The 110,633-nt window shown below is 66.2% G+C and carries 112 protein-coding genes, 1 tRNA gene and 2 pseudogenes (1 of these 115 running past the window's edge); 47 read left to right on the plus strand and 68 right to left on the minus strand.

From position 1 onward, the window contains the following. Window positions 1-115: 115 nt before the first annotated feature. The 4 genes from BLS74_RS14555 to BLS74_RS14570 are packed head-to-tail and all read right to left on the minus strand — an operon-like array spanning window position 116 to window position 4,170. Window positions 116-1,078 (minus strand): tripartite tricarboxylate transporter substrate binding protein, encoded by a 963-nt coding sequence (locus BLS74_RS14555; protein WP_093107824.1) that lies wholly within the window; start codon window positions 1,076-1,078, stop codon window positions 116-118. Between the two features lie 5 nt (window positions 1,079-1,083). Beyond that, a complete protein-coding gene (locus BLS74_RS14560) occupies window positions 1,084-2,106 on the minus strand; it encodes a TRAP transporter substrate-binding protein (protein WP_093107386.1) in 1,023 nt (340 codons plus the stop codon). A gap of 37 nt (window positions 2,107-2,143) precedes the next feature. Further along, window positions 2,144-2,911 (minus strand): SDR family oxidoreductase, encoded by a 768-nt coding sequence (locus BLS74_RS14565; RefSeq protein ID WP_093107388.1) that lies wholly within the window; start codon window positions 2,909-2,911, stop codon window positions 2,144-2,146. Window positions 2,912-2,922: 11 nt separating this feature from the next. Further along, a complete protein-coding gene (locus BLS74_RS14570; RefSeq protein ID WP_093107390.1) occupies window positions 2,923-4,170 on the minus strand; it encodes an enolase C-terminal domain-like protein in 1,248 nt (415 codons plus the stop codon). Window positions 4,171-4,435: 265 nt separating this feature from the next. On the opposite strand from BLS74_RS14570, the gene BLS74_RS14575 reads away from it, so the two are divergent. The 4 genes from BLS74_RS14575 to BLS74_RS14590 all read left to right on the plus strand — a co-directional run bounded on the left by BLS74_RS14575 (window position 4,436) and on the right by BLS74_RS14590 (window position 7,611). After that, window positions 4,436-5,167: a GntR family transcriptional regulator gene (locus BLS74_RS14575; RefSeq protein ID WP_244503877.1), complete on the plus strand. Its 732-nt coding sequence runs from the start codon at window positions 4,436-4,438 to the stop codon at window positions 5,165-5,167. 85 nt (window positions 5,168-5,252) lie between these two features. After that, entirely contained in the window at window positions 5,253-5,723 is a 471-nt protein-coding gene (locus tag BLS74_RS14580) for a MarR family winged helix-turn-helix transcriptional regulator (RefSeq protein WP_093107392.1), read from the plus strand. A 149-nt stretch (window positions 5,724-5,872) separates the two neighbouring features. After that, window positions 5,873-6,835: an alpha/beta fold hydrolase gene (locus BLS74_RS14585; RefSeq protein ID WP_093107394.1), complete on the plus strand. Its 963-nt coding sequence runs from the start codon at window positions 5,873-5,875 to the stop codon at window positions 6,833-6,835. Between the two features lie 161 nt (window positions 6,836-6,996). After that, window positions 6,997-7,611 (plus strand): retropepsin-like aspartic protease family protein, encoded by a 615-nt coding sequence (locus BLS74_RS14590; RefSeq protein WP_093107396.1) that lies wholly within the window; start codon window positions 6,997-6,999, stop codon window positions 7,609-7,611. Window positions 7,612-7,616: 5 nt separating this feature from the next. On the opposite strand, the gene BLS74_RS14595 is transcribed toward BLS74_RS14590, so the two are convergent. Both BLS74_RS14595 and BLS74_RS14600 read right to left on the minus strand, forming a co-directional pair. Continuing rightward, window positions 7,617-8,546: a citrulline utilization hydrolase CtlX gene (locus BLS74_RS14595; RefSeq protein WP_093107828.1), complete on the minus strand. Its 930-nt coding sequence runs from the start codon at window positions 8,544-8,546 to the stop codon at window positions 7,617-7,619. A 14-nt stretch (window positions 8,547-8,560) separates the two neighbouring features. Beyond that, a complete protein-coding gene (locus tag BLS74_RS14600) occupies window positions 8,561-9,610 on the minus strand; it encodes an ornithine cyclodeaminase (protein ID WP_093107830.1) in 1,050 nt (349 codons plus the stop codon). A 147-nt stretch (window positions 9,611-9,757) separates the two neighbouring features. Here BLS74_RS14600 and BLS74_RS14605 point away from each other — a divergent pair, with 147 nt between their 5' ends. Further along, the gene (locus BLS74_RS14605) at window positions 9,758-10,180 is read left to right on the plus strand and encodes an Lrp/AsnC family transcriptional regulator (protein ID WP_093107398.1); all 423 of its coding nucleotides are present in this window, start codon (window positions 9,758-9,760) and stop codon (window positions 10,178-10,180) included. Between the two features lie 33 nt (window positions 10,181-10,213). Here BLS74_RS14605 and BLS74_RS14610 read toward each other — a convergent pair. The 5 genes and pseudogenes from BLS74_RS14610 to BLS74_RS34385 form a co-directional block, all read right to left on the minus strand. Then, window positions 10,214-11,368, minus strand: a pseudogene (locus BLS74_RS14610) (methyl-accepting chemotaxis protein); the annotation flags it as partial. A gap of 290 nt (window positions 11,369-11,658) precedes the next feature. Beyond that, a complete protein-coding gene (locus BLS74_RS14615; RefSeq protein ID WP_244503878.1) occupies window positions 11,659-11,868 on the minus strand; it encodes a hypothetical protein in 210 nt (69 codons plus the stop codon). A 52-nt stretch (window positions 11,869-11,920) separates the two neighbouring features. After that, entirely contained in the window at window positions 11,921-13,309 is a 1,389-nt protein-coding gene (locus tag BLS74_RS14620) for a phenylacetate--CoA ligase family protein (protein WP_093107403.1), read from the minus strand. A 106-nt stretch (window positions 13,310-13,415) separates the two neighbouring features. Next, window positions 13,416-14,363, minus strand: a complete 948-nt coding sequence (locus BLS74_RS14625) for an adenylate/guanylate cyclase domain-containing protein (protein ID WP_093107405.1) — start codon at window positions 14,361-14,363, stop codon at window positions 13,416-13,418. A 70-nt stretch (window positions 14,364-14,433) separates the two neighbouring features. Then, window positions 14,434-14,580: a hypothetical protein gene (locus tag BLS74_RS34385; protein WP_170855605.1), complete on the minus strand. Its 147-nt coding sequence runs from the start codon at window positions 14,578-14,580 to the stop codon at window positions 14,434-14,436. Between the two features lie 3 nt (window positions 14,581-14,583). Between BLS74_RS34385 and BLS74_RS14630 the strand changes: the two genes are divergently transcribed. Further along, window positions 14,584-15,000 carry a hypothetical protein gene (locus tag BLS74_RS14630; protein WP_244503879.1) on the plus strand — a complete coding sequence of 139 codons (417 nt, stop codon included), beginning with the start codon at window positions 14,584-14,586 and terminating at the stop codon, window positions 14,998-15,000. A gap of 31 nt (window positions 15,001-15,031) precedes the next feature. Here the strand turns inward: BLS74_RS14630 and BLS74_RS14635 are convergent, their stop codons facing one another. The 9 genes from BLS74_RS14635 to BLS74_RS14675 form a co-directional block, all read right to left on the minus strand. Further along, window positions 15,032-15,964, minus strand: a complete 933-nt coding sequence (locus BLS74_RS14635) for an LD-carboxypeptidase (RefSeq protein WP_093107409.1) — start codon at window positions 15,962-15,964, stop codon at window positions 15,032-15,034. Further along, window positions 15,961-17,037: a tRNA adenosine(34) deaminase TadA gene (tadA, locus tag BLS74_RS14640; protein ID WP_093107411.1), complete on the minus strand. Its 1,077-nt coding sequence runs from the start codon at window positions 17,035-17,037 to the stop codon at window positions 15,961-15,963. Before tadA ends, BLS74_RS14635 begins: the two co-directional genes overlap by 4 nt. Beyond that, window positions 17,027-17,221 (minus strand): hypothetical protein, encoded by a 195-nt coding sequence (locus BLS74_RS14645; RefSeq protein ID WP_093107413.1) that lies wholly within the window; start codon window positions 17,219-17,221, stop codon window positions 17,027-17,029. The genes tadA and BLS74_RS14645 overlap by 11 nt, the downstream gene beginning before the upstream one ends. Before the next feature lies 1 nt (window position 17,222). Further along, on the minus strand, window positions 17,223-17,867 hold the full coding sequence (locus BLS74_RS14650) for an FMN-binding negative transcriptional regulator (RefSeq protein WP_093107415.1): 645 nt from the start codon (window positions 17,865-17,867) through the stop codon (window positions 17,223-17,225). 62 nt (window positions 17,868-17,929) lie between these two features. Next, window positions 17,930-18,241 carry an ankyrin repeat domain-containing protein gene (locus tag BLS74_RS14655; RefSeq protein WP_139191691.1) on the minus strand — a complete coding sequence of 104 codons (312 nt, stop codon included), beginning with the start codon at window positions 18,239-18,241 and terminating at the stop codon, window positions 17,930-17,932. Window positions 18,242-18,246: 5 nt separating this feature from the next. Continuing rightward, window positions 18,247-18,762 carry a GlcG/HbpS family heme-binding protein gene (locus BLS74_RS14660; RefSeq protein WP_093107832.1) on the minus strand — a complete coding sequence of 172 codons (516 nt, stop codon included), beginning with the start codon at window positions 18,760-18,762 and terminating at the stop codon, window positions 18,247-18,249. Window positions 18,763-18,879: 117 nt separating this feature from the next. After that, a complete protein-coding gene (locus BLS74_RS14665) occupies window positions 18,880-19,503 on the minus strand; it encodes a response regulator transcription factor (RefSeq protein WP_093107417.1) in 624 nt (207 codons plus the stop codon). Beyond that, window positions 19,500-20,960, minus strand: coding sequence for a sensor histidine kinase (locus BLS74_RS14670; protein WP_093107419.1), 1,461 nt, complete (start codon window positions 20,958-20,960; stop codon window positions 19,500-19,502). Before BLS74_RS14670 ends, BLS74_RS14665 begins: the two co-directional genes overlap by 4 nt. A gap of 33 nt (window positions 20,961-20,993) precedes the next feature. Then, complete coding sequence (locus BLS74_RS14675; RefSeq protein ID WP_093107421.1) at window positions 20,994-22,037, minus strand: aliphatic amidase; 1,044 nt, start codon at window positions 22,035-22,037, stop codon at window positions 20,994-20,996. A gap of 248 nt (window positions 22,038-22,285) precedes the next feature. On the opposite strand from BLS74_RS14675, the gene bglX reads away from it, so the two are divergent. After that, window positions 22,286-24,457 carry a beta-glucosidase BglX gene (bglX, locus tag BLS74_RS14680; protein WP_244503880.1) on the plus strand — a complete coding sequence of 724 codons (2,172 nt, stop codon included), beginning with the start codon at window positions 22,286-22,288 and terminating at the stop codon, window positions 24,455-24,457. A gap of 6 nt (window positions 24,458-24,463) precedes the next feature. Here the strand turns inward: bglX and BLS74_RS14685 are convergent, their stop codons facing one another. The 7 genes from BLS74_RS14685 to urtA all read right to left on the minus strand — a co-directional run bounded on the left by BLS74_RS14685 (window position 24,464) and on the right by urtA (window position 31,209). Further along, window positions 24,464-24,805 carry a zinc ribbon domain-containing protein gene (locus BLS74_RS14685; RefSeq protein WP_093107425.1) on the minus strand — a complete coding sequence of 114 codons (342 nt, stop codon included), beginning with the start codon at window positions 24,803-24,805 and terminating at the stop codon, window positions 24,464-24,466. Between the two features lie 14 nt (window positions 24,806-24,819). Then, window positions 24,820-26,052 (minus strand): formamidase, encoded by a 1,233-nt coding sequence (gene fmdA, locus BLS74_RS14690; RefSeq protein ID WP_093107427.1) that lies wholly within the window; start codon window positions 26,050-26,052, stop codon window positions 24,820-24,822. A 177-nt stretch (window positions 26,053-26,229) separates the two neighbouring features. Then, a complete protein-coding gene (urtE, locus tag BLS74_RS14695; protein WP_093107429.1) occupies window positions 26,230-26,919 on the minus strand; it encodes an urea ABC transporter ATP-binding subunit UrtE in 690 nt (229 codons plus the stop codon). Between the two features lie 13 nt (window positions 26,920-26,932). Further along, window positions 26,933-27,679 carry an urea ABC transporter ATP-binding protein UrtD gene (urtD, locus tag BLS74_RS14700; RefSeq protein WP_093107431.1) on the minus strand — a complete coding sequence of 249 codons (747 nt, stop codon included), beginning with the start codon at window positions 27,677-27,679 and terminating at the stop codon, window positions 26,933-26,935. 9 nt (window positions 27,680-27,688) lie between these two features. Beyond that, window positions 27,689-28,894: an urea ABC transporter permease subunit UrtC gene (urtC, locus tag BLS74_RS14705; RefSeq protein WP_093107433.1), complete on the minus strand. Its 1,206-nt coding sequence runs from the start codon at window positions 28,892-28,894 to the stop codon at window positions 27,689-27,691. A 10-nt stretch (window positions 28,895-28,904) separates the two neighbouring features. Continuing rightward, window positions 28,905-29,819, minus strand: a complete 915-nt coding sequence (gene urtB / locus BLS74_RS14710; protein ID WP_093107435.1) for an urea ABC transporter permease subunit UrtB — start codon at window positions 29,817-29,819, stop codon at window positions 28,905-28,907. 127 nt (window positions 29,820-29,946) lie between these two features. Continuing rightward, window positions 29,947-31,209, minus strand: a complete 1,263-nt coding sequence (gene urtA, locus BLS74_RS14715) for an urea ABC transporter substrate-binding protein (protein WP_093107437.1) — start codon at window positions 31,207-31,209, stop codon at window positions 29,947-29,949. A 241-nt stretch (window positions 31,210-31,450) separates the two neighbouring features. On the opposite strand from urtA, the gene BLS74_RS14720 reads away from it, so the two are divergent. From BLS74_RS14720 to BLS74_RS14730, 3 genes are read left to right on the plus strand one after another with little or no spacing between them, the layout of a single operon-like run. Then, window positions 31,451-34,831 (plus strand): hybrid sensor histidine kinase/response regulator, encoded by a 3,381-nt coding sequence (locus BLS74_RS14720; protein ID WP_093107834.1) that lies wholly within the window; start codon window positions 31,451-31,453, stop codon window positions 34,829-34,831. Continuing rightward, window positions 34,815-35,708, plus strand: a complete 894-nt coding sequence (locus BLS74_RS14725) for a response regulator transcription factor (protein ID WP_093107439.1) — start codon at window positions 34,815-34,817, stop codon at window positions 35,706-35,708. The genes BLS74_RS14720 and BLS74_RS14725 overlap by 17 nt, the downstream gene beginning before the upstream one ends. A gap of 37 nt (window positions 35,709-35,745) precedes the next feature. Beyond that, window positions 35,746-36,798 (plus strand): DUF72 domain-containing protein, encoded by a 1,053-nt coding sequence (locus BLS74_RS14730; RefSeq protein WP_093107836.1) that lies wholly within the window; start codon window positions 35,746-35,748, stop codon window positions 36,796-36,798. Here the strand turns inward: BLS74_RS14730 and BLS74_RS14735 are convergent. Next, the gene (locus tag BLS74_RS14735; RefSeq protein WP_093107442.1) at window positions 36,763-37,353 is read right to left on the minus strand and encodes a TetR/AcrR family transcriptional regulator; all 591 of its coding nucleotides are present in this window, start codon (window positions 37,351-37,353) and stop codon (window positions 36,763-36,765) included. The two genes, BLS74_RS14730 and BLS74_RS14735, sit on opposite strands and share 36 nt — an antisense overlap. Window positions 37,354-37,464: 111 nt before the next feature. Between BLS74_RS14735 and BLS74_RS14740 the strand changes: the two genes are divergently transcribed. From BLS74_RS14740 to BLS74_RS14760, 5 genes are all read left to right on the plus strand, one after another. Beyond that, window positions 37,465-38,487 carry a saccharopine dehydrogenase gene (locus tag BLS74_RS14740; protein WP_093107444.1) on the plus strand — a complete coding sequence of 341 codons (1,023 nt, stop codon included), beginning with the start codon at window positions 37,465-37,467 and terminating at the stop codon, window positions 38,485-38,487. Next, entirely contained in the window at window positions 38,484-39,473 is a 990-nt protein-coding gene (locus BLS74_RS14745; protein WP_093107445.1) for a saccharopine dehydrogenase, read from the plus strand. Before BLS74_RS14740 ends, BLS74_RS14745 begins: the two co-directional genes overlap by 4 nt. Before the next feature lie 38 nt (window positions 39,474-39,511). Further along, on the plus strand, window positions 39,512-40,648 hold the full coding sequence (locus tag BLS74_RS14750) for an alpha/beta fold hydrolase (RefSeq protein ID WP_093107447.1): 1,137 nt from the start codon (window positions 39,512-39,514) through the stop codon (window positions 40,646-40,648). A gap of 66 nt (window positions 40,649-40,714) precedes the next feature. Continuing rightward, window positions 40,715-41,194: a hypothetical protein gene (locus BLS74_RS14755; protein ID WP_093107838.1), complete on the plus strand. Its 480-nt coding sequence runs from the start codon at window positions 40,715-40,717 to the stop codon at window positions 41,192-41,194. Between the two features lie 36 nt (window positions 41,195-41,230). After that, entirely contained in the window at window positions 41,231-41,701 is a 471-nt protein-coding gene (locus tag BLS74_RS14760) for a tetratricopeptide repeat protein (protein WP_244503881.1), read from the plus strand. Between the two features lie 6 nt (window positions 41,702-41,707). Here the strand turns inward: BLS74_RS14760 and BLS74_RS14765 are convergent, their stop codons facing one another. Continuing rightward, window positions 41,708-42,604, minus strand: a complete 897-nt coding sequence (locus tag BLS74_RS14765) for an SDR family oxidoreductase (RefSeq protein ID WP_093107451.1) — start codon at window positions 42,602-42,604, stop codon at window positions 41,708-41,710. A gap of 26 nt (window positions 42,605-42,630) precedes the next feature. Further along, window positions 42,631-43,371 (minus strand): SDR family oxidoreductase, encoded by a 741-nt coding sequence (locus BLS74_RS14770; RefSeq protein WP_093107453.1) that lies wholly within the window; start codon window positions 43,369-43,371, stop codon window positions 42,631-42,633. A gap of 151 nt (window positions 43,372-43,522) precedes the next feature. On the opposite strand from BLS74_RS14770, the gene BLS74_RS14775 reads away from it, so the two are divergent. Next, on the plus strand, window positions 43,523-44,416 hold the full coding sequence (locus tag BLS74_RS14775) for a LysR family transcriptional regulator (RefSeq protein WP_093107455.1): 894 nt from the start codon (window positions 43,523-43,525) through the stop codon (window positions 44,414-44,416). A 9-nt stretch (window positions 44,417-44,425) separates the two neighbouring features. Here BLS74_RS14775 and BLS74_RS14780 read toward each other — a convergent pair whose 3' ends face one another. Beyond that, the gene (locus BLS74_RS14780) at window positions 44,426-45,013 is read right to left on the minus strand and encodes a 2'-5' RNA ligase family protein (RefSeq protein ID WP_093107457.1); all 588 of its coding nucleotides are present in this window, start codon (window positions 45,011-45,013) and stop codon (window positions 44,426-44,428) included. Further along, window positions 45,013-46,356, minus strand: a complete 1,344-nt coding sequence (locus BLS74_RS14785) for an MFS transporter (protein ID WP_093107458.1) — start codon at window positions 46,354-46,356, stop codon at window positions 45,013-45,015. Before BLS74_RS14785 ends, BLS74_RS14780 begins: the two co-directional genes overlap by 1 nt. 172 nt (window positions 46,357-46,528) lie before the next feature. Here BLS74_RS14785 and cyoA point away from each other — a divergent pair, with 172 nt between their 5' ends. The 8 genes from cyoA (at window position 46,529) to BLS74_RS14825 (ending at window position 54,057) form a co-directional block, all read left to right on the plus strand. Further along, entirely contained in the window at window positions 46,529-47,587 is a 1,059-nt protein-coding gene (cyoA, locus tag BLS74_RS14790; protein WP_093107460.1) for a ubiquinol oxidase subunit II, read from the plus strand. 13 nt (window positions 47,588-47,600) lie between these two features. After that, on the plus strand, window positions 47,601-49,604 hold the full coding sequence (gene cyoB, locus BLS74_RS14795) for a cytochrome o ubiquinol oxidase subunit I (RefSeq protein ID WP_170855606.1): 2,004 nt from the start codon (window positions 47,601-47,603) through the stop codon (window positions 49,602-49,604). Next, window positions 49,597-50,238, plus strand: coding sequence for a cytochrome o ubiquinol oxidase subunit III (gene cyoC, locus BLS74_RS14800; protein ID WP_093107464.1), 642 nt, complete (start codon window positions 49,597-49,599; stop codon window positions 50,236-50,238). Before cyoB ends, cyoC begins: the two co-directional genes overlap by 8 nt. Then, window positions 50,235-50,615: a cytochrome o ubiquinol oxidase subunit IV gene (cyoD, locus tag BLS74_RS14805; protein ID WP_093107466.1), complete on the plus strand. Its 381-nt coding sequence runs from the start codon at window positions 50,235-50,237 to the stop codon at window positions 50,613-50,615. The genes cyoC and cyoD overlap by 4 nt, the downstream gene beginning before the upstream one ends. Before the next feature lie 29 nt (window positions 50,616-50,644). Further along, window positions 50,645-51,385 carry an SURF1 family protein gene (locus BLS74_RS14810; protein WP_093107468.1) on the plus strand — a complete coding sequence of 247 codons (741 nt, stop codon included), beginning with the start codon at window positions 50,645-50,647 and terminating at the stop codon, window positions 51,383-51,385. Next, the gene (locus BLS74_RS14815) at window positions 51,369-52,667 is read left to right on the plus strand and encodes an ATP-binding protein (protein WP_093107470.1); all 1,299 of its coding nucleotides are present in this window, start codon (window positions 51,369-51,371) and stop codon (window positions 52,665-52,667) included. Before BLS74_RS14810 ends, BLS74_RS14815 begins: the two co-directional genes overlap by 17 nt. After that, a complete protein-coding gene (locus tag BLS74_RS14820) occupies window positions 52,657-53,196 on the plus strand; it encodes a response regulator transcription factor (protein ID WP_093107472.1) in 540 nt (179 codons plus the stop codon). The genes BLS74_RS14815 and BLS74_RS14820 overlap by 11 nt, the downstream gene beginning before the upstream one ends. Window positions 53,197-53,370: 174 nt before the next feature. Beyond that, a complete protein-coding gene (locus BLS74_RS14825) occupies window positions 53,371-54,057 on the plus strand; it encodes an EAL domain-containing protein (RefSeq protein WP_244503882.1) in 687 nt (228 codons plus the stop codon). A 4-nt stretch (window positions 54,058-54,061) separates the two neighbouring features. Here the strand turns inward: BLS74_RS14825 and BLS74_RS14830 are convergent, their stop codons facing one another. Both BLS74_RS14830 and BLS74_RS14835 read right to left on the minus strand, forming a co-directional pair. Beyond that, entirely contained in the window at window positions 54,062-55,948 is a 1,887-nt protein-coding gene (locus BLS74_RS14830) for a GspE/PulE family protein (protein ID WP_093107476.1), read from the minus strand. A 5-nt stretch (window positions 55,949-55,953) separates the two neighbouring features. Further along, window positions 55,954-59,094 carry a sensor domain-containing diguanylate cyclase gene (locus BLS74_RS14835; protein WP_093107478.1) on the minus strand — a complete coding sequence of 1,047 codons (3,141 nt, stop codon included), beginning with the start codon at window positions 59,092-59,094 and terminating at the stop codon, window positions 55,954-55,956. Window positions 59,095-59,321: 227 nt separating this feature from the next. Between BLS74_RS14835 and BLS74_RS14840 the strand changes: the two genes are divergently transcribed. Then, window positions 59,322-59,600, plus strand: a complete 279-nt coding sequence (locus BLS74_RS14840) for a hypothetical protein (protein WP_093107480.1) — start codon at window positions 59,322-59,324, stop codon at window positions 59,598-59,600. Window positions 59,601-59,644: 44 nt separating this feature from the next. Here BLS74_RS14840 and BLS74_RS14845 read toward each other — a convergent pair whose 3' ends face one another. The 7 genes from BLS74_RS14845 to BLS74_RS14870 form a co-directional block, all read right to left on the minus strand. After that, on the minus strand, window positions 59,645-60,448 hold the full coding sequence (locus BLS74_RS14845) for a hypothetical protein (RefSeq protein ID WP_093107482.1): 804 nt from the start codon (window positions 60,446-60,448) through the stop codon (window positions 59,645-59,647). Window positions 60,449-60,469: 21 nt separating this feature from the next. Continuing rightward, on the minus strand, window positions 60,470-61,747 hold the full coding sequence (locus tag BLS74_RS14850) for a S8 family peptidase (RefSeq protein ID WP_093107484.1): 1,278 nt from the start codon (window positions 61,745-61,747) through the stop codon (window positions 60,470-60,472). A 252-nt stretch (window positions 61,748-61,999) separates the two neighbouring features. Beyond that, window positions 62,000-63,268, minus strand: a complete 1,269-nt coding sequence (locus BLS74_RS14855) for a type II toxin-antitoxin system HipA family toxin (protein ID WP_093107486.1) — start codon at window positions 63,266-63,268, stop codon at window positions 62,000-62,002. Between the two features lie 4 nt (window positions 63,269-63,272). Beyond that, a complete protein-coding gene (locus BLS74_RS14860) occupies window positions 63,273-63,962 on the minus strand; it encodes a helix-turn-helix domain-containing protein (RefSeq protein ID WP_093107488.1) in 690 nt (229 codons plus the stop codon). 184 nt (window positions 63,963-64,146) lie between these two features. Continuing rightward, window positions 64,147-64,341, minus strand: coding sequence for a hypothetical protein (locus BLS74_RS33845; protein ID WP_139191692.1), 195 nt, complete (start codon window positions 64,339-64,341; stop codon window positions 64,147-64,149). After that, entirely contained in the window at window positions 64,338-64,706 is a 369-nt protein-coding gene (locus BLS74_RS14865) for a helix-turn-helix domain-containing protein (RefSeq protein ID WP_093107490.1), read from the minus strand. Before BLS74_RS14865 ends, BLS74_RS33845 begins: the two co-directional genes overlap by 4 nt. Further along, window positions 64,703-65,017, minus strand: coding sequence for a hypothetical protein (locus BLS74_RS14870; RefSeq protein ID WP_093107492.1), 315 nt, complete (start codon window positions 65,015-65,017; stop codon window positions 64,703-64,705). The genes BLS74_RS14865 and BLS74_RS14870 overlap by 4 nt, the downstream gene beginning before the upstream one ends. A 192-nt stretch (window positions 65,018-65,209) precedes the next feature. On the opposite strand from BLS74_RS14870, the gene BLS74_RS14875 reads away from it, so the two are divergent. Together BLS74_RS14875 and BLS74_RS14880 are read left to right on the plus strand one after the other, a co-directional pair. Beyond that, a complete protein-coding gene (locus BLS74_RS14875) occupies window positions 65,210-65,806 on the plus strand; it encodes a DUF6088 family protein (protein WP_093107494.1) in 597 nt (198 codons plus the stop codon). Next, entirely contained in the window at window positions 65,799-66,809 is a 1,011-nt protein-coding gene (locus tag BLS74_RS14880) for a nucleotidyl transferase AbiEii/AbiGii toxin family protein (protein WP_093107496.1), read from the plus strand. Before BLS74_RS14875 ends, BLS74_RS14880 begins: the two co-directional genes overlap by 8 nt. A gap of 237 nt (window positions 66,810-67,046) precedes the next feature. Here the strand turns inward: BLS74_RS14880 and BLS74_RS14885 are convergent, their stop codons facing one another. After that, complete coding sequence (locus BLS74_RS14885; protein WP_093107840.1) at window positions 67,047-67,631, minus strand: TetR/AcrR family transcriptional regulator; 585 nt, start codon at window positions 67,629-67,631, stop codon at window positions 67,047-67,049. 132 nt (window positions 67,632-67,763) lie between these two features. Here BLS74_RS14885 and BLS74_RS14890 point away from each other — a divergent pair, with 132 nt between their 5' ends. The 7 genes and pseudogenes from BLS74_RS14890 to BLS74_RS14920 all read left to right on the plus strand — a co-directional run bounded on the left by BLS74_RS14890 (window position 67,764) and on the right by BLS74_RS14920 (window position 74,701). Beyond that, on the plus strand, window positions 67,764-68,609 hold the full coding sequence (locus BLS74_RS14890) for an alpha/beta fold hydrolase (RefSeq protein ID WP_093107498.1): 846 nt from the start codon (window positions 67,764-67,766) through the stop codon (window positions 68,607-68,609). Window positions 68,610-68,662: 53 nt separating this feature from the next. Continuing rightward, window positions 68,663-69,757 (plus strand): alkene reductase, encoded by a 1,095-nt coding sequence (locus tag BLS74_RS14895; RefSeq protein WP_093107500.1) that lies wholly within the window; start codon window positions 68,663-68,665, stop codon window positions 69,755-69,757. A 60-nt stretch (window positions 69,758-69,817) separates the two neighbouring features. Next, window positions 69,818-70,606, plus strand: coding sequence for an SDR family NAD(P)-dependent oxidoreductase (locus tag BLS74_RS14900; RefSeq protein WP_093107502.1), 789 nt, complete (start codon window positions 69,818-69,820; stop codon window positions 70,604-70,606). A gap of 239 nt (window positions 70,607-70,845) precedes the next feature. Continuing rightward, window positions 70,846-71,745, plus strand: coding sequence for an enoyl-CoA hydratase/isomerase family protein (locus tag BLS74_RS14905; RefSeq protein WP_244503883.1), 900 nt, complete (start codon window positions 70,846-70,848; stop codon window positions 71,743-71,745). 153 nt (window positions 71,746-71,898) lie between these two features. Continuing rightward, a complete protein-coding gene (locus tag BLS74_RS14910) occupies window positions 71,899-72,885 on the plus strand; it encodes an acrylyl-CoA reductase (NADPH) (RefSeq protein WP_093107505.1) in 987 nt (328 codons plus the stop codon). A gap of 99 nt (window positions 72,886-72,984) precedes the next feature. After that, a pseudogene (locus tag BLS74_RS14915) lies at window positions 72,985-73,814 on the plus strand (alpha/beta hydrolase). A 50-nt stretch (window positions 73,815-73,864) separates the two neighbouring features. Beyond that, a complete protein-coding gene (locus tag BLS74_RS14920) occupies window positions 73,865-74,701 on the plus strand; it encodes a sulfatase family protein (RefSeq protein ID WP_280142633.1) in 837 nt (278 codons plus the stop codon). Window positions 74,702-75,053: 352 nt separating this feature from the next. Here the strand turns inward: BLS74_RS14920 and BLS74_RS14925 are convergent, their stop codons facing one another. The 8 genes from BLS74_RS14925 to guaB all read right to left on the minus strand — a co-directional run bounded on the left by BLS74_RS14925 (window position 75,054) and on the right by guaB (window position 81,142). Then, entirely contained in the window at window positions 75,054-75,338 is a 285-nt protein-coding gene (locus BLS74_RS14925; protein WP_093107509.1) for a type II toxin-antitoxin system RelE/ParE family toxin, read from the minus strand. After that, window positions 75,335-75,628 (minus strand): antitoxin of toxin-antitoxin stability system, encoded by a 294-nt coding sequence (locus BLS74_RS14930; protein WP_093107511.1) that lies wholly within the window; start codon window positions 75,626-75,628, stop codon window positions 75,335-75,337. The genes BLS74_RS14925 and BLS74_RS14930 overlap by 4 nt, the downstream gene beginning before the upstream one ends. A 127-nt stretch (window positions 75,629-75,755) precedes the next feature. Next, window positions 75,756-76,754 carry a DEAD/DEAH box helicase gene (locus BLS74_RS14935; RefSeq protein ID WP_244503885.1) on the minus strand — a complete coding sequence of 333 codons (999 nt, stop codon included), beginning with the start codon at window positions 76,752-76,754 and terminating at the stop codon, window positions 75,756-75,758. After that, a complete protein-coding gene (locus BLS74_RS35090) occupies window positions 76,654-77,214 on the minus strand; it encodes a TOTE conflict system archaeo-eukaryotic primase domain-containing protein (RefSeq protein WP_244503886.1) in 561 nt (186 codons plus the stop codon). The genes BLS74_RS14935 and BLS74_RS35090 overlap by 101 nt, the downstream gene beginning before the upstream one ends. Then, a complete protein-coding gene (locus BLS74_RS14940; protein ID WP_093107513.1) occupies window positions 77,192-77,740 on the minus strand; it encodes a hypothetical protein in 549 nt (182 codons plus the stop codon). The genes BLS74_RS35090 and BLS74_RS14940 overlap by 23 nt, the downstream gene beginning before the upstream one ends. 2 nt (window positions 77,741-77,742) lie before the next feature. Beyond that, window positions 77,743-77,895, minus strand: a complete 153-nt coding sequence (locus BLS74_RS34390; protein ID WP_170855607.1) for a hypothetical protein — start codon at window positions 77,893-77,895, stop codon at window positions 77,743-77,745. Between the two features lie 153 nt (window positions 77,896-78,048). Beyond that, entirely contained in the window at window positions 78,049-79,662 is a 1,614-nt protein-coding gene (gene guaA / locus BLS74_RS14945) for a glutamine-hydrolyzing GMP synthase (RefSeq protein ID WP_093107515.1), read from the minus strand. A gap of 10 nt (window positions 79,663-79,672) precedes the next feature. Beyond that, a complete protein-coding gene (gene guaB / locus BLS74_RS14950) occupies window positions 79,673-81,142 on the minus strand; it encodes an IMP dehydrogenase (protein ID WP_093107517.1) in 1,470 nt (489 codons plus the stop codon). Window positions 81,143-81,291: 149 nt separating this feature from the next. Between guaB and BLS74_RS14955 the strand changes: the two genes are divergently transcribed. Beyond that, window positions 81,292-81,810, plus strand: a complete 519-nt coding sequence (locus BLS74_RS14955) for a DUF4124 domain-containing protein (RefSeq protein ID WP_093107519.1) — start codon at window positions 81,292-81,294, stop codon at window positions 81,808-81,810. Between the two features lie 126 nt (window positions 81,811-81,936). On the opposite strand, the gene BLS74_RS14965 is transcribed toward BLS74_RS14955, so the two are convergent. After that, complete coding sequence (locus BLS74_RS14965; RefSeq protein ID WP_093107521.1) at window positions 81,937-82,269, minus strand: RnfH family protein; 333 nt, start codon at window positions 82,267-82,269, stop codon at window positions 81,937-81,939. After that, the gene (locus BLS74_RS14970; protein ID WP_093107523.1) at window positions 82,269-82,715 is read right to left on the minus strand and encodes a type II toxin-antitoxin system RatA family toxin; all 447 of its coding nucleotides are present in this window, start codon (window positions 82,713-82,715) and stop codon (window positions 82,269-82,271) included. The genes BLS74_RS14965 and BLS74_RS14970 overlap by 1 nt, the downstream gene beginning before the upstream one ends. Before the next feature lie 62 nt (window positions 82,716-82,777). On the opposite strand from BLS74_RS14970, the gene smpB reads away from it, so the two are divergent. The 5 genes from smpB (at window position 82,778) to BLS74_RS14995 (ending at window position 85,605) form a co-directional block, all read left to right on the plus strand. Beyond that, a complete protein-coding gene (gene smpB, locus BLS74_RS14975) occupies window positions 82,778-83,254 on the plus strand; it encodes an SsrA-binding protein SmpB (protein WP_093107525.1) in 477 nt (158 codons plus the stop codon). 10 nt (window positions 83,255-83,264) lie between these two features. Next, a complete protein-coding gene (locus tag BLS74_RS14980) occupies window positions 83,265-83,840 on the plus strand; it encodes an LbetaH domain-containing protein (RefSeq protein ID WP_093107527.1) in 576 nt (191 codons plus the stop codon). A gap of 52 nt (window positions 83,841-83,892) precedes the next feature. After that, window positions 83,893-84,402: a sigma-70 family RNA polymerase sigma factor gene (locus tag BLS74_RS14985; protein ID WP_093107529.1), complete on the plus strand. Its 510-nt coding sequence runs from the start codon at window positions 83,893-83,895 to the stop codon at window positions 84,400-84,402. Between the two features lie 17 nt (window positions 84,403-84,419). Further along, window positions 84,420-85,142 (plus strand): anti-sigma factor family protein, encoded by a 723-nt coding sequence (locus BLS74_RS14990; RefSeq protein ID WP_093107531.1) that lies wholly within the window; start codon window positions 84,420-84,422, stop codon window positions 85,140-85,142. A gap of 73 nt (window positions 85,143-85,215) precedes the next feature. Next, window positions 85,216-85,605 (plus strand): COG4315 family predicted lipoprotein, encoded by a 390-nt coding sequence (locus BLS74_RS14995; RefSeq protein WP_093107533.1) that lies wholly within the window; start codon window positions 85,216-85,218, stop codon window positions 85,603-85,605. Between the two features lie 3 nt (window positions 85,606-85,608). Here BLS74_RS14995 and BLS74_RS15000 read toward each other — a convergent pair whose 3' ends face one another. From BLS74_RS15000 to BLS74_RS15060, 13 genes are all read right to left on the minus strand, one after another. After that, window positions 85,609-86,037: a YXWGXW repeat-containing protein gene (locus BLS74_RS15000; protein WP_093107535.1), complete on the minus strand. Its 429-nt coding sequence runs from the start codon at window positions 86,035-86,037 to the stop codon at window positions 85,609-85,611. Between the two features lie 71 nt (window positions 86,038-86,108). After that, window positions 86,109-86,978: a DMT family transporter gene (locus tag BLS74_RS15005; RefSeq protein WP_170855608.1), complete on the minus strand. Its 870-nt coding sequence runs from the start codon at window positions 86,976-86,978 to the stop codon at window positions 86,109-86,111. 34 nt (window positions 86,979-87,012) lie between these two features. After that, entirely contained in the window at window positions 87,013-88,845 is a 1,833-nt protein-coding gene (gene typA, locus BLS74_RS15010) for a translational GTPase TypA (protein ID WP_093107539.1), read from the minus strand. Beyond that, the gene (gene truB, locus BLS74_RS15015) at window positions 88,842-89,861 is read right to left on the minus strand and encodes a tRNA pseudouridine(55) synthase TruB (protein ID WP_093107541.1); all 1,020 of its coding nucleotides are present in this window, start codon (window positions 89,859-89,861) and stop codon (window positions 88,842-88,844) included. The genes typA and truB overlap by 4 nt, the downstream gene beginning before the upstream one ends. 2 nt (window positions 89,862-89,863) lie before the next feature. Continuing rightward, on the minus strand, window positions 89,864-90,235 hold the full coding sequence (rbfA, locus tag BLS74_RS15020; RefSeq protein WP_093107543.1) for a 30S ribosome-binding factor RbfA: 372 nt from the start codon (window positions 90,233-90,235) through the stop codon (window positions 89,864-89,866). 21 nt (window positions 90,236-90,256) lie between these two features. Continuing rightward, on the minus strand, window positions 90,257-93,172 hold the full coding sequence (gene infB, locus BLS74_RS15025; RefSeq protein ID WP_093107545.1) for a translation initiation factor IF-2: 2,916 nt from the start codon (window positions 93,170-93,172) through the stop codon (window positions 90,257-90,259). Window positions 93,173-93,196: 24 nt separating this feature from the next. After that, window positions 93,197-94,681 (minus strand): transcription termination factor NusA, encoded by a 1,485-nt coding sequence (gene nusA, locus BLS74_RS15030; RefSeq protein WP_093107547.1) that lies wholly within the window; start codon window positions 94,679-94,681, stop codon window positions 93,197-93,199. Between the two features lie 17 nt (window positions 94,682-94,698). After that, a complete protein-coding gene (gene rimP / locus BLS74_RS15035) occupies window positions 94,699-95,307 on the minus strand; it encodes a ribosome maturation factor RimP (protein WP_093107549.1) in 609 nt (202 codons plus the stop codon). Window positions 95,308-95,468: 161 nt separating this feature from the next. Then, window positions 95,469-96,674, minus strand: coding sequence for a YbfB/YjiJ family MFS transporter (locus BLS74_RS15040; protein ID WP_093107551.1), 1,206 nt, complete (start codon window positions 96,672-96,674; stop codon window positions 95,469-95,471). Between the two features lie 20 nt (window positions 96,675-96,694). Then, window positions 96,695-98,317, minus strand: coding sequence for an ABC transporter ATP-binding protein (locus tag BLS74_RS15045; RefSeq protein WP_093107553.1), 1,623 nt, complete (start codon window positions 98,315-98,317; stop codon window positions 96,695-96,697). Continuing rightward, window positions 98,314-99,357 (minus strand): ABC transporter permease, encoded by a 1,044-nt coding sequence (locus tag BLS74_RS15050; RefSeq protein ID WP_093107555.1) that lies wholly within the window; start codon window positions 99,355-99,357, stop codon window positions 98,314-98,316. Before BLS74_RS15050 ends, BLS74_RS15045 begins: the two co-directional genes overlap by 4 nt. Beyond that, window positions 99,350-100,384: a microcin C ABC transporter permease YejB gene (gene yejB / locus BLS74_RS15055; protein ID WP_093107557.1), complete on the minus strand. Its 1,035-nt coding sequence runs from the start codon at window positions 100,382-100,384 to the stop codon at window positions 99,350-99,352. Before yejB ends, BLS74_RS15050 begins: the two co-directional genes overlap by 8 nt. A 9-nt stretch (window positions 100,385-100,393) precedes the next feature. Beyond that, window positions 100,394-102,190: an extracellular solute-binding protein gene (locus tag BLS74_RS15060; protein ID WP_093107559.1), complete on the minus strand. Its 1,797-nt coding sequence runs from the start codon at window positions 102,188-102,190 to the stop codon at window positions 100,394-100,396. 37 nt (window positions 102,191-102,227) lie between these two features. Here BLS74_RS15060 and fabI point away from each other — a divergent pair, with 37 nt between their 5' ends. Then, window positions 102,228-103,022 (plus strand): enoyl-ACP reductase FabI, encoded by a 795-nt coding sequence (gene fabI, locus BLS74_RS15065; RefSeq protein WP_093107561.1) that lies wholly within the window; start codon window positions 102,228-102,230, stop codon window positions 103,020-103,022. An 82-nt stretch (window positions 103,023-103,104) separates the two neighbouring features. Continuing rightward, window positions 103,105-104,022 carry a DNA ligase gene (locus BLS74_RS15070; RefSeq protein WP_093107563.1) on the plus strand — a complete coding sequence of 306 codons (918 nt, stop codon included), beginning with the start codon at window positions 103,105-103,107 and terminating at the stop codon, window positions 104,020-104,022. Window positions 104,023-104,046: 24 nt separating this feature from the next. Here BLS74_RS15070 and BLS74_RS15075 read toward each other — a convergent pair whose 3' ends face one another. After that, on the minus strand, window positions 104,047-104,604 hold the full coding sequence (locus tag BLS74_RS15075) for a fasciclin domain-containing protein (RefSeq protein ID WP_093107565.1): 558 nt from the start codon (window positions 104,602-104,604) through the stop codon (window positions 104,047-104,049). A 120-nt stretch (window positions 104,605-104,724) separates the two neighbouring features. Next, on the minus strand, window positions 104,725-107,022 hold the full coding sequence (locus BLS74_RS15080; RefSeq protein ID WP_093107567.1) for an arginine/lysine/ornithine decarboxylase: 2,298 nt from the start codon (window positions 107,020-107,022) through the stop codon (window positions 104,725-104,727). Window positions 107,023-107,132: 110 nt separating this feature from the next. Between BLS74_RS15080 and BLS74_RS15085 the strand changes: the two genes are divergently transcribed. The 5 genes from BLS74_RS15085 to BLS74_RS15105 all read left to right on the plus strand — a co-directional run bounded on the left by BLS74_RS15085 (window position 107,133) and on the right by BLS74_RS15105 (window position 109,597). After that, window positions 107,133-107,558: an NfeD family protein gene (locus BLS74_RS15085; RefSeq protein WP_093107569.1), complete on the plus strand. Its 426-nt coding sequence runs from the start codon at window positions 107,133-107,135 to the stop codon at window positions 107,556-107,558. Between the two features lie 30 nt (window positions 107,559-107,588). Continuing rightward, window positions 107,589-108,518, plus strand: coding sequence for an SPFH domain-containing protein (locus BLS74_RS15090; RefSeq protein ID WP_093107571.1), 930 nt, complete (start codon window positions 107,589-107,591; stop codon window positions 108,516-108,518). A 36-nt stretch (window positions 108,519-108,554) separates the two neighbouring features. Next, window positions 108,555-108,645, plus strand: a tRNA-Ser gene (locus tag BLS74_RS15095). 140 nt (window positions 108,646-108,785) lie between these two features. Then, entirely contained in the window at window positions 108,786-109,082 is a 297-nt protein-coding gene (locus BLS74_RS15100) for a hypothetical protein (protein ID WP_093107573.1), read from the plus strand. Window positions 109,083-109,216: 134 nt separating this feature from the next. Next, window positions 109,217-109,597: a response regulator gene (locus BLS74_RS15105; protein WP_093107575.1), complete on the plus strand. Its 381-nt coding sequence runs from the start codon at window positions 109,217-109,219 to the stop codon at window positions 109,595-109,597. Window positions 109,598-109,641: 44 nt separating this feature from the next. On the opposite strand, the gene BLS74_RS15110 is transcribed toward BLS74_RS15105, so the two are convergent. Then, on the minus strand, window positions 109,642-110,633 hold the 3' portion of the coding sequence (locus tag BLS74_RS15110; protein WP_093107577.1) for a branched-chain amino acid ABC transporter substrate-binding protein. It continues 223 nt past the right edge of the window; 992 of the gene's 1,215 nt are visible here — the last part of the coding sequence; the start codon falls outside the window, past its right edge; it ends in the stop codon at window positions 109,642-109,644.

Below are 110,633 nucleotides of genomic sequence, written 5' to 3' on the forward strand. Positions count from 1 at the left end.
ATGCCGCCGCAGCGCACGCGCACCTGCAGCTGGCCGAGGCCGAGTTCGGGGGTGTCGACTTCTTCGACGCGCAAATCGCCGGGGGCGTGGATGACAAGGGCTTCCATGCGACGCCCTATTTCTTGATCTCGACGGTCGCCAGCAGCGACTTGAAATAGGTCGATTGGCTGTTCATGAAGGCCTGGAACTGTTCGCCATCCATATAAGCCGGCTGCAGGTTGGCCTTGGTCAAGGCTTCGCGAAACGCGGGGTCCTCGGAGGTCTTGCGCGCCGCCTCGCGCAGGTACCGCACCACCTCGGGCGGCGTGCCCGCGGGCACGCCCAGGCCACGCCAGGTGCCCAGCACCAGGTCCACACCCTTCTCCTTGAAGGTCGCGACCTTGTCGTAGGGGGCCGCGAGCCGGCCTTCGGCCATGGACACCAGGACGCGGACCTTGCCGGCCGCCACGTGCGAACCGATCTCCGCCGGGCTCACGACGATCGCATCCACATGGCCGCCCGCCAGCGCGAGCACGCTCGGTGCGGCGCCCTGGTAGGGCACGTGGTTGAAGCGCACGCGCGTCTTCTGTTCGACGGCGGCGGCCGCGAGGTGCCAGATGGTGCCGGTGCCGGCGTTGCCCATCGACACGGCGCCGTCCTGCTTTCTCGCGGCGGCCAACAGGTCGTCGATCGACTGCCATGGCGAGTCGGCGCGCACGGCGATCAGGCCCGGATCGCCATTGAGCCGCGCAACGGCGATGAAGTCGGCGGTCGTGACCTTGGTCATCCCGAGGTGCGGAATGATCGCCAGCTCGGAGATCAGCACGCCGATCTTGTAGCCGTCGGCTGGTGCGCGCTGCACTTCCGTCATGCCGATGCCACCACCAGCACCTGGCTTGTTGGTGACGACGAAGGGTTGCGGCACGCTCTTCTTGGCAGCTTCGGCGAAGAGCCGGGCCATCACGTCCGTGCCTCCACCCGCCGACGAGGGCACGACGATCTCGATAGGCCGGCTCGGATAGTCCGCGGCCGGCGCGACAGGGGACCACAGCGTCGCCGCGATCGCGGCGATGGCGCCAAGAATGTTTCGGGTGTTCATGGTCTTCACTTTCCGGAACGAATGCGTTCCACCTCGGCCGTCATTTCCTTGCCCAGTTCGCCTGTCGTCTGGCGATGCTTGTCGATCACCGGCTTGAGCTTGTCGCGCATCCGTGCACGTTCCTGCGCCGAGACTTCGGTGATCACCATGCCCCGGCTCTTGAGCGTGTCGAGCGCCTTGGCATCCAGCTCGCGCGACACCTGGCGCTCGTAGCTCTTCACCTCGTTCGCCGCGTCCGTCAGCACCTTGCGCTCATCGGCCGACAACTGGTCCCAGAACTTCTTGCTCATCAGCACGAGCAGCGGCGAGTACGCATGGCGCGTGGTGGAGGCGTACTTCTGGACCTCGTAGAACTTGGTCACCTCGACGGAGATGAACGGGTTCTCCTGGCCGTCGACGGCCTTCTGCTCGAGGGCCGAATACAGTTCGGGGAAAGGCATCGGCACGGCGTTGGCGCCCATCGCATTGAAAGACTCGATGAACACCGGAATCTGCTGCACGCGGATCTTCAGTCCCTGGATGTCCTCGAGCTTCGCGATCGGCCGCTTGCTGTTGGTCAGGATGCGAAAGCCATGATCCCAGTAGGACAGGCCGACCAGCCCTTTGGCAGGCAGCTTGTCGAGCAGCTTCTTGCCGACCGGGCCGTCCAGTGCGGCGTCGACCTCCTTGAAGCTGTCGAACAGGAAGGGCGTGTCGAAGACGCCGAACTCCTTGTCCATGCCGGTCAGAAGGCCGGGCCCCATCATCGACATCTCGATGGTGCCGCCCTGCATCGCCGATGCCACCACGGCTTCACCACCGAGCGTGCCGCTGCCGTAGAGCTTCACGTTCAGTTTGCCGCCGCTCTTGCTCGCGACCATCTCGGCAAAGCGCTTGGCGCCGATCCCGTGCGCCGAGTCCGCCGTGTTGGCAAAAGCGAACTTGATGTTGCGCTCCTTGATGTCCTGCGCGAAGGCCATGCCCGCGGCGCCGACGCAGGCGCAGGCAACGGTCAATCCAACAACGACCGCGCGAATGCTTCGTTTCATCGACTGTCTCCTAATGGAATGTGTAGTTAGAGAACGCTTAGAGAACGGAAACCATGCCGCCATCGACGTAGATGATCTGGCCGCTGACGTAGTTGGAAGCGCTGGACGCCAGGAACACGGCCACGCCCACCAGTTCGTCGGGGCGGCCCCAGCGACCGGCCGGCGTGCGGCCCTTGACCCAGGCATCGAAGCTCGGGTTGTCGATCAAGGCCTGGTTCATGTCCGTCAGCATGTAGCCGGGCCCGATGGCGTTCGCCTGGATGTTGTGGCCGGCCCATTCAGCCGTCATGGCGCGCGTCAGCATCTTGATGCCGCCCTTGGCCACGGTGTAGGGCGCGACGGTTGCGCGCGCCAGTTCGCTGGTGAGCGAGCCGATGTTGATGACTTTGCCGCGGCCGCGCGGGATCATGCGGCGGGCCGCCTCGCGGCCGACAACGAAGGCGCTGGTCAGATTGGTCTCGATCACGCGGCGCCAGTCTTCCGTCGCGAGCTCGACCATGGGCTTGCGGAACTGCACGCCGGCGTTGTTCACGAGGATGTCGATCTCGATGCCGGCCGCGTCCAGCTGGTCGAACGCGCCGGCCACTGCGCCCTCGTCGCAGACGTCGAAGGCATATGCCTCGACCGCATAGCCCTTGCCGCGCAGCGCTGCGGCCGAATCGGCCAGCCGTGCCGCGTCGACGCCGTTGAGCACGATCCGTGCGCCGGCGGCGGCAAGGCCCTCGGCGATGGCGAAGCCCAGGCCGCGCGAGGAACCCGTGACGAGCGCGGTGCGGCCCGTGAGATCGAAGAGTTGAATGGACATGGTCTCTGTTCCTAGGGCGTTTGAAGCGTTCCGTCGGCCAGACGCGTTTGCGTCCATGTGGTCACGACGTTCTCGCACGGGTATTTGCGGGCTTCCTCTTCGTCGATGTCGACGCCGAGGCCCGGCTTGTCGTTTGCGTAGACGTAGCCGTTCTCGAACGCCGGCAGGCCCGGAAAGACGTCGAGCAGCGCATCGCGCGGCCCCTTGAGTTCCTGGATGACGAAGTTGGGCGGCTCCGTGCCCGACCATTCCTGCACGCCGAAATTGCGCGCCGCCAGGTTGATGTGGATGTTGGCCGCGTGGCCGAGCGGTGACATGTCGCCCGGGCCGTGCCATGCCGTTCGCACGCCGAACTGTTCGGCAAAGAGCTGGAGCTTCCTGCCGGGCGTGATGCCGCCGATCTGGCTCAGGTGGACGCGGATGTAATCGATCAGCTGGTCGGTGATCAGCGTCTTCCATTCAGACGGGTTGTTGAACAGCTCGCCCTGCGCCAGCGGGATGCGGGTCTTGTCGCGCAGCTGGCGCAGCCACTTGCCCTCTTCGAGCGCAATCGCATCCTCGAGAAAGAACAGATCGAACCGCTCCATCTCGCAGGCGAACTGGATTGCCTCGATCGGCTTCAGCCGCTCGTGCACGTCGTGGCAGAGCGAGACGTCGAAGCCCACCTTCGCTCGGATGCCTTCGAACAGCTTGATCGTGTCGCGCATGTACGTCCTGCTGTCCAGGTAGATGCCATGCGCAGCACCCCTCGGCGCCGTCGCGGGGGCCGGTCCGAAGGCGCCGCCGCCGTAGCCACCGCTCTGGCAGCGGATGTGGGTAATGCCCTGCTCCCGGTACTTCTGGATGTTGTCGCAGAGTTCGGCCAGGTCCCGGCCGTCCGCATGCCGATAGATCGGCACGCCCTCCCGGCACTTGCCCCCGAACAGCTGGTAGAGGGGCATGCCGGCCATCTTCCCCTTGATGTCCCATAGCGCCATGTCGACGCCCGAGATGGCGTTGTTCTCGATCGGTCCGTTGCGCCAGTACGCGTTCTGGTGCATCAGCTGCCACAGCTCCTCGATCGCGCTCACGTCCCGCCCGATCAACAAGGGCCGGAGGTATTCCTCGACCAGGCATTGCACGGCCAGATGCCGATAGGAGAAGGTCGCGCAGCCGAGGCCGTACAGCCCGGCCTGGTTGGTTTCCACCTTGACGACGAGGAGGTTGATCCCCTCCGGGGCCGTGAGGATGACTTTGACGTCTGAGATCAGGGTTGCCATGACTGAAAGAATACTGTGATATTTCACCAAAGTTCTTCGTGTTTACCCTATTCACACCCATCCCAGCCTTCGGCAGTCGTTCATTGGAGAAAACGACGCTATCGCTGCAGAAAATCTTGAATATCAGGCTATGCTTACGATGGAACGTGCGATGGGCACGGACCCCCTTCAGACCACGAGCCGCATGCCTTCAACCACCCGTCCGCGACCGCGTCTGGCCGCAAAGAGTGCTTCGGTCCAGGACCCGTCTCGCCGGCGAAGTTCGGTGAGCCTCTCCGACCTGGCCTATGCGCGCATCGAAGAACTGCTGGTCTGCTGCGAACTGAGGCCGGGACTGTTCCTGGCGACGCACGATCTGCAGGGGATGGTCGGCTTCGGTCGTACGCCGGTTCTTCAGGCCGTCAATCGGCTGGCCGCCGATACGCTGGTGCACGTGACGCCACGACATGGCTTGCAGATCGTGCCGGTCGACCTTACGCGCGATCGCGTCCTGCTGCGCTTGCGGCGCGACATGGAGCGTTTCGTGATCCGGTTGGCCACCGAGCGATCCGGTTCTTCACAGCGCAACCAGATGCTGCATCTCAAGCGCCAGTTGGCCGAACACAGGCACGCCATGACGCTCGAGCAGTTCAACGTGGTGGATCGGCGCATCGACCAGCTCTTTCTCGCGGCCGCCGGCGAACCTTTCGTCGAAAGCACGCTGCGGCCGCTGCACACCATCTTCCGTCGCATCGGCTGGATCTATCACACGCATGCGGAGCGGGGTGCCAACTTGCAGGACACGGTGGACGCGCACATTGCCGTCCTTGATGCAGTCGCCACTGGCAATGTTGATGATGCGATTTCGGCCTCCGATCGCCTGGTGGACTTTGTCGAAGGGATGTTCGAAGTGCTTGAGCGTGAAGTCGAGCCGGCGCTTCTGGACTGCCGGCTTGGCGAACTGGACGAGACATTCTTGCGATCGGACTCCTCGTTCGACCATAGGGAAGGTACGTAAGCCACCTTCAATCGATAGGACGACTTCTCTCGGCAGCACAAATAAAGCGCTTGCGATTAGATAGTGTGCTATTTATAATTCGCCCATGGCAAGCAAATCACCCGTCGCAGCCCCCTCCGAGGCGCATTCCCTGGCCCTGGGGCAACAGCTTTGCTTTGCGCTCTACTCGACCATGCTGGGCTTCAACAAGGTCTATCGTGGATTGTTGAAGGACCTCGGCCTGACATACCCACAGTATCTGGTCATGCTGGTGTTGTGGGAGCGCGATCGATTGACGGTGTCCGAGATCGGGGAGCAACTGTTTCTGGAGTCGCCCACGCTGACGCCGTTGCTCAAGCGTCTCGAGTCGGCGGAGCTCATCGATCGGCGTCGCTCGACATCGGATGAAAGGCAAGTCGTCGTGTCGCTGACGAGCAAGGGGCGCGCTCTGCGGGCTCGAGCGAAAGCGGTTCCCGCGTGTGTCGCTTCCGCCGCACGGTGTTCGGCGGATGAGTTGCGCTCGATGCGCGAGCGACTGCTGGAGATACGGACGAACTTGTTCAAGAACGCCTCCTGAGCACATCGTGACGGGCACAGCACTGTGCCCTTTTTTCCGGCATATACATAGCACACTATTTACTTGCACACGTTTTACATGGCGGCGTCGCGCACCGACATGCACCCCAAGACGCGAAACCTTGAAACCAACCTCCAACGAAGCCTGCTATGAAGACTCTTTCCAAAGTCGTCGCCTTGTCCATCATCAGCCTGGCCGCGAGCACAGCGCTGGCAGCCGCCGACAAGCCGGAAACCGCACAGCCTCGCGGCAGCAAAGTTCCGGCCAGCGCTCAAGCCAAGCCGGCCGGCAGCTACATCACCACCAAGGACGGTACGCAGATCTACTACAAGGACTGGGGCTCGGGCCAACCCGTGGTCTTCAGCCATGGCTGGCCGCTCAACTCCGACAGCTGGGAATCACAGATGCTTTTCCTGGCCTCGCAGGGCTATCGCGTGATCGCGCATGACCGCCGCGGCCATGGCCGTTCCAGCCAGCCCTGGAACGGCAATGACATGGACACCTATGCCGACGACCTCGCCACCCTCATCGAGAAGCTGGACCTGAAGAACGCAGTGCTGGTCGGCTTCTCGACCGGCGGCGGTGAAGTGACGCGCTACATCGGCCGTCACGGCACGAAACGTGTGGCCAAGGCGGTGCTCGTGGGTGCGGTTCCCCCGCTCATGCTGAAGACGCCGGCCAACCCCGGCGGCCTGCCGATCGAGGTGTTCGACGGCATCCGCGCCGGCTCGATCGCGAATCGCTCGCAGCTCTACAAGGACATCGCCTCGGGCCCGTTCTTCGGCTTCAACCGGCCGGGCGCCAAGCCTTCGCAGGGACTCATCGATTCATTCTGGATGCAGGGGATGATGGGCGGCCACAAGAACACCTACGACTCCATCAAGGCGTTCTCGGAAACCGACTTCACCCAAGACCTGAAGAAGTTCGACGTGCCGACGCTCATCGTTCACGGTGACGACGACCAGATCGTGCCGATCGACGCGTCCGGCCGCGCATCGGCCAAGCTGGTCAAGGGCGCCAAGCTGATCGTCTATCCGGGCGCCCCGCATGGTCTCACCGACACGCACAAGGATCGTCTCAACAGCGACCTGCTCGCCTTCATCAAGGGCTGATCAGCGCCAGGCATGCCCGCGCCGTCGGTGCGCGGGTGATCCGTTCATAAGACCGTCGATCGCCTCCAACGAACCGTTCAGCCGACGTGGAATTTGGATGACGCTGCGCCGCTACCGGATGAAGCATTGTCTGAGACTGTTGATCAGAGCGAGGTCACGCCATGTCGAAGCACTCGAAACCCAAACAGGCGCTGCGCTATCTCGCAGCACAAGCGGCGATTGCCCTCGGCGTCATGAGCATGCACCCGGTTGTCGCGGCGGAATCCATCTTCAAATGCGGCAAGACCTACACGAACGTGCCGCCCAGCGCGCGGCCGGCGCAGCCTCGGTCCGATGCCTGCGTACTGGTCGACACCGCAGATCAGCCCAAGGGAAAGACGACAAACATTGCAGTCGACGGATCCCGGCAGATCACCGTTCCCGTCGGCCAGGACGGCCGCTTCTGGATTCATGGCTCCGTCAACGGCTTCCCCGTGCGCTTCGTGATCGACAAGGCTGCCACGGTCAATGCCGGCGTCGCCGTGACCGAAGACTTCGCCGCACGGGCGAACCTGATCGGAGGTTCCCCCGCGCACATGCAGACCGCCGGGGCCGTCATGGATGCGCGTCGCATCGAGCGTGTGCCCATGACCTTCGGGCCCTTCAGCGTGCCGCAGGCCACCGTGGTCGTGGGCTCGCTGGGCCGCAAATCGACGGACGCCCTCCTCGGCCGGGAACTGCTGTCGCTCTTCGACGTCACTGCCAACGACCGTGAACTGACGATCGTGGGCAGATAGAGCGATCACGCGCCCCTCAGAGACAGGTGGATGCCGGCGATCATGCAGCGCACCGAGCCGCCCGCCATTTCGATCGTCGGCACCGACAGGGGAACGAGCCGGGCCGAGCGCTGGATGGTCGTCTTCTGCTGAGCGGTGAGGCTCTCGAGGGCCCGCTGCGACAGCGCCAGGATCCGGCCGTCGCGACCCGACAGTTCGATCGCGTTGCCGGCGAAGTCGGCGATCTGCCGGGCGCTCAGCGCAATGACCTCGCGCCCCGACTCCTGCAGCCGGGCGCGCAGTTCGGCGGCCCTTCGCTGGTCGGGAACCATGTCGAAACCCACCATCGCAAACTCCGTCGCCACGCACATCAGCACATTGGTGTGATAGATCGGGCGGCCGGCCTCATCCGCCGTGTCGAACAGCATCGGCTCGAAGTTGAAATGGGTGCTGAAGCGCTCCAGCGCCACCGGATCGGCACGGTTCGAGCGCGCCGTGTAGGCCACGCGCGCAAGGTGATCGAACACCATCGCGCCGGTGCCTTCGAGGAACAGGCCATCCTGCTCCAGACCGGAATAATCGATCACGTCCTGCACGCGGTACCTGGACTTGAGCATCTCGATCACGTCGGCACGGCGTTCGCGGCGGCGGCTCGGCGCGTGCATCGGATAGATGGCGACGTGCCCGCCCGGATGCGTGGAGAACCAGTTGTTGGGAAAGACCGAATCCGGCGTGTCGCGGTCTCCCTGGTCTTCGAACAGGTGCACGCGCACGCCTTCGGCTTCGAGGCGCTCCACGGCGGCCGTGACCTCGCGATGCGCTGCGCCGGCCACGGCCTGCGCGGCCTCCTTCGCGGCCAGGCTCTGGAACGCGTTGTCGGCGGCGGTTTCCGGGTTCGGCGTGAACCGGTGCGGGCGGACCATGACCACGGCGGCAGGCGCCTGGATGGAAGGCATGGCGATGAGCCCGTTCATGCGACGCGGCGCATGACGGCATGCGAGGCGCCGCTGCGCGTATGGCGGAACAGGTCCTTCGGATCCTCGGCCCAGGGCACCAGCTCGACGCTCATGCCGAGATTGCGCTTCTCGGTCTGCGCGTGCACGTAGCGCAAGGTCGAGTAATCCTCCAACGCGAAGCCCACGGAGTCGAACACCGTGACCTGGTCAGCGCGCTGGCGGCCCGTTTCGGTGCCGGCGAGCACGCGCCACAGGTCGACGACCGGGAAGTCCTGCGGCAACTGCTGGATGTCGCCCTCGATGCGCGTCTGCGGCTCGTATTCGACGAACACCTGAGCATTTCGCAGAACGTCGGCGTGCAGTTCGGTCTTGCCCGGGCAGTCGCCGCCGATGGCGTTGATGTGCATGCCCGGCTCGATCATTCCGGGCGTGAGGATCGTGGCGTAAGCCTTGTCGGCGGTGACGGTCGTCACGATGTCGGCGCCGCGGACCGCCTCGGCGGTGGAACCGGCGCGAATGATCTTCAGAGACGGGTACGCCGACAGATTGCGGACCAGCTTGTCCGTCGCGCGGGCGTCGACGTCGTAGACGGCGATCTCCTCGATGCCCAGATGGCTGTGGAAGGCGAGCGCCTGGAACTCGCTTTGCGCGCCGTTGCCGATCAGCGCCATGCGGCGCGCATCGGGCCGTGCCAATGCGCGCGCCGCCACGAGCGAGGTCGCGCAGGTGCGCAGCGCGGTGGCGACGGTCAGTTCCGACAAGAGCACCGGGTAGCCGGTCTCGACCTCGGCCAGCACGCCGAAGGCCATGACCGTGTACAGGCCACGCGTGGTGTTGCTCGGATGGCCGTTGACGTACTTGAAAGCGTAGCGCTTGGCGTTGGACACCGGCATCAGTTCGATGACGCCGATCTCCGAGTGATTGGCGACGCGGGCGGACTTGTCGAACTCGGGCCAGCGCACGAAGTCCTGCTGGATGGCATCGGCGAGCTCGCCGATGAAGCGGGGCACACCAATGTCCTGAACGAGGCGGGACATGGTGGGGACGTCTACGAAGCGGGTCATGAAGGGCTCCTGGAAATTGCGATTGCTGCGCGCAGCCATGCCGCAATTGTTCCGTCGCGGGGTGCCAGAATGAACCATCCAACTTGGCAAATTCCTCCAGGAGGATTACATTTTGCTAAGTAGGAATGGCACTTTGAAGATCTGACAATGGACGACACCGACCGCCAACTCATCGCGCTGCTGCGCGACAACGCGCGCATGTCCGTGGTTGCGCTGGCAAAGAAGCTGCGCGTCGCCCGGGCCACGGTGCAGAACAGGATCGCCAAGCTGGAGAGCGACGGAACCGTCGTCGGCTACACGGTGCGCTTGCGGCCGGAGGCGGAGGCCCATCGCATCCGGGCGATCACGAGCATCGAGGTCGAGGGCCACCACGGGCCCGATGTGCTCAAGAAGCTGCGCGGGCATCCGAATGTCGTTGCCTTGCACACGACGAATGGCCGCTGGGACCTGATGGCCGAGTTGCGTGCCGACACCCTGGAGGCGTTCGACAAGGTGCTCAATGCCATCCGCTCGATTCAGGGCATCTCGAACACGGAGACGAGCATCTTGCTGTCCACGCACAAGCTGTAAGCGCGATCAAGGGCATCGGCTGGCAGCTGCGGGTCAGAAGGTCTCCCAGTCGCCGCTGCCGGCTGGCGTGCTCGTGGTGGCCAGTTGCTTGCGCTGCGGCGCGGCAATGGCCCGCCGCGCCGGTGGCTGTGCCGGCCGCACCGGCTGGACGACAGGCCGCGTTTGCACCGGCATCGGCTTGGGCTGGGCCACGACGGGCTGTTCGTCGTCGTCGAGCTTGAAGGTGCCGACGACCTGCGAGAGGTTCCCCGCCTGCTCCTGCATCGATTGCGCCGCAGCCGCGGCCTCTTCCACCAGCGCCGCGTTCTGCTGCGTCACCTGGTCCATCTGCGTGATCGCCTGGTTGATCTGCTCGATGCCCTGCGTCTGCTCGTGGCTCGCGGCCGTGATCTCGCCGATGATGTCCGTCACCCGCTTCACGCTGCCCACGATCTCTTCCATGGTCCTGCCGGCTTCGCCGACCAGTTGGCTGCCGGCATCGACCTTGCCCACCGAATCGTCGATCAGGCCCTTGATTTCCTTGGCGGCGGCGGCCGAGCGCTGCGCGAGGTTGCGCACTTCGGCAGCCACGACTGCGAAGCCTCGGCCCTGCTCGCCGGCTCGCGCGGCTTCGACCGCTGCGTTCAACGCGAGGATGTTGGTCTGGAAGGCAATGCCGTCGATCACGCCGATGATGTCGACGATCTTCTTGGAGGACGCATTGATCGAGGCCATGGTGTGGACCACCTGGCTGACCACGTCGCCGCCCTTGACCGCCACTTCGGAGGCAGAGAGCGCCAGCTGATTCGCTTGACGCGCGTTGTCGGCGTTCTGCTTGACGGTGGAGGTCAGTTCCTCCATCGACGCCGCGGTCTGCTCCAGCGAGCTCGCCTGCTCCTCGGTGCGCGAAGACAGATCCTGATTGCCGGCAGCGATTTGCCTGGATGCCACCACGATCGATTCGCTCGACGCCTTGATGCGGGTCACCACGTCGGTCAGGGTGTCCTCCATTTCGCCCATGCCGCGCAAGAGGCGTCCGAAATCGCCGCCGCGCTCGGTTTCGAATTCCTTGCTGAGGTCGCCCGAAGCCACGGTCTCCGCGATGAAGATCGCTTCGCCCAGCGGCTGCATGATGCTGCGCGCGAGCCAGAGGGTGCAGCCGACGCCCGCCAGCAGGGCAACGAGCCCGAGGCCCAGCATGAGGTTCTGCGTCGAATCGATACGCCGCGCGAGTTCCGGGGTGATGGTGCCGCTGCCAGTGATGTCCTGGAGGCACGCGATGCCGATCGCGACCCCTGTCGCCATCAACAGCAACACGATCCCGAACCCCATACCCAGTCGGGTACTGATCTTCCAATTGCGCATGTGCTTTCCCCGTGACGGCCGCCGATGCTGGGCCAGGTTGTTAGGCATATCGGCAGCCCAGCGCTGAAACTTGAGGGTCCGAATCTAGGTATAAACCCTTGTCTCATCGCGAAACCAGCGTGCCTTGCGGCGCCCTACCCGTCCAACGGCACCCCGCCTCCGAAACGGGCCGCCCATTGATCCCACAGTTCCTGGTTGACGCTGGCGAACGGCCACTGCCATGCGGCCAGCATCTGGAGCTGGAAGTTCTGAGCCTGTAGCAGGCCCTCGATGAATGCGGCCTGCCAGTCGAGGACCGGCTGAATGTTGCCGTAAGGGATGGGAAATGGGCTCGTGAGGGTCATGCCGGTCTCCATGTTGTGCGTGGACCAAGCCTAGTGGATGCCGCCCCGTGCTTCAAGCATGCGCGCCGACCACCCGCTGCACCTTGCCGCTGCGGCCGCGGCGTCCCGTCTCGCCGCTTCGGCAGTGGATGTGCACGCCGGCCGCGCCTTGCCGCACCAGAAAGGCGGAGAGCGCCGCCCGGGCCCGCCGCAAGCTCGTGTCCGCCGCCTTGCCGTGCAAGCCCGTGCGCAGCAGCAGGTCGCAAGGCCCCTGCTGCTCGAGCTGGAAGTCGAACAGGCCCGCATCGTCTTCCAGCACCGTGCTCACGGCCAGCGGCAGGATGCGCACCATCCGCGCACCGGGGCGGCCAAGCCGCAGCGTGTCGTCGTTGCGGCCCTGAACCTCGATCACCGGATGATGGGAGCCGCAGGCGCAAGCCGAAGCGCGCTGCGTGACGCGGTCGCCCAGGTCGTAGCGGATCAGCGGCTGCACATGGTTCGCGAGGTTGGTCAGCAAGGTGGTCGCGCCGGCCTCACCGGCGGGCACCTGGCGGCCACCTTCGTCGACCGATTCGAGGATCGCCCAGTCGCAGTTCAGATGCAGGCTGCCGCAACGGCATTCGGCGGCGAGCGTCAGGAACTCCGAGGCGCCGTAGCTATCGACCACCCGGCAGCCCAGGGCCTGTTGCAGGAAATCGCGCGTCGCCGTCGAGAGGTCTTCGCCGCCGGTCCACAGCTCGCGCGGCGCCGTCTCGAGCCGGCCGGCAAGGCGCTCCTCCGCCAGCAGCACGGCCACGCTCGGATAGGTGGCGATGACAGCGGGTGCCAATGCATTCAGTTCTGCCACCAGCTTGCCGGCGGGCTGCAGGAACGAGATGCTGCGGAGGCTGCCGGCCAGCGCAGGATTCAGCCGCCGCAGCCGCTCGATCGACACCGTGCTGGCGAAGTGGCCGCAGGTCGCACCGACAAAGGCGATGCCTTCGCCGACGGACCACGGGTCCATCATCCGCTGAAGCGGCCGCAGCACCGGCCGCCGCCAAAATTCGAGCGCGTCGTACACCGCCATCGCCCGGGCGTCCTGCACGAAGATGGCCGGCTCGCCGCTGCTGCCCGAGCTCTCCCACACCACGTAGCGGCCGAGGAAAGGGTCCGCGATGCGAGAGCGGTCGGAGGCGAAGCGGCGCAGCGCATCGAGCCGCAGCGCGGGATCGGTGACCCAGTCATCGAACCGGCGCATCAATTCGGCCTTCTGCGCAATCGGCAGCTCTTCGAGGCGCAGGCGCGCCGGATCGCGGCCTGCGAGCAGCTTGCGGTACAGCGCCGATCCGCGCGCTGCGGACCTCAGCAGATCGGCCAGACGCCGCGCCCGCAGGCCGGCCAGCGCCTCTGCGCTCGCATGCGAGGCCACGGCCACGTCGGCGGCGACAAAGCTCGTGAGCCAGGGATCGAAGGGCGGCAGCATGGTGCGGCGGAGAAAGAGGCGCCATGGTGGACGCACTCGCCGGCAATGCCAAGAAGATTCGCGCGCGGCGCGATGCCGGCAGGGGTTTAGGGCCTGTTAACAGGCCCTACCGCAGGTCGCGGCGCGCCAGCAACACGTTGCCGCCGGTGGTGTTGAACGAGATGGTCGGTGCGCTGAAGTCGCTCAAGGGTGCACCGAGCCCGATTTCGCCGCTGCCGTGCAGCACGCATTCGTCGCGCCGCAGCGCGATCTCGCCGCTGGCGCCGGCCGTGCCGTGAAAGCGGACCCAGGTGCCGTAGGTGCTGACGTCGACCAGCACGCAACTGCCCTGCCGCGCTTCGATGCGCGCGTGCAGCCGCGACACGCGCGGATCGTTGACCACGAACTGGGCTTCGTCGACGCGCCCCAGATGGATAGGCAGCTCCGCGGCGCGAAACATCGAGCGCACGTCCAGCCATGCGAGTTCGATCTGCCCGAAGGACGAATCGGCGCCTCGCGCCGGCGGCGCCAGGGAGGCCGGCATCGTGAGGAACTCCGAGACCTCGTCCTGCCAATCGATACGGTGGACGATCGGCATCTCGTTCTTGCCGCGGATGTTGATGGGGCCGAGGCTGCGGTGGCGTACCTCGCCGCCCACCAATTCGTCGATGACCGATTCCGTGGCCCAGATCTGGCTCGGGCCGGCCAGATCGCTGAGCCGCGAAGCCAGGTTGACCGCGTCGCCATAGCAGTCGCCGTCGACTTCGACCACCTCGCCGCTCGCCACGCCGATCTGAAGCTCCATCCTGAGCGGTGCGGGCCAGGTCTGAAGCCGCTTCTGGTGGTTGCGCTGGAGTTCCAGCACGGCCCGGGTGGCGGTCGCACCATTGGCGAATATCGCAAAGACGCCATCGCCCAGCGATTTCACGACGCGGCCGCCGTGCGCCTCGCAAACACCCCCGATCCACTGAATCAGTCTTGTGACAGTGTCGGTTGCACGTGCATTCCCCATGGCCTCGAAGACCCGGGTGCTCCCCGTCAGGTCAGCAAAAACGACAGTGGGGTGGGCGCTCATCGTGTGCAATTTTTGGTAGCTCTCGCCGAGGGATTATGGCAAAGCATCAGAAAAACGCCCTTTCAGCGTGTCAAATCGACCGGGAAGCCGCTGCGCCTGTTGCTTTTTCATTTCGATACAGGCGCTTGGCGCTCATTTCACTCGCCAGGTAGAACTTAGGTATCAATTCTTCGACCAGTGCATGAACTGATTCGTGAAGTATGTTGTTTTTGAACATGAAATGATGTTTCCACACTTGTGTGGCGTCCTGCGCGGCTTTAACGTAGCAACCCTCAAGGCCTCCGGCAAAACGCCTTCGTCTTTCATGGTGTCACTCAGCAGTTTCTTCCGCTTTCTGTCGCTCCCGAGCCTCGGCTTGCGCCGCTCGGCGGACCGTCAGATGGGCCAGATCCGTACTGCGATGCTGTCGCTGCTGCAAGTCCACGGCGGCCATTCCGTTCAGCGGGTTGCCCAGCGCGTTCGCTTTGCCGGCGATCTCGAGGCGCTCTGGTACCTGCGCCAGGACGTGCTGACCGCGCTGAGCGCGATCGATGGCGAGGTCGCCGCCCGCCGCCAGATGAGACAGATCAACCGCCTGTTCAAGGGCGGCCTGCCCGGCGCGATGGGGCCCAGACCGCACCACCGCATCACCACCTGAAGGGCTGTTGCATAGCAGCCTTTTTCTTTTTTCAATGCGCGTGCCGGTGTCCCCACACCATGAAGACGTCGCGTGCGTCTGCCGCCAGTTCCACCTTGGCCCCCACGGGCAACAGCACCTTCGTCGGCACATGACCGAAGGGCAGGCCCGCCAGCACCGGCACCTTGATCAGTTCGCGCAGCCGTGAAACGACGGTCTGCATGCTGAAGCCGCGATCGTGCGGCACTTTCTTGGCGCCGGTGAACTGCCCGAAGATCACCGCCTTCTGACGGCCCAGCACGCCCGCGTGGCGCAACTGGTCGAGCATGCGTTCGACGCGGTAGGGATGCTCGTTCACGTCTTCGAAGAAAAGCACGCCCTTGTCGATCTGGGGAAAGTACGGCGTGCCCAGCAGGCTGGTGAGCACGCAGAGATTGCCGCCCCACAGCACCGCATCGTGAATGCCGCGAAAGCCCGGCATCGCCGCGGCATCGCGCGCCGGCATGCGCCAGCCTGTGCCCTCGCCCCGCCCGCTCAGCAGATCGTCGAAGCAGGCTTCCATGATGTCGTCGGCGCCATCCTCGGCGCCGAAGTCCTCGCCGAGCGCGGGGCCGGCCCAGCTCACGGCGCCGGTTTTCACGAGAAGCGCGTTCTGCAGGGCCGTGAAATCGCTGAGTCCCACGAACTCGGTGCCGCGCTCGATCGCGCGGGTCACGGCCTTGTAGGGGATGGCATCGAGGATGCGCGTGAGCCCATAGCCGCCGCGCGAGATCAGCGCCACGTCGGCGCGGCTGCCCGCGGCGCGCGCGATGGCGGCCAGGCGGGTGGCATCGTCGCCGGCAAAGCGCTGATGGCTGTCGAGCGCGGCTTCGTCCAGTTCGACTTCATGGCCCAGCGCCTGCAGGCGCTTCACGCCGCGCCGGAATGCGGCCTTGTTGCGAACCGCGCTGGAGGGCGAGTAGATGTAGATGTGTTTCTTTGTCACGGGGCGAAGTATCCCATTGCCTCCTGTGCCAGCCGGGACGCCTGTGCTGCGTCAGGGCCCGAGACGCCCCGCGGAGTCGGGCCCAGGACACGCAATGCGGCTTCGTATCCGCGGTCGGGAAAGGGCGCGCGCCATGCGTCGGCCACGGGCTCGCCGGCGTCGGGCGCCAGCAGCGCCAAGGGAAAGCGCGCGGGCATGGCAGCGCGCAGCAGCGACGCGAGTTCGGAAGCGCCGGCGCTGTGCACCAGGACCAGCGGGCCGGGCTGCAGGCGCTCCAGCCATTCGAGCAGCACGTCGCGATGCCAGGCCCATTGGTGCACGGCCTCCCGTTTGGGCTTGTCGCTTTGGCCGAAGCCGATCAGGTCGGGCGCCAGCACGCGCAGCGTCTGCAAGGCCGCGAGATGGCGGAAGAAGTAGCTCCATTCGCCCGGTCCGTGCAGGCAGAGGCAGGTGCAAGCGGCGCCACTCGGCCCTTCGTCCAGGTAGTGCATGCGCCAGCCCTGCAGACTCGGCAGATCGCTCAGGTAGTTCGGCGCGAAGCTGTAGCCGGCGAGCGCGCCGAAGCGTTCGACCGGCGTGCGCAAGGCATCGTCGCGCAGGGGTTCGGCCGCTTCGCGCGCCGCGCTGCGGCGGCCCTTGAAGAAATCCTGCAGCAGATCGCCGCATTCCGCTGCAAGCACGCCGCCCTGCACGTGCGTGCGATGGTTGAGTTGGCTCTGCGCGAACAGGTCGAGTACCGATCCCGCGGCACCGGTCTTCGGATCGGCCGCGCCGAACACGACGCGGGCCAGGCGCGCATGCAGCATCGCGCCGGCGCACATGGCGCAGGGTTCGAGCGTCACATAGAGCTCGCAGCCGTCGAGGCGATAGTTACCGAGCGCCGTACCGCCCGCGCGCAGCGCGTTCATTTCGGCATGCGCGCTGGGGTCGTGCTGCGCGACCGGCGCGTTGCGTCCGCTGGCGACGAGCCGGCCGTCCTTCACGAGCACCGCGCCCACCGGCACTTCGCCGGCCTCGGCCGCCAGCCGCGCTTCGGCCAGCGCGAGCTGCATCCAGTGCGCGTCATTTGTCATCGGTCAGGGGGCGCGGCTGCTGCATCGCGGCGTCCAGCGATTGCTTGAACTGCTCTTGGACCTGCTGGCTTTGCGTGCGTGCGTCGGCGGCCGGTGCGCCCGCGACGCCGCCCATCTGCTTCCTGGCCAGCAGCCCGACGATGGCGAGCGCGAGCACCAGGCCAATCAAGCCGAGGGCGCGCATCTCAGCCTTCCTCCGTCTGCGCCGCGCCGGTCTTCATGCCGAGCCGCTGCATCCACGCGGCCAGCGCCTGTTCGTCGGGCGTGCCCTCGCTGTAGCGCGCGTGCATGGCGGCATGCGATTCGCGCCGGTGCTGGTTGAGCTTGACCTTGCACTGCAATGCCGTCACCTGCAGCTCGAAGCCGACGATGCCGTTCAGCATCTTGTTCTGGAACTCCTCACCGAGTTCGCGCCACTGCTGGGCGTAGGCCGGCTCGTGCTGGCCGATCAAGCGCTTGAGCAGCGCATCTTTTTCAGCCGGCGTCTCGATCAGCTCGGCCTGGACCGTGCAATGCACCGCCAGGTAGTTCCAGGTCGGCACGCGCGCGAGGTCGGGGTAGACCGAGGGCGACATGTAGGCATGCGGCCCCAGGAAACTCACCAGCGCCTGCGGCCGCGCCTGCAGGTAGCGCCAGTGCGGATTGGGCTTGGCGCAATGGCCGAAGAGTGCGAAGCCGCCCTCCCCGCGGTCGTCGAGCACCAGCGGCAGGTGCGAGACGTAGGGCAGCCCGTCGTCGTCGGTCGAGATCAGGCTGGCGAAAGGATGCGCGCGCATGAGTTCCGCGGCGATGGCACGGTCTTGCGAATTGAACTGGGGTGGCATGTACATGGAGCGGCCCTGCATCGAGGATCGCCCGATTGTCCCCGAGCCGGGGGCCCGTTCGCAGGCCCCTACTTTGCGCCCGCGGCCTTGAGCTTTTCGTCGAGCCTCGCGCCGGCCTTGGCCAGCATGCGGATCGCCTCGCGCTGGCGCGCATGCGTCGCCACGTGCAAGGGCGTGTGGCCGCGACTGTCGCGCGCATCGAGAGCGGCGCCGCCCTCGATGAGCGCTTTCAGCCGCGGCAGGTCGCCGCGCCACGCCGCCTGGTGCAAGCCTTCATAGGCCAGCACCTCTGCGGCGGCCGGCGACATCTGCGCCGCCGCAGGCGCGGCCAGGCCGCCCGCGGTCAGCACGAGCGCAGCGAAGACAAGGACGGCCTTCATCGCCTTCAGCCCAACTGCGCCTTGACCTTCTCGATCCCCGCGTTGGCGCACTGCTCGTCCAGGTGACCACCCGGCGCGCCACCGACACCCACGGCGCCGATGACTTCGTTGCCGGCCTTGATCGGCACGCCGCCGCCGAGCAGCAGGAAGCCGGGGATGTTCACCAGGTTGGCCGCGCCGGGGTTCTTCTGTGCGTTCTCCATCATCGCCAGCGTCGGCGCCTTGGCCGAAGCCGAGGTCCAGGCCTTGCGCTCGCTGGCGCCCACGGTGTGCGAGCCCGCGTTGTCGGCGCGCTGCACCGCGCGCACCACGCCGGCGCGATCGACCACCGTGGCCGCCACCGAATAGCCGTTGGCCGCGCAGGCTGCCACGGTCGCCGCGGCGAGCTGGTTCGCAAGTTCGAGCGAGATGTTCTTTTCGCTGCGGACGGCGGGGCTCGGCGTCTGGGCTTGGGCCTGGGCGCTCATCGCGGAAGCGGCGAGCAGGACGGCGAGGCTGCCGAGGCGAAGGGTCGAATGCATGTAGGTCTCCGAAAGGGGTTGATCGATTTGCGCCGGCGCCTTGCCGGCCGCAACGCAACTGTAGAAACAGGCCCTTCGAAGGAACATTCGTACGGCTACGCCGGCCGCTCCGTAGAACTACGGAGTGCTGTCGACGAGCGCTGCGTAGCGCCGGATCAGCTGCGCCAGCGAATCGCAGCCGAGCTTGGCGAACAGGTTGGCGCGATGCGTCTCGACCGTGCGCGGCGACAACGCGAGCGCACGCGCGATCTCCTTGTTGGTGAGTCCGGCCACGATGAAGCCCAGCACCTCGCGCTCGCGTTCGGAGAGCTGGGCATGGCGCTCGCGCGCCGCCTGGTCGGCCTGCGCCCGTTCGCGCGAGCGGATGTGCTGGCGCACCGCGTGCTGCAGCGCCTCGAGCAGCTGTTCGTCGTCAACCGGCTTCTCGAGGAACTCCGCCGCGCCGGCCTTGAAGGCGCGCCGGCACATCTCGACCGTGCCGTGGCCGGTGAGCATGATCACCGGCTGGTCGACGCCCTGGGCGATCAGCGTTTCGAGCAGCGCGAGGCCGCCGATGCCGGGCATGCGCACGTCGAGCACGATGGCGCCGATGCCGCCGCGGTCGAAGCCCTCGAGGAAGGCCTGCGGATCCGCCCAGCCTTGCGTGCGCAGGCCCACCGTGCCGATCAGCAGGGCCAGGCTCTCGCGCACGGCGAGGTCGTCGTCGATCAGGTGGATGAGCGGAGAAAGCGGCTCGTTCATGACGAAAGCGGCAAGCGCAGCGTGAAGCGGGCACCGCGCGGCGCGGCCGCTTCCACGGCCAGCGTGCCGCCCACGCTCTCGGCCAAGGTCTGGCACAAGCTCAGGCCCAGTCCCAGGCCGCCTTCGCGCGTGCTGAAGAAGGGCTCGAAGATGCGCGGCAGGATCTCCGGCGCAATGCCGCGCCCGTTGTCGCTCACAGTCAACACACCGTATGCGCCGTTGCGAACCACGGTGAGCCGCAGTTGCCGCTCGCCGGCCGGCAGTTCTTCGAGCGCCTGCAGCGCGTTCATCAGCAGGTTGTGGACGATCTGCTCCAGTGCCACCGGCTCGGCCCGTACGCTCACCGGCGCCTGTGCGGCACCGTCGAAGGCCGGCGCGATCGCGCGCCTGTCGAATTCCGGGCCGAGCAGGTGCAGCCCGTTGCGCACCACCTCCTGCAGGATCACCGGCCTGGCCTCGGTCGCATGCCCGGGGCGCTCGATCACGCGGCGCAGGCGCGCCACCACGTCGGCGGCACGGCGCGCCTGTTCGGCGGCCTGCTTCATCGCCGCGCGTGCGGTGTCGAGCTCGGGCGGGTCGTCGTCGAGCAGCCGGCGCGCGGCCTGCGTGTTGGCGAGCACCGCGGTCAACGGCTGGTTGAGCTCGTGCGCCATGCCCGCCGCGAGCTCGCCGAGCGCATTGAGGCGCGCGACCTGGCCGAGCCGCAGCAGCTCTTCGGCACGCCGCCGCTCGATGCGCTGGCGCCGCAACGCGTAGCTGCCGGCCAGCACCACCGCCATCGCGAGCGCCCAGGCGGCCATCCAGGCCCAGGGCAGTTCGCGCCATGAGACCTGGCGCTGCGCCGCCAGGTCGAAGGCCTGGCTTTCTGAGGCCAGCACCTTGCGGAAGCTGAAGGGCCAGCCCTGCGAGGCCGCGGGCTGTCCGGCCTGCAGCACGAACTGCTGGCCCGCATGCTCGAGCACCACGCGCACCGGGCTCTGCTTCGGGTCCATCGGCCAGTCGCGCCAGGGCACGGTGCTCGCGAGGTCGATGTCGAGCGCATAGCTGGTCGGCTCGGCGCCGATCACGAGCCGGTAGCGGCCGTTCGCGAAGTCCTGCGCTGCAAGCTCGGGGCGCCGCAGTTCGCGCGACTTCGCCTCGGCCGCCGCCAACGGAGGGTCGGCCCAGGCCGCGCCGGCATCGCGCCGCTGCACGCCGAGGATCGAGGGGTAGACGGACGGCAGGCGCTGCTCCGAGCGGGCCCCGTCCGGCGCGGTTTCCAGCAATGCGAGCGTGGCCAGTACCGCGTCGTACTGCACCACCTGCTGGCTCATGAGGCGGTGCGCGATGCGCCCGTTGGCCTCGAACTCCTCATGGAGCTGCCGGAGTTCGGCGCGCGCGATCCAGACCGCACCGGCGCCGGCGAGCAGCAGCCATGCAAGCCACCAGCCGCCCTGCGTACGCAACCATTGCCTCATGGCGCGGATTGTGCCCGCGCCGGCAGCGTGTCTTCAGCGATAGAGGTTGGCGGTCTCCTCGTTGGGAATGCCGTCGATCGGCGCTTCGGCGGTGCCGACCGTGGAGCGCGTGAGTGCCTCGACCCTCTCGCGCGTGGCCTGCGGGTCGGCGATCCATTGCGCGTAGAAGTCGTAGGGGCAGTCGGCCACGCCCTTGTCGCCTTCGTGCGAATTGAGGATGCCGGTGTAGCCGCGATGCAGCAGCTTGAACAGGTGGTTCTCCGACTGGCCGTTCTTGCGGAAGTCGCGGATCAGGCTTTTCGACAGCGCGGCGTACTGCACGCCCATTTCCTCTTCGCCGCACTCGCCGAGCGTGCGGCCGTCGAAGCCGATGATCGCCGAGTGGCCGAAGTACGAGTACACGCCGTCGAAGCCGGATGCATTGGCCACCGCCACATAGGTGTTGTTGGCGAAGGCCATCGCCTTCGAGATCAGGATCTGCTGTTCCTTGGCCGGGTACATGTAGCCCTGGCAACGCACGATGAGTTCTGCCCCCTTCATCGCGCAATCGCGCCAGATCTCGGGGTAGTTGCCGTCGTCGCAGATGATGAGGCTGACCTTCAGGCCCTTGGGACCCTCGCTCACGTAGGTGCTGTTGCCCGGGTACCAGCCCTCGATCGGCACCCAGGGCATGATCTTGCGGTACTTCTGGACGATCTCGCCCTGGTCGTTCATGAGGATCAGCGTGTTGTAGGGCGCCTTCTTCGGATGCTCCTCGTGGCGCTCGCCGGTGAGCGAGAACACGCCCCACACCTTGGCCTTGCGGCAGGCGGCGGCGAAGATCTCGGTCTCGGCGCCCGGCACCGTGGCCGCGTTCTCGTACATCTCGGTGCTGTCGTACATGATCCCGTGCGTGCTGTATTCGGGAAAGATCACCAGGTCCAGCCCCGGCAGGCCGGTCTTCATGCCCTCCACCATCTTCGCGATCGCCTTCGCGTTCTCCAGCACCTCGGCGCGCGTGTGCAGACGCGGCATCTTGTAGTTGACGACCGCGACGCCGACGGTGTCCTTGCTGCTCGAAATATCGCCGTGAATCATGATCGGTCCTTGTCTGTGGCCATGGATGCGATCCATTCTGCGAAGCCGGCGGACGGCGGCGAATACGTTGATTGACGTAGGGACAGCCGGGGGCCCGAGAGCCCGACGATTTTCCGAGCCATTCGGCTCACGCGAAAATGCGGGCAATGAGCGTCTGCAGATTCCCCCGCCTCGTCTTCGCCCTCCTCTTCCTTCTCGCCTGCATCACCGGTTGCGCCACGGGCCCCACGCCCGGCGGATTGACCCCGATGTCGATTGCGCGCGTCGAGTCCCTCATCGTGCGCATGACGGTGGAAGAAAAAGTCGGCCAGCTGAGCCTCTACGCGCCCGCGGGCATCGACATCGTGGCCAATCCGCAGGCCGCGCGCCAGAGCCAGGAGCAGCAGCTGGCCGACATCCGCGCCGGCCGCGTGACCGGCCTCTTCAACAACGCGGGCCTCGAAGGCAAGCGCCGGGCGCAGCAGGCGGCGGTCAACGAGTCGCGCCTGGGCATCCCGCTTCTCTTCGGCGCCGACGTCATCCACGGCTTCCGCACCGTGTTCCCGGTGCCGCTCGCGGAGGCGGCCAGCTGGGAGCCGGCCCTGGCCGAACGCACGGCGCATGCATCCGCCGTCGAGGCCACGGCCGACGGCTTCCGCTGGACCTTCGCGCCGATGGTCGACATCGCGCGCGACGCGCGCTGGGGCCGCGGCGTCGAGGGCGCCGGCGAAGACGTCTACCTGGGCCGCCAGTTCGCGGCCGCGCGGGTGCGCGGCTTCCAGGGCAAGGACCTCGGGCGCGCCGATGCGATGCTGGCCACGCCCAAGCACTTCGCCGGCTACGGCGCGGCCGAGGGCGGGCTCGACTACAACACGGTCGATCTCTCGGAGCGCACGCTGCGCGAGGTCTACCTGCCGCCCTTTCGCTCGGCCATCGATGCCGGTGCGCTGTCGATCATGAGCGCCTTCAACGAGATCGGCGGCATCCCCTCGAACGCCAACCGCAACCTGCTGACCGGCGTGCTGCGCGGCGAATGGGGCTTCCAGGGCTTCGTCGTTTCCGACTACACCGCCGACGAGGAACTCATCGCGCACGGCTTCGCGGCCGACGGGCGCGAAGCCGCCAAGCGCGCCTTCCTCGCGGGCACCGACGTCAGCATGCAGAGCGGCCTGTACATGCAGCACCTCCCCGGCCTGGTGGCTTCGGGCGAAGTGCCGATGTCCCGCCTCGACGACGCGGTGCGCCGCGTGCTGCGGATCAAGCTGCGGCTGGGCCTGTTCGACCAGCCCTTCCGCGGGCTCGAAGACGCGGCCGGCCCGCGCTTCGACAGTTCCGCGCACCAGGCGCTGGCGCGCGATGCTGCCGGACGCTCGATCGTGATGCTCAGAAACGACGGCGACGTGCTGCCGCTGTCGAAGTCGGGGCAACGCGTCGCGCTCATCGGCCCCTTTGCCGGTGCCTCCGACCTGTTCGGGCCCTGGATGGTCTTTCCCGGCCAGGCGTCGCCGGCCGGCATCGAGGAGGCGATCCGCAATTCGCTCGCCTCGCCCGAACTGCTCACGGTGGTGCGCGGCTCGGACGTCGATGCGCCGATCGCGGGCGGTATCGACGCGGCAGTCGCTGCGGCGCGCGAGGCCGACGTCGTGGTGCTTTCGATCGGCGAGAACGAGCAAATGTCGGGCGAGGCCCGTTCGCGAAGCGACATCGAGATCCCGCGGGCGCAGCAGGAGCTCGCCGACGCTGTCGCAGCCACCGGCAAGCCGGTGGTCGTGCTGCTGCGCAACGGCCGCGCGCTGGCGCTCAGGGGCGCGGTGCGCAATGCGCGCGCGATCCTGGTCACCTGGTTCCTCGGTTCGCAGACCGGGCCGGCCATCGCCGACGTGCTGTTCGGCGACGTCAATCCCTCGGGCCGGCTGCCGGTGAGTTTTCCGCAGACGCCGGGCCAGGTGCCCTACTACTACAGCCACAAGCGCACCGGCCGGCCGCAGCTCGCCGATGCGCCGGCCACCTTCTACAAGGCACGCTACCTGGACGCGAGCAACGATGCGCTGTTCCCCTTCGGCCACGGGCTGGGCTATGCACGCGTGCGCTACGAGGGCCTGGAACTGAGTAGCCCGGGCCGCATGGCCTGGGACGGCACGCTGACCGTGCGCGCGCGCATCACCAACACCGGTAAGCGCGAGGCCGAGGAAGTGGTGCAGCTCTACATCGGCAACCGCGCCGCCAGCGTCACGCGGCCGGTGCGGGAGCTCAAGAGCTTCCGCAAGGTGCGCGTGCCAGCGGGCCAGACGATGGCGGTCGAGTTCACGCTCTCGCGCGCCGACCTGATGTTCATCGGCCAGGACCTGCAGCCCACGGTGGAGCCCGGCAACTTCGACCTGTGGGTCGGACCGTCGGCGGTCGGTGGCCTGAAGACCAGCTTCAGGCTGGCGCCCGAGTGAAGCGCTTCAGTGACTGATCATCCAGGGCCGCTTCGAGGGAAAGGTCTTGGCGCCGTTCGGTGCCTTCACCGTGGCGCCTGAGCGCGCGCTCGAGCAGCAGCCACAGCCGGCCGGGTGCCTGAGTCGCGCGTAGTCGCGCGAGCTTCGCGGTTCGTGCGAGGCGCGTTCGTTGGTCTCGATCGCACGCCGCGTGCTGCCGGCCATCAGAGCCAGCTGTGGCGCATTCGCGAACACGCGCGGCGAGGCCTCGCCGCAATGCGGGCAGGCCGCAGGCTCGTTGCGTGCCGCCAGCGGGCGAAAGGCGTCGAAGCCGCCGCAGCGGCTGCAGGCGTAATCGTAGGTGGGCATCGATTCCGCCCGCCTCAGCGCAGGTCGTGCGACAGCGGCATGTCGATCGAGCCGTCGATCATCTTCGTCGGTCCTGCCGCGTTCGGATTGATGTCGAAGTCGAAGATCTGCGTCGGCAGCCAGAGCGTGGCGCAGGCGTTGGGCACGTCGACCACGCCGCTGATGTGGCCCTGCACCGGCGCGGTGCCGAGGATCGAATAGGCCTGCGCGCCCGAATAGCCGAACTTCTTCAGGTACTCGATGGCGTTCAGGCAGGCCTGGCGGTAGGCGATGTGCACGTCCAGGTAGTACTGCTTGCCGGCCTCGTCGACCGAGATGCCCTCGAAGATCAGGTAGTCGTTGTAGCTCGGCGTGATCGGGCTGGGCTTGAAGATCGGGTTCTTGATGCCGTACTTGGCCATGCCGCCCTTGATCAGGCTGACCTTCATGTGCACCCAGCCGGCCATCTCGATCGCGCCGCAGAAGGTGATCTCGCCGTCGCCCTGACTGAAGTGCAGGTCGCCCACCGAAAGGCCCGCACCATCCACGTACACCGGGAAGAAGACCTTGGAGCCGCGCGACAGATCCTTGATGTCGCAGTTGCCGCCATGCTCGCGCGGCGGCACGGTGCGCGCGCCCTCGGCGGCGGCCTTGGCCCTCGCCTCGCCCGTCATCTTGCCCATGTGGGCGGTGGCGGCGAAGGGCGGGTTGGCCAGGCCCGGCACGCGCTCCGGGTCGGTCGCGATCAAGTCGATCTCGCGCTTGTTCCACATGTCCAGCATCGGCTTGTCCGGCAGGCAGCCGATCAGGCCCGGGTGGATCAGGCCCGCGAAGTTGACGCCCGGCACATGGCGCGAGCTGGTGAACATGCCCTTGAAGTCCCAGATCGACTTTTGTGCTTCGGGGAAATGGTCGGTGAGGAAGCCGCCGCCGTTCTTCTTCGAGAAGAAGCCGTTGAAACCCCAGAGGCTGTCTTGCTTGGCGCCGATGTCCAGCAGGTCCACCACCAGCAGGTCGCCGGGCTCGGCGCCCTTCACGCCCACCGGGCCCGAGAGGTAGTGCACGGTGCTCAGGTCGATGTCGCGCACATCGTCGGCGCTGTCGTCGTTCTTGATGAAGCCGCCGGTCCAGTCGAAGGTCTCGAGGATGAAGTCGTCGCCCGGGTTGACCCAGCAGGCCATCGGGATGTCCGGATGCCAGCGGTTGTGGATCAACTCGTTCTCGGTGGGCGACTGGGTGAGGTCGACCTTGATCAGGGTGTCGGTCATGCGTGTGCTCCAGGGTTGGTTTGTGATGGATTGCGTGAGCCGCACCGAAATTCAGCGGCAAGCGAAGCGAAGCCCGTTCGGGGGACACCGTGGAACCGGCTTTGCCGGGCCACCGGTGTCGCCCCCTTGAGGGGGGATTCGGCTACACGAAGTGAGCAAGAAACGGGGGTGGTCATGTCACACGGAGAGGTAGGCCTTGATGTGATTGACGTCGGTCTTGTCGCGCGCGGTCTCGTGGACCAGGCGGCCGCCTTCGATCACGAACAGCCGATCCGCGACGTCCAGCGCGAAGCTCAGCACCTGTTCGGACACGACGATCGTGATCTGCCGCATCTTGCGGATCTCGTTGAGCGCCTTCGCGATGTCCTTGATGATCGAAGGCTGGATGCCTTCTGTGGGCTCGTCGAGCAGCAGCACCTTGGGTTCGGTGACCAGCGCGCGAGCGATGGCCAGCTGCTGCTGCTGGCCGCCCGAGAGGTTGCCGCCCTTGCGCCGCTTCATGTCGAAGAGCACCGGGAAAAGCGCATAGATCTCCTCGGGGATGCGCTTGACCTTGGCGTTCTCCAGGCCGGTCTGGATGTTTTCCTCGACCGTCAGCGTCGGGAAGATCATGCGGCCCTGCGGCACGTAGGCGATGCCCTTGGCCACGCGGCGGAAGCTCTCGTCGCGCGACACGTCCTGGCCCGCGACCTCGATTCTTCCGCTCTTGATGGGCAGCACGCCCATCAGGCTCTTGAACAGCGTGGTCTTGCCCATGCCGTTGCGGCCCATGATGGCGACGGTCTCGTTGGCCCTGGCCTCGAAGGAGATGCCGTGCAACGCCTCGCTCTGGCCGTAGGCGACGTGAAGGTCTGTCACTTGGAGCATGGGTCTCTTTCTCTCAATGACCGAGGTAGACGTCGATGACTTTCGGGTCGGCCTGCACCTTCTCCATCGGCCCTTCGGCCAGGATCTTTCCCTGGTGCATCACGGTGACCTTGTGCGCGATCTGCTTGACGAAATCCATGTCGTGCTCGATCACGATCACCGCGCGGTTCCTGCAGATGCGCTTGAGCAGCTCGGCCGTCAGCTCGCGCTCGCGCGCGCTCATGCCGGCGATGGGTTCGTCGAGCATCAGCAGCTCGGGCTCCTGCATCAGCAGCATGCCGATCTCGAGCCACTGCTTCTGGCCGTGCGAGAGCAGGCCGGCTTCGGTATGCAGCTTGCCGGCCAGGCCGATGTCATCGGCCACCGCCTGCACCTTGGCCTTGACTTCGTCGTCGCACTGGAAGGCCAGTGCACCGAACACCGAGCGCCCCTTGGGGAAGGACACCTCGAGGTTCTGGAACACGCTCAGGTTCTCGTAGATCGAGGGGGTCTGGAACTTGCGCCCGATGCCCAGGCGCACGCGCTTGTGCTCGGCCATCTTGGTGAGCTCGGTGTTCTGGAATTTGATGCTGCCGCTCGTGGCCCTGGTCTTGCCGCAGATCAGGTCGAGCAATGTGGTCTTGCCGGCGCCGTTGGGGCCGATGATCACGCGCAGCTCGTTGCGGTCGATGTAGAGCGTGAGATCGTCGATGGCCTTGAAGCCGTCGAAGGAGACGCTGAGGTCTTCCACTGCGAGCGCGAAGTCGGTGTTGCTGCTCATGAAGAATCCTCAGGCGCTCTGGCTGCCGACACCGTCGGGCAGCGAGGGTTCAGCGACAGTGCGGCTCGCCTTCGGCGGCGGCTCCGGATAGTGGGCCTGCGCGGCGGCCAGTTGCTCGGCATGCAGCTTCCGCTCGGCGGCGCGGCGCAGCCACCAGGGCTTGATATGGCTCTCCCACAGCCCGGCCAAGCCCATCGGGAAGGCGAGCGTGACGCCGATGAAGAGCGCGGCCATCAGGAACAGCCACAGATCCGGAAAGCTCTCGGAGAAGAAGGTCTTGCCCGCGTTCACCAGCAGCGCGCCGTACACCGCACCTACCAGGCTCATGCGCCCGCCGACGGCCGCGAAGATCACCATCTCGATCGAGGGCACGATGCCGACGAAAGACGGCGACATGAAGCCCACCTGCAGCGCGAACATCGCACCGCCGATGCCCGAGAGCGCGGCGGCGAGGCAGAAGGTGAAGACCTTGAAGTTCGAGACGTCGTAGCCCGAGAAGCGCACCCGGTCTTCCTTGTCGCGCATGGCGAGCAGCAGCGTGCCGAGCTTGCTCTTCTGGATCCACAGGCACAGCAGGATGCTGGCCATCAGCAGGCCGACGCAGAGGTAGTAGAGGATGTACTTGGCGCTGTCGGTGCGCGTGTCCCAGCCCAGCACCGTCTTCAGGTCGGTCATGCCGTTGACGCCGCCGGTGTAGCCCTGCTGGCCGATGATCAGCACCGACAGGATCAGCGCCACCGCCTGCGTGATGATCGCGAAGTACACGCCGCCCACGCGGCGCTTGAACATCGCGAAGCTGATCAGCCAGGCCAGTGCCGTCGGCACCGCGATCACCAGGATCACCGTCAGCGGCAGGCTCTTGAAGGGCAGCCAGAGCATCGGCAGCTCGGTGATCTGGTTCCAGTCCATGAAGTCGGGGATTCCCGGCGTCGACTGGATCTTGGTGGTCTCGGGGTCCGAGGCCTCCAGCTTCAGGAACATCGCCATCGCGTAGCCCCCGAGCCCGAAGAAGACGCCCTGCCCCAGGCTCAGCACGCCGCCGTAGCCCCACACCATCACCAGGCCGACGGCGACGAAGGCGTAGGTGAGGTACTTGCCGACCAGGTTGAGGCGGAAGATGTCGAGCGTCGCCGGCAGCACGACCGCCAGCAGGACCGCCAGCACGATCACGCTCCACAGGCCCGAGCGCTTGAACGAATCGAAAAGCGAAGTCATGTGAGAAGTCCTAGCGCCGCACCTTGACGGCAAAGAGGCCTTGCGGGCGCATCATCAGAATGAGCACGATCAGCGAGAGCGTGAGCACCTTGGCCATCGAGCCGGTGATGAAGAACTCCGAGATCGACTGCGTCTGCGCGATGCCGAAGGCCGACACCACCGTGCCCAGCAGGCTGGCCGCGCCGCCGAAGGTGACGACCAGGAAGGCGTCGACGATGTAGAGCTGGCCCGAGGTCGGCCCGGTCGAGCCGATGGTGGTGAAGGCCGCGCCCGCCACGCCGGCGATGCCGCAGCCGATCGCGAAGGTCAAGCGGTCGGTCTTCCTGGTGTCGATGCCGGTCGCGTTGGCCATCTGGCGATTGGCGACCGTGGCGCGCACGCGCAGGCCCCAGCGGCTTCGGTGCAGCGCGATCAGGATGCCCGCCGTCACGAAGGCGGTGAGCGCCAGCACGAAGAGGCCGTTGATCGGGATGTCCAGCCCCTCGGCCGGCGCCCACGAGCCCATCAGCCACTCGGGCAGCGTCGGGCTCACTTCCTTGGGCCCGATGCCGGTGCGGAAGATCTGCTGCAGCCCGAGGCTGATGCCCCAGGTGGCCAGCAGGGTGTCCAGCGGGCGCTTGTAGAGGTGCCGGATCAGCCCCCACTCCACCAGCCAGCCGGCGATGAAGGCGAACACGAAGGCCATCACGATGGCGAGCGGGAAGTAGTACGGCAGCAAGGCCGGTGCGTGCGCCTCAGTCAGCGTCGAGCCCAGGTAGATCGTGTAGGCCCCGATCGTCATGAACTCGCCGTGCGCCATGTTGATGACGCCCATCTGGCCGAAGATGATCGCCAGCCCCAGGCCCATCAGCAGCAGCACCGCGAACAGGCTCAGGCCCGCGAAGCCCTGCATCAGGCCGATGTTCAACATGTCCGAAAAGTTCATGGCGAAGATCCGATGGTTTTGACTCCTTCCCCCTCTGGGGGAAGGTTGGGATGGGGGCCAGCAGCGGTCGAATGCGCGCGCCGCATGCCCCCACCCCTGCCCCCCAGAGGGGGAGGGAGCGAAGTCCTTACTGGTAGCCTTTGGGGAACGGATCCGGCTTGATGAGCTCGCTCGACTCCGCCACCACCTTGAAGCTGCCGTCCGGCATGCCCTGCCCGATGCGCGCCTTGCTCCACAGGTGGTGGTTCGGGTCCAGCTTCACGTAGCCTTCGGGCGCGGTCTTCAGCTCGATGCCCGGCGAAGCGGCGACCACCTTGTCGACGTCGAAGCTGCCGGCCTTCTCGACCGCGGCCTTCCAGAGCCAGGGCCCGAGATAGCCGGCCTGCGTGACGTCGCCGATCACCGAGTCCTTGCCGTACTTGGCCTTGAAGGCGGCGACGAACTTCTTGTTGTTGTCGTTCGGCAGCGTCTGGAAGTACTTCATCGACGAATAGAAGCCGGCGAAGTTCTCGCCGCCCACGCCCGTCATCTCGTCCTCCGTCACCGCCAGCGTCAAGAGGAACTGCTTGTCGCCGGTGATGCCTGCGGCCTTGAGCTGTTTGTAGAAGGCGACGTTGGAGCCGCCCACCACCGCCGCGAAGATGCAGTCCGGCTTGGCGACCTTGATCTTGTTGATCAGCGAGTTGAAGTTGGTGTGGCCCAGCGGGTAGTACTCCTCGCCCTTGACCGAACCTTTCTGGAAGTTCTCGATGTGCTTGCGCGCGATCTTCATCGAGGTGCGCGGCCAGATGTAGTCGGAACCGACCAGGAAGAAGGTCTTGGCCTTCTTCTCCTTCGCGCCCCAGTCCAGACCCCAGATGATCTGCTGCGTGGCTTCCTGGCCGGTGTAGATCACGTTCTTGCTCTGCTCCAGGCCTTCGTAGAAGGTCGGGTAGTACAGGAGGCCGTTCTCCTTCTCGAACACTGGCAGCACCGCCTTGCGCGAGGCCGAGGTCCAGCAGCCGAACACGGTCGCGACCTTGTCGTTGACCAGCAGCTTCTTCGACTTCTCGGCGAAGGTCGGCCAGTCGGAAGCGCCGTCTTCCTTGATCACCTTGATCTTGCGCCCGAGGATGCCGCCCATGGCGTTGATCTCGTCGATGGCGAGCTGCTCGGCCTGGATCGAACCGGTCTCGGAAATCGCCATCGTGCCGCTGGACGAATGCAGCTGGCCGACCGTCACTTCGGTGTCGGTCACCGCGAGCTTGGTGGTGTTCACCTTGGCCGTCGGGAATTGCTGGCCGAAGGCGAGGCCACCGAGGCCCAGCATCGGCAGCGCGGCGGCGCCCTGGATCAGGCGGCGGCGCTGCTGCAGCAGCGACTCGGGGGAGGCGTTGGGGTCACGGGACATATCGAACTCTCCAGGCGGGTTGTGAAAAGGCTTTGGGTTGCTGCGCACCACCGCTGTGCATCCAGCCGGCGGTGCGACCGGCACCATGGCCGCCACTCTAGGAAGAGGACCCGGCGATCCGAATACGTCAATCAACGTATCGGGGCCCGCGCCGCCCGGCGCCACACTGCCCGCCTTGCCCACGGCCCAGCAGGAGCGCTTCTTGCAACGCATGCCTTCCACTGCCGAGCGCCGGAACACCATGCAATCTGTGACAGGCCAGAAAATCTTCAGGATTCGCCGCGACTACAACGCCTGGGTCGCCGACGAAACCCTGGAGGACTACGCGCTGCGCTACACGCCGCGCAGCTTTCGCAAGTGGTCGGAGTTCCGGGTCGCTAACACGGCCTTCGGCGCCACCTCCTTCCTCGCGCTCGAAGCCATCGGCGGCACCATCGCGCTGAGCTACGGTTTCTCGAACGCGGTGTGGGCCATCCTGGTGGTGGGCCTCATCACCTTCCTCACCGGCCTGCCGATCGGCTACTACGCAGCCAAGTACGGGCTGGACATGGACCTGCTGACGCGCGGCGCCGGCTTCGGCTATCTCGGCTCCACGCTGACTTCGCTCATCTACGCGAGCTTCACCTTCATCTTCTTCGCGCTGGAGGCGGCCATCCTCGCGCTCGCGTTGCAGCTCTACTTCGGCTGGCCGCTGCCGGCGTGCTACCTGGTCTCGTCGCTGGTGGTGATCCCGATCGTGATGTACGGCATCACGCTGATCTCGCGGCTGCAACTGTGGACGCAGCCGATCTGGATGGTTCTCTTCGTCTGCCCCTACATCGCAGTGCTGCTGAAGAACCCGCAGGCCTTCAGCGATTTCACCAGCCTCTCGGGCCGCATTTCGAGCAGCAGCGGCTTCGACGCCATCATGTTCGGCGCCGGCGCGACAGTGGCCTTCTCGCTGGTGGTGCAGATCGGCGAGCAGGTCGACTACCTGCGCTTCCTGCCGGAGAAGACGCCTGCCAACCGGCGCCGCTGGTGGGGCGCGGTGCTCGTCGCCGGCGCCGGCTGGATCGTGCCGGGCATGCTGAAGATGCTGGGCGGCGCCTTCCTGGCCTTCCTGGCACTGCAGCATCAGATCCCGAGCGAGCAGGCGGTCGAGCCGACGCAGATGTACCTGGCCGGCTTCGGCTACGTGTTCGGCAACCCGGCCTGGGTGCTGGGTGCGACCACGCTCTTCGTGGTGGTGTCGCAGATCAAGATCAACCTCACCAATGCCTATGCGGGCTCGCTGGCCTGGTCGAACTTCTTCGCGCGCCTCACGCACAGCCATCCGGGCCGCGTGGTCTGGCTGGTGTTCAACGTGATGATCGCGGTGCTGCTGATGACGCTGGGCGTCTTCGCTGCGCTCGAGAACGTGCTGGGCCTCTACAGCAACCTCGCCATCGCCTGGGTCGGCGCGCTGGTGGCCGACCTGGTCATCAACAAGCCGCTGGGCTGGAGCCCGAAGCACATCGAGTTCAAGCGCGCGCACCTCTACGACATCAATCCCGTGGGGCTTGGCGCGATGCTGGTGGCCGCGCTGCTGGGCATCGTGGCCTATGCCGGCGCGCTGGGTCCGCTGGCCCAGGCCTTCTCGCCCTTCATCGCGCTCCTGACTGCCCTCCTCGTCTCGCCGCTGCTCGCCTGGTGGACGCGCGGGCGCTACTACCTCGCGCGCAGCGGCGACACGCCCTGGGCGCCGGGCCAAAGCGTGAAGTGCTCGGTCTGCGAGAACGCCTTCGAATCGGAGGACATGGCCCATTGCCCGGCCTACAACGCGCCGATCTGCTCGCTGTGCTGCACGCTGGAGTCGCGCTGCCACGACCGCTGCAAGACCGGTTCGCGCGCGGCCGAGCAGGTCAACACCTGGTTGACGGCGCTGCTGCCGCCCGCGCTCTCGGCACGGCTCAACTTCCGCGTGGCGCGCTATCTGGTGGTGGCGAGCTCCTTCATCCTGCTGCTGGCCGTGATCATGGGCGTGGTGTACGAGCAGCAGCTGATCCAGAGCACGGTGGAGCGCGGCGCGCTGCGCGATGCCTTCCTCAAGGCCTTCGCGCTGCTCTCGCTGGCCGCGGCGCTGGGCGCCTGGTGGGTGGTGCTCGGCAGCGAAAGCCGCGAGATGGCGCAGGAGGAATCTAATCGCCACAACCACCTGCTCACGCTGGAGATCGAGGCGCACCAGCGCACCGACGCCGCGCTACAGGCGGCCAAGGACGCGGCCGAGGCCGCCAACCAGGCCAAGACGCGCTACGTGGCCGGCATGACGCACGAGCTGCGCACGCCGCTCAACAGCATCCTCGGCTACTCGCAGATCCTGTTGAAGGAGGACGGCAAGCAGATCCCGCCGCGCGACGCGCTGCAGACCATCCACCACAGCGGCGAGCACATGCTGAGCCTGATCGACGGCCTGCTCGACCTGGCGCGCATCGAAGCCGGCCGGCTGCAGCTGGAGCGCATGCCGCTGCCGCTGCCCGAGTTCCTCGACGAGGTGGTGCGCATGGTGCGGCCGCAGGCCGAGGCCAAGGGCTTGGCCTTCGTCTTCACGAAGAGCGGGCGGCTGCCGGCCTGGGTGCAGGCCGATGCCAAGCGGCTGCGGCAGATCCTGATCAACCTGCTCGCGAACGCGGTGCGCTTCACCGATGCCGGCACGGTCACGCTGCACGTCGATGCGCGGCGGCAGGTGCTGCGCTTCGACGTCGTCGACACCGGCATCGGCGTGGCGCCGCAGGACCACCAGCGCATCTTCCTGCCCTTCGAGCGCGGCGCCGCGGGCCGCCAGCGCGGCGAACCGGGCACCGGACTGGGCCTGACCATCACCGGCCTCTTGACCTCGCTGATGGGCGGCGAACTCACCTTGACCGCGAGTTCGGCCGCCGGCAGCACCTTCAGCGTGCGGGTCTACTTGCGCGAGGTGCCCGATCCCGGACCGCAGGCCGAGCCGCAACGCCAGATCTCCGGCTACTTCGGCCCACGCCGCACGCTGCTGGTGGTGGACGACCAGCCGGTGCAGCGCCAAATGCTGGCCGGCATGCTGGCGCCGCTGGGCTTCGACGTGCGCGAGGCCGCCAGCGGCACCGAGTGCCTCGACAGCCTGCGCGAGCACGTGCCCTCGGCCATCCTGCTCGACATCAGCATGGACGACATGGACGGCTGGCAGACGGCCGCCCTCGTTCGCGCCGCCGGCTTCGACGCGGTGCCGATCGTGATGGTCTCGGCCAACGTGTTCGAGAACCAGGGCGAGCGACTGCGCATGGCCGGCTGCCAGGCCTTCATCGGCAAGCCGGTGATCGAGTCCGAGCTGATCATGACGCTGGAGCGCCACCTCGGCCTGGAATGGATGGTGCCCGGCCATGCGCCGCCGCCGGCCGAAGCCGCGCCGCCGCAGCAGCTGGGCCTGCCGGAAGACGCACGCACCGAGCTGATGAGCCTGGTGCAACTCGGCCACGTGCGCGGGTTGCAGCGCGCGCTCGACCGCCTCGCGTCCGAAGACGCGACGCTGGCCGCCAGCTGCAGCTACCTGCGCCGCATGGTCATGCGCTTCGAGCTCGAGGATTTCAAGAAAGCCCTTTCGGAGGATCTGCTGCATGTATCCAACCCCTGAAAGCGAACGGCCCGTGGTGCTGGTGGTCGACGATGCGCCGAGCAGCCTGGGCGTGCTGTGCGACACGCTGGAGGCCAGCGGCTACACGGTGCTGGTGGCCGGCGACGGCGAGTCGGCGCTGCGCCTTCTGGAACTGGTGGTGCCCGACGCGATCCTGCTCGACGGCCTGATGCCGGGCTTGTCGGGCTTCGACACCTGCCGGCGCATCAAGGCCAACGCGGCGCTGGCGCACATCCCGGTGCTCTTCATGACCGGGCTGTCCGAAACGCCGCACGTGGTCGAAGGCTTCGAGAGCGGCGGCGTCGACTACGTGGTCAAGCCGATCCGCGCGCAGGAGGTGCTGGCGCGCCTGCACACGCACGCGCGCAACGCCCACATCGCGCGCATGGCGCGCGACGCGGTCGACGTGGCGGGCATGGGCGTGGTGCTGATCGACGCGCAGGGCCGCGTGGCCTGGCGTTCGCCGCAGGCCGCGCTGTGGCTGCATGCGCTGGGCGAGCCTTCGGCGCCCGGCCAGCTGCCCGCGGCGCTGGACCCGGTGCTCGCGGGCGGCGCGAGCGTGGTGCTTTCGACCTTGGCAGGCACGCGCCTGTCGGTGCGCAACCTGGGCACCGCGACGCTGGGCGAAACGATGCTGCTGCTGGCGCCGCACAAGGAAGGCGCCGCCGGCACTTCGCGCCTGGCCGATGCGGCGCTGACGCCGCGCGAGACCGAGGTGCTGTCCTGGCTCGCCAAGGGCAAGACCAACCGCGACATCGGCGAGATCCTCGGCATGAGCCCGCGCACGGTCAACAAGCACCTGGAGCACATCTTCGAGAAGCTGGGCGTCGAGACGCGCTCGGCTGCGGCGGCGTTGGCCAGCGGGCAGCTGGGCTAGGGCTTGCTGGAGAATGTGGCGCTCGCCCTGCCACACGATGCAAGACTCGCTTTTCGACGACCCGAACGAACCCGCGCCCGCTTCGCCCGCGCCGAAGAAGCGCGCAGGCCAGGCTGCTGCGGCCAAGGTCCAGCCCGCGCCGTCCGATGCGGCGCAGCGGGCGCTGGCGAAGGCGCTGCCGCCGCAACTGCGGCTCGGCACCTCTTCCTGGTTCTTCCCGGGCTGGGCCGGACTGGTCTGGGACGGCGAGTACGAGCAGTCGGTGCTGTCCAAGCACGGCCTCAAGGCCTATGCGCAGCATCCGCTGTTGCGCACCGTCAGCGTGGACCGCAGCTTCTACCGCGCGCTGTCGGCCAGCCAGTTCGCTGCCTACGCGCAGCAGGTGCCGGAAGACTTCCGCTTCGTCGTCAAGGCACCGAGCGTCGTCGCCGATGCGCTGGTGCGCGGTGAGGACGGGCGTGGCATGCAGCCCAATCCGGCCTTCCTCGATTCGGCATTGGCGGTGCAGGATTTCGTGCAGCCGGCGCTCGACGGCCTGGGCGCCAAGATCGGCGCGCTCGTGTTCCAGCTCAGTCCGCTGCCGTCGTCGATGTTGTCGCAAATGCCTGAGTTGTTGCAGCGCCTGCGGCACATGCTGCAGGCCTTGCCCGCGCTGCGCCCGAGCGCGCCGGACGGCGTGATCGCGGTCGAGGTGCGCAATCCCGAGTTCCTGACCCCGGCCTTTGCCGACGTGCTGCGCGAGGCCGGCGCCACCTACTGCCTCGGCCTGCATCCCAAGATGCCGCCGATCGGCGAGCAGTTGCCGGTGCTGCGCGCGCTGTGGCCGGGCCCGCTGGTCTGCCGCTGGAACCTGAACCGGCTGCACGGCGCCTACGGCTACGAGGAAGCCAAGCAGCTCTACGAGCCCTTCGACAAGCTCGTGGACCCGGACCCCGAGACACGCGGGACGCTGGCCCGCGTGATCGCCGCCACCACCGGCGCGGGCCATGCGGCCTACGTGACGATCAACAACAAGGCCGAGGGGTCGGCGCCGCTGTCGGTGCTGGCGTTGGCGCTATGCCTTGGCAGCCAGCCAGCCGACGATCAATGAGGCCAGGCTCGCCGCCGCCGCGGCCTCGTCGATGCGCCCGCGGACCATGTCGCGCGCGATCGCGTCGCCGGCGCCGATGATGCCGACGCAGCGCAGGCGCAATTCGTCCTCGGGCAGCTTCGAATAGGGCGCGAGCGCATCGCGGTAGAGAGCGACGTAGCTGTCGATCAGCTCGCGCTGGAAGGCGTCCATCTCCTCGTCGCCCTTGAGCGCGGCCGAGATTGCGTGCCATTCGGGTCCCACCGAAGTGAAGCAGTTCATGTAGGCGGTGCTGACCACCCGCGCCACCTCTTCCAGCCGGCGCGGCGTTCGTTCGAGCGCCAGCAGCAGCGCCGCGACCTGGCGGTTGTCGATCTGCTCGTAGAGCGCGATCAGGAGGCCCGAGCGTGTCTTGAAATGTTCGTAGGCGATCGGCTTGCTCACGCCCGCGCGCTCGGCCAGGTAGCCGAGCGTGAGGGCGTCGGTGCCCTGCTCCCGCACGATGGCGAGCGCGGTCTCGAGCAGCTGTTCGCGGCGCTCGGCCTTGGACAGCTTTTTGGGCAAAGGGTCGTTCATGGGGCGGGCTTGACAGCGTCTTTGGTCTGGATTCTACTTTCAGTAACTTACCAATAGTAAGTTACTTGACGTAGATTGCATCTTACCCAATCCCAGACAGGAGCTCCCACCATGCCAGCGCGTTCAACAAAACCCGTGCTCATCATCGGCGGCTCGGGCGTCGTCGGCGCCCAGGCCGCGAAGGCCTTGCGCCGCCTGCACCCCGAACTCCCCATCTCCATCGGCGGGCGAAACCTGGCCAGGGCCGAGGCGGTGGCGCGAGAAATCGGCCATGCAGACGCGATGGCGATCGACCTCGCGCGCGCCGACCTGGGCCAGCCCGCCGGCAAGCGCTACAGCGCCATCGCGATGTTCCTGAAGGACGACACGATGCATTCGCTGGACTATGCGCAGGCGAACGGGCTGCCCTACCTCAGCGTCTCCAGCGCCAGCTTCGAGGTCGGCCCCGAGGTGGCCTGGTTCATCCGCAGGCCGGCCAGCGCACCGGTGCTGATGGCCAGCAACTGGCTGGCCGGCGTGGCCACCTTCGCAACGCTGCAGTTCGCGGCCGGATTCGAGCGCGTCGAGACGATCGAGATCTCACTGGTACTCGACGAGCAGGACATGGGCGGTCCGGCGGCCTACGTGGACTACGAGCGCATCACGCAGGCCGCGGCGAGCGCGCAGATCCTGAAGAACGGGCAGTGGATGTGGGCCACCGGCGAAGACGCCGCGCGCCGCTTCAAGGACTCGGAAGGTGTCGAACAACAGGGCCAGGCCTACGCGCCGCTGGACGTGCTGAGCCTGGGCGCCGCCACCGACGCCCATTCGATCCGCGTGGACCTGGCCGTCGGCGAAAGCGCCTCGCGCCGGCGCGGCGAGCCCTTCTCCACAGAAATCATCATCGAGATGAGCGGCCGGCTGAAGAGCAACGGCCAGCCAGGCCGCACGCGCCATGTGCTGGTGCATCCGGGCGGCCAGGCGCCCGTGACGGCTGTGGGCGTGGCGCTCGGCATCGAGCGCCTGCTGGGCCTGGCCGGCGGCGCCGCGGCGCCGCCGGGGCTCTACCTGCCCGACGTGCTGATCGAGCCGGGCTATGCGCTTCGGCGCCTGCAGGAGGCCGGCTTGCAAGTCGTCGAGGGAGCCCTGGCATGAAGCCCGTCCTGTTCATCGGCGGCTCCGGCCAGGTGGGCAGCCGGGCCGTGCGCACGTTGCGCCAACTCCAGCCGGGCTTGCCGATCGCGATCGGCGCTCGGGACATGGACAAGGCCGGTGCGCTCGCACGCGAGATCGGCGGCGCCGGCGCCGTGATGATCGACCTGGCCCGCAGGGACCTTGGCCTGCCGGCCGATGCAGGCTACAGCGCCGTGGTCGTGCTGCTGAAGGACGCTGGCCTGCACTCGATGCGGTTTGCCCAGGCCCGCGGCCTGCCCCATGTGTCCTTCTCCGATTTCGTGTTCGACATCGGGCCGGAGGTGGCGCTCCATGTTCGCAAGCCGAACAGCGCGCCCATCCTGTTGCTGGGCCAGTACCTGGGCGGCACGGCGGCGCTCGCCGCGCTGCATTTCGCGCGCGAGTTCCGCCGCGTCGATTCGATCGCGATCGGCGGGCTGCTCGATGCCGACGACCTCGGCGGGCCGGTTGCGCAGGCCGACATCGAACGCCTGGGCCACGGCACGCCGCGCCCGCTGCTGCGGCATGAAGGCCGCTGGCTGTGGGCGAACGAAGCGCAGGCGAAGCGCCGCTTCGTCGATGCCGACGGCGTCACGCACGAGGGGCAGGCCTACCCGCTGCTCGACGTGGTGAGCCTCGCGGCCGCGACCGGCGCGCCGTCGATCCGGGTCGATCTCGCCCTCAGGGAGGGCCGGCGCCGCGCGGCGCCCTCGCACGAGGTGATCGTGGAGATCGCGGGTGAGCAGCAGGGTGGCCGGCAAGGCGTCACGCGCCACGCGCTGATCGACGGCGACGTCTACTCGGGCCTCAGCGCGCGTGGCGCGGCCCTGGCGGTCGAGCGTCTGCTCGGCCTGGCCGGCGGCTGGGCGGTCGTGCCGGGGCTTTACCACCCCGAGGAGTTGCTGGATCCGGCCTATGTGGTCGAGCGGCTCCAGGGCTTCGGCACGGAAATCCGGCGCTTGCCTTAGCCGGTCCGGCCGGGTACCGGCCATCTGGTCGATTGACCATGGGAGACAAACGTCCTCAACTAAAGGCTGTGCAGAAATCGAGTTATCTATCCGCCGCCGGCCCGCCGCGCCCGCGACAGGAAATCCGCTTCGCGCGCGGCCATGACCAGGTGCAGCTGGCCTATGCGATGTCCGGCAGCGGCCCGCTGCTGATCAAGGCCGCGACCTGGCTGTCGCACCTGGAGTACGACTGGGAGAGCCCGGTCTGGCGCCACGTGCTGCACGGGCTCTCAGCCAACGCCACCTTCGTGCGCTACGACGAGCGCGGCTGTGGCCTGTCGGATTGGGAGGTCGACGATCTCGGCTTCGACAGCTGGCTGAGCGATCTCGAAACCGTGGTCGACGCGCTGAGCACCGAGCGCTTCGGCCTGCTCGGCATCTCGCAAGGTGCGTCGATCGCCATCGCCTACGCGGCGAAGCATCCGGATCGCGTCAGCCACATGGTGCTGCATGGCGGCTATGCGCGCGGGCGCCTGGTGCGCAGCAACACGGCCCTGCAGCGCGAAGAAGCCGAGATGATGTGCAAGCTGGCCGAACTGGGCTGGGGCAAGGAGGACGCGTCGTTCCGCCAGTTCTTCACCAGCCAGTTCATTCCGGGAGGCTCGGCCGAACAGCACCGTTGGTTCAACGAGCTGGAGCGCATCTCCAGCTCGCCCGCCAACGCCGCGCGCTTCATGCGCGAGTTCAACCGCATCGACGTCACGCATCTTCTGGCCGAAGTGCGCTGTCCCACCTTGGTGCTGCACAGCATGCGCGATCTTCGCGTGCCCTTCGCCGAGGGGCGGCTGATCGCGAGCGGCATCCGCGGTGCGCGCTTCGTGCCGATCGACAGCGGCAACCACCTGCTGCTCGACGAGCCCGGCTGGGCGCATTGGCTCGCCGAGGTGCGCAGATTCCTGCCCGCCGCTGCGCCGGCGCACGACCCGGTGTTCGATGCGCTCACCGGCCGCGAGCGCCAATTGCTCGAACTGCTGGCCCAGGGCCGCGACAACGCACAGATCGCAGCGACGCTAGGCCTGTCGGAAAAGACGGTGCGCAACCACCTGACCAGCGTGTTCGCCAAGCTGGAGGTCGACAACCGGGGCCGCGCGATCGTGCTGGCGCGCGACTCGGGCTTCGGCAAGCTGACCGCGTGATGCACCGCGCCGGCGATGGCGCAAATCTTCAAGACCAGGCCGGCGCCGCTGCCTATTCTCGGCAGCATGACCAAGACGACCTTCAGCCTCGCCGCCTGCATCCTTCTCGCCGCGCTCGCGATGCACCAGAGCGTGCATGCCGTGGACTCGGCATCGCTGCCGGCGTCGATCCGCCTTGCGAACGCGAGGGCGCTGATCGAAGCCAAGGACTGGAAAGGCGCCATCGCGGAACTGCAGGGCGTGGACGCCCCGAACAATGCCGACTGGAACAACCTGATGGGCTTCAGCCTGCGCAAGGCCAGGACGCCCGACTATGCGGCCGCAGAACGCTTCTATGACACCGCGCTGCGCATCGAGCCCAGCCACCGCGGGGCGCTCTCGTATTCCGGCGAGCTCTACCTGGTGCTGGACAAGCTGCCCAAGGCGGAGCAGCGGCTGGCGACGCTGAAACTGGTCTGCAACAACGCATGCTTCGAACAGGAGCGGCTCAGCCAGGCCATCGAGCGCTACAAGGCAGCCGGCAACAAGTACATCCCCGAGCCCTGAGATCTGCCGCGGCGCTGCAAAATGGCGCCCATGAGGATGCTCCATCGATTCGCCGCCTGCGTCCTGCTCGCCGCCCTCTCGCTGCAGCCGGCGCTCGCGGCCGATACCGACTCGACGCCGCCCGCGCTTCGGCTGGCGGCCGCCAGGGCGCAGATCACGGCCAAGAACTGGCCGGCGGCCATTGCCGAACTCAAGCGGGTGAACGACCCGCGCAGCGCCGACTGGAACAACCTGATGGGCTACAGCCTGCGCAAGAACAAGTCCGCACCGGACCTGGAAGGCGCGGAGCGCTTCTACGACGCCGCCCTGCGCATCGACCCCAACCACCGCGGCGCGCTCGAATATTCGGGCGAGCTCTATCTCGTGAAGGGCGATCTGCCGAAGGCCGAGGAGCGCCATGCGCGGCTGGTGAAGCTGTGCACCGTGCCCTGCGAGGAGCTCGATGACCTCAGCAAGGCGATCGAGAAGTACAAGGCCGCGGGCGGCAAGTACGTTCCGGAGGAATAGCCGCGCTCAGGCCCGGATCGCGGGCTCGAGCAGGTCGGCGATCCCGATGCGCGCCGCGAAGGCTTCGCGCACGCGCTCGGCCACTTCGGTCACGGCGCCCGCGCCGTCGTCGATGAAATCGATCACCGAGCGGAACGGCCGCTCGCCGGCCGGCAGCCCGATGATGCGCGCGATCTCGTCCGCCACGGCTTGCGGGTCGGCATGCGAGGGCATCAGTGCGCTGAGCTTGGCGCCCACCTGGTCCATGAGCCCGTCGTAGCGCGCGTAGGCCGCCACGGTCGCCGCATCCGCCGGCTTGCCCGCATTCTGGAAATGCGCGGTGCCGCTGGTGAAGGCGCCGGGCACCACGATCGAGGTCTCGATGCCGAAGCGCGCGAGTTCGTAGGACATCGTGACAGCCAACGAATCCATCGCCGCCTTGGCTGCCGCATACGGCCCCATGAAGGGCGGGAAGCCGCCACGCACCGTGGTGCTGCTGACCCACAGCACGAGCCCGGACTGCCGGCCGCGCATCACGGGCAGCACGGCCTTGTTGACACGCTGCGTGCCGAGCACGTTGGTGTCGAACACCTTGACCATCTCCTCCGGCGTGAAGGCCTCGGTCGGCCCGACCACGAGATGGCCCGCGTTGTGGACGACGACGTCGAGCCGGCCCTGTTCGCCGACGATGGTCGCAACCGCTTCGTCGGCGGAGGCCTGCGAGAGCACGTCGAGCTCGATCGCGCGGATGTCGTGGCCGCCTGCAAAACCCCAGTCGCGCAGCTCGCGCACGCGCGCTGAGTTGCGGCCGGCGATGTCGCGCATGCTGGCGTAGACGACGTGGCCCTGCGCCGCGAGCGCGCGGGCCGTGAGATGGCCGATGCCGGTGGAGGCGCCGGTCACGAGGATGACGGATTTCTTCATGGTGTTGCTTTCTGTGTGAGAGGAGTTCAGACCAGGCCGCCGTTGGCGCGCAGGGTCTGGCCGTTGACCCAGCCGGCCTGCGGGCCGACGAGCAAGGCCACCGTGTTGGCGATGTCTTCCGGCGTGCCCAGGCGTTCCAGCGGCACGGCCTTGGCGAAGCGCTCGACGGCTTCGGGCGACTTGCCGTCGAGGAACAGCGCGGTGGCCGTGGGGCCCGGCGCGACGGCGTTGACCGTGATGCCCTTGCCGCGCAGCTCCTTGGCGAGGATGTTGGTCATGACCTCGATCGCGGCCTTGGTCGCGCCGTAGATCGCGTAGCCCGGCAGGCCGAGGCCGATCACGCTGGTCGAGAAGTTGAGGATGCGCCCACCGGTCTGCAGGCGCGTCGTCGCCTCGCGCATCGTGTTGAAGCTGCCCTTGACGTTGACCGAGAACAGCCGGTCGAAGGTGGCGTCGTCGGTGTCGGCCAGCTGCGGCAGCGCCGGCGGCATGACGCCGGCGTTGTTGACCAGCACGTCGACGCGGCCGTAGGCGGCGATCGCTTCGTCGAAGAGGCGGCGCGCCGCGGCCGGATCGGCCACGTCGGCCTGCACGGCGACGGCCCGGCCGCCGGCGGCGGCGATGCCGTCCACGACCTTGGCGGCTTCCTGCGCATTGCCGGCGTAGTTGACGACCACGGCATAGCCGTCGGCGGCGAGGCGGCTGGCGATGGCGGCGCCGATGCCGCGGGATGCGCCGGTGACGATGGCGACTTGCGATGTGTTCATGGCTGAGCTCCTGGAAGGGTTGGTTGAGGGCTGGTCCGCTTGCTTCTTCGCGGGTCAGTGGGATGGATTGTTCTGTTTAATCAGAAGCAGATAAATGCAGTAGATTCGCCATCACTGTCCAAAAATCACAAACAATCAAGGAAGGCTGAAGATGGACCGCCTCGATGCCATGCGCGTCTTCGTCCGCATCGTCGACCTGCAGAGCTTCACGCGCGCGGCCGACGACCTGCAGCTGCCGCGCGCGACGGTCACGCACACCATCCAGCAACTCGAAAAGCGCCTCGGCGCACGCCTCCTGCACCGCACCACGCGGCATGTGAGCGCCACGCTGGATGGCGAGGCCTATTACCAGCGCTGCCAGCAACTGCTGTCGGACTTCGAGGAATCGGAGTCGGTCTTCCGCAGTTCGGCGGCCAAACCCAAGGGCAAGCTGCGCGTCGACCTGCAGGGCACGCTCGCCATGCATTTCCTGCTGCCGCACATCGGCGAGTTCTTTGCGCGCTACCCCGACATCGAAGTCGAGATCGGCCTCGGCGACCGGCTGGTGGACCTGGTGCGCGAAAGCATCGACTGCGTGCTGCGCGCCGGCGAGCCGCGCGAGTCGAGCATGGTGGGCCGGCGCGTCGCGCTGCTCGAGCAGGTGACCTGCGCCAGCGCCGCTTATCTCGAACAATTCGGCGAACCCCGCACGCCGGAGGAGTTCCGGGCCCACCGCGCGGTCAACTATGCGAGCGGCAGCGGCAAGGTGCTGCCCTTCGAGTTCATGGTGGACGGCGAGCGGCGCACGATGCAATTGCGCGGCTCGGCGACGGTGAGCCATGCCGATGCCTACGCGGCTTGCTGCGCGGCCGGCCTGGGCTTCGCGCAGATGCCGCGCTATCACGTGGAACGGGAGCTCGCGGCCGGGACGCTGCGCGAAGTGCTGGCCGAGTTCCGGCCTCCGCCGATGCCGGTGTCGGTGATGTATCCGCATCACAGGCAGCTGTCGCCGCGCGTGCGGGTCTTCGTGGACTGGGTCGCGGACCGGATGCAGCGCGGCGGCTGAACCCCGCGCTCAGCCGCCCAAAGGCAAGCGCGCCAGCACCTCGTGCCGGCTCTGGCCGATCAGGCTGCGCACGAGAACGAACTCGTGCGCGGTCCAGGTGATGGACTCGATCGGTCGCGCGGCAACGTGGCGGTCGTCGTACAGCAGCGTCAGGTGCGGCGTGTAGTGCTCGCGGCCGCCGTGACCGAGGCCGATCTGCGCCATCGCGCGGTCCAGGGCTTGCTGCAGCGTCTTCACGCTCACCAAGCCGTCTTCGCCCAGCAGCACCAGCGGCATGTTGCGTGCCTTGCGCGAGAAGCTGCCGACGCGGTCGAAGCCGAGCTTGAAGGACGGCATGGCGGTCACCGCTTGCGCGACACTGACCGAAGCGTCGGCAAGCTCCTGCGGAAAGCGCGCAAAGGTGCCCACGACGTGCAGCGTCACATGGAAGCGCTTTGCGCCGAGCGGCTTGCCCTTCAGCCCGAAATCGCTCTGCAGATCGCGCACGAGCTTCTCGATGCGCGCGATGGCGGCCGCGTCAGGGAGCAGCGCAAAGAACAGCCGGTCGGTCGACGGTGGCCGAGCTGCCACGCCGTCGAGCGATGGCTGCACGGGCATCACGGCTGCTCGCGGGCCTCGAGTGCGCGATTGATGCCCAGCGCCGCCAGCGTGCACGCCGCGCCGGACAGCAGATAGACGCTGACGTAGGCGAGCCCGAAGTGCGCCGACAGGCCCAGCGCCACCAGCGGTGCGAACGCGGCGCCGATGAGCCAGGCCAGGTCCGAGGTGAGCGCAGCGCCGGTGTAGCGGTACTTGGAGATGAAATTGGAGGTCACGGTGCCCGAGGCCTGGCCGTAGGACAGGCCCAGCAGCACGAAGCCGACCAGGATGAAGACATCCTGGCCCACGGTGCCGCCGTCGAGCAGGATCGGCGCGAAGCCGCTGAAGACCGCGATCAGGATCGCGAGCGCGCCCAGCGTCTGGCGCCGACCCACGCGGTCGGCGATCCATCCGGAGGCGACGATGCCGCCGGCCGCCAGTACCGCGCCGACGATCTGGATGCCGAGGAATTCGGTGATGGACTGCTCCGAATACAGCCGGATCCACGACAGCGGGAACACGGTGATCAGGTGGAACAGCGCATAGCTCGCCAGCGCGGCGAAGGCGCCGATCAACAGGTTGGAACCCTGCGCGCGGACGAGCTCGACCACGTCGGTGGGTTCCAGCTCCTGCTCGTCGAGCAACACCTCGTACTCGTGCGTGACCACCAGCCGAAGGCGCGCGAACAGCGCCACCACATTGATGGCGAAGGCCACGAAGAAAGCGTAGCGCCATCCCCACGAAAGGAAGTCAGCCGGCGACAGGCTGGCATACAGGAAGGCGAACAGACCGCTGGCGATGATGAAGCCGACCGGCGCGCCGAGCTGGCCCAGCATCGAATACCAGCCTCGGCGGTTCGGCGGCGCGTTGAGCGCCAGCAGCGAGGGCAAGCCGTCCCAGGAGCCGCCCAGCGCGAGCCCTTGGCCGATGCGGAAAATCGAGAGCAGCACGATGGCCGCGAAACCCGCGGTCTCGTAACCGGGCAAAAATGCGATGCCGACGGTGGAGGTGCCCAGCAGGAACAGCGCCATGGTCAGCTTGGTGCCGCGCCCCCAACGGCGCTGGACCGCCATCGAGATCACGGTGCCGAAGGGCCGCGCGATAAAGGCGAAGGAAAAGATCACGAAGGCGTAAAGTGTTCCTTCCAGCAGGTCCTCGAACGGAAAGAACAGGGCCGGGAACACCAGCACCGACGCGATGCCATAGACGAAGAAGTCGAAGTACTCGGATGCGCGCCCGATGACCACGCCGACCGCGATTTCCCCGGGCGCCACCTTCGAATGGTCGGCAGTGATGAGGCGAGCATCCCTCTCGAGGGTCTCGGACGAGGGTTCGGAAGGGGCGTGGCTGATGCTGGACATCGTGCGTGCTTCGGGTTCAGGGGGCTTGCAAGGTCGCTCAGGGTCGCATCAGATGCGGTTTTACGCCATAGGACAAAACGTCCAATCGCCAAGCAGGGTCGATGGACGTACATTTTGCGCTCATCCGCAATCCGCGTTTTCCCGCGGCCTACGTTTTTTCCTCGCTCCAGGCATGCCACTCCTCAAGACCCTTCGCGGACCGGCTCTCCTCGTGCTCGCTGCCCTGCTGGCGGGCTGCAACATGGTGGTGCTGAACCCGTCCGGCGACGTGGCCGCCCAGCAGGGCCGGCTGATCGTGGTGTCCACGATGCTGATGCTGCTGATCATCGTGCCGGTCATCGCCCTGACCTTCTTCTTCGCCTGGAAGTACAGGGAGTCCAACACCGAGGCCACTTACAAGCCGGACTGGGACCATTCGACGCAGCTCGAACTGGTGATCTGGGCCGCGCCGCTCCTGATCATCATCGCGCTCGGTGCGCTGACCTGGATCAGCACGCACACGCTGGACCCCTACCGGCCGCTCGACCGCATCGACTCGCGACGCCCGGTGCCCGATAACGCGAAGCCGCTGGTGGTGGAGGTGGTGGCGCTCGACTGGAAATGGCTGTTTCTTTATCCGGAGCAAGGCATCGCCACGGTCAACGAGGTCGCGGCGCCGGTGGACGTGCCGATCCAGTTCCGGATCACGGCTTCGTCGGTCATGAACTCCTTCTACATCCCCGCGCTCGCCGGCCAGATCTATGCCATGCCCGGCATGGAAACCAAGCTGCACGCGGTCATGAACAAGGCCGGCACCTACGAAGGCATCTCCGCCAACTACAGCGGCGCCGGCTTCTCGGGCATGCGCTTCAAATTCCACGGCATGAGCCGTGCCGACTTCGATCGCTGGGTGCAGAAGAACAAGGCCGAAGGCCAGGCGCTCAGCCGCGAGGGCTACATGCAGCTCGAACGCCCGAGCGAGCGCGAGCCGGTGCGCCGCTACGCCAGCGTGGCGCCGGGCCTGTACGACGCCATCGTCAACCGCTGCGTGGAGCCCGGCAAGATGTGCATGAAGCACATGATGGCGGTCGATGCCAGCGGCGGCGCAGGCCGCGGCGGCTTGTCCCCGTTGGCCATGACGACCGTGCCGCGCGGCGAGCAAGGCCAGCCGATGCGCACCCTCGCCGCCGAAATCTGCACCATCGACAACCCGACCGGGGCGCCGCTCGCCGTCCGGACGACGATCCAGTAATCCGTTCATCACGATGCCCGACCATCCCGATCTGACCAAGCTCGTCTTCGGACGCCTCACCTGGGAGGCGATCCCCTACCACGAGCCGATCCTCATGGCGACCTTCGTCGCCGTCGTGCTGGGCGGCCTCGCCCTCCTGGGCGCGCTGAGCTACTACCGCGTCTGGGGCACGCTGTGGCGCGACTGGATCACCAGCATCGACCACAAGAAGATCGGCATCATGTACATCGTGCTCGGCCTGGTGATGCTGCTGCGCGGCTTCGCCGACGCGATCATGATGCGGCTGCAGCAGGCGATCGCCTTCGGCGACGCGGCGGGCTACCTGCCGCCGCACCACTACGACCAGGTCTTCACGGCCCACGGCGTGATCATGATCTTCTTCGTCGCCATGCCGCTGGTCACCGGGCTCATGAACTACGTCGTGCCGCTGCAGATCGGCGCGCGCGACGTGGCCTTCCCCTTCCTGAACAACTTCAGCTTCTGGATGACCGCGAGCGGCGCGGTGCTGGTGATGATGTCGCTGTTCGTCGGCGAGTTCGCCAAGACCGGCTGGCTCGCCTATCCGCCGCTGTCCGGCATTGCCTACAGTCCCGACGTCGGGGTCGACTACTACATATGGTCCTTGCAGGTCGCCGGGGTCGGCACCTTGCTGTCGGGCGTGAACCTGATCGCGACCATCGTGAAGATGCGTGCGCCCGGCATGACCCTGATGAAGATGCCGGTCTTCACCTGGACCGCGCTCTGCACCAACGTGCTGATCGTGGCCGCCTTCCCGGTGCTCACCGCGGTGCTGGCGCTGTTGTCGATGGACCGCTACGTCGGCACGAACTTCTTCACCAACGAGCTCGGCGGCAATCCGATGATGTACGTCAACCTCATCTGGATCTGGGGCCATCCGGAGGTGTACATCCTGATCCTGCCGGTGTTCGGCGTGTTCTCGGAGGTGGTGTCCACCTTCAGCGGCAAGCGCCTGTTCGGCTATGCGTCGATGGTCTACGCGACGGTCGTGATCACCATCCTCTCGTACCTGGTGTGGCTGCACCACTTCTTCACCATGGGGTCGGGCGCCAGCGTCAACTCTTTCTTCGGCATCACCACGATGATCATCTCGATCCCGACGGGGGCGAAGATCTTCAACTGGCTGTTCACGATGTACCGCGGGCGCATCCGCTTCGAGGTGCCGATGCTGTGGACGATCGGCTTCATGGTCACCTTCGTGATCGGCGGCATGACCGGCGTGCTGCTCGCGGTGCCGCCGGCCGACTTCGTGCTGCACAACAGCCTGTTTTTGATCGCGCACTTCCACAACGTGATCATCGGCGGCGTGGTGTTCGGCGCCTTCGCCGGCATCACCTACTGGTTCCCGAAGGTCTCCGGCTTCAAGCTCGACCCGTTCTGGGGCAAGTGCTCGTTCTGGTTCTGGCTGACCGGCTTCTACTTCGCCTTCATGCCGCTGTACGTGCTCGGGCTGATGGGCGTCACGCGCCGGGTGAGCCATTTCGAGGATGCGTCGCTGCAGATCTGGTTCCAGATCGCCGCCTTCGGCGCCTTCCTGATCGCCTTGGGCATTCTCTCCTTCCTCATCCAGCTGGTCGTCAGCTTCCGCAAGCGCGAATCGCTGCGCGACACGACGGGCGACCCGTGGAGCGGCCGCACGCTGGAGTGGTCCACCTCCTCGCCGCCGCCGGCCTACAACTTCGCCTTCACGCCGCGCATCCACGACAACGACGCCTGGTGGGACATGAAGCAGCGCGGCTACGAGCGGCCGCTGGAAGGCTTCACCCCGATCCACATGCCGAAGAACACCGCCGCCGGCTTCGTGCTGGCCATGCTCAGCGCCGCCATGGGCTTCGCGCTCATCTGGCACATGTGGCTGCTGGCCGGCATGTCCTTCGCCGCGCTCCTGCTCGCGACCATCATCCACACCTTCAACTACAAGCGCGACTATCACATCCCGGTGGACGAGGTCGTCCGCACGGAAGGCGATCGCACCCGACTCCTGGCCGGCCATGTCTGAGATCACCGTCCCCTCCCCCCACGGCGCCGTGAGCGCCGCACCGAACCCGCTCTTCCACGTCGTGGACGAGCACCATCCCGAGAACGGCACGCTGCTCGGGTTCTGGCTCTACCTGATGAGCGACTGCCTGGTCTTCGCCTGCCTGTTCGCGATGTACGGCGTGCTGGGCCGCAGCTATGCAGCAGGCCCCTCGGGCGCCGACCTGTTCGAGCTGCCGCTGGTCGCGCTCAACACCTCGCTGCTGCTGCTGTCGTCGATCACCTACGGCTTCGCGATGCTCGAGATGCTGAAGAAGCGCACCGGCGCGACGCTGGCCTGGCTGGCCGTCACCGGCCTGCTGGGCGCGGGCTTCATCGGCATCGAGCTCTACGAGTTCGCGCACCTGATCCACGAAGGCGCCGGCCCGCAGCGCAGTGCCTTCCTGTCCTCCTTCTTCACGCTGGTGGGCACGCACGGCCTGCACGTGACTTTCGGCATCGTCTGGCTCGTCACGCTGATGATCCAGGTCGGCAAGCACGGGCTGATCCCCGAGAACCGGCGCAGGCTCCTGTGCCTGTCGATGTTCTGGCACTTCCTGGACGTCGTGTGGATCGGCGTCTTCACCTTCGTCTACCTGATGGGATCATTGTCATGAGCGATGCGCACGACGTTCACGAACACGACCCGCACGTCGAAGCGGACCTGCACATCAGCCTCAAGGGCTACCTGACCGGCTTCATCCTGTCGGTGATCCTGACCGCCATCCCCTTCTGGCTGGTGATGGGCAAGGTGTTCGACAAGCCCGGCCTCACGGCCTTCGTCATCCTGGGCTTCGCGGCCGTGCAGATCGTGGTCCACATGATCTACTTCCTGCACCTGAACGCCAAGTCGCAGGGCGGCTGGAACATGCTCGCGCTGATCTTCACGATCGTGCTGGTCGTGATCACCTTGAGCGGCTCGCTGTGGGTGATGTTCCACCTCAACCACAACATGATGCCGGCCTCGATGCACGAGATGCGCAACGCGCCTTGAGCGCAACGCGTTCCAGGCCGGCACTGGCGATGCTCGCCGTTGCCGGCGCCCTGCTCTTCATCCTGTTCCTGGCCTTGGGCACGTGGCAGCTCGAGCGGCGCAGCTGGAAGCTCCAGCTGATCGATCGCGTCGAAGGGCGCGTGCATGCGCCGCCGGCGGATGCACCCGCGCCCGCGCAATGGCCGCGCGTGAGTGCGGCCGACGACGAATACCGGCATGTGCGGCTGACAGGCCGCTTTCTCCACGAGCGTGAAACCCTGGTACAGGCCTCGACCGTGCTCGGCGCCGGCCACTGGGTGCTGACGCCGCTGCAGACCGCGCAGGGCTCGGTGGTGATGGTCAACCGCGGCTTCGTGCCGCCGCAGCGGCGCGAGCGCGCGAAGCGTACCAACGGTGAAGCGGCGGGCGAAGTCAGCATCATCGGCCTCTTGCGCATGACCGAGCCCGGCGGCGGCTTCCTGCGCCGCAACGATCCCGCGGCCGACCGCTGGTTCTCGCGCGACGTGCAGGCCATCGCCGCGGCGCGCGGCCTGGCGGAGGTGGCGCCCTTCTTCGTGGACGAGGATGCGCCTGCGCCGCAGCCGGCGAATGCAGCGGCCGAACCGCGCTGGCCGGCCGCCGGCTTGACGGTGATCGCCTTCCCCAACAACCATCTGGTCTACGCCATCACCTGGTATGCGCTGGCCCTCATGGTCGCGGGCGCGGCCTGGCTGGTGGCGCGCACGGAGCGCATCGCAACGAGAGCAAAGAGGGATGCAGCAGAACACTGAACCCGGCGACTCGGCAGGCCTGAAGAACATGCAGCAGCTGATCCAGCTGCGCTGGATGGCCGTCGGCGGCCAGATCCTGACCATTGCCATCGTCCATTTCGGCTTCGGCATCCGCCTGCCGCTGGACCACATGGGGGCGGCGCTGGCTTTTCTCGTGGCCTTCAACCTCTTCAGCCTGCTGCGCTGGCGCCGGCGGCAGGAGGTCGCGGACGGCGAGCTCTTCATCGCACTCCTGGTCGACGTCGGCACGCTGACCGTCCAGCTCTATCTCAGCGGCGGCGCCACCAACCCCTTCATCTTCCTGTACCTGCTGCAGGTCAGTCTCGGCGCCGTGCTGCTGCGCCCCGGCTACACCCGCACCATGGTCGCCGTCACCGCCGCCTGTTTCATGGGCCTGACCTTCGTCCATCGCCCGCTGGCGATTCCTATGGACAATGCGCGCGGGCTCGCCAGTCCGTACATCCAGGGGCTTCTGATCTGCTTCGCGCTCAACGCGGCGCTGCTGGCAATCTTCATCACGCGCATCAGCCGCAACCTGCGGGCGCGCGACGCGCACCTGGCGGACCTGCGCCAGCGCGCCGCCGAGGAAGAGCACATCGTGCGCATGGGCCTCTTGGCCTCCGGCGCGGCCCATGAGCTCGGCACGCCGCTGGCGACGCTGTCGGTGATCCTCGGCGACTGGCAGCGCATGCAGCCCTTTGCCGCCGAGCCCGAGCTACGGCAGGAGATCGAGGAGATGCAGGCCCAGGTGGCGCGCTGCAAGACCATCGTGAGCGGCATCCTGCTGTCGGCCGGCGAAGCGCGCGGCGAGTCGCCGGTGCAGACCACCGTCCGCGCCTTCCTCGACGGCCTGGTCGCGGAATGGCGCACCACGCGCTCGCCCGGCGCGCTGGCCTACGCCAACACCTTCGGCGACGACCTGCCCATCGTCTCGGATTCCGCGCTCAAGCAGACCATCTACAACGTGCTCGACAACGCGCTCGAGGCCTCGCCGGGCTGGGTCGGCCTCGATGCGGCGCGCGATGGCGACGAGCTGGTCCTGACCGTGTCCGATGCCGGCCCGGGCTTCGCACCCGGGATGCTGGCGCAGCTGGGCAAGCCTTATCAGTCAAGCAAGGGGCGCCCCGGCGGCGGCCTGGGCCTGTTCCTGGTCGTCAACGTGGCGCGCACCCTGGGCGGCAGCGTGGCGGCGCACAATCGGCCGGAAGGTGGTGCCGCCGTGACACTGCGCCTGCCGCTGGCGGCGATCCAATTCGAGGAGATCGCAGGCAATGGAAACTGACGAACGACTGCTGCTCATCGTCGAGGACGATGCGGCCTTTGCGCGCACCCTGTGCCGCTCTTTCGAGCGCCGCGGCTACACGGTGCTGCAGGCCACGGCCGCCGAGCAGGTGACGGAGATCCTGAAGACCCACTCGCCAGGCTATGCGGTCGTCGACCTCAAGCTCGCCGGCGGCGCCTCCGGGCTGGCCTGCGTCCAGATGCTGCATGCGCACGACGCGCAGATGCTGATCGTCGTGCTCACCGGCTACGCCAGCATCGCGACCGCCGTGGAAGCCATCAAGCTCGGTGCCTGCCACTACCTGGCCAAGCCCTCCAACACCGACGACATCGAGGCCGCCTTCGGCCGCGCCGAGGGCGATGTTGAGGTCGAACTGACCGAGCGCTCGACCTCGATCAAGACGCTCGAATGGGAGCGCATCCACGAAACGCTGGCCGAGACCGGCTTCAACATCTCCGAAACGGCCCGGCGCCTCGGCATGCATCGGCGCACGCTGGCGCGGAAGCTCGTGAAGCAACGGGTGAAGTAATACCAAGGTGCGACTTTTCGCTCGCCTGTGGTCACTTTGTATTTTTGCGCCACCGGACTACACAGGCTCGCCAGCACAATGCAGCCTTTACCAACACCGCCTGCGAGGTCCATGCCAGTGACAGCCGAAACAACCGCCGTTGCCGACTCCCCTGGCTTCGACTCGGGATTCACGATGGCCTTCCAGCCGATCGTCGACCTCGCCCGGCGGGAAATCTTTGCCCATGAAGCGCTGGTGCGCGGCCTGTCCGGAGAAGGCGCTTCCGAAGTGCTTGGGCGCGTGGGCCCGCAACAGCGCTTTGCCTTCCACGAAGCCTGCCGCGTGCGGGCCATCGAGATGGCCTCGGCGCTGGGCATGGAATCCAAGCTCAGCCTCAACGTCATGCCCAACGACGTGGCCGGGCAGGAAGAATGCTTTCGTACCGCCATGGCAACGGCCAAGCGCTGCAACTTTCCGATCAACCGCCTGATGTTCGAGATCACCGAGGGCGAGCGCGTCGAGGACCTGCCCGGTCTCGCGGCGGCCTTCCGCACCTTCAAACGCTACGGCTTCACCTCTGCCATCGACGACTTCGGCTCCGCCTACGCCGGCTTCGAGCTCCTCGCGGCCTTTCAGCCCGATGTGGTGAAGATCGACATAAGCCTGGTGCGGGACATCCACATTGACCCCGTCCGGGTGACCATCGTGAAAGGCTTCGTCGCCACCTGCGAGGAGCTTGAAATCAGGGTGATCGCGGAAGGTGTCGAAGCTTCGGAAGAAGTTCGCGTGCTGCGCGCGCTGGGCGTGGATCTGTTCCAGGGCTACCTGTTTGCCAGGCCTGCCGTCGCGGCGTTGCCGTCCGTGGCATGGGACGCCGCGTAAGCCTTCACACGTTGCTGGTCGCGCGCACTTCCTCGATCGTCGTTTGCCCTGAAAGAACCTTGGCGATGCCGTCCTGACGCAGGGTGCGCATGCCTTCGCGCAGCGCCGCTTCCTGCAGTTCTTCCGCGCGAGCGCCGTTTTGCACCAGGCGGCGCAGCGTTTTCGACATCACCATCAGCTCATGGATGCCGACGCGTCCCTTGAACCCGGTGTCGTCGCAGTGCTTGCATCCGGCGCTCGCGAAGCGCATGAGCCGCCCATCGCGGGCATGGCGGCGCTGCCAGGAATTGAGCACGGCCTCCCGTTCGGCCGGCGAATCCTTCTTCGCGAACGCGTGCAGGTAGTCGGCCAGCAGTTCCTCGGTCTCTTCCGGGCTCGCGGGGCGGCTGCTGATGCAGTGGGTGCAGAGGCGGCGCACCAGCCGCTGCGCCAGCACCGCCAGCAGCGAGTCGGCAAAGTTGAAGGGGTCCATCCCCATGTCCAGGAGCCGCGTCACGGTTTCGGGCGCGCTGTTGGTGTGCAGGGTCGAGAGCACGAGGTGGCCGGTCAGCGATGCCTCGATCGCGGTCTTGGCGGTTTCCTCGTCCCGGATCTCACCGACCATGATCACGTCCGGATCTGCGCGCACGAAGGCCCGCAAGGCCTTGGCGAAGGTCCAGTCGATGCGGGGGTTGACCTGCACCTGCCGCAGACCCGGCTGCGTGATCTCTATCGGGTCTTCGGCGGTCCAGATCTTTCGTTCCGGCGTGTTGATGTGCATGAGCGCCGAGTGCAGGGTCGTGGTCTTGCCCGAACCGGTGGGGCCGACGCAAAGCACCATGCCGTAGGGGCGCTCGACCGCCGCGGTGAAGCGCGCAAGATTGCGCTCCGAAAGCCCGAGCTGGTCCAGCGCGACGGGCTTGGCCGAAGCAAGAATGCGCATCACCACGTCTTCCAGCCCGTTGCTGGTCGGGACGGTCGCCACGCGCAGTTCGATGTGATGCTGCGGCGAGAACTTGGCGAAATTGATCTTGCCGTCCTGCGGCTTGCGCTTCTCGCTGATGTCGAGGTCGCACATGATCTTCACGCGTCCGACGATCGCGTTGCGGTAGCTGGGCGGAAGTTCCAGATAGGTGTAGAGCCTTCCGTCGCGGCGAAAACGGATGCGGGTTTTCTCCTGCCCCGGATAGCTCTCGATATGGATGTCCGACACGCCCTCGCGGTGCGCTTCGAGAATCATGCTGTTGATCATCCGCACCAGCGAGTTGTCCGATTGCTCGATCGGCGCCTCTTCGTCGACCGGAGGCGCGCGGCCTTCCTTCTCGAGGGTCTCCAGCAGTTCGCTGGTGCCGGCCAGGTCGAAGTCGATGGCCATCGGGTCGGCAGCTGCCGAGCGTCCGTCCGCCGGCGCGCCGATCTTCTCGTACGCCTTGTGCAGCACGCCGTCCAGGTCGCGGCACTGTCCGAGCACCGGGACCACCTTCATCTCGGCGATGAACTCCACTTCGTCGATGGCGGCATGCCGGCCAGTCGGATCGTCGAGCGCGAGGATGAGACGCCCCTCGTGAATCATCAGCGGCATCACCTGCAAGCGCCGCGCGACGCCATGGCTGATCTTGCGCAGGGCTTCGGCAGCGACCGGGAACAGATGCAGATTGACGAGGGGGTAGCCCATCTTTCGCACCAGCGCGGTCTGCAGCTGGGCACGGCTGACCACACCCATGCGCACCAGGGTCTCGCCCAGCGGCACGCTGCGATCGAGCTGCTGCTGCGCCAATGCGGCGCTCAACTGTTCGTCCGTGACCATGCCCAGGGACACCAGCGCCTGACCTATCCGCACGATCGGCATGCGGCTTTGCGCTGCGATCTCTTTCAACAACTGCTCTGGCGTAACGACTTCGGCAGACGGCATGGCCTCTAGCTCCTGTTCGATTGGCGCAGGGGATTCTGGGCCACCCCGGCGAAATTGTCAGCGGAGAACTCGAACCTGTTGCGCCCGGCCGCCTTTGCGCCATAGAGCGCGGCGTCCGCAAGCGCCAGCAGTTCTTCGGCCGTGACGGAAGAATCGGTCGCTTCATGAAATGCGATGCCGATGCTCGTCGTGACATCCAGCAGCCGGCCATCGACCTGGAACGCCGGAGCGTTGACCCGTCCGACGATCTTCCGCGCCACCGCCGCGGCCGCCTCCTGCGTGCTCGGGTTCTCGAGCACGATGACGAATTCGTCGCCGGCGAGCCGCGCCACGGTGTCGGTGCTGCGCACGCTGGCCAGCAGGCGTCCTGCGTATTCGCTCAGTACCTCGTCGCCAGCCGCGTGGCCGAGCGTGTCGTTGATCGATTTGAAATGGTCGATGTCCAGAAACATCAGCGCGATGGTGCTGCCCGTGCGCCTGGCACGCGCGATGGCGTTCGGAAGATACTCGTTGAAGGCGAGCCGGTTCGGCAAGCCCGTCAGCGTATCGACCCGCGCCAGCTCGATCAGCTGGCGCTCCACCTGCTTGAGCGCAGTGATGTCCAGGCTGAGCGAGAAAATGCCATGCGTCGAGCCGTCGACGCCGATGTGGGGCACGTAGATGACGTGGGTGATGCGATCGAAATCCTCTCTCTTGGTCTTGGCTTCGAATTCGACACGCTCGCCCGCCAGCGCACGCTCGAGCATGGCCTTGCGGGCCAGGTACAGCTCGGGGCCTGCCACGTCGCGGATATGGCGGCCCACGAGCGCGGACGGATCGAGTCCCAGCCATTCGCGGTAGGTCGCGTTCGCGAAAGTGATCTTCTGCTCGCGGTCGATGTACGTGATCAGCGCCGGCAGGTTGTCCGTGATGGTGCGCAAGCGCATTTCGCTTTCAGCCTGGCGCAGCTCCGCTTCCTTCAGCGCGGTGATGTCGAAGGTCATCAGGTAGAAGCCCAGCACCTGCCCCTGCAGATCCTTGTCCGGGATCAGATTCACCTGGAAGTAGCCGTCCTTGCCGCGAAGCGGCGCCTGGACTGGAAAGCGCACCGCCTTTCCTGCCAGCACCATGGGAATGTGCGGCACGTGCTGCGCGTACACCTCCTCGCCCATCGCGGACCGCAAGGTCACGCCGTCGAGCGGACCATCGCCCAAGCCGGCCATCTGCCGCGCCCGACTGTTGCCGAAGTGGCAGTTCTCCTCGCGATCGAAATAACCCACCAGCGCCGGAATGCTGTCGGTGACGTCGCGCAGCCGCTTCTCCTGCTCGCTGAGCGCCTTGCGTACCCTGACCTCGTCGGTGATATCGAAGGTCATTGCGAACACGCCCTGCACCATGCCGACATCGTCCTGGTCGGGGATGTAGTGGGCCTTGTAGGTCCGGTCGCCGATGCCCAGCGCCGAATCGCCGCTTTTTTCGACGATCACGGTTTCGCCCGCGAGCGCACGGCGGTAGTAAGGCTCGACCACGGCGAAGTCCGCCTTCCCGCGAACCTCGGACATCAACCTGCCGACCATCGCATCGTTCTTGTGCAGCGCCTTGATGTGGGCGTTGACAAAGGTGTACCGCAACGAAGCGTCGACGTGCGAAACCAGTGCCGGAATGCTGTCCGCAATGGTGCGGATCTGCGCCTCGCTGTGCGCGAGACTGAGCTCGATGCGCTTGCGCTCCGTCACGTCGGAGGTCATCGCGTAGTAGCCGCGGACCGATCCCGATCGATCGCGATCCGGGATGAGATCGGTCTGGAAAAAACGCGCCTGCTCGCCGCCCCTCACCGAGCCTCTTCGCTCGAAAGTCACGGGCTCGCCGGCCAACACCCGCTGGAGGTAGCGGTCCGGAATGACGCTGTCGTCCGCGCCGTGCATGCCTTGCGCGGGTTGGCCGACGAGCTCGGATGCGCTGCGGCCCAGCTTGTCGCACAGGCGGGCATTCACGAAGCCGAAGCGTCCATGGGCATCCACATGCGACACCATGGCGGGGAGGTGGTCGGTGATGTCGCGCAGGAATTTTTCGCTGGATTGCCGCTCTCGCATCAGCTCGTCGAAGGTTCGCGAAAGATCGCCGATCTCATCGCGCGGGTAACTGCGTGGCGTTGCAACTTCGGCGGGTGCGGCTTGCGCATCCCGCATGTGCCGGTGCAGTTCCGTCAGCGGCTTCAGCTGGCGTCGCACGACGACCAGCGCCAGCGTGCCCGCCAGCAGGGCAAGCACGAGCGCCCCGCCCCAGGCCGCGCGCTCGATGGCATCGATCCGGGCGAAGGCCTCCTGGCGCGGATACATCGAGCCCAGAACCCAGTTGGCGTGGCGGATGCGCTTGAAGGCGTACAGGCCATGCACGCCGGCATCGTTGAGCCCCTCGGTCTTGCCCTCGAAGCCCGCGATCGCGCGATCGATTTCAGGGTTGCCAGCGTTCTCTGCGCTGGAGCGGTTCAGGACGCGCGCCTCGCGGGGATGGTCGACCACGACGCCGTCCGTGGTCGTGATGAACAGGTAGCCGGTCTCGCCGAACTTGATGTCGGCGAGCGAGCCCAGAATATTCCGTTCCTTCAGGTTGATGGAGCCCGAGATCACGAACTGCACGCCTCCGGTACCGTCCATCACGGGTTCCGTGATCGCCACCTGCGCCAGGCCGTTGATCCGGTTGCGGTACGGTTGCGAGATCACGCCGGCCATGGATCTGACCGTGTCCGAAAAATACGCACGGTCCTTGATGTTCAACCGGCCGATCTGTTGCGCGCCGTTGAAGTTGGCCACCAGATTGCCATCGAGGTCCAGGAGGGCGACGTTGTCGAAGGCTGCTCGAAGGGACTCGTGTTGTTTCAGGAAGGCCTGCAGCGGCGCAGCGTTCGTGAATCCCTGCGTCTCCACGCTTTCGGCGAAGGTCTTCAGCAGGGTTCGCCGGCTCGCGAACTTCTGGTCTACCGCCTCCGCAATGGTCGATACGCGCGCGAACTGCTCGTTCGCAATCGACGCCTGCATGCTGGCCTTGACCAGGTGCAACGCGATCGTCGCAATCGTGAACGTGGCTGCCAGCACCACCGCAGCGACGCCCAGACTCAGGCGCGTATTCAGGCTGATGCGGCGGTTTTTTAGAACGGATGGATTCATTCGATAGGCGAGCCGGCGCACCGACGTGGCAGGAGCTTCCCTGATCTGCGCTGCGCAAGCAAGCAGGGTGCATTCCTGAATACCAATGATCTACCCCACCCTTCGAAGACACGCGACTCGCGGCATGGTTGCGCGCTGCAGGTCCAGGTCAAAGCCAGCTCGAGCAACCCGACTATTCTTGGCGGGGATAGCATGGATCCGCCAGCCCCGCCAATCAGATCGCCGCGATGAAACACCCTCTCGAACCGCGCACGGCCTCAGTGCTCACCCGCTTGGCTGTCAGGCATCCAAAGCTGAAGCTCCAGTTCATCGTCACGCTCGCGCCCGGCGCGAAAGCGGCCGATGTCGTGCCGTTTGTAGCGACGCAAGAGATCGAAGTGATCCGCATGGTCGCCGGCGAGATGACGGCACGCCAGGTACTGGACCTGGCGGCGCATCCGATGGTGGAGTGCATCGAGTACGACGGACTGGCCGAGGCGCTCGAAGCGTTCGCTGACGGCGGCTGAGCCCGTCGCTCTTCCCATCGCGTCGTTACAGTGCCTGCATGGGCTCAAGGTCCGGCGCCGTTGCTCTGAGCCTCGACGAGTCGGCCCTGCTCGCTGCGCGCAAGCCTCCGATAGGCGCTGCGATCGCGGCCATGCGCGATGTGCCATTGCAGCAACTCGTTGTGCAGCACGTGGGCCGTGCTGCCGTCGCGCGGAAGTATCTCGGGATCGACGCGACGGGCGGCGCGGGCGACAAAATTCACCTGAGCGACGGTGTCGCCGGCGCGCACATGCAGCGATCCTTCGGCAGGCCGCAGCAACACCAGGTTCACTGGATGCGCGTACCAGTCGGTCTCGACCAGGCCGACGTGCATTGCCACCGGCACCGGACGGTTGATCGGCTGGCCGAAGAAGCTGTCCACCTGCGGCGGCGTGCGCAGCAACCAGGGCAGGTGCAACTTGAACAGGTGCGCCTGGTCTTCACGATCGAAGAAACTCAATCCGGGATGCACCGGGCGTATCTCGCGGCGCTGCCCTTGCTCGTCGTCGAAAGGCAAGGCGTCGAAGGTGAACGCATTGCCTGTGAAGCGGCTTGACGGCCGGTCGCACACGTAGAACGTCCGTCGGTCGCCGGCGACATCGGCCGCGGGTGGCGGCCTGAAGGCGCGCGCGAGCGGCGGCACCTCAGCCGGCAGGCACAGGCCGAAGTCGAACGGCGCAGGCACCAGCAGGCCGAGCCCGGCGGCCGCGGTAAACGGCAGGCACTGCTCCTGCACGCCGTAGCCTGGGCGTCCAGGTGACCGGGAGGCCGCCTGCGCGCGCCGCGGCAGCGGCGCGTCGGGCACCAGCGGAAGGATCAGCACCTGCATCGGCTGCTGCGTCGCCGCGCCTCAGGGCCGCAACTGAATCGCTGGCGCCGGCACCACCGCCAGTGCGGCCTGGTCCACGTCGACGCGGCCGTAGCCGTACTGCGGGTCCCAGCCCGGGTTGCCGAGGTTGTCGGCGCTCGCCCCGAGCAGGTTCCATATCTGCACGTTGGTGGCGAATCGGTGCGCGCCCCAGATCACTGCCGCAGCGCCGGCGACATGCGGGCAGGCCATGCTGGTGCCGCTCTTCTGCCCGTAGCCGCCACCGGGCACGGTGGACAGCACCTGCACGCCCGGCGCGCAGATCTCGACCTCCGGCCCGCGGCTGCTGAACGGCGCGATGACGTTGTTGCTGTCGATCGCCGAGACCGCGACCACATTCCTGTAGCGCCCCGGAAAGCCCACCGAAGTCGGCTGGCCGGCCGGCGGCGGTCCGGCGTTGCCGGCTGCCGCGACCAGCAGCACACCGGCGTTGAACGCGGCGTTGCAGATCGCTTCAAGCGCCGCTGGCGCGCTGCTCGCGCCCAGACTCATGCTGACGATCTGCATCTTGTTCTGGATCGCCCAGTTGATGCCGGCGATGATCCAGCTGAACTGGCCGCTGCCGCTGTTGGCCAGTACCTTGATCCCATAGAGCCAGGCCTCAGGTGCCACACCGACGACGCCGGCGCCGTTGATCACCGCAGCGATGGTGCCTGAGCAGTGCGTGCCGTGGCTGTTGCCGTCCATCGCCGTTTCGCCCGGCACGAAGCTGATCGCGCTGCGCACGTTCGGCCGCAGATCCGGATGGTTCCAATCGATGCCGGTGTCGAGCACCGCGACCTTGATGCCGCGACCGCGCGAGCAACCCCAGGCCGGCACCGCCTGGATCTGCGAGACGCCGATCGGCACCGTCTCGGCCTGCACCGACGGCTGCCCCTCGAACACCAAGTTCTGCAGCGGGAGCGCATAGGCCCAGCCGTCGTCTTCGACCGCGGAGACGTCGGGGTTGCTCTTCAGCGCCTTGATCTCGCTATCTGACAGCTTCAACGTGACGATCGGTGCCTCGTAGAGGTTGATGTCGAAGCCGATGCTGTCGCTCTCGATCGATGTCGGCAGGCCCGGGGCGCCGACGGTGAACGCGTCGGCGCCGGCGACGTCGTAGATGAAAAGGTTGCCGGCGCGTGGACAGCTCGAGGCAAGGATCTCCATCTTGTCGGCCGACTTGTTGCGCCGCGTCTCCTTCGGCTTGAAGGTCACGATGACCGACTTGCGCGCGTCGCCGTCAGAGGACGACGCTGTACTCCTCTTGGTCTTTGCCATGGTCAGGTACTCCTCGGGTGGTTCTTCACGGTGGCGCTCGGGGTAAGACGCCTCAAGTCAGGTTAGTCGGCCGTTCGGGTGTGCGCGTCCACAAGACGATGGAGACACCCATCCATGGGCTGAAGGAAGCACTGCGCAGCGCAGCCACTATTCTTGAATCAATCGTTTGGATACTGTTGAGGGCGCGATCCAATAGTCCTCAGTAGATGCCAATGATCCCCCGAGCGCGCATTTTTTAAAGGGCTGGGCTGATCAGCCAGCGAGCTGGAACGCTGGAGCCATTCGCTCCTGCTCTCGAGCACGAACTTTCAGGCTGTCGGCGATCTTGGGCCACTGCTTCACCACGGCCTGGCTGCGCGACACCATCTCGTCGGCCAGCTTCTTGGAGACCCGAAAGTATGGCGCCACCGAACGCGCCAGATCGAGATCCATCGCGTTGTCGGCCTCGCTGACGTTGAGCTTCAGGCCTTGCGCCTCGGGCACAGGATTCATGTCGTAGGCATTGGACAGGCGCCAGCCCTTGCCGGGCACGAGGATGAAGCCGTGGTTGCGCAGGTGATCGTCGGTGTTGGAGACCAGCATGTTGAACACGATGCGCGACCACAGCTCGCGCAAATCGGCGACAGTGTGCGCGCCGTGATCGATCAGCACGCGGGCGATCTCCAGATAGCTCGCACCTGTCGATGCATCGTCGCCATCCAAGCGGCCGGTGAGCGTCATCGCCGAGGCGAAGTGAAGCCTGCCGTCTGACGTACGGTCGAAGCGCTTCACCAGGAAGGTGTGGTGCGGGCTCGCGAATTTGCGTGCGAGGCTTTGTGGCACGGCGAGGCCGCAGCCCTTCGCGAGGGTCTGCACCACCAGTTCCCAGGCGCCCACGTCGTGCTCGTCGCGTAGGCTGGGGAATTTGGCAATCCACAACTGCCCCTGTGGATCGACCACGCTGGCCTTGGGCCGCGCACCGCCGAGCGAGCCGCCGGGTGCGATCAGCATGCGCAGCCAGTCGTCGCCCGCCGCAGAGGTGTTGTCCTCATCGCGCTCCAGCGCCAGGCTGGCCGCTTCCAGTTCGCGCAGCTGCACGAATGGCGGCGCTGCCGCGCCGTGCTGGTTGTCCAGAAAATCGCCGGCGTCATCAAGTCGCAAGCGCAGCGCCCCGGAACGATAGGCGTCGTGCACGCCCAGCAGGTAGTCCGATTCATGCAGGCGCACGGCCTTGCCCACCTGCCCTGCCCGCTGCGCGCGCTCTAGCCGGCGGCGCATCAGCAACCTGCCCCAACGATCCGGGCTCGCATCGGCGAACACCCCGAAGGTCTCGTGACCCTGGGGCGGGTGCTGCCGGCCCTCGAAGAGGCCCAGCCGGGGATCCAGGTGCAAGTTCCCGGCGGCGGGGTGGGCCAGCGCCGCGGCGTCGAACTCAAACTCGAAAACTTCCCGGCCTGCTCCGCGCCTGGCATGCAGCCACCCCAGCCGTAGCGGCTCTGCGAGGCCGACCCAGTCCGCATAGACGGCGATGGTCGCTGCCATGGGCTCAACGCCCTTTCTTCAGCGACACCGAGGGGTCGATCAAGCCAGCAAGTGCATCGGCGCTGGCGAAGCCGCTCTTCTTGATCCAGTCCCGCGCGTCCTCAGAAGGCTTGAGCAGCTTCTTGATTTGCCTGTTGGGGGCATCCCGCCGGTCCACGGCTTCACGCAGGTGCGCGGACGGCATGGCGGCCAGTGCCTTGCGCATCTGTGTTTCCGGCAGTGCTTCAAGTGCCTTGCGCATCTGCTCGCTGGGCAGGGAATCGAATAGCTTGCGCAGTTGTTCTTGCGGTGAGCTTTCGATGGCATGGCGAAGCTCCGCCGCGGCGCCAGCAACCGGCACCGGCGTCTTGGCCGTCGCCGGCCGTTTGGCTGACGGCGACAAGCTCGGTCGTGTTGTCTTGGTGTGCGCGGGCAGCTGCGCATCCTGGAGCTCGCGACCCACAGGGTCGGCCTTACCGAGCAAGTCGAGGTCTTTTTCGATGCCCAGCACTTGCATGACGGCGAGGTAGGCACCCATGGTCACCCCCGACCCGCCGCGCTCCAGGCTGCGCAGCGTCATGGGCGCCATCCCGGCTCGCTCGGCAACCTGCTTGGCCGAGAGCCGCCGGCGCAGCCGCGCCAGGCGCAGGCGGCCGCCGAACTGACGTAGCAGTTCATCGGTGGCTGGGAGCAAAGGGGCTGTCTTCTTGGCCATGAAGCCGATATTCTAGGTGTTTTTGGCAAAAACAGCCATAATATTTACATATCTTCCAAAACAAGATCACATCTTTTTTAAGAAGAAGCAATATGCTGGCATTATTTTCAGAAAAACGCTACAATTATGGCATCTAGTAGGCTGGACCTCAGGCCCCAGTCTGCGGCGGCTGTCGTGGGCGTCTCTACAAGATGGTGCTTTCGCCAGCCTGATCGGCGGCGCGGACTGCGACGTTGTGCGCCTCGCACAAGCCATAGATGCAGGTGGGACTCTTGAGATCCACGCCCGCCTTCACGCGCGCCGCGATTGAAGCCTGCATGCCTTGCATCACCAGGGCTTTTCGCCCCGCGGCCGACGTGTTCGAGAGCTGAGCACTCATTTGCTCCCCCCTCCCTCTTCGGCATCCGAGCTGCGCATCGACGCCAGCAGTCGCAGCAGTCGGTCCAGGTCGTCTGGCTTCAGCTTGCTCAATTCGCGTGCGGCAAGCTGAAGTCGCGGGTCATTCATCTCGAGCTGTTCGGCTGTTTCGCCCAGCAGCCATGAAACGGTGACATCGTAGGTCTCTGCAAATTTCATCAGTTCTTCTGCAGAAACACGGCGATTGCCGGCCTCGATCTCAGAAACCGTCGGCCGATGCATCTGCAGCAACTTGGCCACCTGGCCCTGCGACAGACCGGCTGCCTTTCTGGCCTCTCGCAGGCGTTCGGCGATCGCCGAGCGGTGGGTGTCCGGGCCGTCCGTCATTGCGCGTTCGCCTGCATGGGTTCAACCACGGCTTGCGCTTCTACGAGCGCAACGACCTTTGCAACGATCTCGTCGATCGTCAGCGCAATACTGGAATCGTCCTGCCGGAAGATGTTCACATCATTGGCGATGTTGATGCCGAGCTTCGCGCCCAGCATGCCAATGGCGACGGGCCATATCTTGCTGTCGAACTTCGGCAGTTCCTCGATGGGCTTCGTCGCGCCGCCAAGTGGCGGGCACTCAAGCTCGCTCGTGGCTTGTATGTTCTGCAGCACTTCCACCAGGGTCGTCTGAATCAAAGCGGCATCCATTTGGACCTCCATGTGGGCCATTACGGTCGGTAAGAATGTCTTACCAAGTCTTTTAGACCTCCGCAAGCGCACCGTGGAGATTGCGCTGGAATTCGCGGTCCGTAGCGGTGAGCGGCGACGCACGCTGGCGGCAAGCGACTTGAAAACTGTCAGAAATTACGTCATACTTCTACCACTCCAAGAGTTGCCGCCATGCAGACCCTCGCCAAACTAGTTCTAGAGCACGCCGCCGGGTTGCCGGAGGGCACGCCTTTGGTCGCGAAGGAACTGCTGCATCTGGGGAACCGGGCCGCTGTGGACCAGGTTCTGTCCCGCCTCGTGCAACGCGGCGCCCTGCTGCGCGCGGGCCGCGGCATCTATGTCCTGCCGGTCGAGAGCCGCTTCGGTTCCCGTGCGCCCTCGACCGCCAAGATGGTCGAGGGGCTGGCCAGTCAGCGCGGGGAAACCATCGTGTCGCATGGTGCGTCCGCCGCCAACGCGCTCGGGCTCACGACTCAGGTGCCGATGCGGTCCGTCTATCTGACGTCCGGCCCCAGCCGCCGCTTGAAGCTGGGCGCCCAGACCGTGGAGTTGCGGCATGCGCCGGTGTGGCAACTGATCTTTGCTGGCCGCGCTGCCGGCGATGTGGTGCGAGCGCTGGCATGGTTGGGGCCTGAAAAGGCCGGCGCTGCGCTGCGGGCGCTGCGCGCCAAACTGCCGCCGGCCGAGATGAAAGAAGTGGCGTCGGCACGGGCGCGCCTGCCGACCTGGATGGCGCAGGAGGTGAGCGCGCTGATACCGCATGGCTGAGTTCTTCGAGCTCTCCGCCGACGAGCGCTTGGAGGCCCTTGCCCAGGCCGCCAATGCGTCCGGGCGCCCTCCTCACCTCCTGGAAAAGGACGTTTGGGTGGTGTGGTCCTTGCGGCACCTCTTCACCGCGCCCTATGCGCCGCATCTTGTCTTCAAGGGTGGCACCTCCCTGTCGAAGGCCTATGGCGTCATCCAGCGGTTCTCCGAGGACGTGGACCTCACCTACGACATCCGCGCCATCGCTGGTGATCTGATCGGCGATGCGGGCACGCCGCTCCCGGCCAGCAAGAGCCAGGAGAAGAAGTGGAGCAAGGAGATCCGCGCCCGCTTGGCTGATTGGGTGGCCACCGATGTCGTTCCGCGGCTCCAGCAAGACCTTGGGCAGCGTGGCCTGCCCGCCACGGTCCGGGCCGAAGGCGACAAGGTGTTCATCGACTACACGCCCTTGACCTCGGGAACGGGATATGTCTCGTCGGCAATCATGCTTGAATTTGGCGCGCGATCCACCGGCGAGCCTTGCGAACTGCGCTCCGTTCACTGCGATGCAGCCGCACACCTGCGGAGCGTTGAGTTTCCCGAAGCGACGCCACAGGTGATGCGTGCCGAGCGGACCTTCTGGGAAAAAGCTACCGCGATTCACGTCTTCTGCGCGCAAGGTGCCTTTCGAGGCGGGGATAGGTTCGCCCGCCATTGGCACGACGTGACCCGGCTGGATGCCGCCGGCTTCGCCGACTCGGCGATTGCAGACACGGCGCTGGCGAGCGCGGTGGCCGATCACAAGAGCATCTTCTTCGCGGAGAAGAACCTAGATGGTGGACCGATCGACTACCACGCCGCAGTCGCGGGCGGTCTTCGCCTCGTTCCCGACGACGGCGCCTTAGCCAAGTTGGCCGCCGACTACCAGCACATGGTTGACGATGGCTTGTTCCTCGATGAGGTCGAGTCGTTCGACACCCTTCTCCAACACTGCCAGACCATTCAAGAGAAGGCGAACGCCGCTTGACGCGCTACCTACGACGCGCTTGTACAGAGAACGCTCCGCCCCTCACTCCCACTCCATCGTCAACAGGCCGTCCAAACCCGCATGGTCCAAGGACTTGGCTGTGACCGACATGGATCTTTACCGTCGCTTTTACCGTCAGAAGCGATTTCATGCTCGACCATGGGGGCCTCCTGAAACGGGTGCAGAGAGGTCAAAGATCAGGCACGTCGTGGTCGCGTCCGCACACGGAGTCGTGAGCTACGCATCAAGGGGAGCCGATAGCCTCGACAGCACTGCCGCACGGCAGACATCCAGAATTTCATCGGCGAGTGGCGAGTCGTCAGGACATGCCCGCGACAGCACTATTGCGCCGATCATCTGCGCAAGGACGTCGATGCGCCTGGCGCGCAGGTCGCCTTCCCGTTTGCCGTCCTCGGGCGCGCCGTCCTGGTTTGCCAGGGCCTCTAGCAGGCTTTCAACGCCGGTCGCAAAAGCCGTCTTGATCGACTCCGGCTGACGCGCAGCGTCTCCACATAGCGCGGCCATCGTGCAACCTTCACCCCGAGCGTCGCGGTGCTCTCGGGACAGGTATCGCTTGACGACTTCCACCGCATCGACCCCTTCGGCTTTGGCGGCCGACTGCGCAAAACCACAGGTCGCCGCTTCCGCCAGCAGGTCGGCCTTGGACGGGAAGTGTTTATAGAACCCACCATGGGTAAAGCCGGCGACCGCCATCAAGTCCGCAATCCCGACCCCGTCGTAGCCACGCTCGCGAAACAGCGCAGAGGCCGTCTCGACGATGCGCGCCCGGTTCGCCTGCGCCTGCGCTTTGGTGACTTTCATGTCCAGGATCTCTCTAGATGCGCCATCGGTGAAGTCGTGAATATACATTGATGTCAATCATCATCAAAGTCCTTGACAATAAAGATGATGATCGACATCATTAAGCCGACTTACCTTGGAAGGCTTCCGGAAATGAGCGACACCCACCTGACCGCCCCCACCCGCTTCGTCGAAGTGGATGGCGACAAATTCGCCTATCGCCGCTGGGGCAACACCTCCGGCGAACAACCCCCTCTGTTCTTCGTCCAGCATTTCCGCGGCGGCCTGGACCATTGGGATCCTCAGTTGACAGATGGTCTGGCCGCAGGCCGCGAAGTCATCCTCTACAACGGTCGCGGTATTGCCTCCTCGACCGGCTCGCCCCGCAACCGGATCGAAGACATGGCAGACGACATCGCCCTGGTGATCCGGGCGCTGGGTCTGTCCCAGGTCGATCTGCTTGGCTTCTCGATCGGGGGCTTCCAGGTGCAGGAGGTCGTACTGCGTCACCCGCAACTGGTTCGCAAGCTTCTTCTGCTCGGCACCGGACTGCGCGGCGGCGATCCGAAGATGGAGCCCAGGGTGCTCGAAGTCGCGCCGAATCCCGTGCCGACAGCGGATGACTTCCTCTACCTGTTCTTCGGCCGCTCGGAGGCTGCGAAGCAGGCGGGTCTGGCCTTCTGGGAGCGCCGCCACCAGCGCGTCGAGCAGGATCCGCCCAGTTCCATGGAGGTCGCTCAAGCCCAGGCCGAGGCGCACGCCGCTTACCTGCAGCCGTTGCCGGGTGCGAATCCCTATGCCTTCCTGAACGCCGTCACGCAGCCGACCCTGGTGCTCAACGGCGTCCACGACATCATGATCCCCACGATCAACTCCTGGCATCTGTCGCAGAACATTCCCAACGCGCAGCTGTTGATCTACCCCGACGCCGGACACGGCGCGCAGTTCCAGTATCCCGAGCGCTTCCTCCGACACGCGATCCAGTTCCTGGAGGAGTGATGTCGTCGCGCGTCCCCTTTCCCGCCCGATCAACGACGACACAGCAAACCGACATGACCGACAAAACGCTCTTCGAGCCCTACACACTTGGCTCACTCAAACTATCCAACCGCATCGTGATGGCGCCGCTGACGCGCAATCGTGCGGGTGCGGGTCTGATCCCCAGCGAGCACGCCGCCACCTACTACGGCCAACGCGCCTCGGCGGGCCTCATCATCACCGAGGCCACCCAGATCTCGGCCGATGCCCAGGGCTACCAGGACACCCCCGGCCTCTACACGCAGCCGCAGATCGACGGCTGGCGCAGGGTGACCGACGCCGTTCACGCCAAGGGCGGGCGGATCTTCGTCCAGTTGTGGCACGTGGGCCGCATCTCCCACGTCGACCTGCGGCCTGGTGGCACCGCGCCGGTGGCGCCCTCTGCCATCCGCGCCGCGACCAAGACGTTCGTCAACAATGGTTTTCACGATGTCTCCGAGCCACGCGCCCTGGCGTTGGATGAGATTCCAGGCATCGTCGAGGATTTCCGCCAGGCAGCGGCCAATGCGATCGCCGCGGGCTTCCACGGCGTCGAAGTCCACGGCGCCAACGGCTACCTGCTGGAACAGTTCATCAAGGACGGTGCCAATACCCGCACGGACGCGTACGGTGGCTCCATCGAGAACCGCGCGCGCCTGCTGCTTGAAGTCACCGCCGCTGTGGCGACGGAAATCGGTGCTGAACGCACCGGCGTGCGCCTCTCGCCCGTATCAACAGCCGGCGCCATTTCCTGCAGCGATCCTCAGCCGCAGTACGACTACATCGCAGACAAGCTCGATGCGCTGGGCATCGTCTATCTGCATGTGGTCGAAGGCGCTACCGGTGGTTCGCGCGATGCCGCACCGTTCGACTTCGATTCGATGCGCAATCGCTTCAAGAAAACCTACCTGGCCAACAACGGTTACAGCCCCGAGCTGGCCAACGCCCGCCTGATCGAGGGGAAGGCCGACCTGTTCGCCTTCGGCCGCCCGTTCATCGGCAACCCCGATCTGGTCGAAAGGCTGGAGATCGGCGCTCCCCTCGCCGCACTCAATCCAGCCACGCTCTATGGCGGTGGCGCCCAGGGCTACACCGACTATCCGACCCTCGCCGATTCCAGCGCCCGATAGTCGTTTTTCCATGCTGCACATCGCGGCATCAACCCACCTTTTTGACCAAGAGAAAATCACATGACCTCTCATTCCGCTGTTCTCATCACAGGCGCCTCGACCGGCATCGGCGCCATTTATGCCGACCGCTTCGCACGCCGCGGCCACGACCTTGTGCTGGTGGCACGCGACAAGGTGCGCCTGGAAAAGCTCGCTGCGCGCCTGCGTGCGGAAACCGGCGCCGCCGTCGATATCCTCCCGGCCGACTTGACCCAGTCCGGCGATCTGGCCGTAGTCGAGGCGCGCCTGCGCGAGGACGCCAGGATCGAAACCCTGATCAACAACGCCGGGGCCGCGCTGTCCGGTCCCTTCATCGACCAATCGACAGACGATGTCGCCCGCCTGGTCAACCTCAACACCACCGCGCTGGTCAGACTGGCCAGTGCCATCGCCCCGCGCCTCGCGCAGGCCGGCAAAGGCGCGATCGTCAACATCGGCTCGGTGGTCGGCCTGGCGCCCGAGTTCGGCATGTCGGTCTACGGCGCGACCAAGGCCTTCGTGCTGTTCCTGTCCCAGGGCCTGAGCCTGGAGCTCACGCCCAAGGGTGTCTACGTGCAGGCGGTGTTGCCTGCCGGCACCCGTACCGAGATTTGGGAGCGCGCGGGCATCGATATCAGTGCAATGCCTGATTTGATGCACGTGGATGAGCTGGTGGATGCCGCGCTGGCCGGATTCGACCGCCGTGAACTCGTGACCATCCCGCCGCTGCATGATGCCGCGCGCTGGGAGGTGCTGAACACGGCACGTCAGGCCCTGATCGCGGACATCCGGCAGGCGCATGTGGCAGAGCGCTATCGGGCCACGTCTTGAAGCGCCGAGCCCGAACATCTGCAGCAGATCTTCCCCGACTCGGGACACGGCAACTCGTCACTCGCAACTCGTAACTCACAAGTAGCGCAGCGTGTCCACGATGTATTTCTCAGTGCCCGTACCTTGAACCGGTACTTTTCCAAGAGGTTTCCCTCATGAGGACAATATGTAGAACGCAGCCCTCGGACCAGGGCGTATCGCGCCGGGACTTCGTTGCCTCGGCTGTGGCCGTGACAGCCGTGGCACTTCCCGCCGCATTGCCACCATCAGCCTCCGCGCAGGGTACGCCCCGGTCGAGCGCCGACCTCGCCACAGGCACACAGTCACCGTTGGTGAAATTGCACAAGCGCACTCCGCAGCTCTGGCAGGTCACGATCGCCAACCCGCCCTTCAACCTCGTGGTGCCGGAGATGGTGTCGGCTCTGCATGCCGTGGTGAAGGACATGGACCGCGACCCCGAGGTCAAGGTCATTGTGTTCAGGAGCGACATCGATGGGTACTTCATCAACCACTTCGACCTGAGCAAGGCACAGGATTTCCCGATCGAGTCGACTCAACCGCCCTTGCCGACCTGGACCGATCTGGTGCTGCGACTGAGCAAGTCGCCGGTCATCAGCATCGCCAGCATCCGCGGCCGGACGCGAGGTGGCGGCAATGAGTTCGCGCTGGCATGTGACCTGCGGTACGCGAGTCTCGAAAAGGCGCTGTTTGGCCAGCCCGAGGTGGGTTCGGGCATCTTGCCGGGCGGGGGCGGGACCGAGAGATTGCCGCGGCTCGTCGGACGAGATCGTGCATTGGAAGTCATCCTCAGCAGCCAGGACTACGCCGCTGACGATGCAGAGCGCTTGGGCATGGTGACCCGTGCACTGCCTGACAACGAACTCGACCCGTTCGTCAACGCGCTCGCCACTCGCCTGTCCGGTTTTGACAAGCAATCGCTGGCCGGCGCCAAGGCCCAGGTCAATCGCGCAACGCTTCCGCCCGACGCGGATCTCCTGGCCGCCTATGCGGAGTACAGCCAGTCGCTGGCATGGCCTGGTTTCCGCGCCCGCCGCCCGAGGATGGGCAAGCTTGCTGCCGAGCACGGACCCGCCGAGCTCGAACGACGACTCGGGCACTACATCGGCCTGGCGAACTGAACGCACCGCGAGAGGGGACCTGCGGGACGATCGTGGCTTCTTGCGCCAGTCATCAACGATGTTCGAACACGTTGAGAAGCATCGCGGAGGACATGAGGGCAACGGCCGGAGCATTGGCCGAACTTCTACGTCGACTGAAACGAGACCAAATTCATGAACTTCAAAGCACTGCTGGCAACCAAGAACGGCGAAACGACCTCGATCGCGCTTGTCGATTTCGGTGAACGAGACCTGATGCCGGGCGACGTCACCGTCGCGGTCGAGTATTCGACGGTGAATTACAAGGACGCGATGGCGCTCAGTGGCCGGTCACCGGTCATTCGCCAGTTTCCGCTGATTCCGGGCATCGACTTTGCCGGTGTCGTCGAGTCGTCGACCTATCCCAGCCTCGCAGCCGGCGACCGTGTGCTGGCGACCGGCTGGGGACTGAGTCAGACGCACCACGGTGGCTTCGCGCAGAAGGCGCGGGTGAGCGGTGATTGGCTGGTCAGGATCCCGGAAGTCTTTTCGACCCGGGATGCCATGGCCATCGGCACCGCCGGGTTCACCGCCATGTTGTCCGTGCTCGCACTCGAGCATGGCGGCCTGACGCCCGAGCGTGGCGACATCCTGGTGACCGGCGCCAATGGCGGTGCCGGCTCCGTGGCGATCGCATTGCTGTCGGGCTTGGGCTATCGCGTGATCGCGTCGACCGGTCGCCTCGACGAAGCCGCCTACCTGCGTGCATTGGGCGCGGCGGACGTCATCGACCGCCACGCCCTGTCCGAAGCGGGTGCACCGATCGGCAAGGAGCAATGGGCCGGGGCCATCGATTCGGTCGGCAGCCATACGCTGGCGAACGTCCTGGCGCAGACCCGGTATCGCGGCGTGGTCGCGGCCTTCGGTCTTGCACAGGGCGCGGATCTGCCGGCATCCGTCCTGCCCTTCATCCTGCGCAACGTCACCCTCGCCGGTATCGACTCGGTCAATGCGCCGCAGCCTGTGCGGCTGCAGGCGTGGTCGCGTCTGGCCAGCGACCTGGATCTGGACAAGCTTGCACGGACCACCAAGGTGATTGGCCTGGCAGAGGTGCCTGAAGTCGCCAGCCGAATACTCGCGGGGAAGGTTCAGGGGCGCACCATCGTCGATGTGAACGCCTGACCGCCAACGTGATGGCGCTTGACTCCCCTCGATTCGCCGCGCCACACCAAGCACCTTGAAGAGATTATGACCCCTACCGACAAGCACCCAGGATCGCGCATGCCCTACATCGACGCCCTCAACCGATCGATCGATGTCGACGGGACTTCATTTGCGTACCGTGACCTGGGGCCGCGCGGCGGCGTACCGCTGGTTCTCCTCAACCACTGGGGCGCGGTCCTCGACAATTTCGACCCGCGTATCGTCGATGGGCTTTCCCGCAGGCATCGCATCATCGCCATCGACTACCGGGGGATCGGCGCTTCGGGCGGAACGGCACCTGTCACCATCGATGCAATGGCACGGGACGCGATCGCACTGATCCACGCACTGGGTTTCGAGAAGGTCGACCTGCTCGGCTTCTCCCTCGGAGGATTCGTGGCGCAGGACATCGTGCTGAAAGCGCCCGGCCTGGTGCGCCGACTCATCCTGACCGGTACGGGGCCGGCAGGCGGCAAAGGCATCGACGATGTCGGAGCGGTCTCCTGGCCGCTGATGGCCAAGGGCTTGTTGACGCTGCGCGATCCCAAGACCTACCTGGCCTTCACCTCCACGGCCAATGGCCGCCAAGCCGCGAAAGCCTTCCTGGAACGACTGAAGGAGCGCAAGGCGGATCGGGACAAGGGGCCGACGCCCAGTGCCTCCTGCGGCAGCTGAAGGCAATCAAGGCCTGGGGCCGGCAGGAGCCCCAGGATCTGGGCGGCATCCGCATCCCTGTGCTGATCGCCAATGGCGACAACGACATCATGGTGCCCACCGTGAACAGTCATGACTTGGCGCGTCGCATTCCTGGCTCACAACTGGTCATCTACAAAGATGCCGGGCATGGCGGGATTTTCCAGTATCACGGCGAGTTCGTGCCCGAGGCGCTGGCCTTCCTCAATGACTGAACGGCCGCATCCTTGGCGACCGACTCCAGGCCGCCGTTCCCGACCGCACCCTGCGATGTCGAGCTGGCTATCTCACCGACTTGCTGAGCCGGCGCGCCGTCGACTTCGTTGAACGGCAAGCCGCAGACAGGCCCTTCTTGCTAAGCCTGCACTACAGTGCGCCACACTGGCCTTGGCTCACACGCGACGACGCCGATGAAGCGTTGCGCATCGCGGGCGTGGGCAAACATCTGGATGGTGGATCAATCGCCACCTACCAGCGCATGATCCATCACATGGACGAAGGCATCGGATGGGTTCTCGATGCTCTGGCCCGCAAGGATGCCGCAGACAACACACTCGTTGTCTTCACCAGCGACAACGGAGGCGAGCGCTTCTCCAACAACTGGCCTTTCGTGGGTCAGAAAATGGACTTGCTCGAAGGCGGCATCCGCGTGCCCCTGATCGCACGCTGGCCGGCGCGCATCGCGTCATCCGCCTTGCACAACGTACCCAACCTGACGATGGACTGGACGGCCACGATGCTCGACGCTGCCGGCGTCGCAGCACATCCGGACTACCCGCTCGATGGCAAGAGCATGCTATCAGCGCTGGACGATCCTCACGCGCATATGCCGCGCGATTTGTTCTGGCGCATGAAACATCGTACCCAGCGCGCGGTGATTCGCGGCGACTGGAAATGGCTGAGTATTGAAGGAAACGAGTTCCTCTTCAACCTCGGTCACGACGCACGGGAGCGCGCCAATCTCAAGAACCGTTATCCCACGATGGCCAATGAGCTCCGAAGTGCGTGGCAAGCTTGGGATGGCAGCATGCCATCCATCCCGCCCGACGCTCAGGCTCACGTAGTCTTTACGGAACGGGAAATTCCGAGGGCGAGCTTTTAGTCGATTGCCTCTGCGTTGACCTTACGTGCGGCAAGAGGGCACGAGTGAGCAGGGGCTGTCGACGATTCTGCAGCCGTGTCGAATGTACGGACATCGGCCTTGTATCGTGTGTCACGAACAATCACAGCGCTGCGGCGGCTTGAGTTTGTCGTTGGACGGCAGAACCACTTCGCTTGGTCGAACCCGGCTACGGTGCGCCCAGGAACTCTGCATACGCCACAGTACCCCTCACTCCCACTCGATGATTTCCGATGGCTGGAAACCCGCATGAGCACTGCCTTTCGTAGTCCGAGTCATCGTGCTTTACCGTCACTTCTACCGTCAAAAACCGAGCGCTTTTGCTGGCATCCGATCACGACCGGGCCGGCGGCCACAGGCGAGCGGTATGCACCAAGGTCAAGATCCAGACGGTATCGGCCCGCACCTCATAGACCAGCCGATAGCTCTCGTGTGGGATCAACTCGCGGGTGCCCGGGATCTGTCCGGCCCGTCCCAGCAGGGGGTGCTCGGCCAGCCGGCCGACAGCTGCCGAGAAAATCTCATCCATGCGGATAGCGGCGAGCGGGTTGTCCTGAGCGATGAAGTCGACGATGTCAGCGCGGTCTTGCTCAGCGGACAAGGTCCACAGGACCCTCATGCGTCAGGGCCGCCGGCTTTGGCCCGCAGTGCAGTGCGACGGGCAGCAACGCGGGCCTCGACATCGGCGTCACTGGTGTATTGACCGGACGCGATCTGCGCGCGCGCCGTGTCGACCTTGGCGCGCAGGAACGCGTCGTACTCACGGGCCTGCCGTTGACGCTCGACGAACTCGCGCATCAGTTCGCGCACCACCTGCGACGCCGGGCGGTGGCTAGCTTCGGCCTCGGCCATGAAGGCGTCGCGCAGCTCCGGCTCCAGCTTCATGGTGAACATGGCTTCTTTGGGCATGAGCAGCTCCGGAAACGTTGATATCAACGAAGTATATACAACGTCGATACTTCCTGCCACGCAGCGTCGCCGATAGCGGTCTGCCCGCTCGCTCCAATTCAAGCGCACCTGAATCTGCATCAGCGCATCAAAGCAGGCTTTCGTTCGGCACGGTGCCGGCCTCAATCCGATATCCCATCGCTCGGTAGCCGCGCTGACGCTTGTCCCACATACGCAGCAACGCCGGGTGGCCGGTGTCCACGAAGTCGATGATCTTCACGTCGGTCTTGCTGGCGTGCTCCCGGTGCAGGCGACCGGCGTACTGCTGCAGCGTGCCTTTCCAGGACACCGGCATGGCGAGAACCAGCATGTCCAGCGGCGGGTGGTCGAAGCCCTCGCCAACCAACTTGCCAGTCGCCAGGAGGACGCGCGGCGCGCCGGGCGCCAGTGCCTCAAGGCCTGCCACCAGCGCCGCACGCTGCCTTCTGGACATCCGGCCATGCAATACGAAGAGTTCCGACCCAAGGCCGCCGAGGGCTGCCTCGATCGCGTCGAGGTGTTCCGTGCGCTCTGTCAGAACCAGCACCTTGCGGCCCTGCACGAAGGCGTTGCGCACCTCGGTGGCAATGGCCTCGGTCCTGGCCTGATCGTTGGCAAGATGCCGGAAGACGTCCTGGATGCCGGCGTCCTTCGGCAGATCGATCCGGACATGGCAGGACCGCGGCACCACCTCCAGCTCGTGCGGCGCTCCGGCGGGCGTGGCCGCAGTGTGGCGGATCGGCCCGCACTGCATGAAGATGATCGGCTGCTGGCCGTCGCGTCGGATCGGGGTCGCCGTCAGGCCAAGCACATATTTGGCCTTGGTCCGCTTGAGGCTTGCGTCGAAGGAGACTGCACCGACATGATGACACTCGTCGACGACCACGTGGCCGTAGTCCTCGACCAGCGGGGTCACCTCCCCTTGGCGGGACAGGGACTGCATCACGGCAATGTCGATCCTGCCGGTCGGCTTGGCCTTGCCGCCGCCAATGGTGCCGACCACGCCCTTACCGACGCTGAGAAAGGCTTGCAGCCGCTCCTGCCACTGCTTCGCCAGCTCGGTGCGATGCACCAGCACCAGGGTGTTGACACCCCGGCGCGCGATCATCGCGGCGGCGGTGACCGGCCTCGTCGAAGTCGACGGCCAGGAAATGGCAGCTGTCGTCCTCCAACAGCGGATACACCCCGACCGTGTGCCCGCCGGCCAGGTGGTTGTAGATCACCGTGTCCGACAGCGGGACGAGCAGACGATTGCCGCAGTCTCCGCACTTGATGCGCGGCTTCTCGCACACACCGGCGCGCCACTCATTCGCGCAGGCCGGCGCGTAGCCAGACTTGCCCGTGGTCTTGCTTTGCCATCGGACGGGAAACACGTCGATACGGCCGCGGAAGAGCCGTCGGAAGATGGTGACCTTCTCGTCGATGGACAGTCTCGATGGCTCGAAGGGCGGTGGGGACGGCTGCTGCTGCGCCCGCCATTCGATGCCGTGCGATTCGAGCAGCGCGATCAGCCGGCCGTTCTCCGCGCGCAGCGTGGTGAGTTCATCACTGTCCGCCATCGAATCCATGCTCGACCAGCAGGTCGTCCATGTCGTCACCAACGCCGTAACCCAAGTTGTGGCCGAGGCGTCGGACAGCATCCAAGCGCCCCAGTAGTTCGGGCCGACGATCCTCGGGCAAGGTACCGATGATCGTCAAAGCCTGCGCAAACATCCGCGCCAGAGCGTCGAAGTAACCCTCGTCCTGCAAGCCGACGTCGTTGCTGAAGCCCGCCGCGCGCTCGCAGAAGAACAACATTAGCTCGGCCAGACCCCTCGGCTGGCCGACGGCCTTCTTGTAGTCTGCGATGGCTTTCTTTGCCTTGGCGACCGAGGTGTCCTGGTTCTTGAACACGTCCGGCCACAACCAGCGGTCGATGGTCGCCTTGTACGGCTTCAGCACATCGTCGCCGAGACCGAATCGGGAATGCAGGAAGGCCTGGTTTTCCTTGCTGGCGGCGTAGAGGTCTTGCACCAGGCCGATCAATCCCGCGCGGTCGAAGTCGGCGAGCTTGTCCTTGACGTCGCTCCAACTCGGCGCTTTCCTCGTAGCCATGCTCACGTGTTCTCCGGCGTCAGCAGGTCCTTGGCGGCATCCTCCAGTGCCAGCACGCGGCCTCGTTCTGCAGGAGCGAATGGCGGTAAAAAATCGGCGTCAATCCAGCAACGCTGGGATGCCGTCAAAAATACCGTCAGAAAGTAGCGCTGCATTCTTCGCTGATCACTTTCGGATGGGTTTTTGCTGCAACAAAAAGCCCAGATCTTTCAACAACTTAGAGTTTTCGAGAAGCACCATTGATGTCGTGCTCATGGACATCGAAACTCGATCTGAGTCATTGATTTATATAAGCATTACCGCACACCTCACTCCCACTCGATCGTCGCCGGTGGCTTGCTGCTCACGTCGTAGGTCACGCGGTTGATGCCTCGCACCTCGTTGATGATGCGACCCGAGACCTTCTTGAGCAGCGCATAGGGCAGCTCGGCCCAGTCGGCGGTCATGAAGTCGCTGGTCTGCACGGCGCGCAGCGCCACCACGTAGTCGTAGGTGCGGCCGTCGCCCATCACGCCCACGCTCTTGACCGGCAGGAACACGGTGAAGGCCTGGCTGGTCAGGTCGTACCAGCTCTTGCCGCTGGACGGGTCCTTGAAGTTGCGCAGCTCCTCGATGAAGATCGCGTCGGCGCGGCGCAGCAGCTCGGCGTATTCCTTCTTGACCTCGCCGAGGATGCGAACGCCCAGGCCCGGCCCGGGGAAAGGATGGCGGTACACCATCTCGGGCGGCAGGCCGAGCGCGACGCCGAGCTCGCGTACCTCGTCCTTGAACAGGTCGCGCAGCGGCTCCAGCAGCTTCAGGCCCAGCTGCTCGGGGAGGCCGCCCACGTTGTGGTGGCTCTTGATCGTGACGGCCTTCTTGCTCTTGGCTCCGCCGGACTCGATGACGTCGGGATAGATCGTGCCCTGGGCCAGCCACTTGGCGCCCTTGGCCCCGGCGCTGGTGAGCTTGGCCGCTTCCTGCTTGAAGACGGTGACGAATTCGCCGCCGATGATCTTGCGCTTGGCCTCCGGGTCGCTCACGCCGGCCAGCTTGCCGAGAAAGAGCTCGCTTGCATCGACGCGGATCACCTTGGCGTGCAGCTGGCCGACGAACATGTCCATCACCTTGTCGCCTTCGTCGAGGCGCAAGAGGCCATGGTCGACGAACACGCAGGTCAGCTGGTCGCCGATGGCGCGATGGATCAGCGCGGCGGCCACCGAGGAATCGACGCCGCCCGAGAGGCCGAGGATGACTTCCTCGTCGCCCACCTGCTTGCGGATCGCCTCTACCGCCTCGGCGATGTGGTCGCGCATCACCCAATCGGGCTTGGCGCCGCAGATGCCGAGCACGAAGCGTTCGAGGATCGCCTTGCCCTGCTGCGTGTGCGTGACTTCGGGGTGGAACTGCAGGGCGTAGAAATGCCGGTCTTCGTCGGCCATGCCGGCGATCGGGCAGCTCTCTGTCGAGGCCATCAGCTTGAAACCCGGCGGCAGCTCGGTGACCTTGTCGCCGTGGCTCATCCAGACGTTGAGCATGCCGTGGCCTTCGTCGGTCGTGAAGTCGGCGATGTCGCGCAGGAGCTCGGTGTGGCCGCGCGCGCGCACGGCGGCAAAGCCGAACTCGCGCTTGTGGCCGCCCTCGACCTTGCCGCCCAGCTGGTGCGCCATGGTCTGCATGCCGTAGCAGATGCCGAGCACCGGCACGCCGAGCTCGAACACCGCCTGCGGCGCCTTGTCGGTCGTCTCTTCGTAGACGCTTGCGTGACTACCGGAGAGGATGACGCCCTTCAGGCTGCCGTCCCTCGCGTACTCGCGCACCCATTCGTCGGTGACGTCGCAGGGATGGACTTCGGAGAGCACATGCGCTTCGCGCACGCGCCGTGCGATCAGCTGGGTGACCTGGGAGCCGAAATCGAGAATCAGGATTTTTTGGTGGTGCATGAGAGGCCGATCACTCCGCGCGGTAGTTGGGCGCTTCCTTGGTGATCTGCACGTCGTGCACGTGGCTTTCCCGAATGCCCGCGGTAGTGATCTCGACGAACTCGGCCTTGTTCTTCATGTCCTCGATAGTGGCGCAGCCGCAGTAGCCCATGCTGGCGCGCAAGCCGCCGGACATCTGGTAGACGATCGAGACCATCGAGCCCTTGTAGGGCACGCGGCCCTCGATTCCTTCGGGCACCAGCTTGTCCGCGTTCGGGTTGCCGGTGGTCGATTCCTGGAAGTAGCGGTCGGCGCTGCCCTGCTGCATGGCGCCGATCGAGCCCATGCCGCGATAGCTCTTGTAGCTGCGGCCCTGGAACAGCACGATCTCGCCCGGCGCCTCTTCAGTGCCGGCGAACATGCCGCCCATCATCACGGTGCTGGCGCCGGCGGCGATGGCCTTGGCGATGTCGCCCGAGTAGCGGATGCCGCCGTCGGCGATCAGCGGGATGCCGCTGCCCTGCAGCGCGGTGGCGACGTTGTCCACCGCCATGATCTGCGGCACGCCGACACCGGCCACGATGCGCGTGGTGCAGATGGAACCGGGGCCGATGCCGACCTTGACCGCGTCGGCGCCCGCATCGGCCAGCGCGCGGGCGGCATCGCCGGTGGCGATGTTGCCTCCGATCACGTCGACCTGCGGATAGTTCTTCTTGACCCAGCGCACGCGCTCGATCACGCCGGCGCTATGGCCGTGGGCGGTGTCGACCACGATCGCGTCGACGCCGGCCTTCACGAGCGCCTCGACGCGCTCCTCGGTGCCCTCGCCCACGCCGACCGCGGCGCCCACGCGCAGCCGGCCGCTGGCGTCGCGCGCGGCGTTCGGGAAACTGGTCTGCTTGGTGATGTCCTTGACGGTGATCAGGCCCTTGAGCTCCCAGGCGTTGTTGATGACCAGCAGGCGTTCGAGCTTGTGCTTGTTGAGCAGCGCCTTGGCCTCGGCGAGCGTGGTGCCGTCGGGCACGGTGATGAGCTTCTCGCGCGGCGTCATGATCTCGCTCACCGGCACGTCGTAGCGGCTCTCGAAGCGCAGGTCGCGCCCGGTCACGATGCCGACCACCTTGCCGCCGTCGAGGACCGGAAAGCCCGAGATGCCCAGTTCGTCGGACAGCTGCATGACCTGCAGCACGGTGTGCGTGGGCGTGATCACCACCGGATCCCGCAGCACGCCGGATTCGTAGCGCTTCACCTTGGCCACCTGCGCAGCCTGCTCGGCGGCGGTGAAGTTCTTGTGCACGATCCCGATGCCGCCCTCTTGCGCCATCGCGATGGCGAGGCGCGCTTCGGTCACGGTGTCCATCGCCGCGGAGACCAGCGGCAGGTTCAGTGTGATATTGCGGGAGAATCGGGTGGCGAGGGAGGTGTCCTTGGGCAGGACCTGAGAGAACGCTGGCACCAGCAACACGTCGTCGAAGGTGAGCGCTTTGCCGAGAAGGCGCATGGGTGAAGCTCCAAAAGACGGATTGTAACGATGGCTCGGTACTTACCCGGGCCAAAGGTGAATCGGCTTGCGGCACGAATACCGTTGTTACGTTGCAAAAACGCCATCGAGTAAGTTGCAAAACGTAAGGCGGCGCTAAACTGCCGGCCATGAAAATCGCGCACTTGCTCGTACTCGGATCGGCCTGCCTGTTGCTGTCGATGGGCGCCAATGCCCAGTGGCAGTGGATCGACAAGGACAACAAGAAGGTCTTCAGCGACCAGGCCCCGCCGCCCGAGATTCCGGACAAGAACATCCTGCGCCGGCCGGGTGCGCCCTCCTCGCGGCCGAACTTCAGCCCTGCACCGGCAACTCCCGAGGCCGATGCCGCTGCTGCGCCCCGCGTTGCCGCCAGCGGCGCCAGGCCCAGCGGCGTGGACAAGGAACTCGAGGAGAAAACGCGCAAGGCCGAGGAAGCCGAAAAGGCCAAGAAGGCCGCCGAGGCTCAGAAGATCGCCCAGGCCAAGGCCGAGAACTGCCAGCGGGCGCGCCAGGCCAAGGCCACCTTCGACAGCGGCATCCGCGTGGCCCGCGTGAACGCCCAGGGCGAGCGCGAGATCATGGACGACAAGGCGCGGGCCGCCGAGCAGGAGCGCCTGCAGTCGGTGATCGGCGCCGACTGCAAGTAATAGGCTCGCCCCCAGGCTTCGCGCACTTCGTGTCGCTTCGCCAACCCCCCTTCCGGGGGCAACACCAGCGGCCCGGCGAAGCCGGTTCCGCGGTGTTTCCCGCCTGATCTCCCGCACACCCCGAGCCTAGTACCCGGCCTTGCCGCCCTTGCGGCGGCGCGCGAACAGGCCCGTTCCGCGTGCGCCCTGTTTCTTGAATCGCTCGCGCCGTGCGACCTTGGGGTCCACCGTGAGCGCGCGGCAGAGCTCGATGCGGTCGAGGTCTGCCAGAGCCTGATCCCATGCCACCGCATGGCCCCAGATTCCGGGCTGCATCGCCTGCCAGTCGAGCTGCGGGAATTGAAGCGGCAGATGGCTCGCGCGCACGGCATCGCGCACTGTCGCGCCTTCGGCCACGCCCAGCACCTCTTCGAACACCTCGCGCGGCGCCGGCGAGTACGCCACGGTCACCTGCAGCATCAGATCTTGTCGTAGATGTGCTCGGCGCGCTTGACGAAGGCCTCCACGAGGTTGGATGCGACCTTGTCGAACACCGGCCCGACCAGCGCCTGCAACGCGAAATTGCTGAAGCCGTAGCTGAGGTTGAGCTCGACGCGGCAGGCCCGCTCGCCCGCCTCGCCCACCGGGGTGAACTTCCAGACGCCGTCGAGGTTGGAGAACGGTCCGTCGACCAGCTTCAAATGGACCTCGCGGCCCGGCACATGGGTGTTGCGGGTGGTGAAGCTGTGGTGAAAACCGCTGAAAGCGAGGCCGACTTCGGCCGTCATGCCGGCGGCGTCGTGCTCGATCACCTTGGCCTTGTCGCACCAGGGGAGAAACTCGGGGTACTTCGTCACGTCAGTGACCAGGGAGTACATCTCTTCGGCGCTGTACCAGATCAGGATGGACTTGTGGACTGTTTTCATAGAATCGGCACAGCGTGCGCGACGGATTGTATTGAAGCCATGCAGCCCTCACCTGACACACCATGGCCACAAAAAAACAAGACACCTCCTCCCGGATCGCGGACAACAAGAAGGCCGCGTACAACTACTTCTTCGAAGAACGCTTCGAGGCCGGCATGGTGCTGGAGGGCTGGGAAGTCAAATCGCTGCGCGAAGGCAAGGTGCAACTGACCGACGGCTACGTCGTGATCCGCGACGGCGAGCTGTTCGTGATCGGCTGCCAGATCAACCCGCTGCGTTCGGCCTCGACGCACATCACGCCCGATTCGGTGCGCACCAAGAAGCTGCTGCTGCACAAGGAGCAGATTCGCCGCCTCGTGGGCAAGGTCGAGCAGAAAGGCTACACGCTGGTGCCGCTCAACCTGCATTGGAAAGCGGGCAAGGTGAAGTGCGAGATCGCGCTGGCCAAGGGCAAGGCCGAGCACGACAAGCGCGACACCATCAAGGACCGCGAAGGCAAGCGCGAGGTCGAGCGGGCCATGAAGAGCCGTAGCCGCTGAAGGAAGCACCATGGCGCTCCAACCCCTCGACGCCGCGCGCGTCAACCCGCTCGAAGGCGGCCCCAGTTTCTCGCTTTCCAACCGGCTGCTGCGCGCGGCCTGGAACCTGAGCTGGGCGCTGCTCGCCTCCTGGACGCCGCCGCAGATGCGCTTCTGGCGCCGCTTTCTGCTGAAACTCTTCGGCGCGCAATTGGGCGAATCCAGCGACGTGCGCGGCAGCGCGCGGGTCTGGTATCCGCCGCATCTGCACCTGGCCGATCGCGCGATGCTGGCTGAACGGGTCATTTGCTACAACATGGCGCCGATCCGGCTCGAGCGCGCCGCGCTGGTCTCGCAGGGCGCACACCTGTGCGCAGGCAGCCACGACATTTCCTCTGCGAGTTTCCAGTTGACGGCGAGCCCGATCACCATCGGCGCCGACGCCTGGATCGCGGCAGAAGCCTTCGTCGGGCCCGGTGTGGAAGTGGGCGAAGGCGCGGTGCTGGGCGCCCGCAGCGTCGCCTTCCGCTCCCTGGATCCCTGGACGGTGTACGGCGGCAACCCTGCCAAGCCGATCAAGCGGCGAGTGCTGCGCAGCGAGCACTGAATTTTTTCGGGCACGGTGGAATAAACCGCGCCCCCACGGCGTTAGTGCAGCGATGGATTCACGCGCGCTCGTCGACCACATCCCCAGCCTCAGGCGCTATGCGCGCGCGCTGACGGGAGACGCCTGGGCCGCGGACGACCTGGTGCAGGACACGCTGGAGCGCGCCTGCAGCAAGTGGCGCTTGTGGATCGTGGGCAGCGATCTGCGGGCTTGGCTCTTCACGCTCATGCACAACGTGTTCGCGAGCCAGGTGCGGCGCGCACCGCCGCGCGCCACGGTGGACATCGATGATGTGGCGCATGAATTGAGCAGTGGCGACGGCCATCGCGACCGGACCATCGACCTGCAGCGCTGCCTGATGCGCCTGCCCGAGGAGCAGCGCGCCGTGCTGCTGCTGGTGGCGCTCGAAGACCTCTCCTACGCGCAGGTCGCCAGGATTCTGGATGTCCCCGTGGGCACCGTCATGTCGCGCCTCTCGCGGGCCCGGGTCCGGCTTCAGGACCTGATGGAAGGGACCGAGTCGCCGGCATCGGGCCGCCCCGGTCTGCGCCGCCTCAAGTAGCCCGCATCTCATCCGCCATGAACAGCCCCACGCCGCCTCCCGACACCGACCAGCTCGCCTGGCGAGCCCAGCGCGACGCGCTGCGCGAACTGCATCGCGAAGTGCTCGACGAACCCGTTCCCAAAGCGCTGCTGGCGGCGGCCCGGCATCTAGATGATCGCCGGGCCCGACAGGCGCGCTGGATGCGCTGGGGCGGGATGGCTGCGGGCGTGCTGATCGCCTTCGCCGCCGGCTGGGTCGGCAACCACCAATGGTCGGCGTCGCAGCAGACCGGCGCCGCGCTGGCCCGCGCGCCGGCCACGCGCGAGTTCGTGCATGCCGCCTCGGTGGCGCATGCGGTCTATGCGCCCGAGAAGCGGCATCCGGTCGAAGTGGTCGCTGCCGAGCAGCAGCACCTCGTCCAGTGGCTCTCCAGGCGGCTCGACAAGCCGCTCAAGGTGCCGGATCTGTCGGCCGAGGGCTACGCGCTCGTGGGCGGCCGTCTGCTGCCGGGCAGCGAGGGGGCAAGGGCACAGTTCATGTTCGAGCGCGCCGACGGCGAGCGCGTGACCCTCTACATCGGCAGCCTGGGCAGCGCCGCCGGGCCGGCACAGGCGGGCGAAACGGCGTTCCGCTACTCGACGGACAGTCCGGTGCCGAGCTTCTATTGGGTCGATCGCGGTTTCGGCTATGCATTGGCGGGCAAGCTGCCGCGCGATGCGCTGCTGGGCCTCGCCGGCGTGGTCTACCGTCAACTATGAACAAAAGGCCCGGGCGCTAGACTGCCCCGGCCGTATCGGCTTTTGCGATTTTTTAACCGAAGGAGAAAACTTGATGAAACTGCTCAGCGCTTCGATTCTTGCGGCCGCCCTGCTCGCCGGATGCGGCAGCATGTCCAGGACCGCATCGGCGCCGGACACCCCGACCCGTACCGCCGATGGCGTGCTGGTCGGCCCCACCGGCATGACGCTCTACACCTTCGATCGCGATACCGCCGGCAGCGGCAAGTCCACCTGCAACGGACCCTGCGCCACCAACTGGCCGCCGCTGATGGCGGCCGACACAGCCAAGCCGATGGCCGCCTACACCATCGTCGTGCGCGACGACGGCAAGAAGCAATGGGCCTACAAGGGCTGGCCGCTCTACTACTGGGTCAAGGACACCAAGGCCGGCGACAAGACCGGCGATGGCGTCAACAACGTCTGGAAGGTGGCGCGCCCCTGAGGCTCAGCAGCGGCCCTTCTTGGCCTGTCCCGGCGGGCAGTGATGGCCGCCGGGGCCGTGATCGTCATGCCGGCCATGACGTTCATAGCGATCGTCGTCGTGGTCGCGGTGCTTGCCGCCCTTGCTCTTCCAGTTGGGTTCGACCCAGCGCCAGCCGCCGTCGGCGCGCACCCAGCGGCCCGGCGCATAGACATGGTCGGGGCGCGCCGGCTCCCAGTAGCCCTGGCGCCAGCCATACGCGTCCTGGTGGTATTGCCAATGGCCGGCCACCCAGACGTAGCCGACGCGTGGCGCCGGCACGCGCTCGAAGCGAGGCGCCGGCGGCGCCACGGCAATGAGGCCCGGCACATGGATGTTGACCGACACCTGGGCCGCGGCGCCCAAGGATGCCGTAGCCAGCGCACCGGCCAGCAGGAACGTGGAAAGTCGCATCGATATCTCCCTCTTGAAATGGAAGTCAAACGGTCCTGGGTTTGCACCGGACATCGGTAGAAGTCCCAAGTCTAGTGGGTCCACGGCAAGGGTATAGCGGCCGCGCGGCGGTCACGCAGCCCGAGCAGTTCGTTGAACACCAATGCGCCGATCACGAGCGCACCGCCTGTCAGCACGCTCGGCGCCGGCTCCTCGCCGGCCCCAATCCAGGCCAGCGCGATGCCGAAGACGATTTCCAGCAGCGCGAGCAGCGCCACCTCGGGCGCCTTCAGGATGCGCGCGCAGACCACCGACAGCGCACACGGGATCGCGAGCTGGAACAAGCCAAGGAAGGCGAGCAGGCCCAGGTCGTGCGCATTGGCCTGGAGCGGCCAGGCCAGCGGCAGCGTGACCAGCGACGAGACCGCGGCGCCGAGCAGCACCGAGGGGACCAGGTCGATGTCGCGGCCCTTGGCATGCGCATGCTGAACCACGGTCCAGTTGCAGGCGCCGGCCAGCGGCACGCAGAGCGCCACCAGCGTGCCGGCCAGCAGGCCGTCGCCGAGCTGGGTGCCGTACATCCAGCCGATGCCCAGGCCCGCCACCACGATGGCGGCCCAGGTGCGCGCCGCAAGCCGGTGGCCGATGAAGACCCGCGCCGCGAGCGCGGTGAAGAGCGGCCCCAGAGCCATGGTCACCAGCACGTTGGCCACGCTGGTCAGCGTGAGCGCCACCATGAAGGCGGTGAACATCACGCACCAGCAGACGCCCGAGATCCACAACGCGCGGCCGCCGTCGCGGATCTTCGAGAACACTGCGCGTCCCTGCCAGAGCGGCAGGATCACGAGCAGGGCCAGCAGCGTGAAGAAGCTGCGCCAGAAGGTGATCTCGAAGCTGCGCGCCTGTTCGAGGTGGCGCGTGACCACGCCCGCCGTCGCCCACATGAGGGTCACGGCGACCATCAGCCAGACCGCGCGGCCGTGAGACAGCGCGGCTCTAGACTGTGTCGCGGCTGGCGCGCTTGCGCTCATGTTCCTTCAGGAAGCGCTTGCGCAGGCGCACGCTCTTGGGCGTGATCTCGACCAGTTCGTCGTCCTCGATGAATTCCACGCCGTATTCGAGCGTGAGGTCGATCGGCGGCGTGATCTTGATCGCGTCTTCCTTGCCCGAGACGCGGAAGTTGGTGAGCTGCTTGGTGCGCGTGGCATTGACCACCAGGTCGTTGTCGCGGCTGTGGATGCCGACGATCATGCCTTCGTAAACCGGGTCGTTCGCCCGCACGAACATGCGGCCGCGATCGTCCAGCTTGCCCAGCGCGTAGGTGAAGATCTCGCCGTCGTCCATGGAAATCAGCACGCCGTTCTTGCGGCTGCCGATGTCGCCCTTGTGCGCCTCGTAGCTGTCGAAGATGTTGGAGATCAGGCCCGAGCCGCGCGTCAGGTTCAGGAACTCGTTGGTGAAGCCGATCAGGCCCCGCGCCGGAATGCGGTACTCCAGGCGCACGCGCCCGCGGCCGTCCGGCTCCATGTTGACCAGCTCGCCCTTGCGCTCGCCCAGCGCCTGCATCACGCCGCCCTGGTGCTGGTCTTCGATGTCGGCGGTCACCAGTTCGATCGGCTCGTGCTTGACGCCATCGACGTCGCGGAACACCACACGCGGCTTGGACACAGCCAGTTCGTAGCCTTCGCGGCGCATGTTTTCCAGCAGGATGGTCAGGTGGAGTTCGCCGCGGCCCATCACTTCGAAGATGCCCTCCTCGTCGGTTTCCTTGACGCGCAGCGCCACGTTGTGCTGCAGCTCCTTCTGCAGGCGGTCCCAGATCTGGCGGCTGGTGACGAACTTGCCTTCGCGGCCGGCCAGCGGGCTGGTGTTGACGCAGAAGTTCATCGTCAGCGTCGGCTCGTCGACCCTGAGCATGGGCAGCGGCGCCGGATTCACCGGGTCGGTAACGGTCACGCCGATGCCGATGTCGGCAATGCCGTTGATCAGCACGATCTCGCCCGGGCCGGCTTCGGTGGCCTGCACGCGTTCCAGGCCCTGGAAAGTCAGCACCTGGTTGACGCGGCCTTTGACGGACTTGCCGTCCGGACCTTCCATCACGACCACGTCCATCATGGGCTTGATGGTGCCGGCGTTGATGCGACCGACGCCGATGCGGCCCACGAAGGTCGAGAAGTCGAGCGCGGAGATCTGCAGCTGCAGCGGCGCGGCGGGATCTCCCGCATGGGCCGGCACGTGCTTGAGGATGGTGTCGAACAGGGCCGACATGTCGGGGCCCCACTGCTCGCCGTGTTCGCCCTCTTCCAGCGACGACCAGCCGTTGATGCCCGAGGCGTAGACCACGGGGAAATCGAGCTGTTCATCCGTCGCGCCGAGCTTGTCGAACAGGTCGAAGGCGGCGTTGACCACATAGTCGGGGCGCGCGCCGGGCTTGTCGACCTTGTTCACCACCAGGATGGGCTTCAGACCCAGGGCCAGGGCCTTCTTGGTCACGAAGCGGGTCTGGGGCATGGGGCCTTCCTGGGCGTCGATCAGCAGCACCACGCCATCCACCATGCTGAGCGCACGCTCCACCTCGCCGCCGAAGTCGGCGTGGCCGGGGGTGTCGACGATGTTGATGTGCGTGCCCTTCCAGGTCACGGCGCAGTTCTTGGCCAGGATCGTGATGCCACGCTCCTTTTCGATGGCGTTGTTGTCCATCACGGTGTCGACCACTTTCTCGTGTTCGGCGAAGGTGCCGGACTGGCGCAGCAGTTGGTCGACCATGGTGGTCTTGCCATGGTCCACGTGGGCGATGATGGCGATGTTGCGAATCTGGTTGGTGCTCATGGTGTCGCTTCGGTCAAAAGTGTCTGCTGGATTTCGATGGGGTTCAGCAAGCGCCCCGGGATCAGTTCGCCGGCCGTGACGTGCGCCGTGCCGAGGAATGCTCTTTCATCCGTTCGGGCTGAGCTTGTCGACGCCTGCGCCGGCCCTTCGACAAGCTCAGGGCGAACGGGGGTGTGCGACGGCGCGGGCCCGAAGACGGCGACCTCCGCTGCGTCGGGCCAGTCGCCGCGACGGCGCAGGCCCGAAAGAAAGCGTGCCGCATCTTCGGCGCCGAGCGTGACGCTCGTGTGGCCGGCCACCAGGGCTTCGGTCGGCAGCAGCCGCGCCAGGCGCTCTTGCTCGCCCATGGCTTCCAGCGCTTCCAGCGTCACGCATTGCGAGACTTCGAAGCCGCCGGTGGCGATGCGGCGCAAGGCGGTGAGATGGGCGCCGCAACCGAGCGCTTCGCCGATGTCTTCGCCGAGCGTGCGGATGTAGGTGCCCTTGCTCACGGTTGCGAGGATGCGGATCTGGTCGTCTTCCACGCGGCCGAGCGCCAGCTTGTGGATCGTCACGTCGCGTGCGGCGCGCTCGACCTCGATGCCATCGCGTGCGTATTCGTAGAGCGCCTTGCCGTCCTTCTTGAGCGCGCTGTGCATCGGCGGCACCTGGCGGATCGGACCGGTGAATTGCGCTTCGACGCGCACCAGGTCCTCGGCCGTCACGGCCACGGGACGCTCGGCGATCACCCCGCCTTCGGCATCGCCCGTGGAGGTCTTGATGCCGAGCCGCGCGGTCGCCTCATAGGTCTTGTCGGCATCGAGATGCAGCTGGCTGAACTTGGTCGCCGCGCCGAAGCACAGCGGCAGCACGCCGCTCGCGAGCGGATCGAGGGTGCCCGTGTGGCCTGCCTTTTCGGCGCGCAGCAGCCATTTGGCCTTCTGCAAGGCCTGGTTGCTGGAAAGACCCAGCGGCTTGTCGAGCAGCAGCACCCCGTGCACAGGGCGCCTCTGCACCCGTGTGCGTGGCGCGTTCATCTTCAGTCGTCTTTGGAACGTGAAGCGACGGCCTGCGCAATCAGCGCATTCATGTCGGCGGCGCGCTCGGTCGTGCGGTCGAACTGGAAATGCAGCGTGGGCACGGTGTGGATGTGCAGGCGCTTGAAGAGGCCGTTGCGCAGGAAGCCCGCGGCCTGGTTCAGCGCTTCGGTGGTTTCCACCGGGTCGCCGACGAGCAGGCTGAAGAAGACCTTCGCATGCGCGTAGTCGGGCGTGACCTCGACCGCCTGGATCGTGACCATGCCCACCCGCGGATCCTTCAACTCGCGCGCGATCAACTCCGTCAGATCGCGCTGGATCTGATCGGCGACCTTGAAGGCGCGGTTTGGGGCAGCGGCTTTTCTCTTGGGCATGGCCAGGGTCGCATCGGGCGCTTACAGCGTCCGGGCGATTTCCTTGATCTCGAAGAACTCCAGCTGATCACCTTCCTTGATGTCGTTGTAGTTCTTGAGCTTGATACCGCACTCGAAGCCTTCGCGCACTTCGCGCACGTCGTCCTTCAGGCGCTTGATCGAGTCGATCTCGCCGGTGTAGACGACCACGTTGTCGCGCAGCAGGCGGAAATGCGCGCTGCGGTTGACCGAACCCGCGGTGACCATACAGCCCGCGACCGTACCGATCTTGGACGCCACGAAGACGGTGCGGATCTCGGCCGAGCCGATGACCTCTTCGCGCCGCTCCGGTGCCAGCATGCCGGCCATCGCCGTCTTCAGCTCGTCGACAGCGTCATAGATGATGCTGTAGTAGCTGATGCCGACGTTGTTGCCTTCGGCCAGCTTGCGCGCACCGGCATCGGCGCGCACGTTGAAGCCGATGACCATGGCCTTGGAGGCGATCGCGAGGTTGATGTCCGACTCGCTGATGCCGCCCACCGCGGCGTACACGACCTGCACCTTGACCTCGTCGTTCGAGAGCTTGAGCAGGGACTGCGCGAGCGCTTCCTGCGAACCCTGCACGTCGGCCTTGATGATGATCGGCACCATCTTGACTTCGCCGGCGCTCAGGTCCGAGAACATGTTCTCGAACTTGGCAGCCTGCTGCTTGGCCAGCTTGGTGTTGCGGAACTTGCCCGCACGGTAGGTCGCGATCTCGCGCGCGCGGCGCTCATCGCCCATCACCATGAACTCGTCGCCGGCCTGCGGCACTTCGGTCAGACCCTGGATCTCGACCGGGATCGAGGGGCCGGCCGTCTTGATGGTCTTGCCGTCCTCGTCGAGCATGGCGCGCACGCGGCCAAAGGTCGAGCCGGCCAGCACCACGTCGCCGGTCTTGAGCGTGCCGGACTGCACCAGCACGGTGGCGACCGGGCCGCGGCCCTTGTCGAGCTGCGCTTCGATGACCAGGCCCTTGGCCGCGGCATCCACCGGCGCCTTGAGTTCCAGCACTTCGGCCTGCAGCAGCACCTGTTCGAGCAGGTTGTCGACGCCCTGCCCGGTCTTGGCGGAGACCGGGACGAAGGGCGTATCGCCGCCGTACTCTTCGGGCACCACTTCCTCGGCCACCAGCTCCTGCTTGACGCGCTCGAGGTTGGCATCGGCCTTGTCGATCTTGTTGATCGCGACCACGATCGGCACACCCGCCGCTTTCGCGTGCTTGATGGCTTCCTTGGTCTGGGGCATGACGCCGTCGTCCGCCGCCACCACCAGGATCACGATGTCGGTGGCCTGCGCACCGCGGGCACGCATGGCGGTGAAGGCCTCGTGGCCCGGGGTGTCGAGGAAGGACACCATGCCACGCTCCGTCTGGACGTGGTAGGCACCGATGTGCTGCGTGATGCCGCCGGCTTCCCCCGCGGCGACCTTGGCGCGGCGGATGTAGTCGAGCAGCGAGGTCTTGCCATGGTCGACGTGGCCCATGACGGTCACGACCGGTGCGCGCGGCAGCGCTTCGGCGTTCTGCGCAGACACGTCCTCGTCGGTGAAGGCTTCCGGATCGTCCAGCGCGGCGACCACCGCGGTATGGCCCATGTCCTCCACGATGATCATCGCGGTGTCCTGGTCCAGCGACTGGTTGATGGTCGCCATCTGGCCGAGCTTCATCAGTTGCTTGATGACTTCCGACGCCTTGACGGCCATCTTGTGCGCGAGTTCCGAGACCGTGATGGTTTCGGGCACGTGCACTTCGAGCACGCGCGCCTCCACCGGCGCGGCCTGCACGCGTTCTTCCTGGCCTCCGCGGTCGTTGCCGCGGCGCCCGCGCGGGCCCCCGCGCCAGTTGCCGCGGCCGACACCGCCGCTGGCATCGCCGCGGGTCTTGATTTCCTTCTTCTTGGCCGTGTCGCCGGCCCAGCTCGACGAGAGCTTGGCCGACTTGACTTCCTTGCCGGCGCCGGCGGCGCCGGGTGCCGTCGTGCCGGGCGCAGCCGGCGCCGCCGTGCGGGCGGCGGGCGTGGCCGGCTTGTGCAGCGTTCCCTTGACCGCGGCCTTGGCTTCAGGCGCAGGCTTTTCGGGTGCCTTGTGCGGCACCAGCACGCGCGCCGGTGCATTCATCATGGCGCGGATGGCTTCCGCCTCGGCCAGGGCCTTGCGGCGGCGCTCGTCGAGGTCCTTGGCGCGCACGGCTTCCTCGTCGGCACGGGCCTTCGATTCGGCAGCCGCCTTGGCCTTGGCGTCTTCCTTGACCTGGGCGGCGGCAGCCTCGGCAGCGGCCTTGCGGTTGCTCACCGCCGGTGCTTCCTCGGGCGCTTCGGGCGCACCTTCGGTCACGGTGGCGGGCTTCTCCGCGGCCTTCTTGCTGCGGGCAGCCTTGGCTTCCTGCTCGGCCTGTTCGGCGCGCTCGATCTTTTCGCGTTCGCGCGCTTCGGTTTCCTCGCGCAGGCGACGCTTCTCGACCAGTTCTTCTTCCTGGCGGCGGATCAGTTCGGCCTGGCGGCGCGCTTCCTCCTCGCGGCGTGCGAGTTCGGCTTCGTCGATGCGCGGCGCGGCGGGCGCGGCGGCGGCCGGCGCCTCGGCCGGCTGCTGCGCCGGCTCGGGCGTGGCCGGGTGGCCCTCGTCGCGCTGGATGAAGGTGCGCTTCTTGCGCACCTCGACCTGGATCGTGCGCGCGCGGCCGGTGGCGTCGGCCTGCTTGATCTCGCTGGTCGACTTCTTGGTCAGCGTGATCTTCTTGCGCTCGGGCTCGACCGTGCCGTGGCTGGCCTTCAGGAAGCCGAGCAGGCGCTGCTTGTCGGCCTCGGTGAGCGCGTCGGTCGGGGCGGCCTTGGCCACCCCCGCGCTCTTGAGCTGGTCAAGCAGGATTTCGGGAGTCTTCTTGAGCTCGTTCGCGAACTCGGCGACAGTGGTACTGGACATATTGGTTTCGTGCCTCCATGACCGTCACTCTTGGCCTGCGAACCAGTGTTCGCGGGCTTTCAAGATCAGGTGCTTGGCGTCATCGGCGCTCTGGCCGGTGATCTCGGTGAGTTCATCGACCGCAAGGTCGGCCAGGTCGTCGCGGGTGTGCACACCCGCCTCGGCCAGTTTCGGAATGAGTTCAGGATCGAGTCCTTCGAGGTCGCGCAAATTCTGCGAGACGCTCTCGACGTTCTCTTCCCTGGCGATTTCCATCGTGAGGAGCGCATCCTTGGCGCGCGAGCGCAGCTCGTTGATCGTGTCCTCGTCGAAGCTCTCGATCTCGAGCAGCTCGGAAATCGGCACGTAGGCCACTTCTTCCAGGCTGGTGAAGCCCTCGGAAATCAGGATGTCGGCGATTTCCTCGTCGACGTCGAGCTTCTCCATGAAGAGCTTGCGGCTGGCGTCGGTTTCGCTCGCCTGCTTCTGGGCCGACTCGTTGGCGTCCATGATGTTGATCTTCCAGCCGGTCAGGTCGGAGGCAAGCCTCACGTTCTGGCCGCCGCGGCCGATCGCGATCGCGAGGTTTTCCTCGTCGACCACCACGTCCATCGCATGCTTTTCCTCGTCGACCACGATCGACGACACGTTGGCCGGCGCGAGCGCGCCGATCACGAACTGGGCCGGGTCTTCGCTCCACAGCACGATGTCGACGCGTTCGCCGGCAAGCTCGTTGGTGACCGCGTTGACGCGCGTGCCGCGCACGCCGACGCAGGTGCCGATGGGGTCGACCCGCTTGTCGTGCGAGAGCACGGCGATCTTGGCGCGCGATCCGGGGTCGCGGGCGCAGCTCTTGATCTCGAGCAGGCCTTGCTCGATCTCGGGCACTTCCTGGCGGAACAGCTCGATCATGAACTCGGGCGCCGCGCGCGACAGGATGATCGGCGCGCCGCGCAGCGTGAGGTCGACCTCCATGATCATGGCCCGCACGCGATCGCCGTTGCGCAGGTTTTCCTTGGCGATCATCTCGCTGCGGCGCAGCCGCCCTTCGACGCGGCCGGCCTCGACGATGATGTCGCCCTTGTCCAGCCGCTTGACGGTGCCGGTGAAGATCTTCTCGCCGCGCGACATGAAGTCGTTGAGCAGCATTTCGCGCTCGGCGTCACGGATCTTCTGCAGGATCACCTGCTTGGCCGCCATCGCGCCGATGCGGCCGATCGGCACCGATTCCACCGATTCCTCGATGTACTCGTCGACCTCGATGTCGGGCATCTCTTCCTTGGCTTCGAACAGCAGGATTTCCTGGTCGGGCAGCTGCAAGCCGGCCTCGTCGGGCACCACGTGCCAGCGGCGGAAGGTCTCATAGTCGCCGCTGTCGCGATCGACCGCGACGCGGATGTCCACGTCGCCCTGGTAGAGCTTCTTGGTGGCTTGCGCCAGGGCAGACTCGACCGCGCCGAAAACCACGTCGCGTTCGACGTTCTTCTCGCGCGAGATCGCATCCACCAACATCAACATTTCGCGATTCATGCCACCACTCTCCTTGTTCATTCCGACACCGTCGTGTCGGGTTTGGGCCTGCGCCCCTTGAAATCCACTATCGGCGCAAGCCGCGCCTCGCGCAGCTCGTCCAATGCAAAACCCAGCGCCTGCAGGGGTGCAGGCGCGCGCTTCTTGCTGATCTTCTGACCGGGCTTCGGCTCAGGTGCATCGCTCCAGACGATCTGCCACCCCTGCGAGCCATCGGCCCCTGCGACCCGCTCCAGCGTGCCGCGAAACTTCTTGCGATTGGCCGCCACCTGGCCGGCCGCCGCCGCGCCCATGGGCGCCTTCAGCGTGATGTCGATCACCTCGCCTGCGAAACGTTCGAAATCCTGCTCATTGCGCAGCGGTCGGTCAATACCCGGCGAGGACACCTCGAGCCGCTTGTAGTCGACGCCGTCCACCTCGAGCGCGAACTGCAGCTGGCGGGTGACCTTCTCGCAGTCTTCGACGGTGACGAAAGGCTCCGGCGCACCGGCTGCAGTCTCAGAAATGGGGCCGCTCCAGGGCAAATCAATCGTCACGCGCAGCAGTCCTCCAGCCGAGCGTTCGATCTCGACCAGGTCGTAGCCGAGCCCGGCCACGGTTTGTTCCACTGTCTGCTGCAATGCCACGTGTCTTTATGCGCCTTCTGGTGTGCCCCCGATGCCGCCCCCCGCCTGCCTGCCTGCGGCATCGAGAAATGCTTCGACCAATAAAAAACGGGCGGTGAGTACCCGCCCGTTTGGTCGTGAGCCTCGAATTATATGCCAAACACGTGTAAGAACGTCGGTTTCTAGGTGGTCAAAGCGCCTTCCGGCCGCTGCGACCGCCACCAGACCAGCGCAAAAAGCAAGGCACCAACCGCCAGCACCGCCGCAGCCACCAAAAGCGGCACCGTGAACGAGCCGGTGCGCTGCGCCAGCGGCGCCGCAAACAGAGGCCCGAGGATCTGGCCGACGCCGTAGGAAGCCGTTGCATAGCCGATCAGCCCGGCCGCGGCGTTGCCGCGCAGCCGCCGCGCATCCCGCATCGCGAACAGGGTGATGGTGGTGAAAGGCATACCCAGCAGCAGGCTGCCCAGGGTGAAGCCGATGATGGTGGGCCAGGCTACGGAAAGCACGACGCCCAGCGCCTGCAGCGCATAGGCGATCGCCAGCAGCAGCCGGTTGTCCCAGTGGACCGGCGCCCGCGCACCGATCAGGGCGCCCGGAACGATCGCCAGGCCGAACAGGGGCCAGAAAAAATCGGGCCAGGGCGAGCCCGGCAAGGCCTGGCGCGCGATCACCGGGAGGAAGGTCGCCGTGATGATGTAACCGAAGCCCGCCAGGCCGTAGAGCCCGACCAGCCAGCGCGCATCGTTGCGCGCGGCGGCCGATTCAGCCTCACTCGGTGCCGCGGCGGTGGCGGCCGGCGACGCTGCGTGCGCGCTTTCGCCGTCGCTGAAGATGCGCCAGATCACGGCGATCAAGACCAGCGACAGCAGGCCCAAGCCAATCCAGCCGGCCTCCGAGCCCCAGCGCCCCACTGCGCCGCCCACCAGACCGGTGACCGCAATGCCGACGCCCGGCCCGGCGTAGATCACGCCCTGCAGCGTCGGGGCGCCCGTTTCCGCCAGCCTCCGCAGGCCCCAGCCGGAGGCGAAGACGAAGGTCCAGGCGCTCATAACGCCGGCCGCCGTCCGCAGCACGCCCCAGACGCTGAAGTTGTCCCACAGGCCCATGCCGAGCAGCAGCGCCGCGGTGGCGACCAGCGCTCCGCGGACCATCGTGGCCGGCTTGAGCCGGATCGCCGCGCAGGACAGCGCGCCGACGAAGTAGCCGAGGTAGTTGAGCGAAGCCAGCACCCCACCCGCCTGCAGATCCAGCTTGCCCTCGTGCAGCATGATCGGCAGCATGGGCGTGAAGGCGAAGCGGCCCAGCCCCATCGCCACCGCCAGGCTCACCATGCAGGCGAGCGCTGCGCGCCAGGCGCCGCGCCGGTCGCTTCCGATCGCCGACATTTCGTGCTCTCCGTCTTTCTCTAATCTGCCAGCGCTGCAGCGACCAGCTTCTGCGTGTAGGGATGTTCGGGCGCATCGAGCACGCGCTCGACGCCGCCCGATTCGAGGATCGCACCGTCCTTCATCACGATGACCTGGTGCGCCATCGCGCGGATCACCTCGACGTCGTGCGTGATCAGCAGATAGCTCAAGCCGCGCTCACGCTGCAGTCGCTGCAGCAGACCCAGCACCTGTTTCTGGATCGTGACATCGAGCGCGCTGGTGGGCTCGTCGAGCACCAGCAGCTTCGGGTCGACGATCAGCGCCCGCGCGATCGCCAGACGCTGGCGCTGTCCGCCCGAGAACTCGTGCGGATAGCGGTCGAGCAGCGAGGGGAACTGCGCCTCGCTCAGGCCCACGTCGGCCAGCGCGGCCAGTGCGCGCGTGCGCCGGGCCGCGGTGTCGAGGCCTGGCGCGTGCACCGTCAGGCCTTCACCGACGATCTGTTCGACCGTCATGCGCGGGGAGAGCGACGAGAACGGATCCTGGAACACGACCTGCATCTGGCGGCGCAGCGCGCGGTCGCTCGCGCCGCCGGCATTCCAGCGCTGGCCGGCAACGCCGAGGCTTCCGCCGTACTTGAGCAGACCGAGCGCGGCGAGCGCAAGGGTGGATTTGCCCGAGCCCGATTCGCCGACGACACCCAGCGTCTCGCCCTGCGCAATGCGGAAATCGGCGCCCTGCACCGCCACGAACTCGCCCTTGCGGAACCAGCCGGCCACCCCGGGCCGCGAGACCGGATAGCTGACGCGCAGCGCCTTGGCTTCGAGCACCGGTGGCGCACTCTTCGCCTCCGCGGGAACGGGCGGCACGTCGCGCGTCGGCCGGCTGTCGATCAGCTTGCGGGTGTAGGCATGCTGCGGCGCGCCGAACACGGTCGAAACGGCGCCCTGCTCGACGATGTGGCCGTCCTCCATGACCGCCACGCGGTCGGCGAAGCGGTGCACCAGGTTGAGGTCGTGCGTGATCAGCAGCACGGCCATGTGGTGCTTGCGCTGCAACTCGGCCAGCAGTTCGAGGATCTGCGCGCGCACCGTGACATCGAGTGCGGTGGTCGGCTCGTCGGCCAGGAGCAGGCGCGGCTTGCAGGCCAGCGCCATCGCGATCATCGCGCGCTGGCGCTGGCCGCCCGAGAGCTGGTGCGGGAACGCCCTCGCCCGCCGCGCCGGTTCCGGAATGCCGGTGTCGGCCAGCAACTGCACGGCGGCTTCCTGCGCGGCGCGCGCCGGCATGCCTTCGTGCAGCTCGAGTACCTCGGCGATCTGGTCGCCCACGGTGTAGAGCGCGTTGAGCGCGGTCATCGGCTCCTGGAAGATCATCGCGATCTCCTTGCCACGGATGCCGCGCAGTCGGGCTTCCGGCAGCGACAGCAGCTCGCGTGTTGCACCTCCGCCCTCCCCGCCGGCAAAGCTTGCGGCACCCGAGATATCGGCGTTCTGCACCAGCCGCAGCAGGCTCAGCGCCGTGACGGTCTTGCCCGAACCCGATTCGCCGACCAGCGCCAGCTTTTCGCCTTCAGCGATGGCGAAGTCGATGCCGTGCACGACCTCCTTGCCGCCGAAGGCGACGCGCAATCCGCGGACGTCCAGAAGTGGCCGGTTCATTTTTCGGCCTTCCGCGGATCGAGCGCATCGCGCAGCGCGTCGCCCATGAAGGTCAGCAGCATCAGCGTGAGCACCAGCACGCCGAAGGTGGAGAGCGAAATCCACCAGGCATCGATGTTGGCCTTGCCCTGGCTCAGCAGTTCGCCGAGCGAGGGCGTTCCCGGCGGCACGCCGAGGCCCAGGAAGTCGAGCGAGGTGAGCGCCAGGATCGCCGCGCTCATGCGAAACGGCAGGAAGGTGACGACCGGCACCATGCTGTTGGGCAGGATGTGGCGCCACATGATCTGCAGATTGCCGACGCCGAGCGCGCGTGCGGCGCGCACGTAGTCCATCTGCCGGTTGCGCAGGAACTCGGCGCGCACGTAGTCCGACAGGCCCATCCAGCCGAACAGGCTCAGGAGGATCAGCAGCAGCGCGACGCTGGGGGCGAACACGGCGCTGAAGATGATCAGCAGATACAGCTCCGGCATCGAGCCCCAGATCTCGATGAAGCGCTGGAACGCGAGGTCGGTCTTGCCGCCGAAAAAGCCCTGGATCGCGCCCGTGACGATGCCCAGCACCACGCCGATGACGGTCAGCGCCAGCGCGAACAGCACGCTCACGCGGAAGCCGTAGATCAGCTGGGCCAGCAGGTCGCGGCCGCGATCGTCGCTGCCGAAAAAGTTTTCACTGGAAGGCGCGGCCGGGTTCGGCGATTTCGCGAAGTAGTTGAGCGTCTTGGGGCCGTAGGGGTTGGGCGCGTAAATCGCCCAGTTGCCGCCTTGTGTGATGCGCTCGCGGATGAAGGGATCGAGGTAGTCGGCTGGCGTCTCGAAGTCGCCGCCGAAGGTCTTTTCGGAGTAGTCGCGCAGCACCGGGAAGTAGGTCTGCCCTTCGTAGCGCACCACCAGCGGCTTGTCGGTCGAAAGCAGTTCGGCGAACAGGCTCAGCACCACCAGGACGGTGAAGAGCACGAGGCTCCAGAAGCCGAGCTTGTTGCGCTTGAAGCGCATCCAGGCCCGGCGGCCGGGCGAAATGGTCACGGGGCTGCTGTTAGTCAAACTTCACCCTCGGATCGACCAGGACGTAGCAGAGATCGGAAATCAGCTTGGTCACCAGCCCGATCAGCGTGAAGAGATAGAGCGTGCCGAGCACGACCGGGTAGTCGCGCCGGATCACGCTCTCGTAGCTCAGGAGGCCGAGCCCGTCGAGCGAGAACAGCGTCTCGATCAGCAGCGAGCCGGTGAAGAAAGCGCCGATGAAGGCGGCCGGGAAGCCGGTGATGATCGGAATCAGTGCATTGCGAAACACGTGCTTCCACAGCACCTGGCGCTCGGCCAGGCCCTTGGCGCGCGCGGTCAGCACGTACTGCTTGCGGATTTCCTCGAGGAAGGAGTTCTTGGTCAGCATCGCTGTCACGGCAAAGCTGCCGAGCACCATCGCCGTCACGGGCAGCGCGATGTGCCACAGGTAGTCGATCGCCTTGGCGCCCCAGCTCAGGCTGTCCCAGTTGGGCGAGGTCAGGCCGCGCAGCGGGAACCACTGCAGCTGCCCGCCGAAGACCACCAGCAGCGCCACGCCGAGCACGAAGCCCGGAATGGCATAGCCGATCAGCACGATCAAGGTGGTGACGAAATCGAATCGCGAGCCGGCCCGCACGGCCTTCGCCACGCCGAGCGGGACTGCGATGAGGTAGCTGATGAAGAAGGTCCACAGACCCAGACTGATGGAGACGGGCAGCTTCTCCTTGACCAGTTCCCACACATCCTTGTGCTGGTAGAAGCTGGTGCCCAGATCGAAGCGCGCGAAGGACTTGAGCATCAGCCAGAAACGCTCGGCGGGCGGTTTGTCGAAGCCGTAGAGCTTCTTGATCTCCTCGATGCGCTTTTCGTCCAGACCTTGGCGGCCGCGGTAGCCCGCGCCGGAACTGGCTGCGCGTTCGCCGCCCGAGTCGCGGCCCTGCAGCTGCGCCACCATCTGCTCGACCGGGCCGCCCGGCACGAACTGCACCGTGACGAAGGTCAGCAGCAGCACGCCGAAGAGCGTGGGCACCATCAGCAGCAGGCGTTTGAGGATGTAGCTGGCCATATGACGGCTTCACTTGTTGGCAGGCGATGCCCACCAGGTGCTCATGGCCCAGGCATCGGCTTGGTAATAAGGCGGGATCACATCCGGCAGCACGAAGGGCCGGGGCCGGTAGCCGATCAGGAAGGCGTCGCCGTAGTACTGCGGCACCGAGTAGTAGCCGTGCGAGAGCACGCGGTCGAGCGAACGCATCGCGGCGCTCAATTCGGGCCGCGTGGTGGCGCCGACCACCTTCTGCAGCAGCGCATCGACCGCGGGATCGGCGATGCCCCAGATGTTCGAGGAGCCGTGGGTAGCGGCCGCCTTGGAGCCGAAGAATTCCAGCAGCTCGCCGCCCGGCGCCGTGGTTCCGGGCAGCCGCACCGAGGTCATCTCGAAGTCGAAGTTGTCCATGCGCTGCTGCGAGAGGGAGAAGTCCACCGTGCGAAAGCTCATCTGGATGCCGAGCTTCAGCAAGGCCGTCTGCAACGGCGTCACGACGCGGATCAGCGAAGGCTGGTCGTTCAGAAACTCGATGGTGAAGACCTCGTTCTTGTCGTTGCGCAGGGCACCGTCGCGGTAGGTCCAGCCGGCCTCGGCCAGCAGCGTGCGCGCGCGGCGCAGGTTCTCGCGCAGGCTGCCCGGTGGCGCGGTACTCGGCGAGATCACGGCCGGCCCGAAGACTTCGGGCCGCAGCTTGCTGCGCAGCGGCTCGAGCAGCGCCAGTTCGTCCGGCCTGGGGAGCCCTTCGGCATGGAACTCGCTGTTCGGGTAGTAGCCCTGCACGCGCTTGTACAGGCCGTAGAAGAGCTGCTTGTTGAGCCACTCGAAATCGAAGGCGAGTCCGATGGCCTGCCGCACGCGGATGTCCTTGAACTTCGGGTTGCGGACATTGAACACATAGCCCTGAAAGTCGCCCGGGTTCTGGTTCTCGAACGCACGCTTTCGGATCTCGCCGGACGTGAACTGCTTGCCCGTGTACTGGCGCGCCCAGTTGCGTGAGGTGAACTCGCGCATGAAGTCGAACTCGCCCGCCTTCAGCCCTTCGAAGCGCGAGGTGTCGTCCAGGTAGATCTTGAAGGTGACGCGGTCGAAGTTGAAGAAGCCCTTGCGCACCGGAAGCTCAGCCCCCCAATAGTTCGGGTCGCGCGTGTAGGTGATGTCGCGGCCCATGCGCGGGTTAGAGATCTTGTACGGCCCCGACGCAATCGGCACCTCGGTCGTGACCTGGTCGAAAGGCTTGCCGGCGCCCCAGGCACGGCTGAATACCGCCATTCCGCCCACGACCAACGGCAGCTCGGGATTGGGGCTCGCGAAGTCGAAGCGCACCGTGCGCTCGCCGATGCCCGTGGCGCTCTTCACCTCGGCGTAGATCGTGCGGAATTGGGGTGCCGCCAGCGGCCCCGTGAGCGTGGTGAAGGAGTGCACCACATCGGCCGCGAGCACCGGCGAACCGTCGTTGAAACGCGCTTTGGGATGAAGGCGGAAGGTGGCGGACCGCTTGTCGGGCGCCACCTCGACGTCCTCGGCCAGCAGGCCGTAGGCCGTGGTCGGCTCCTCCGAGTTGCCGGTCAAGAGGCTCTCGAACATCAGGTTGCCGAGGCCTGATGGCGCCGTGCCTTTGAGCGTGAACGGATTGAACTTGTCGAAGTTGGTGGGCCGCGTCGGCGGCACCATGCGGATCTCGCCGCCCTTGGGCGCATTCGGGTTCACATAGCTGAAATGCGTGAAACCCGGCGCGTACTTGACGTCCCCGAACTGCGCGTACGCATGGGCCGCCCACGAGGGGGCTGCCGAGAGCGCCAACACCAGAAGCAGCCAAGCTCGCATGCGAGAATTCTGCACAAGATTTTCACGAGGTCGCTTTATGGGCTTTCTTTCCGGCAAAAAATTCCTGATCACGGGCGTGCTGAGCAACCGTTCCATCGCCTACGGCATCGCCAAGGCCTGCCATCAACAGGGCGCCGAACTCGCGTTCAGCTACGTCGGCGAGCGCTTCAAGGATCGCATCACCGAGTTTGCGGCCGATTTCGATTCGAAGCTCGTCTTCGACTGCGACGTGGGCGACGATGCCCAGATCGCCAAGCTCTTCGCCGATCTCTCGCAGACCTGGCCCACCTTCGACGGCTTCGTCCACAGCATCGGCTTCGCGCCACGCGAAGCGATCGCGGGCGATTTTCTCGACGGCCTGTCGCGCGACGCCTTCAAGGTCGCGCACGACATCAGCGCCTACAGCTTCCCGGCAATGGCCAAGGCGGCCCTGCCCTATCTCAACGACAAGTCGGCGCTGCTCACGCTGACCTACCTGGGCGCGCTGCGCGTGCTGCCCAACTACAACACCATGGGCCTGGCCAAGGCCTCGCTCGAGGCCTCGGTGCGCTACCTCGCCGAGTCGCTGGGCCCCAAGGGCATGCGCGTGAACGGCATCAGCGCCGGCCCGATCAAGACGCTGGCGGCCAGCGGCATCAAGGGCTTCGGCAAGATCCTCTCGGTGGTGGCCGAGGTGTCGCCGATCCGCCGCAACGTGACCATCGAGGAAGTGGGCAACGTGGCCGCCTTCCTGATGAGCGATCTCGCCAGCGGCGTGACGGCCGAGATCACCTATGTCGACGGCGGCTTCAGCCACGTCGTCGGCGGCATCGCCGAACCGGCCGCGGGCTGAGCCTGGTCCAACCGGCGCAGGCCGCCGGCAGCACCTCTCATAATCCCCCGGCTTGTCAATAAAACATGGCGGGGAGTCGATCATGAGTTTTCGCATTCATTCAGGCCGCGCCTTGCAGGCGCCTGCCGAGCTGTCGCGCCGAGCGCTCCTGCTCGGCGCCGTGGCCGCCACATGCACCTTGTCAGCCCCGTCCGGGGCCTTGGCGCGCGACACAGCGGCCCCGACGCTGATGCTCGCCGAGGTGTACCGCCGCGGCATGCCACTCGACGACCATTGGGTCAGCGAGAAGTACGACGGCGTGCGCGGCTACTGGGACGGCAAGCAGCTCTGGACGCGCGGCGGCGAACGCATCGTCGCGCCGGCCTGGTTCACCGCCTCGCTGCCCGCCGTGCCGATGGACGGCGAACTGTGGGCCGGCCGCGGCCGCTTCGCGCAGGCGGTGTCCACGGTGCGCAGCCAGACGCCGAACGACGCGGCATGGCACGAGCTGCACTTCATGGTCTTCGATCTGCCGGCCCAGCCCGGCGACTTCACGGCCCGTCTCGCCGTCTTGCGAAAGCTGCTGCCGATCACGGATGCGCCCTGGCTGGTGCCGGTCCCGCAGCAGCGCGCGACGACGCACGAGTCGCTGCAGGCGCTGCTCGACAAGACGGTGCGCATGGGCGGCGAGGGCTTGATGCTGCACCGGGGAGCTTCGCTCTACCGTGCCGAACGCAACAGCGATCTGCTCAAGCTCAAGCCCTACGACGATGCGGATGCGCGTGTGCTGGCGCATGTTCCAGGCCGCGGCAAGCATGCGGGCCGAATGGGCGCGCTGCTGGTCGAGACGCCCGAGGGCAAGCGCTTCAGGCTCGGCAGCGGCTTCAGCGATGCCCAGCGCAACGAGCCGCCGGCCGTCGGCAGCTGGGTGAACTACCGCTACAACGGCACGAGCCCCGGCGGCCTGCCGAGGTTCGCGCGCTTTCTGCGGGTGCGGGAAGACCTCGCGTCCTCGTCCTGATCGAGGCTCCCGCGTGCTGCTGCCTTACTTGGGCAGCAGCACCTTGTCGACGACGTGGATCACGCCATTGGATTGGTACACGTCGGCCGTGCTCACGGTGGCCCAGCCGCCGTTCTCGTCGCCGACCATGATCTTGCCGCCGCTCGCCTTGGCCGTCAGCGTGCCGCCGGCGGCGGTCTTGAGCGTGGCCATGCCCTTGCCGTCCATGATCTGCCCGCCGAGCGCGGCGGCGTCCAGCCTGCCGGGTACCACGTGGTAGGTCAGGACGGCCGTGAGCTTGCCCTTGTTCTCGGGCTTGAGCAGCGTGTCGACCGTGCCGGCGGGCAAGGCGGCGAAGGCCGTATTGGTCGGCGCGAACACCGTGAACGGACCCGGACCCTTGAGGGTCTCGACCAGGCCGGCGGCCTTGACGGCCGCAACCAGGGTGGTGTGGTCCTTCGAGTTGACGGCGTTGTCGATGATGTCCTTGGTGGCGAACATCGGCGCGCCGCCGACCATGACCTGCGCGACGGCCGAGGCCGCTGCAGCGGCCATCGTGACAGCCAGGGTGAGGGATGCAAGGCGATGGAATCTACGGTTCATGAATAGCTCCTCTGGGATTGAAGCCGCCGCAGAAAGCGCGACGGCTGCAACCAATACGAGGAGCTCGCCGAAGCGGATTCAAAGCACCGCGCGCAATCCTGCGCCGTGGCTGATCCTTCTTCAGTCGGCGTTGCGGACGCAGTCCGCGTAGTAGCGCTTCTTGCCGTTCTCGTCGACGCGCGCCACCAAGCCGTGGATGTCGGTCTCGAAGCCCGGGCACTCCGTATTGAACTGCCGCGCGAACTTGAGGTAGTCGACGATCTTCTTGTTGAAGACCTCGCCCGGGATCAGGAGCGGAATGCCCGGCGGGTACGGCGTGATCAGGCTGGTGGTGATGCGGCCTTCGAGCTCGTCGATCTCCACGCGCTCGGTCTTGCGGTGCGCAATGTGCGCGTAGGCGTCGCTCGGCTTCATCGCCGGCGTCAGGTCACTCAGGTACATCTCGGTCGTGAGGCGCGCGACGTCGTAGCGCGCGTAGAGCTGGTGGACGTGCTGGCACAGGTCGCGCAGGCCGAGGCGCTCGTAGCCCGGATGCTGCTGGCAGAACTCGGGCAGGATGCGCCACATCGGCTGGTTGCGCGCGTAGTCGTCCTTGAACTGCTGCAGCGCGGTGAGCAGCGTGTTCCAGCGGCCCTTGGTGATGCCGATGGTGAACATGATGAAGAAGCTGTAGAGCCCCGTCTTCTCGACGATCACGCCATGCTCGGCCAGGAACTTGGTGACGATGCTGGCGGGAATGCCGGTCTCGGCAAACTTGCCCTGCAGGTCCAGGCCCGGCGTCACGATGGTCGACTTGATCGGGTCGAGCATGTTGAAACCGTCGGCCAGCTTGCCGAAGCCGTGCCAGTTGCGCGAACCGTTCTTGCCGTTCGTGCCGGTGCGCGATTCGCCTTCCATGATCCAGTCGCTCGCGCGGCCGATGCCCTCTTCGACCAGCTTCTCGGGTCCCCAGACCTTGAACCACCACTCGTCCGCGCCGAACTCGGCTTCGACCTTGCGCATCGCGCGGCGGAAGTCCAGCGCTTCGAGGATGCTCTCTTCCACCAGCGCGGTGCCGCCGGGCGGCTCCATCATCGCGGCCGCGACGTCGCAGCTGGCGATGATCGCGTACTGCGGGCTGGTCGACGAATGCATCAGGTAGGCCTCGTTGAAGAGGTCGCGGTCGAGCGCGCGGTTCTGCGAATCCTGCACCAGCACGTGGCTGGCCTGGCTGATGCCGGCCAGGAGCTTGTGGGTCGACTGCGTCGCGAACACCAGCGACTCCTTGGGACGCACGCGCCGCTTGCCCATGGCGTGGTAGGCGCCGTAGAACGGGTGGAAGGCTGCGTGCGGCAACCAGGCCTCGTCGAAGTGCAGCGTATCGACGTAGCCGTCGAGCATGCCCTTGATGGTTTCGGTGTTGTAGATCACGCCGTCGTAGGTCGATTGCGTGAGCGTCATCACGCGCGGCTTGACCCGGTCGGCATCCACGTGCGAGAGCAGCGGATTGGCGCGGATCTTGGCCTTGATGGCCGACGGCTCGAATTCGCTCCGCGGGATCGGGCCGATGATGCCGAAGTGGTTGCGCGTCGGCTTCATGAAGACGGGAATAGCGCCCGTCATGATGATCGCGTGCAGCACCGACTTGTGGCAGTTGCGGTCGACCACCACCACGTCGTCGGGCGCCACCGTGTGGTGCCACACCATCTTGTTGCTGGTGCTGGTGCCGTTGGTCACGAAGAAGCAGTGGTCGGCATTGAAGATGCGCGCCGCATTGCGCTCGCTGGCCGCCACCGGGCCGGTGTGGTCCAGCAGCTGGCCGAGTTCCTCGACTGCGTTGCAGACGTCGGCGCGCAGCATGTTCTCGCCGAAGAACTGGTGGAACATCTGGCCCACCGGGCTCTTCAGGAAGGCAACGCCGCCCGAGTGGCCCGGGCAATGCCAGGAGTACGAGCCGTCCTCCGCGTAGTCGATCAGCGCCTTGAAGAACGGCGGCTGCACGCCTTCGAGGTAGCTCTTGGCTTCGCGGATGATGTGGCGGGCCACGAACTCCGGCGTGTCCTCGAACATGTGGATGAAACCGTGCAGCTCGCGCAGGATGTCGTTTGGGATGTGGCGCGAGGTCTTGGTCTCGCCGTAGATGTAGATCGGCACGTCGGCGTTCTTGCGCCGCACCTCGCCGATGAAGTTGCGCAGGTTCAGCACGGCCGGGTCGAGGTCGGGGCCGACGGTGAACTCCTCGTCGTCGATCGACAGGATGAAGGCGCTGGCGCGGCTTTGCTGCTGGGCGAACTGGCTCAGGTCGCCGTAGCTCGTGACGCCCAGCACCTCGAAGCCTTCTTTCTCGAAAGCCTGCGCCAGGGCGCGGATGCTGAGCCCCGAGCTGTTCTCGGAGCGGAAGTCCTCGTCGATGATGACGATGGGAAAGCGGAATTTCATGAGCGCGGCTCCGGACTGGCAAATAGGCGCGAAGTGTACGGAATTCAGATGAAGGAATTGATCGGCTTTTGACTCAGAATGTCGTGCCTTCAATAAAGAGAGGAGTCGTCATGGCGAGTTCCACCGTCTGGTGGTTGATTGCGGGAGGGGCCATCGTGCTGGAGCTGCTCTCCGGCACGGTCTACCTGCTGCTGTTGAGCGCGGGCTTCGCTGCGGCGGCGGTGGCGGCCCATGCGGGCGCCAGCCTGACCACCCAGCTGGTGGTCGCGGCGGTGGTGGGGGTGGGCGCCGTGCTCATCTGGCACATCATCCGCCGTCGGCGGCCGGCCGAGCCGCCGACCGCCGCCAACCGCGACGTCAACCTGGATATCGGCGAGAGCGTCTACGTCGACGCCTGGAATCCCGACGGCACCGCCACCGTGCGCTACCGCGGCGCGCAATGGACCGTGGTGCCCCGCGCCGGAAGCACGCCGTCGATCGGCGAGCACCGCGTGGCCGAGGTGGTCGGCAGCCGCCTGGTCGTCGACAAGATCTGACAAGAAGCAAGAACCGAAAAGGAAGCATTCATGGAACTCGCAGTCCCCCTCGTCATCCTGGTTATCGCGATCATCGTCATCAGCCAGTCGATCAAGTTCGTGCCGCAGCAGAACGCCTGGGTGCGCGAGCGCCTGGGCAAGTACCACAACACGATGACCCCCGGACCCAACTTCCTGATCCCCTTCATCGACAAGGTGGCCTACAAGCACAGCCTGAAGGAAATCCCGCTCGACGTGCCGAGCCAGATCTGCATCACGCGCGACAACACGCAGCTGCAGGTCGACGGCATCCTGTACTTCCAGGTGACCGACCCGATGCGCGCGAGCTACGGCTCGTCCAATTACATCGTGGCCGTCACTCAGCTCGCGCAGACCTCGCTGCGCAGCGTGATCGGCAAGCTCGAGCTCGACAAGACCTTCGAGGAGCGCGACATCATCAACGCCCAGGTCGTGGCCGCCATCGACGAGGCCGCGCTGAACTGGGGCGTGAAGGTGCTGCGCTACGAGATCAAGGACCTGACGCCGCCCAAGGAAATCCTCCAGGCCATGCAGCGCCAGATCACGGCCGAGCGCGAAAAGCGGGCGCTGATCGCGGCCTCCGAAGGCCGCCGCCAGGAGCAGATCAACATCGCCACCGGCGAACGCGAAGCCTTCATCGCTCGCTCCGAGGGCGAGAAGCAGGCGCAGATCAACAACGCGCAGGGCGAGGCGGCAGCCATCACCGCGGTGGCCCAGGCGACCGCCGGCGCCATCGAGCGCGTGGCGGCCGCGATCCGGCAGCCGGGCGGCGAACAGGCCGTGCAGCTCAAGGTGGCCGAGCGCGCGGTCGATGCCTACGGCAAGGTCGCGGCCGACGCCACGACCACGCTGATCGTGCCGAGCAACATGACCGAGACCGCGGCGCTCATCGCCTCGGCGATGCGCATGGTGCAGGCCGGAAAGACATCGGGCACCGCCTGAGATCGATTCGTCCCCGCTGCTACAATTGCGGGCTTCGGAGCGGTGGATGAGCGGTTTAAGTCGCACGCCTGGAAAGCGTGTGAGGGTTAATAGCCCTCCGCGGGTTCGAATCCCGCCTGCTCCGCCAGGAAAAACCGATCCAGTTCCCTCCCATCGCACATGGGAGTCGTCGTGAAAGCCCCGTACCCGGGGCTTTTTCGTTTGGGGGTCGTCGGGCGACAGAGTACCATCGCCTTACTTTTTTCCATCCCCAGAGAAGGAGCTCGGATGGCCGGACAAAGCAAACCGGATCGGGCCGCAGCGCCGCTCGATCAGGCCCTGGACAAGACCGAAGCGGTGGCTGCCGAGGTGCAGCGCGCATCCGACGACCTGGCCGTCATCAACACGGTGCTGGAACAGGAGCTTCCGGACGAAGTGCAGGTGGGCGACGTCGCACAGGCCATCGAGCACACCGGCCAGCTTGAAAAGAAGCTGGCCGAGTCGGCCGAGACGCTCGCCGAAGTCAACGCAACCTTGGCGGAGGAGATCGAGAAGCGTACCGAACGAGAGCGCGACGCCGGCTGATGCATTCGCTCGCGGTTGGCAGTCGAGCGTCCGTCTGCTTTCTCCTACGCAATGAGTTGGCGGCTGTCGCTAGGAACCCGGCAGGCCTCCCGCGCTAGGCTGGCATTCCCACAGCCCGGAAACCCGGAAACCACATGGCCCTCTTCACCTTCCTCGTCGAAGACAACAGGACCATCCGGGACAACCTGATTCCGGCCCTGGAGGATCTGGCGCATGCCCGGATCGTCGGCGCGGCCGAGACCGAGAAGGACGCGACCGATTGGCTGGCCTCCCATGCGAGCGAATGGCAGTTGTTGATCGTGGACCTGTTCCTCAAGGAGGGCTCCGGCCTGGGCGTGCTGCGCAACTGCAGGGAGCGCACGCCACTACAGCGCGCCGTGGTCCTCAGCAATTACGTCAACGCGGACATCCGCGCACGCTGCATGGCGCTCGGTGCGGACGCCGTGTTCGACAAGTCGAAGGAGCTCGATGCCTTCTTCGACTACTGCAACGATGCCAGCCGCTCGACAGCATGAAAAAAGGGCCCGAAGGCCCTTTTTTATTCTGGCAATCGGGCTTCTCAGCTCGCTCCGCGCACCACGGCGATCTGCGTACGCGCACCACCCTTGTAGGTGTAGAGCGTCAGTGCACCGTTCTTGATGTCGCCCTTTTCGTCGAAGGCGATCGGGCCGGTCACGCCCTTGTACTGGACCTTGCCGAGTTCGGGCAGGTACTTGGCCGGGTCGGAAGAACCGGCCTTGACCATCGCTTCGGCCAGCACGTTGACCGCGTCGTAGACGTACGGCGCGTAGATCTGCACTTCGACGCCGTTCTTGGCCTTGAACTTGGTCTTGAAGTCTTCGAGCGGCTGCTTGAAGTCGCCTTCGACACCGCCTGCTTCCGCGCAAACGACCATTTCCTCGCCGATCGCATCGCCGGCCAGCTTGGCCAGTTCGCCGGTGCACAGGCCGTCGCCGCCCATGAACTTGACGTTCATGCCGAGCTGCTTGACCTGCTTGAGCATCGGGCCGCCCACCGCGTCCATGCCGCCGAAGAACAGCACGTCGGGCTTGGCACCCTTGAGCTTGGTCAGGATGGCGTTGAAGTCGGTCGACTTGTCGGTCGTGAACTCGTGGCCGACGATGTTGCCGCCGGCGGCCTTGGCGGCCTTCTCGAACTCTTCCGCCACGCCCTGGCCGTAAGCGGTACGGTCGTCGATCACGGCGATGTTCTTGCCCTTCAGCGTTTCGACCGCGTACTTGCCCAGCGTGCCGCCGAGTTGCGTGTCGTCAGCCACCACGCGGAAGGTGGTCTTGAAGCCCTGGCGGGTGTACTTGGGGTTGGTTGCCGAAGGCGAGACCTGCGGAATGCCCGCATCGCTGTACAGCTTGGAAGCAGGGATCGAGGTGCCCGAGTTCAGGTGGCCAACCACGCCGTTGACCTTGCTGTCGACCAGCTTCTGGGCCACTGCGGTGCCCTGCTTCGGGTCACCCGCGTCGTCTTCTGCCAGCAGTTCGAACTTGGCAACCTTGTCACCGATCTTGAGGCCCTTGGCATTGAGGTCTTCGATGG

Origin of the sequence: Variovorax sp. CF079 (genome assembly GCF_900101545.1) — a bacterium.
Taxonomy (GTDB): domain Bacteria; phylum Pseudomonadota; class Gammaproteobacteria; order Burkholderiales; family Burkholderiaceae_C; genus Variovorax.

Coding starts and splice junctions, on each gene's coding strand:
- BLS74_RS14785 (WP_093107458.1), bottom strand. CDS start 46,356: ATGTCCAGCATCAGCCACGCCCCTTCCGAACCCTCGTCCGAGACCCTC.
- BLS74_RS14735 (WP_093107442.1), bottom strand. CDS start 37,353: ATGAACGACCCTTTGCCCAAAAAGCTGTCCAAGGCCGAGCGCCGCGAA.
- BLS74_RS14850 (WP_093107484.1), bottom strand. CDS start 61,747: ATGGCAAAGACCAAGAGGAGTACAGCGTCGTCCTCTGACGGCGACGCG.
- cyoC (WP_093107464.1), top strand. CDS start 49,597: ATGTCTGAGATCACCGTCCCCTCCCCCCACGGCGCCGTGAGCGCCGCA.
- BLS74_RS14655 (WP_139191691.1), bottom strand. CDS start 18,241: ATGAAGGCCGTCCTTGTCTTCGCTGCGCTCGTGCTGACCGCGGGCGGC.
- BLS74_RS15040 (WP_093107551.1), bottom strand. CDS start 96,674: ATGTCGGCGATCGGAAGCGACCGGCGCGGCGCCTGGCGCGCAGCGCTC.
- guaB (WP_093107517.1), bottom strand. CDS start 81,142: ATGCGCCTTCTCGGCAAAGCGCTCACCTTCGACGACGTGTTGCTGGTG.
- BLS74_RS14590 (WP_093107396.1), top strand. CDS start 6,997: ATGTCGAAGCACTCGAAACCCAAACAGGCGCTGCGCTATCTCGCAGCA.
- BLS74_RS14895 (WP_093107500.1), top strand. CDS start 68,663: ATGACCGACAAAACGCTCTTCGAGCCCTACACACTTGGCTCACTCAAA.
- BLS74_RS14675 (WP_093107421.1), bottom strand. CDS start 22,037: ATGATTCACGGCGATATTTCGAGCAGCAAGGACACCGTCGGCGTCGCG.
- BLS74_RS15070 (WP_093107563.1), top strand. CDS start 103,105: ATGAGTTTTCGCATTCATTCAGGCCGCGCCTTGCAGGCGCCTGCCGAG.
- BLS74_RS15000 (WP_093107535.1), bottom strand. CDS start 86,037: ATGCGACTTTCCACGTTCCTGCTGGCCGGTGCGCTGGCTACGGCATCC.
- BLS74_RS14985 (WP_093107529.1), top strand. CDS start 83,893: ATGGATTCACGCGCGCTCGTCGACCACATCCCCAGCCTCAGGCGCTAT.
- BLS74_RS14560 (WP_093107386.1), bottom strand. CDS start 2,106: ATGAAACGAAGCATTCGCGCGGTCGTTGTTGGATTGACCGTTGCCTGC.
- BLS74_RS14670 (WP_093107419.1), bottom strand. CDS start 20,960: ATGAGGCAATGGTTGCGTACGCAGGGCGGCTGGTGGCTTGCATGGCTG.
- BLS74_RS14835 (WP_093107478.1), bottom strand. CDS start 59,094: ATGAATCCATCCGTTCTAAAAAACCGCCGCATCAGCCTGAATACGCGC.
- BLS74_RS14605 (WP_093107398.1), top strand. CDS start 9,758: ATGGACGACACCGACCGCCAACTCATCGCGCTGCTGCGCGACAACGCG.
- BLS74_RS33845 (WP_139191692.1), bottom strand. CDS start 64,341: ATGAGTGCTCAGCTCTCGAACACGTCGGCCGCGGGGCGAAAAGCCCTG.
- BLS74_RS15005 (WP_170855608.1), bottom strand. CDS start 86,978: ATGGTCGCCGTGACCCTCATGTGGGCGACGGCGGGCGTGGTCACGCGC.
- BLS74_RS14630 (WP_244503879.1), top strand. CDS start 14,584: ATGATGTTTCCACACTTGTGTGGCGTCCTGCGCGGCTTTAACGTAGCA.
- BLS74_RS14885 (WP_093107840.1), bottom strand. CDS start 67,631: ATGAAAGTCACCAAAGCGCAGGCGCAGGCGAACCGGGCGCGCATCGTC.
- BLS74_RS15045 (WP_093107553.1), bottom strand. CDS start 98,317: ATGAACCGGCCACTTCTGGACGTCCGCGGATTGCGCGTCGCCTTCGGC.
- BLS74_RS14940 (WP_093107513.1), bottom strand. CDS start 77,740: ATGGCTACGAGGAAAGCGCCGAGTTGGAGCGACGTCAAGGACAAGCTC.
- BLS74_RS14665 (WP_093107417.1), bottom strand. CDS start 19,503: ATGAACGAGCCGCTTTCTCCGCTCATCCACCTGATCGACGACGACCTC.
- BLS74_RS14720 (WP_093107834.1), top strand. CDS start 31,451: ATGCAATCTGTGACAGGCCAGAAAATCTTCAGGATTCGCCGCGACTAC.
- urtD (WP_093107431.1), bottom strand. CDS start 27,679: ATGAGCAGCAACACCGACTTCGCGCTCGCAGTGGAAGACCTCAGCGTC.
- BLS74_RS14890 (WP_093107498.1), top strand. CDS start 67,764: ATGAGCGACACCCACCTGACCGCCCCCACCCGCTTCGTCGAAGTGGAT.
- BLS74_RS14935 (WP_244503885.1), bottom strand. CDS start 76,754: ATGATCGCGCGCCGGGGTGTCAACACCCTGGTGCTGGTGCATCGCACC.
- BLS74_RS14565 (WP_093107388.1), bottom strand. CDS start 2,911: ATGTCCATTCAACTCTTCGATCTCACGGGCCGCACCGCGCTCGTCACG.
- BLS74_RS15100 (WP_093107573.1), top strand. CDS start 108,786: ATGGCCGGACAAAGCAAACCGGATCGGGCCGCAGCGCCGCTCGATCAG.
- BLS74_RS14685 (WP_093107425.1), bottom strand. CDS start 24,805: ATGCCCACCTACGATTACGCCTGCAGCCGCTGCGGCGGCTTCGACGCC.
- BLS74_RS14580 (WP_093107392.1), top strand. CDS start 5,253: ATGGCAAGCAAATCACCCGTCGCAGCCCCCTCCGAGGCGCATTCCCTG.
- tadA (WP_093107411.1), bottom strand. CDS start 17,037: ATGACAAATGACGCGCACTGGATGCAGCTCGCGCTGGCCGAAGCGCGG.
- BLS74_RS14595 (WP_093107828.1), bottom strand. CDS start 8,546: ATGCCTTCCATCCAGGCGCCTGCCGCCGTGGTCATGGTCCGCCCGCAC.
- BLS74_RS14875 (WP_093107494.1), top strand. CDS start 65,210: ATGCAGACCCTCGCCAAACTAGTTCTAGAGCACGCCGCCGGGTTGCCG.
- BLS74_RS14930 (WP_093107511.1), bottom strand. CDS start 75,628: ATGCCCAAAGAAGCCATGTTCACCATGAAGCTGGAGCCGGAGCTGCGC.
- BLS74_RS14820 (WP_093107472.1), top strand. CDS start 52,657: ATGGAAACTGACGAACGACTGCTGCTCATCGTCGAGGACGATGCGGCC.
- BLS74_RS14650 (WP_093107415.1), bottom strand. CDS start 17,867: ATGTACATGCCACCCCAGTTCAATTCGCAAGACCGTGCCATCGCCGCG.
- fmdA (WP_093107427.1), bottom strand. CDS start 26,052: ATGACCGACACCCTGATCAAGGTCGACCTCACCCAGTCGCCCACCGAG.
- BLS74_RS14855 (WP_093107486.1), bottom strand. CDS start 63,268: ATGGCAGCGACCATCGCCGTCTATGCGGACTGGGTCGGCCTCGCAGAG.
- BLS74_RS14860 (WP_093107488.1), bottom strand. CDS start 63,962: ATGGCCAAGAAGACAGCCCCTTTGCTCCCAGCCACCGATGAACTGCTA.
- cyoB (WP_170855606.1), top strand. CDS start 47,601: ATGCCCGACCATCCCGATCTGACCAAGCTCGTCTTCGGACGCCTCACC.
- BLS74_RS14585 (WP_093107394.1), top strand. CDS start 5,873: ATGAAGACTCTTTCCAAAGTCGTCGCCTTGTCCATCATCAGCCTGGCC.
- BLS74_RS34390 (WP_170855607.1), bottom strand. CDS start 77,895: ATGCAGCGCTACTTTCTGACGGTATTTTTGACGGCATCCCAGCGTTGC.
- BLS74_RS14555 (WP_093107824.1), bottom strand. CDS start 1,078: ATGAACACCCGAAACATTCTTGGCGCCATCGCCGCGATCGCGGCGACG.
- BLS74_RS14760 (WP_244503881.1), top strand. CDS start 41,231: ATGCTCCATCGATTCGCCGCCTGCGTCCTGCTCGCCGCCCTCTCGCTG.
- BLS74_RS14845 (WP_093107482.1), bottom strand. CDS start 60,448: ATGCAGGTGCTGATCCTTCCGCTGGTGCCCGACGCGCCGCTGCCGCGG.
- BLS74_RS14995 (WP_093107533.1), top strand. CDS start 85,216: ATGAAACTGCTCAGCGCTTCGATTCTTGCGGCCGCCCTGCTCGCCGGA.
- BLS74_RS14910 (WP_093107505.1), top strand. CDS start 71,899: ATGAACTTCAAAGCACTGCTGGCAACCAAGAACGGCGAAACGACCTCG.
- urtB (WP_093107435.1), bottom strand. CDS start 29,819: ATGAACTTTTCGGACATGTTGAACATCGGCCTGATGCAGGGCTTCGCG.
- nusA (WP_093107547.1), bottom strand. CDS start 94,681: ATGAATCGCGAAATGTTGATGTTGGTGGATGCGATCTCGCGCGAGAAG.
- BLS74_RS15105 (WP_093107575.1), top strand. CDS start 109,217: ATGGCCCTCTTCACCTTCCTCGTCGAAGACAACAGGACCATCCGGGAC.
- BLS74_RS15090 (WP_093107571.1), top strand. CDS start 107,589: ATGGAACTCGCAGTCCCCCTCGTCATCCTGGTTATCGCGATCATCGTC.
- BLS74_RS14660 (WP_093107832.1), bottom strand. CDS start 18,762: ATGCATTCGACCCTTCGCCTCGGCAGCCTCGCCGTCCTGCTCGCCGCT.
- BLS74_RS14645 (WP_093107413.1), bottom strand. CDS start 17,221: ATGCGCGCCCTCGGCTTGATTGGCCTGGTGCTCGCGCTCGCCATCGTC.
- BLS74_RS14625 (WP_093107405.1), bottom strand. CDS start 14,363: ATGAGCGCCCACCCCACTGTCGTTTTTGCTGACCTGACGGGGAGCACC.
- BLS74_RS15080 (WP_093107567.1), bottom strand. CDS start 107,022: ATGAAATTCCGCTTTCCCATCGTCATCATCGACGAGGACTTCCGCTCC.
- BLS74_RS14900 (WP_093107502.1), top strand. CDS start 69,818: ATGACCTCTCATTCCGCTGTTCTCATCACAGGCGCCTCGACCGGCATC.
- BLS74_RS14620 (WP_093107403.1), bottom strand. CDS start 13,309: ATGCTGCCGCCCTTCGATCCCTGGCTCACGAGCTTTGTCGCCGCCGAC.
- BLS74_RS14780 (WP_093107457.1), bottom strand. CDS start 45,013: ATGCCCGTGCAGCCATCGCTCGACGGCGTGGCAGCTCGGCCACCGTCG.
- BLS74_RS15075 (WP_093107565.1), bottom strand. CDS start 104,604: ATGAACCGTAGATTCCATCGCCTTGCATCCCTCACCCTGGCTGTCACG.
- bglX (WP_244503880.1), top strand. CDS start 22,286: ATGTCGATTGCGCGCGTCGAGTCCCTCATCGTGCGCATGACGGTGGAA.
- BLS74_RS15060 (WP_093107559.1), bottom strand. CDS start 102,190: ATGCGAGCTTGGCTGCTTCTGGTGTTGGCGCTCTCGGCAGCCCCCTCG.
- BLS74_RS14990 (WP_093107531.1), top strand. CDS start 84,420: ATGAACAGCCCCACGCCGCCTCCCGACACCGACCAGCTCGCCTGGCGA.
- BLS74_RS14570 (WP_093107390.1), bottom strand. CDS start 4,170: ATGGCAACCCTGATCTCAGACGTCAAAGTCATCCTCACGGCCCCGGAG.
- BLS74_RS14765 (WP_093107451.1), bottom strand. CDS start 42,604: ATGAAGAAATCCGTCATCCTCGTGACCGGCGCCTCCACCGGCATCGGC.
- BLS74_RS14980 (WP_093107527.1), top strand. CDS start 83,265: ATGGCGCTCCAACCCCTCGACGCCGCGCGCGTCAACCCGCTCGAAGGC.
- BLS74_RS14955 (WP_093107519.1), top strand. CDS start 81,292: ATGAAAATCGCGCACTTGCTCGTACTCGGATCGGCCTGCCTGTTGCTG.
- BLS74_RS14830 (WP_093107476.1), bottom strand. CDS start 55,948: ATGCCGTCTGCCGAAGTCGTTACGCCAGAGCAGTTGTTGAAAGAGATC.
- BLS74_RS14770 (WP_093107453.1), bottom strand. CDS start 43,371: ATGAACACATCGCAAGTCGCCATCGTCACCGGCGCATCCCGCGGCATC.
- cyoD (WP_093107466.1), top strand. CDS start 50,235: ATGAGCGATGCGCACGACGTTCACGAACACGACCCGCACGTCGAAGCG.
- BLS74_RS14615 (WP_244503878.1), bottom strand. CDS start 11,868: ATGACCCTCACGAGCCCATTTCCCATCCCTTACGGCAACATTCAGCCG.
- BLS74_RS14600 (WP_093107830.1), bottom strand. CDS start 9,610: ATGACCCGCTTCGTAGACGTCCCCACCATGTCCCGCCTCGTTCAGGAC.
- BLS74_RS14810 (WP_093107468.1), top strand. CDS start 50,645: ATGCTCGCCGTTGCCGGCGCCCTGCTCTTCATCCTGTTCCTGGCCTTG.
- rbfA (WP_093107543.1), bottom strand. CDS start 90,235: ATGCCCAAGAGAAAAGCCGCTGCCCCAAACCGCGCCTTCAAGGTCGCC.
- infB (WP_093107545.1), bottom strand. CDS start 93,172: ATGTCCAGTACCACTGTCGCCGAGTTCGCGAACGAGCTCAAGAAGACT.
- BLS74_RS35090 (WP_244503886.1), bottom strand. CDS start 77,214: ATGGATTCGATGGCGGACAGTGATGAACTCACCACGCTGCGCGCGGAG.
- BLS74_RS14755 (WP_093107838.1), top strand. CDS start 40,715: ATGACCAAGACGACCTTCAGCCTCGCCGCCTGCATCCTTCTCGCCGCG.
- BLS74_RS14865 (WP_093107490.1), bottom strand. CDS start 64,706: ATGACGGACGGCCCGGACACCCACCGCTCGGCGATCGCCGAACGCCTG.
- BLS74_RS14840 (WP_093107480.1), top strand. CDS start 59,322: ATGAAACACCCTCTCGAACCGCGCACGGCCTCAGTGCTCACCCGCTTG.
- BLS74_RS14745 (WP_093107445.1), top strand. CDS start 38,484: ATGAAGCCCGTCCTGTTCATCGGCGGCTCCGGCCAGGTGGGCAGCCGG.
- BLS74_RS14970 (WP_093107523.1), bottom strand. CDS start 82,715: ATGAAAACAGTCCACAAGTCCATCCTGATCTGGTACAGCGCCGAAGAG.
- urtE (WP_093107429.1), bottom strand. CDS start 26,919: ATGCTCCAAGTGACAGACCTTCACGTCGCCTACGGCCAGAGCGAGGCG.
- BLS74_RS14730 (WP_093107836.1), top strand. CDS start 35,746: ATGCAAGACTCGCTTTTCGACGACCCGAACGAACCCGCGCCCGCTTCG.
- BLS74_RS14965 (WP_093107521.1), bottom strand. CDS start 82,269: ATGCTGCAGGTGACCGTGGCGTACTCGCCGGCGCCGCGCGAGGTGTTC.
- BLS74_RS14925 (WP_093107509.1), bottom strand. CDS start 75,338: ATGAGGGTCCTGTGGACCTTGTCCGCTGAGCAAGACCGCGCTGACATC.
- typA (WP_093107539.1), bottom strand. CDS start 88,845: ATGAGCACCAACCAGATTCGCAACATCGCCATCATCGCCCACGTGGAC.
- BLS74_RS15085 (WP_093107569.1), top strand. CDS start 107,133: ATGGCGAGTTCCACCGTCTGGTGGTTGATTGCGGGAGGGGCCATCGTG.
- BLS74_RS14750 (WP_093107447.1), top strand. CDS start 39,512: ATGGGAGACAAACGTCCTCAACTAAAGGCTGTGCAGAAATCGAGTTAT.
- BLS74_RS14825 (WP_244503882.1), top strand. CDS start 53,371: ATGGCCTTCCAGCCGATCGTCGACCTCGCCCGGCGGGAAATCTTTGCC.
- BLS74_RS14740 (WP_093107444.1), top strand. CDS start 37,465: ATGCCAGCGCGTTCAACAAAACCCGTGCTCATCATCGGCGGCTCGGGC.
- urtA (WP_093107437.1), bottom strand. CDS start 31,209: ATGTCCCGTGACCCCAACGCCTCCCCCGAGTCGCTGCTGCAGCAGCGC.
- fabI (WP_093107561.1), top strand. CDS start 102,228: ATGGGCTTTCTTTCCGGCAAAAAATTCCTGATCACGGGCGTGCTGAGC.
- urtC (WP_093107433.1), bottom strand. CDS start 28,894: ATGACTTCGCTTTTCGATTCGTTCAAGCGCTCGGGCCTGTGGAGCGTG.
- truB (WP_093107541.1), bottom strand. CDS start 89,861: ATGAACGCGCCACGCACACGGGTGCAGAGGCGCCCTGTGCACGGGGTG.
- BLS74_RS14725 (WP_093107439.1), top strand. CDS start 34,815: ATGTATCCAACCCCTGAAAGCGAACGGCCCGTGGTGCTGGTGGTCGAC.
- BLS74_RS14880 (WP_093107496.1), top strand. CDS start 65,799: ATGGCTGAGTTCTTCGAGCTCTCCGCCGACGAGCGCTTGGAGGCCCTT.
- guaA (WP_093107515.1), bottom strand. CDS start 79,662: ATGCACCACCAAAAAATCCTGATTCTCGATTTCGGCTCCCAGGTCACC.
- BLS74_RS14775 (WP_093107455.1), top strand. CDS start 43,523: ATGGACCGCCTCGATGCCATGCGCGTCTTCGTCCGCATCGTCGACCTG.
- BLS74_RS14870 (WP_093107492.1), bottom strand. CDS start 65,017: ATGGATGCCGCTTTGATTCAGACGACCCTGGTGGAAGTGCTGCAGAAC.
- smpB (WP_093107525.1), top strand. CDS start 82,778: ATGGCCACAAAAAAACAAGACACCTCCTCCCGGATCGCGGACAACAAG.
- yejB (WP_093107557.1), bottom strand. CDS start 100,384: ATGGCCAGCTACATCCTCAAACGCCTGCTGCTGATGGTGCCCACGCTC.
- BLS74_RS34385 (WP_170855605.1), bottom strand. CDS start 14,580: ATGTTCAAAAACAACATACTTCACGAATCAGTTCATGCACTGGTCGAA.
- BLS74_RS14815 (WP_093107470.1), top strand. CDS start 51,369: ATGCAGCAGAACACTGAACCCGGCGACTCGGCAGGCCTGAAGAACATG.
- cyoA (WP_093107460.1), top strand. CDS start 46,529: ATGCCACTCCTCAAGACCCTTCGCGGACCGGCTCTCCTCGTGCTCGCT.